The sequence below is a fragment of the Mesorhizobium amorphae CCNWGS0123 genome, assembly GCF_001686985.1.
GTDB classification, from domain to species: domain Bacteria; phylum Pseudomonadota; class Alphaproteobacteria; order Rhizobiales; family Rhizobiaceae; genus Mesorhizobium; species Mesorhizobium amorphae.
Window position 1 is genome coordinate 1,972,995 of record NZ_CP015318.1, and the last position, 114,153, is coordinate 2,087,147.

General features: G+C 63.7%; 100 protein-coding genes and 1 tRNA gene (2 of these 101 running past the window's edge). 45 read left to right on the top strand and 56 right to left on the bottom strand.

The window, feature by feature from the left end; all coding sequences use genetic code 11:
• Positions 1 to 2,844 carry the 5' portion of a histidine kinase dimerization/phospho-acceptor domain-containing protein gene (locus A6B35_RS09210; protein ID WP_040584158.1) on the bottom strand. 1,023 nt of this gene lie to the left of the window's left edge, so the window shows 2,844 of its 3,867 coding nt (coding positions 1–2,844); its start codon is at positions 2,842 to 2,844; its stop codon lies beyond the left edge, outside the window.
• A 246-nt stretch (positions 2,845 to 3,090) separates the two neighbouring features.
• Here A6B35_RS09210 and A6B35_RS09215 point away from each other — a divergent pair, with 246 nt between their 5' ends.
• From A6B35_RS09215 to A6B35_RS35475, 3 genes are all read left to right on the top strand, one after another.
• On the top strand, positions 3,091 to 3,549 hold the full coding sequence (locus A6B35_RS09215) for a phasin (RefSeq protein WP_006206215.1): 459 nt from the start codon (positions 3,091 to 3,093) through the stop codon (positions 3,547 to 3,549).
• A gap of 344 nt (positions 3,550 to 3,893) precedes the next feature.
• Positions 3,894 to 3,970 (top strand) — tRNA-His (locus tag A6B35_RS09220).
• 112 nt (positions 3,971 to 4,082) lie between these two features.
• Complete coding sequence (locus A6B35_RS35475) at positions 4,083 to 4,157, top strand: hypothetical protein (protein ID WP_425312837.1); 75 nt, start codon at positions 4,083 to 4,085, stop codon at positions 4,155 to 4,157.
• 241 nt (positions 4,158 to 4,398) lie between these two features.
• Here the strand turns inward: A6B35_RS35475 and nadC are convergent, their stop codons facing one another.
• From nadC to A6B35_RS09245, 5 genes are all read right to left on the bottom strand, one after another.
• The gene (gene nadC, locus A6B35_RS09225; protein ID WP_006206216.1) at positions 4,399 to 5,253 is read right to left on the bottom strand and encodes a carboxylating nicotinate-nucleotide diphosphorylase; all 855 of its coding nucleotides are present in this window, start codon (positions 5,251 to 5,253) and stop codon (positions 4,399 to 4,401) included.
• Entirely contained in the window at positions 5,253 to 6,794 is a 1,542-nt protein-coding gene (locus tag A6B35_RS09230; RefSeq protein WP_006206217.1) for an L-aspartate oxidase, read from the bottom strand. Before A6B35_RS09230 ends, nadC begins: the two co-directional genes overlap by 1 nt.
• On the bottom strand, positions 6,791 to 7,765 hold the full coding sequence (nadA, locus tag A6B35_RS09235; RefSeq protein ID WP_006206218.1) for a quinolinate synthase NadA: 975 nt from the start codon (positions 7,763 to 7,765) through the stop codon (positions 6,791 to 6,793). Before nadA ends, A6B35_RS09230 begins: the two co-directional genes overlap by 4 nt.
• Positions 7,766 to 7,824: 59 nt before the next feature.
• Positions 7,825 to 8,790 (bottom strand): NUDIX hydrolase, encoded by a 966-nt coding sequence (locus A6B35_RS09240; protein ID WP_006206219.1) that lies wholly within the window; start codon positions 8,788 to 8,790, stop codon positions 7,825 to 7,827.
• A gap of 204 nt (positions 8,791 to 8,994) precedes the next feature.
• Positions 8,995 to 9,930 (bottom strand): LysR substrate-binding domain-containing protein, encoded by a 936-nt coding sequence (locus tag A6B35_RS09245; protein ID WP_006206220.1) that lies wholly within the window; start codon positions 9,928 to 9,930, stop codon positions 8,995 to 8,997.
• Between the two features lie 92 nt (positions 9,931 to 10,022).
• Between A6B35_RS09245 and A6B35_RS09250 the strand changes: the two genes are divergently transcribed.
• Together A6B35_RS09250 and A6B35_RS09255 are read left to right on the top strand one after the other, a co-directional pair.
• Entirely contained in the window at positions 10,023 to 12,461 is a 2,439-nt protein-coding gene (locus tag A6B35_RS09250; protein WP_065518174.1) for a GcvT family protein, read from the top strand.
• Positions 12,462 to 12,634: 173 nt separating this feature from the next.
• Positions 12,635 to 13,309, top strand: coding sequence for a protein-L-isoaspartate(D-aspartate) O-methyltransferase (locus tag A6B35_RS09255; protein ID WP_006206832.1), 675 nt, complete (start codon positions 12,635 to 12,637; stop codon positions 13,307 to 13,309).
• A 73-nt stretch (positions 13,310 to 13,382) separates the two neighbouring features.
• Here A6B35_RS09255 and A6B35_RS09260 read toward each other — a convergent pair whose 3' ends face one another.
• From A6B35_RS09260 to A6B35_RS09290, 7 genes are all read right to left on the bottom strand, one after another.
• Complete coding sequence (locus A6B35_RS09260) at positions 13,383 to 13,628, bottom strand: MoaD/ThiS family protein (RefSeq protein ID WP_006206833.1); 246 nt, start codon at positions 13,626 to 13,628, stop codon at positions 13,383 to 13,385.
• A 23-nt stretch (positions 13,629 to 13,651) separates the two neighbouring features.
• On the bottom strand, positions 13,652 to 15,913 hold the full coding sequence (locus A6B35_RS09265) for a xanthine dehydrogenase family protein molybdopterin-binding subunit (RefSeq protein ID WP_006206834.1): 2,262 nt from the start codon (positions 15,911 to 15,913) through the stop codon (positions 13,652 to 13,654).
• Positions 15,914 to 15,916: 3 nt separating this feature from the next.
• Entirely contained in the window at positions 15,917 to 16,393 is a 477-nt protein-coding gene (locus tag A6B35_RS09270; RefSeq protein WP_006206835.1) for a (2Fe-2S)-binding protein, read from the bottom strand.
• Positions 16,393 to 17,253, bottom strand: coding sequence for an FAD binding domain-containing protein (locus tag A6B35_RS09275; RefSeq protein WP_006206836.1), 861 nt, complete (start codon positions 17,251 to 17,253; stop codon positions 16,393 to 16,395). The genes A6B35_RS09270 and A6B35_RS09275 overlap by 1 nt, the downstream gene beginning before the upstream one ends.
• A 272-nt stretch (positions 17,254 to 17,525) precedes the next feature.
• Entirely contained in the window at positions 17,526 to 18,059 is a 534-nt protein-coding gene (locus A6B35_RS09280) for a response regulator transcription factor (RefSeq protein ID WP_006206837.1), read from the bottom strand.
• The gene (locus tag A6B35_RS09285) at positions 18,049 to 19,329 is read right to left on the bottom strand and encodes an ATP-binding protein (RefSeq protein WP_006206838.1); all 1,281 of its coding nucleotides are present in this window, start codon (positions 19,327 to 19,329) and stop codon (positions 18,049 to 18,051) included. The genes A6B35_RS09280 and A6B35_RS09285 overlap by 11 nt, the downstream gene beginning before the upstream one ends.
• A 131-nt stretch (positions 19,330 to 19,460) precedes the next feature.
• Entirely contained in the window at positions 19,461 to 20,774 is a 1,314-nt protein-coding gene (locus tag A6B35_RS09290) for an MFS transporter (RefSeq protein ID WP_006206839.1), read from the bottom strand.
• A 181-nt stretch (positions 20,775 to 20,955) separates the two neighbouring features.
• On the opposite strand from A6B35_RS09290, the gene cyoA reads away from it, so the two are divergent.
• The 6 genes from cyoA (at position 20,956) to A6B35_RS09320 (ending at position 26,705) form a co-directional block, all read left to right on the top strand.
• Positions 20,956 to 22,128, top strand: coding sequence for a ubiquinol oxidase subunit II (gene cyoA, locus A6B35_RS09295; protein ID WP_006206840.1), 1,173 nt, complete (start codon positions 20,956 to 20,958; stop codon positions 22,126 to 22,128).
• A gap of 15 nt (positions 22,129 to 22,143) precedes the next feature.
• Positions 22,144 to 24,156, top strand: a complete 2,013-nt coding sequence (gene cyoB, locus A6B35_RS09300; protein ID WP_006206841.1) for a cytochrome o ubiquinol oxidase subunit I — start codon at positions 22,144 to 22,146, stop codon at positions 24,154 to 24,156.
• Between the two features lie 5 nt (positions 24,157 to 24,161).
• Positions 24,162 to 24,788 (top strand): cytochrome o ubiquinol oxidase subunit III, encoded by a 627-nt coding sequence (gene cyoC, locus A6B35_RS09305; protein ID WP_006206842.1) that lies wholly within the window; start codon positions 24,162 to 24,164, stop codon positions 24,786 to 24,788.
• Positions 24,785 to 25,165 carry a cytochrome o ubiquinol oxidase subunit IV gene (gene cyoD / locus A6B35_RS09310; RefSeq protein ID WP_006206843.1) on the top strand — a complete coding sequence of 127 codons (381 nt, stop codon included), beginning with the start codon at positions 24,785 to 24,787 and terminating at the stop codon, positions 25,163 to 25,165. Before cyoC ends, cyoD begins: the two co-directional genes overlap by 4 nt.
• A 14-nt stretch (positions 25,166 to 25,179) precedes the next feature.
• The gene (locus tag A6B35_RS09315; RefSeq protein ID WP_006206844.1) at positions 25,180 to 25,953 is read left to right on the top strand and encodes an SURF1 family protein; all 774 of its coding nucleotides are present in this window, start codon (positions 25,180 to 25,182) and stop codon (positions 25,951 to 25,953) included.
• 506 nt (positions 25,954 to 26,459) lie between these two features.
• Positions 26,460 to 26,705, top strand: a complete 246-nt coding sequence (locus A6B35_RS09320; protein WP_006206845.1) for a DUF768 domain-containing protein — start codon at positions 26,460 to 26,462, stop codon at positions 26,703 to 26,705.
• Between the two features lie 46 nt (positions 26,706 to 26,751).
• On the opposite strand, the gene A6B35_RS09325 is transcribed toward A6B35_RS09320, so the two are convergent.
• Positions 26,752 to 27,876 carry a DmpA family aminopeptidase gene (locus tag A6B35_RS09325; protein WP_006206846.1) on the bottom strand — a complete coding sequence of 375 codons (1,125 nt, stop codon included), beginning with the start codon at positions 27,874 to 27,876 and terminating at the stop codon, positions 26,752 to 26,754.
• Between the two features lie 7 nt (positions 27,877 to 27,883).
• Positions 27,884 to 29,458, bottom strand: coding sequence for an exodeoxyribonuclease VII large subunit (gene xseA, locus A6B35_RS09330; RefSeq protein ID WP_006206847.1), 1,575 nt, complete (start codon positions 29,456 to 29,458; stop codon positions 27,884 to 27,886).
• Between the two features lie 122 nt (positions 29,459 to 29,580).
• Between xseA and A6B35_RS09335 the strand changes: the two genes are divergently transcribed.
• The gene (locus A6B35_RS09335) at positions 29,581 to 31,794 is read left to right on the top strand and encodes a bifunctional diguanylate cyclase/phosphodiesterase (RefSeq protein WP_006206848.1); all 2,214 of its coding nucleotides are present in this window, start codon (positions 29,581 to 29,583) and stop codon (positions 31,792 to 31,794) included.
• A gap of 6 nt (positions 31,795 to 31,800) precedes the next feature.
• Here A6B35_RS09335 and A6B35_RS09340 read toward each other — a convergent pair whose 3' ends face one another.
• Positions 31,801 to 32,757 (bottom strand): LysR substrate-binding domain-containing protein, encoded by a 957-nt coding sequence (locus A6B35_RS09340; protein WP_065518175.1) that lies wholly within the window; start codon positions 32,755 to 32,757, stop codon positions 31,801 to 31,803.
• A 177-nt stretch (positions 32,758 to 32,934) separates the two neighbouring features.
• Here A6B35_RS09340 and A6B35_RS09345 point away from each other — a divergent pair, with 177 nt between their 5' ends.
• Positions 32,935 to 33,225 (top strand): DUF1127 domain-containing protein, encoded by a 291-nt coding sequence (locus A6B35_RS09345; RefSeq protein WP_040584347.1) that lies wholly within the window; start codon positions 32,935 to 32,937, stop codon positions 33,223 to 33,225.
• Positions 33,226 to 33,442: 217 nt separating this feature from the next.
• On the opposite strand, the gene A6B35_RS09350 is transcribed toward A6B35_RS09345, so the two are convergent.
• From A6B35_RS09350 to A6B35_RS09365, 4 genes are all read right to left on the bottom strand, one after another.
• The gene (locus A6B35_RS09350; RefSeq protein ID WP_006206850.1) at positions 33,443 to 34,459 is read right to left on the bottom strand and encodes a DUF937 domain-containing protein; all 1,017 of its coding nucleotides are present in this window, start codon (positions 34,457 to 34,459) and stop codon (positions 33,443 to 33,445) included.
• 93 nt (positions 34,460 to 34,552) lie between these two features.
• Positions 34,553 to 35,926, bottom strand: coding sequence for a glutamate--cysteine ligase (locus A6B35_RS09355; protein WP_006206851.1), 1,374 nt, complete (start codon positions 35,924 to 35,926; stop codon positions 34,553 to 34,555).
• A gap of 106 nt (positions 35,927 to 36,032) precedes the next feature.
• Positions 36,033 to 36,767 (bottom strand): 16S rRNA (uracil(1498)-N(3))-methyltransferase, encoded by a 735-nt coding sequence (locus A6B35_RS09360; RefSeq protein WP_040584344.1) that lies wholly within the window; start codon positions 36,765 to 36,767, stop codon positions 36,033 to 36,035.
• 31 nt (positions 36,768 to 36,798) lie between these two features.
• Entirely contained in the window at positions 36,799 to 37,446 is a 648-nt protein-coding gene (locus A6B35_RS09365) for a hypothetical protein (protein ID WP_006206853.1), read from the bottom strand.
• 87 nt (positions 37,447 to 37,533) lie between these two features.
• On the opposite strand from A6B35_RS09365, the gene A6B35_RS09370 reads away from it, so the two are divergent.
• The gene (locus A6B35_RS09370; RefSeq protein ID WP_040584348.1) at positions 37,534 to 38,232 is read left to right on the top strand and encodes a type 1 glutamine amidotransferase; all 699 of its coding nucleotides are present in this window, start codon (positions 37,534 to 37,536) and stop codon (positions 38,230 to 38,232) included.
• 291 nt (positions 38,233 to 38,523) lie between these two features.
• Positions 38,524 to 38,655: a hypothetical protein gene (locus A6B35_RS37145; RefSeq protein WP_280110155.1), complete on the top strand. Its 132-nt coding sequence runs from the start codon at positions 38,524 to 38,526 to the stop codon at positions 38,653 to 38,655.
• Here the strand turns inward: A6B35_RS37145 and A6B35_RS09375 are convergent.
• From A6B35_RS09375 to A6B35_RS09385, 3 genes are all read right to left on the bottom strand, one after another.
• Complete coding sequence (locus A6B35_RS09375) at positions 38,652 to 39,425, bottom strand: metallophosphoesterase (RefSeq protein ID WP_006206856.1); 774 nt, start codon at positions 39,423 to 39,425, stop codon at positions 38,652 to 38,654. The genes A6B35_RS37145 and A6B35_RS09375 overlap by 4 nt on opposite strands.
• A gap of 64 nt (positions 39,426 to 39,489) precedes the next feature.
• Complete coding sequence (locus A6B35_RS09380; RefSeq protein ID WP_006206857.1) at positions 39,490 to 40,626, bottom strand: alpha-hydroxy acid oxidase; 1,137 nt, start codon at positions 40,624 to 40,626, stop codon at positions 39,490 to 39,492.
• Positions 40,623 to 41,444, bottom strand: coding sequence for a FadR/GntR family transcriptional regulator (locus A6B35_RS09385; RefSeq protein ID WP_006206858.1), 822 nt, complete (start codon positions 41,442 to 41,444; stop codon positions 40,623 to 40,625). Before A6B35_RS09385 ends, A6B35_RS09380 begins: the two co-directional genes overlap by 4 nt.
• 206 nt (positions 41,445 to 41,650) lie before the next feature.
• Here A6B35_RS09385 and A6B35_RS09390 point away from each other — a divergent pair, with 206 nt between their 5' ends.
• The 5 genes from A6B35_RS09390 to glcF all read left to right on the top strand — a co-directional run bounded on the left by A6B35_RS09390 (position 41,651) and on the right by glcF (position 47,840).
• Positions 41,651 to 42,973 carry a DUF3422 family protein gene (locus A6B35_RS09390; protein WP_065518176.1) on the top strand — a complete coding sequence of 441 codons (1,323 nt, stop codon included), beginning with the start codon at positions 41,651 to 41,653 and terminating at the stop codon, positions 42,971 to 42,973.
• Between the two features lie 161 nt (positions 42,974 to 43,134).
• A complete protein-coding gene (locus tag A6B35_RS09395; protein WP_006204031.1) occupies positions 43,135 to 44,631 on the top strand; it encodes an FAD-linked oxidase C-terminal domain-containing protein in 1,497 nt (498 codons plus the stop codon).
• Positions 44,632 to 44,864: 233 nt separating this feature from the next.
• A complete protein-coding gene (locus tag A6B35_RS09405; protein WP_006204029.1) occupies positions 44,865 to 46,121 on the top strand; it encodes an FAD-binding protein in 1,257 nt (418 codons plus the stop codon).
• Positions 46,118 to 46,504 (top strand): DUF4870 family protein, encoded by a 387-nt coding sequence (locus A6B35_RS09410; protein WP_006204028.1) that lies wholly within the window; start codon positions 46,118 to 46,120, stop codon positions 46,502 to 46,504. The genes A6B35_RS09405 and A6B35_RS09410 overlap by 4 nt, the downstream gene beginning before the upstream one ends.
• A 10-nt stretch (positions 46,505 to 46,514) precedes the next feature.
• Positions 46,515 to 47,840, top strand: a complete 1,326-nt coding sequence (glcF, locus tag A6B35_RS09415) for a glycolate oxidase subunit GlcF (protein ID WP_006204027.1) — start codon at positions 46,515 to 46,517, stop codon at positions 47,838 to 47,840.
• A gap of 28 nt (positions 47,841 to 47,868) precedes the next feature.
• Here the strand turns inward: glcF and A6B35_RS09420 are convergent, their stop codons facing one another.
• Together A6B35_RS09420 and A6B35_RS09425 are read right to left on the bottom strand one after the other, a co-directional pair.
• Positions 47,869 to 48,789 carry a bifunctional 5,10-methylenetetrahydrofolate dehydrogenase/5,10-methenyltetrahydrofolate cyclohydrolase gene (locus A6B35_RS09420; protein ID WP_006204026.1) on the bottom strand — a complete coding sequence of 307 codons (921 nt, stop codon included), beginning with the start codon at positions 48,787 to 48,789 and terminating at the stop codon, positions 47,869 to 47,871.
• Positions 48,790 to 49,176: 387 nt separating this feature from the next.
• Positions 49,177 to 49,920, bottom strand: a complete 744-nt coding sequence (locus tag A6B35_RS09425; protein ID WP_006204025.1) for a L,D-transpeptidase — start codon at positions 49,918 to 49,920, stop codon at positions 49,177 to 49,179.
• 209 nt (positions 49,921 to 50,129) lie between these two features.
• Here A6B35_RS09425 and A6B35_RS09430 point away from each other — a divergent pair, with 209 nt between their 5' ends.
• Entirely contained in the window at positions 50,130 to 50,768 is a 639-nt protein-coding gene (locus A6B35_RS09430; RefSeq protein ID WP_006204024.1) for a DNA-3-methyladenine glycosylase I, read from the top strand.
• Between the two features lie 7 nt (positions 50,769 to 50,775).
• Here A6B35_RS09430 and A6B35_RS09435 read toward each other — a convergent pair whose 3' ends face one another.
• Positions 50,776 to 51,030, bottom strand: a complete 255-nt coding sequence (locus A6B35_RS09435; RefSeq protein ID WP_006204023.1) for a hypothetical protein — start codon at positions 51,028 to 51,030, stop codon at positions 50,776 to 50,778.
• Between the two features lie 210 nt (positions 51,031 to 51,240).
• Between A6B35_RS09435 and hisS the strand changes: the two genes are divergently transcribed.
• The 4 genes from hisS (at position 51,241) to A6B35_RS09455 (ending at position 56,712) form a co-directional block, all read left to right on the top strand.
• Positions 51,241 to 52,743 carry a histidine--tRNA ligase gene (gene hisS, locus A6B35_RS09440; protein WP_006204022.1) on the top strand — a complete coding sequence of 501 codons (1,503 nt, stop codon included), beginning with the start codon at positions 51,241 to 51,243 and terminating at the stop codon, positions 52,741 to 52,743.
• 279 nt (positions 52,744 to 53,022) lie between these two features.
• On the top strand, positions 53,023 to 54,141 hold the full coding sequence (locus A6B35_RS09445; RefSeq protein WP_006204021.1) for an ATP phosphoribosyltransferase regulatory subunit: 1,119 nt from the start codon (positions 53,023 to 53,025) through the stop codon (positions 54,139 to 54,141).
• A complete protein-coding gene (gene hisG, locus A6B35_RS09450; protein WP_006204020.1) occupies positions 54,138 to 54,836 on the top strand; it encodes an ATP phosphoribosyltransferase in 699 nt (232 codons plus the stop codon). Before A6B35_RS09445 ends, hisG begins: the two co-directional genes overlap by 4 nt.
• A 109-nt stretch (positions 54,837 to 54,945) precedes the next feature.
• A complete protein-coding gene (locus A6B35_RS09455) occupies positions 54,946 to 56,712 on the top strand; it encodes an AMP-binding protein (protein WP_006204019.1) in 1,767 nt (588 codons plus the stop codon).
• Positions 56,713 to 56,790: 78 nt separating this feature from the next.
• Here A6B35_RS09455 and A6B35_RS09460 read toward each other — a convergent pair whose 3' ends face one another.
• Complete coding sequence (locus A6B35_RS09460) at positions 56,791 to 59,931, bottom strand: efflux RND transporter permease subunit (RefSeq protein WP_006204018.1); 3,141 nt, start codon at positions 59,929 to 59,931, stop codon at positions 56,791 to 56,793.
• Complete coding sequence (locus tag A6B35_RS09465) at positions 59,928 to 61,094, bottom strand: efflux RND transporter periplasmic adaptor subunit (protein ID WP_006204017.1); 1,167 nt, start codon at positions 61,092 to 61,094, stop codon at positions 59,928 to 59,930. Before A6B35_RS09465 ends, A6B35_RS09460 begins: the two co-directional genes overlap by 4 nt.
• Before the next feature lie 81 nt (positions 61,095 to 61,175).
• Between A6B35_RS09465 and A6B35_RS09470 the strand changes: the two genes are divergently transcribed.
• Positions 61,176 to 61,397: a cysteine rich repeat-containing protein gene (locus tag A6B35_RS09470; protein ID WP_006204016.1), complete on the top strand. Its 222-nt coding sequence runs from the start codon at positions 61,176 to 61,178 to the stop codon at positions 61,395 to 61,397.
• A gap of 156 nt (positions 61,398 to 61,553) precedes the next feature.
• Positions 61,554 to 62,657, top strand: a complete 1,104-nt coding sequence (locus A6B35_RS09475; protein ID WP_040583321.1) for a calcium:cation antiporter — start codon at positions 61,554 to 61,556, stop codon at positions 62,655 to 62,657.
• Between the two features lie 81 nt (positions 62,658 to 62,738).
• Here the strand turns inward: A6B35_RS09475 and A6B35_RS09480 are convergent, their stop codons facing one another.
• Genes A6B35_RS09480 through A6B35_RS09490 form a run of 3 tightly spaced genes read right to left on the bottom strand, consistent with a single transcriptional unit; the run spans position 62,739 to position 66,486 of the window.
• Positions 62,739 to 63,785: a glutathione synthetase gene (locus A6B35_RS09480; protein ID WP_065518178.1), complete on the bottom strand. Its 1,047-nt coding sequence runs from the start codon at positions 63,783 to 63,785 to the stop codon at positions 62,739 to 62,741.
• An 11-nt stretch (positions 63,786 to 63,796) separates the two neighbouring features.
• Positions 63,797 to 65,665, bottom strand: coding sequence for a flavohemoglobin expression-modulating QEGLA motif protein (locus A6B35_RS09485; RefSeq protein ID WP_006205010.1), 1,869 nt, complete (start codon positions 65,663 to 65,665; stop codon positions 63,797 to 63,799).
• A complete protein-coding gene (locus A6B35_RS09490; RefSeq protein ID WP_006205012.1) occupies positions 65,662 to 66,486 on the bottom strand; it encodes an N-formylglutamate amidohydrolase in 825 nt (274 codons plus the stop codon). Before A6B35_RS09490 ends, A6B35_RS09485 begins: the two co-directional genes overlap by 4 nt.
• A 293-nt stretch (positions 66,487 to 66,779) precedes the next feature.
• On the opposite strand from A6B35_RS09490, the gene A6B35_RS09495 reads away from it, so the two are divergent.
• Together A6B35_RS09495 and A6B35_RS09500 are read left to right on the top strand one after the other, a co-directional pair.
• Positions 66,780 to 68,003 carry a flavin-containing monooxygenase gene (locus A6B35_RS09495; RefSeq protein ID WP_006205013.1) on the top strand — a complete coding sequence of 408 codons (1,224 nt, stop codon included), beginning with the start codon at positions 66,780 to 66,782 and terminating at the stop codon, positions 68,001 to 68,003.
• 70 nt (positions 68,004 to 68,073) lie between these two features.
• Positions 68,074 to 68,760, top strand: coding sequence for a class I SAM-dependent methyltransferase (locus tag A6B35_RS09500; protein ID WP_040583625.1), 687 nt, complete (start codon positions 68,074 to 68,076; stop codon positions 68,758 to 68,760).
• A 91-nt stretch (positions 68,761 to 68,851) separates the two neighbouring features.
• Here A6B35_RS09500 and A6B35_RS09505 read toward each other — a convergent pair whose 3' ends face one another.
• The gene (locus A6B35_RS09505) at positions 68,852 to 69,760 is read right to left on the bottom strand and encodes a hydrogen peroxide-inducible genes activator (RefSeq protein ID WP_006205015.1); all 909 of its coding nucleotides are present in this window, start codon (positions 69,758 to 69,760) and stop codon (positions 68,852 to 68,854) included.
• Between the two features lie 129 nt (positions 69,761 to 69,889).
• Between A6B35_RS09505 and katG the strand changes: the two genes are divergently transcribed.
• Positions 69,890 to 72,079, top strand: a complete 2,190-nt coding sequence (gene katG / locus A6B35_RS09510) for a catalase/peroxidase HPI (RefSeq protein ID WP_006205016.1) — start codon at positions 69,890 to 69,892, stop codon at positions 72,077 to 72,079.
• Positions 72,080 to 72,152: 73 nt separating this feature from the next.
• Here katG and A6B35_RS09515 read toward each other — a convergent pair whose 3' ends face one another.
• The gene (locus A6B35_RS09515; protein ID WP_006205017.1) at positions 72,153 to 72,830 is read right to left on the bottom strand and encodes an MIP family channel protein; all 678 of its coding nucleotides are present in this window, start codon (positions 72,828 to 72,830) and stop codon (positions 72,153 to 72,155) included.
• Between the two features lie 347 nt (positions 72,831 to 73,177).
• Here A6B35_RS09515 and A6B35_RS09520 point away from each other — a divergent pair, with 347 nt between their 5' ends.
• The 4 genes from A6B35_RS09520 (at position 73,178) to guaA (ending at position 77,460) form a co-directional block, all read left to right on the top strand.
• On the top strand, positions 73,178 to 74,467 hold the full coding sequence (locus A6B35_RS09520; protein ID WP_006205018.1) for an RsmB/NOP family class I SAM-dependent RNA methyltransferase: 1,290 nt from the start codon (positions 73,178 to 73,180) through the stop codon (positions 74,465 to 74,467).
• Positions 74,468 to 74,601: 134 nt separating this feature from the next.
• Positions 74,602 to 75,060, top strand: a complete 459-nt coding sequence (locus A6B35_RS09525; protein WP_006205019.1) for a PaaI family thioesterase — start codon at positions 74,602 to 74,604, stop codon at positions 75,058 to 75,060.
• Positions 75,061 to 75,167: 107 nt separating this feature from the next.
• Entirely contained in the window at positions 75,168 to 75,833 is a 666-nt protein-coding gene (locus A6B35_RS09530) for a 5'-methylthioadenosine/S-adenosylhomocysteine nucleosidase (protein ID WP_006205020.1), read from the top strand.
• 64 nt (positions 75,834 to 75,897) lie between these two features.
• Positions 75,898 to 77,460: a glutamine-hydrolyzing GMP synthase gene (gene guaA / locus A6B35_RS09535; protein ID WP_006205021.1), complete on the top strand. Its 1,563-nt coding sequence runs from the start codon at positions 75,898 to 75,900 to the stop codon at positions 77,458 to 77,460.
• Positions 77,461 to 77,863: 403 nt separating this feature from the next.
• Here the strand turns inward: guaA and A6B35_RS09540 are convergent, their stop codons facing one another.
• Both A6B35_RS09540 and oiaX read right to left on the bottom strand, forming a co-directional pair.
• Positions 77,864 to 79,198, bottom strand: a complete 1,335-nt coding sequence (locus A6B35_RS09540; RefSeq protein WP_006205022.1) for a four-carbon acid sugar kinase family protein — start codon at positions 79,196 to 79,198, stop codon at positions 77,864 to 77,866.
• Positions 79,199 to 79,201: 3 nt separating this feature from the next.
• Positions 79,202 to 80,452 carry a 3-oxo-isoapionate-4-phosphate decarboxylase OiaX gene (gene oiaX, locus A6B35_RS09545; protein WP_006205023.1) on the bottom strand — a complete coding sequence of 417 codons (1,251 nt, stop codon included), beginning with the start codon at positions 80,450 to 80,452 and terminating at the stop codon, positions 79,202 to 79,204.
• Positions 80,453 to 80,641: 189 nt separating this feature from the next.
• Between oiaX and A6B35_RS09550 the strand changes: the two genes are divergently transcribed.
• Entirely contained in the window at positions 80,642 to 81,355 is a 714-nt protein-coding gene (locus A6B35_RS09550) for a transcriptional regulator NanR (RefSeq protein ID WP_006205024.1), read from the top strand.
• Positions 81,356 to 81,359: 4 nt separating this feature from the next.
• Here the strand turns inward: A6B35_RS09550 and apnL are convergent, their stop codons facing one another.
• The 16 genes from apnL to A6B35_RS09630 all read right to left on the bottom strand — a co-directional run bounded on the left by apnL (position 81,360) and on the right by A6B35_RS09630 (position 98,843).
• Positions 81,360 to 83,252 carry a D-apionate lactonase gene (gene apnL / locus A6B35_RS09555; RefSeq protein ID WP_006205025.1) on the bottom strand — a complete coding sequence of 631 codons (1,893 nt, stop codon included), beginning with the start codon at positions 83,250 to 83,252 and terminating at the stop codon, positions 81,360 to 81,362.
• Positions 83,249 to 84,283: a Gfo/Idh/MocA family protein gene (locus A6B35_RS09560; RefSeq protein ID WP_006205026.1), complete on the bottom strand. Its 1,035-nt coding sequence runs from the start codon at positions 84,281 to 84,283 to the stop codon at positions 83,249 to 83,251. The genes apnL and A6B35_RS09560 overlap by 4 nt, the downstream gene beginning before the upstream one ends.
• A 2-nt stretch (positions 84,284 to 84,285) precedes the next feature.
• Positions 84,286 to 85,350, bottom strand: a complete 1,065-nt coding sequence (locus tag A6B35_RS09565) for an ABC transporter permease (protein WP_006205027.1) — start codon at positions 85,348 to 85,350, stop codon at positions 84,286 to 84,288.
• On the bottom strand, positions 85,343 to 86,899 hold the full coding sequence (locus A6B35_RS09570) for a sugar ABC transporter ATP-binding protein (protein WP_006205028.1): 1,557 nt from the start codon (positions 86,897 to 86,899) through the stop codon (positions 85,343 to 85,345). The genes A6B35_RS09565 and A6B35_RS09570 overlap by 8 nt, the downstream gene beginning before the upstream one ends.
• A complete protein-coding gene (locus A6B35_RS09575) occupies positions 86,896 to 87,555 on the bottom strand; it encodes a DUF2291 family protein (RefSeq protein WP_006205029.1) in 660 nt (219 codons plus the stop codon). The genes A6B35_RS09570 and A6B35_RS09575 overlap by 4 nt, the downstream gene beginning before the upstream one ends.
• Positions 87,556 to 87,633: 78 nt before the next feature.
• Positions 87,634 to 88,575, bottom strand: a complete 942-nt coding sequence (locus tag A6B35_RS09580; RefSeq protein ID WP_006205030.1) for a D-ribose ABC transporter substrate-binding protein — start codon at positions 88,573 to 88,575, stop codon at positions 87,634 to 87,636.
• A gap of 387 nt (positions 88,576 to 88,962) precedes the next feature.
• On the bottom strand, positions 88,963 to 89,790 hold the full coding sequence (locus A6B35_RS09585) for a phosphogluconate dehydrogenase C-terminal domain-containing protein (RefSeq protein ID WP_006205031.1): 828 nt from the start codon (positions 89,788 to 89,790) through the stop codon (positions 88,963 to 88,965).
• 109 nt (positions 89,791 to 89,899) lie between these two features.
• Positions 89,900 to 90,925: an ABC transporter permease gene (locus A6B35_RS09590; protein WP_006205032.1), complete on the bottom strand. Its 1,026-nt coding sequence runs from the start codon at positions 90,923 to 90,925 to the stop codon at positions 89,900 to 89,902.
• Entirely contained in the window at positions 90,922 to 93,402 is a 2,481-nt protein-coding gene (locus A6B35_RS09595) for an ATP-binding cassette domain-containing protein (protein WP_006205033.1), read from the bottom strand. Before A6B35_RS09595 ends, A6B35_RS09590 begins: the two co-directional genes overlap by 4 nt.
• A gap of 169 nt (positions 93,403 to 93,571) precedes the next feature.
• Positions 93,572 to 94,594 carry an ABC transporter substrate-binding protein gene (locus tag A6B35_RS09600; RefSeq protein ID WP_006205034.1) on the bottom strand — a complete coding sequence of 341 codons (1,023 nt, stop codon included), beginning with the start codon at positions 94,592 to 94,594 and terminating at the stop codon, positions 93,572 to 93,574.
• 69 nt (positions 94,595 to 94,663) lie between these two features.
• A complete protein-coding gene (locus A6B35_RS09605) occupies positions 94,664 to 95,125 on the bottom strand; it encodes an NAD(P)H-dependent oxidoreductase (protein ID WP_006205035.1) in 462 nt (153 codons plus the stop codon).
• Between the two features lie 27 nt (positions 95,126 to 95,152).
• Entirely contained in the window at positions 95,153 to 95,629 is a 477-nt protein-coding gene (locus tag A6B35_RS09610; RefSeq protein WP_006205036.1) for a DoxX family protein, read from the bottom strand.
• Between the two features lie 11 nt (positions 95,630 to 95,640).
• Positions 95,641 to 96,426 carry an HvfC/BufC N-terminal domain-containing protein gene (locus A6B35_RS09615; RefSeq protein WP_006205037.1) on the bottom strand — a complete coding sequence of 262 codons (786 nt, stop codon included), beginning with the start codon at positions 96,424 to 96,426 and terminating at the stop codon, positions 95,641 to 95,643.
• Positions 96,413 to 97,438, bottom strand: a complete 1,026-nt coding sequence (bufB, locus tag A6B35_RS09620) for an MNIO family bufferin maturase (RefSeq protein ID WP_050900836.1) — start codon at positions 97,436 to 97,438, stop codon at positions 96,413 to 96,415. Before bufB ends, A6B35_RS09615 begins: the two co-directional genes overlap by 14 nt.
• 43 nt (positions 97,439 to 97,481) lie before the next feature.
• Complete coding sequence (locus tag A6B35_RS09625; RefSeq protein ID WP_006205039.1) at positions 97,482 to 97,751, bottom strand: BufA1 family periplasmic bufferin-type metallophore; 270 nt, start codon at positions 97,749 to 97,751, stop codon at positions 97,482 to 97,484.
• 231 nt (positions 97,752 to 97,982) lie between these two features.
• Entirely contained in the window at positions 97,983 to 98,843 is an 861-nt protein-coding gene (locus A6B35_RS09630; RefSeq protein WP_006205040.1) for a patatin-like phospholipase family protein, read from the bottom strand.
• A 221-nt stretch (positions 98,844 to 99,064) separates the two neighbouring features.
• On the opposite strand from A6B35_RS09630, the gene A6B35_RS09635 reads away from it, so the two are divergent.
• The 5 genes from A6B35_RS09635 (at position 99,065) to A6B35_RS09655 (ending at position 102,922) form a co-directional block, all read left to right on the top strand.
• Complete coding sequence (locus A6B35_RS09635; protein ID WP_050900838.1) at positions 99,065 to 99,340, top strand: hypothetical protein; 276 nt, start codon at positions 99,065 to 99,067, stop codon at positions 99,338 to 99,340.
• Between the two features lie 171 nt (positions 99,341 to 99,511).
• Entirely contained in the window at positions 99,512 to 100,426 is a 915-nt protein-coding gene (locus A6B35_RS09640) for a LysR family transcriptional regulator (protein WP_006205042.1), read from the top strand.
• Between the two features lie 191 nt (positions 100,427 to 100,617).
• Entirely contained in the window at positions 100,618 to 101,118 is a 501-nt protein-coding gene (locus A6B35_RS09645) for a cupin domain-containing protein (RefSeq protein WP_006205043.1), read from the top strand.
• A 92-nt stretch (positions 101,119 to 101,210) separates the two neighbouring features.
• Positions 101,211 to 102,413: an MFS transporter gene (locus tag A6B35_RS09650; RefSeq protein WP_006205044.1), complete on the top strand. Its 1,203-nt coding sequence runs from the start codon at positions 101,211 to 101,213 to the stop codon at positions 102,411 to 102,413.
• 65 nt (positions 102,414 to 102,478) lie between these two features.
• Complete coding sequence (locus tag A6B35_RS09655) at positions 102,479 to 102,922, top strand: DUF302 domain-containing protein (protein ID WP_244426039.1); 444 nt, start codon at positions 102,479 to 102,481, stop codon at positions 102,920 to 102,922.
• Between the two features lie 60 nt (positions 102,923 to 102,982).
• Here the strand turns inward: A6B35_RS09655 and A6B35_RS09660 are convergent, their stop codons facing one another.
• Positions 102,983 to 103,894 (bottom strand): LysR family transcriptional regulator, encoded by a 912-nt coding sequence (locus A6B35_RS09660; RefSeq protein ID WP_006205046.1) that lies wholly within the window; start codon positions 103,892 to 103,894, stop codon positions 102,983 to 102,985.
• Between the two features lie 282 nt (positions 103,895 to 104,176).
• Here A6B35_RS09660 and A6B35_RS09665 point away from each other — a divergent pair, with 282 nt between their 5' ends.
• The 5 genes from A6B35_RS09665 to A6B35_RS09685 all read left to right on the top strand — a co-directional run bounded on the left by A6B35_RS09665 (position 104,177) and on the right by A6B35_RS09685 (position 108,850).
• Positions 104,177 to 104,959 (top strand): 3-hydroxybutyrate dehydrogenase, encoded by a 783-nt coding sequence (locus A6B35_RS09665; protein WP_006205047.1) that lies wholly within the window; start codon positions 104,177 to 104,179, stop codon positions 104,957 to 104,959.
• 27 nt (positions 104,960 to 104,986) lie between these two features.
• Complete coding sequence (locus tag A6B35_RS09670) at positions 104,987 to 106,144, top strand: patatin-like phospholipase family protein (RefSeq protein ID WP_006205048.1); 1,158 nt, start codon at positions 104,987 to 104,989, stop codon at positions 106,142 to 106,144.
• A 130-nt stretch (positions 106,145 to 106,274) separates the two neighbouring features.
• Entirely contained in the window at positions 106,275 to 107,573 is a 1,299-nt protein-coding gene (locus tag A6B35_RS09675) for an NAD(P)/FAD-dependent oxidoreductase (RefSeq protein ID WP_040583639.1), read from the top strand.
• 69 nt (positions 107,574 to 107,642) lie between these two features.
• Positions 107,643 to 108,170, top strand: coding sequence for an FAD-dependent oxidoreductase (locus A6B35_RS09680; protein WP_006205050.1), 528 nt, complete (start codon positions 107,643 to 107,645; stop codon positions 108,168 to 108,170).
• Entirely contained in the window at positions 108,146 to 108,850 is a 705-nt protein-coding gene (locus A6B35_RS09685; RefSeq protein ID WP_006205051.1) for a peroxiredoxin-like family protein, read from the top strand. The genes A6B35_RS09680 and A6B35_RS09685 overlap by 25 nt, the downstream gene beginning before the upstream one ends.
• Here the strand turns inward: A6B35_RS09685 and A6B35_RS09690 are convergent.
• The 4 genes from A6B35_RS09690 to A6B35_RS09705 all read right to left on the bottom strand — a co-directional run.
• Positions 108,834 to 109,739, bottom strand: coding sequence for a LysR family transcriptional regulator (locus A6B35_RS09690; protein WP_006205052.1), 906 nt, complete (start codon positions 109,737 to 109,739; stop codon positions 108,834 to 108,836). The genes A6B35_RS09685 and A6B35_RS09690 overlap by 17 nt on opposite strands.
• Positions 109,740 to 110,197: 458 nt before the next feature.
• On the bottom strand, positions 110,198 to 110,569 hold the full coding sequence (locus A6B35_RS09695; RefSeq protein WP_006205054.1) for a helix-turn-helix transcriptional regulator: 372 nt from the start codon (positions 110,567 to 110,569) through the stop codon (positions 110,198 to 110,200).
• Positions 110,570 to 111,099: 530 nt separating this feature from the next.
• Positions 111,100 to 112,719 (bottom strand): AMP-binding protein, encoded by a 1,620-nt coding sequence (locus A6B35_RS09700; RefSeq protein WP_006205055.1) that lies wholly within the window; start codon positions 112,717 to 112,719, stop codon positions 111,100 to 111,102.
• 153 nt (positions 112,720 to 112,872) lie between these two features.
• A protein-coding gene (locus A6B35_RS09705; protein WP_006205056.1) for an APC family permease crosses the window boundary here: on the bottom strand, positions 112,873 to 114,153 show its 3' portion. 153 nt of this gene lie beyond the right edge of the window; 1,281 of the gene's 1,434 nt are visible here — the last part of the coding sequence; the start codon falls outside the window, past its right edge; its stop codon occupies positions 112,873 to 112,875.

Below are 114,153 nucleotides of genomic sequence, written 5' to 3' on the forward strand. Positions count from 1 at the left end.
GCTGATCGAACGGATCGCGCCGTCCCGGCCGATCAGCACCACGCCGTCGGTGGCGGTGTCGATGATGGTGCGCATTTCGGCAATGCGGCTTTTGAGCTCGGAAACATCGGGCTGGGTCGGTTCGTCCGACAGGCCATGCAGGGCAGCAGGCGGCGCCTCGTCCTCGCCTGAACGGCGCACCACCAGCATCAGCGCCTTGCCGCCGCGCCACGGAACCGAGCGCAGGATGGCGTCGATCGGGAATTCCTGCCCGTCGCGTGCCTTCAGCCTGAGCGCGCGGTCGCTTTCGTCGGCAGCGCCGTCGTCGGAGTAATGATCGGCAAACAAGGCGCCGAGGCCGCCGGCATCGGCCAAATCGTCGAGCGCGTCATAGCCGGTCAAATGGAGGAATTCGTCATTGGCGTAATGAAGCACGTCGCCGGAATGGATGAGCAGCGGCACCGGCAGCTTGCCGAGGATCGATGTATCGGGGGCTTTGGTCTCATCCCCGGTTGAGAAAGCCGAGGGCAGGAACCCGCCGAGCTTGAGCTGTGGCGTCTTGAGCAGCGGCCGCTCCGGCGGAGCAGCACTCGCCTCAGGAGGCTTGTCCCCGGTGGAAACAGCGGTGTTCCCATTGGCCGGCGCCCAGTCCTCGCTGTCCTCGGCGTCGCGGAAATCGTCTGATGTCATGCTGTCGTCTTCGCCGACGCCGGTAGCCGGCGTCACGGCAACAACCGGCTCGGTATCCTCAGCCTTGGTGGCTTCCGGTGCTACTGTCGCCTGGTCCGGCTCGGAAACCGGCGCGTCGCTACTGTCCGCAACCTTGCCCGGCTCGTCCGTATGGTCGGCATAGTCGAGCAGCGAGCCCGAGACGGCAGGCGCCGCGGGCTGGCCCGTGGGGGCCTCTTCGCTGTCTTCCTCCGGCTGGACGCCGTCGAGTCGCGCCAGATCCTTCTCGTCTTCGGCGGCGCTCTCGGGTTGTTCAGCCGCTTCCGTTTCGCTTTCCGGCGGCTGGTTGACGGTTGCTGCGACTTTCGCCTGCTCACCGACTTCGGCGGACGGCTCCGGCGGCTGTGCGGCGCCGGACCGGTCAGGTGAGGGCTCGTCGACTGCCTCGACCGGGGCATCCTTGTCGGCGGTTGCTTTTGTGTCCTCGGCGCGGGTCTCCGCAGCCGGCGGCTGTTCGACCGGGGTCGCGCTGTCCTTCTTCAGCCGCTCGCCGATCTCGCGGAAGGCGCTGCGCTCCAGGGTCGACAGGCCCTTATCGTTGGCCGGTTGCCGATGCTCGGCCAGCCGGATCACCTTGTCGGCGAAGCGGCGTTCCGGCTTCGGCACGATGGTCAGCGCCGGCACTTCGCCCTTGAACGGGTCGGTCGGCTCGGCTGTCTCCGTCTCGGTCGCCAGTATTGCCGGCTCGCTGCTCCGGTGCGTCTCGCCATTGGGGACAAGCGCCATGCCGATCGCTTCCGGATCGACCACCGCGTCGCCGCTGCGGGCAACGCCGAAACCGCGAAAACCTTCGAAGGCGCGGCTGCGGCCATAGACCGGCAACGCCGCCAGATCGACTGGGATCTTGAGATCGGTACCGGCCACCGGCCACAGCACAGAACGGCCGGACCAGGTGTCGCGCCGCTCCAGCAGGCCGGCGATCTCGCCCGAGGCATCGAGACCGAAAGTGGCAGCCACATCCTTGAAGCGGCGGCCGATCACGTCGGCGGCGGGCTTGCCGACGATCCCGGCGAATTCCGCCGACAGAGCGCTGAACCTGCCTTCGGCATCGGTGCGCCAGACGAAGCGCAGCGGCGGTGCCGAACGGTCGATTGCTGCTGCGGCAGGACGTTCAGCGGCAGAGGCGGCCCTGGCAAACTCCTGTTGCCTGCTTTCGGCTGGGGCGTCGACCTGCACCGGAGTGCCTGATCGGTTCGGCTGTCCCGCCTCATCCCTGCCGGCATTGAAATACCAGTGGTCGTGTTGCGCTTGTGCTGCGCCGGTTGCTTGCCGGTCGTTGCTGTCCAGGCTTTGTATCGTCGAAGGAGCAGGTTGCTCGTCGGTCGGCTGTGCGACGCTGCCGGCGTCCGGCGCCACGTCCGCACCCGACGGAGCTGTTGTCGTGGGTTCATTGTCCTGACCGGCTTCCGCCCGGCCAGCCATGTTGTCTTCTGCCGATGCGGTGTAGGGCTCGCCAACGGCCCCTTCATCGTCGAGTTGGTCTTCGTCGATGACCACCAGCAGGTGGCGCGTGTCGGTTAGCCGGGCGAGGCCGGCCGGATAGGAATTGGCGCCGCCCGGAACCAGGCGCTTGACGATACGCTCCTCGCCGTTTGCCACATCGCCAACAAGCGCTGCCAGCGTCTCGGGCTGGATGCCGAGCGCCGCAAAGCCGTCCGAGGCGGCCTCGACACCGCCGGCGGCGTTGATGAAGGCGATGAAATGGCCATCTTCGGTGAAGCCGCCAATGGCGCGGCTGGCGATCTCGGCCGGGCTGCGCGAGCCGGTCTGCGCCGCCGGCAACACCAGCATGATCGCATGCTCACCATCCGGCATCCTGACCGCGCTGGCCAGGAAGCCGACGGCGCGGCTGCTGAGGCCGGTCGCCAGCCTGACCGTGATGGCGCGGTCGCTGCCGATCTCCGGAAAGCCGCTGGTCGCCATGATCTGGCGCCGGGCGATCAGCGGCAGCCGTGCCGAGGCGCCGATAATGGCCTCGATATCCGGGTAGCCGAACACCGCGGCCCCAGGCCCATTGGCCCAGATCACCTGTTCGAGGTCCGCCGACAATATGGCGATCGCGTCGCCGGCGGCGAAGCGCTGGCGGACCGCGTCGAGCACGGCGACGTCGAGGAAGGAGTAGTTTTCAGGCGGCATGCGCTTGGCGAATCCCTCGGCGGGCAATTTCAGTTAACGCTTTGTTAATAAAAGCCGGCGGGGCGAAGGTCCACAAGCTATGACGTGCAGCGGCCGGAATCTCTGGGCTCTTGGTTAACGGTAGGGAAGAATTTTATGGTGCACCGCAACAAAGATGTTGCATCGCACAAAAAAACCTCTATATTGCCATTATACATGAACGAGACGGCTTTCTGTCAAAGCCGCTACCACTGAAAAGGATGGAAAATGTCCAAGACCAAGACCGGCGAGACGATCGAGAACGTTGAATTCCCTACCTTCGATGCTTCCAAGACCACCGACCAGATTCGCGCTTTCGCCGAAAAGGGCGTCGAGCAGTCGAAAGAGGCCTACACCAAGCTGAAGACCGGCGCCGAGGAGACCCAGAAGGTTCTCGAGTCGACCTTCGAGACCGCCAAGACCGTTTCCAGCGACCTGTCGCTCAAGACCATTGCCGCTCTGCGCGCCAATGCCGAAGCCGGCTTCTCGCATCTCGAAGCCCTGATCGGCGCCAAGTCGCTGTCGGAAGTCGTCGAGCTGCAGACCGCCTTCCTGCGCAAGCGTGTCGAGACGACCGTCGAGCAGGCCAAGGAATTCCAGGCAGTTGCTTCCAAGGCTGCCGAGGACGTCTCCAAGCCGGTCAAGACCGCTTTCGAGAAGGCCCTGAAGGACATCAAGGCCGCCTAATATTTGCGCTCATCCTGGCGATGCATCAAAACGTCGCATTTCGTCAGACAAATAGATGTGCGATAAAGTGACCAAGTGAATACCCGGCGAGTGGAACCTCCTCCCTCTGCTCCCCGGGGTGACCAGCCAGCACCTCCTCCCGCTGGCTCGTAACAGGAAAAGGCCGGCACCTCCTCCCGCCGGCCTTTTCTTTTGCCTGGTGGAAACCGGCACGGTTTGCAGAACCGAACCTTTGCTTCTCAAAGGCCTTGAATTAAGATCCGATAGCCCGTATTGGACGCATCGCCGAACGACAGTGCGGATCCCGGAGAACAAGCTTCATCTGGATCCTGCCAGGCACACGTGCCGTTGTAGCTCAGATGGTTAGAGCGCCGGATTGTGGATCCGGAGGTCGCTGGTTCGATCCCAGCCAACGGTACCATCGGCTTGCAGCCGCTGGTCTGTGATACCTCAACTTTTGGGCCTTTTCGCTGCAACCTCCCTTCTCATCGAAGACACGCGTCACACCTAATCGTCTCACCGGCCGGGCCTGGATCACCGGCGAGCACAGCTATTATCTCGATCCAACGGATCCGTATCCCCAAGGTTACGTGCTGTCGGACACCTAGGGCACCTCCACCTCGGTCAAGCAATAGGCGTCGGTGGTCGGTTCAAGGCGCGCCTCTCGCGTAGGGGCTTCACAGTTTGGCCGCAGCGCCCAGTGCAGGAGCGCTCAGGTGGCACAGCCATGCCGTGCCGATGGTAGGAAACCTGCGCCTGCCGCCTTGCCGGCGACTATCTTTCGCATTGATCCGTTGCCCTGCTCGTGTCGAGAAAAGTCATTCGGCCGCCGATGGTCAGGCCCGACGGTCAAGGCTCACGGTAGTCGAGCCCGATGTCGAGGATCGGCGCGCTGTGAGTCAGCCAGCCAATCGAAATAAGATCGACGCCGGTCGCGGCGAAGACGGGCGCCGTAGCCGCGGTGATCCCGCCGGACGCCTCCGTGATCGCCCGGCCGGCAACCATGGCCACCGCCTTGCGCAAGTCATCGACCGACATATTGTCGAGCAGCACGGCATCGGGGGCGAGGGCCAGGACGTCATCCAACTGGGCTAGCGTATCGACCTCGACTTCGATCTTGACGAGATGCCCGACATTGCCTCGCGCGCGCTCGATGGCCGCGCGAACTCCGCCGGCGACGGCGATGTGGTTGTCCTTGATGAGGATGGCGTCGTCGAGGCCGAAGCGGTGGTTGGAGCCGCCGCCGGCGCGCACCGCATATTTTTCGACCGTCCGCAATCCGGGCGTCGTCTTGCGGGTGCAGACGACCTTTGCTTTGTGCCCGCGAACCGCTGAGACTACCGATGCCGTCGCGGTGGCGATGCCGCTCAGATGGCAGAGAAAATTGAGCGCCGTCCGTTCTGCCGTGAGTATTGCGCGAGCCGAACCGCTCACCACTGCAATGACCTCTCCGGGCACCACCTCGCTGCCGTCCGCGCGATGCACGTCGATGTCAACGTTCTGATCAATGAGCTGGAAGGCGAGCATTGCCAGGTCGAGCCCGGCGACAGTTCCGGCCTGGCGTGCCGAAAGCACGGTTGTGGCATGGCTGTCCTTCGGTATGACGGCGTCCGAGGTCAGGTCGCCGGCCCTGCCAAGGTCTTCGAGAAGGGCTGCGCGCACCAGGGGCTCGATCATGATTGCGGGAAGTGGTGGGAGGCTCATCAAAAGACGCTTTCAAGCGTTGGGGAGGAGGCGAGTTCCCGCGCTGCGGCAATGGCCGCGTCGAGCGTGATTTGGGAACGGCGGGCGACGGCCGCATGATGCGGAAAGTCCGTCCGGAAATGAGCCCCACGGCTTTCCTGGCGCAGCAAGGCGGCAATCGTGATCATCAGCCCCACGGCGGCGGGATCGGACGCCGCACCGTGCCCTTGCAACAACGGCAGCAAGGCTCGCGCGGTCTCTTTCAACCCTTCGCCATCCCGCATGACGCCGAGGCCACGCGACAGGAGAGGGCGCACAAGCTTTGGATCTTGCGCGGGCAGGTCATGCGCCAATGTTGGTTTTCCGCCGTCATAGGGCGAAGCGGCTACACTCTCGGCAACCCAGCGCGCGCAGACGACGGCCTCGGTCAGCGAGTTGCTGGCAAGCCGGTTGGCACCGTGCAGCCCGGTCGAGGCGACCTCTCCGCAAGCCCAAAGTCCCGGAACCGACGTGCGCCCGCCCAGATCCACGGCGACGCCACCCATGTGGTAGTGCTGCGCCGGCCGGATGGGAATGAGGTCACGTGCCGGATCGATGCCGACCTTGCTGCAGGCTGAAGCGATCGTTGGAAAATTCTGCGCGAATGCAGCGCCTGGCCTTTCGCGCACGTCGAGGAAGACGCGATGGCCGTCCGCGAGATGCTTCCAGACAGCGCGCGCGACGACGTCGCGCGGTGCGAGTTCCGCGCCGCGCACGCCGTCGAGGAAGCGCCGCCCTGTCTCGTCGACGAGCGCCGCACCTTCACCGCGAACCGCCTCGCTGATGAGCGGCATTGGACGGCGGGGCCCGTCAAGGGCTGTCGGGTGGAACTGGATGAACTCCAGGTCGGCAAGGACCGCACCCGCGCGCGCTGCGAGCGCCAGGCCCTGTCCGCAACTGCCCATCGGGTTGGTTGAGTCGAGAAACAACCCGCCAATCCCGCCAGTGGCGAGAACGACCCGTCCCGTGGCGAGGAACGCTGGACCCGTCGAACAACTCGCCAGCACGCCGGTGACCCTGCCATCCTCCACGACCAACCGGCGTGCTTCGACGCCCTCGATGACCTCTATTGTCGGCGTGGAGCGCACGGCGGCGACCAGGGCGCGCATGACCTCCCATCCGCTGCCGTCACCCCCGGCATGAACGATGCGCCGCCGGCTGTGCGCGGCCTCCAGCCCGAGACGAAGAGCGCCTGCCGGTGTCCGATCGAAGCGAACCCCAAGGCGTGCCAGATCCTCGATCGCGGCGGGCGCGGCGTATACGATGCGCCTTGCCGCTTGCGCATTGCAAAGACCGTCGCCTGCCGCGAGCGTGTCGGCAAGATGGAGTGCCGGGTCATCGTCCGCACCCAGGCTGGCCGCAAGCCCGCCTTGCGCCCACGCGCTGGACGCGTCCGCGCCAAGCGGAGATCTCGACAGGAGAAGCACCGGCTCGGGCGCCAGGTGCAGCGCGGTCGTCAGACCGGCTATGCCGCCGCCGATGATGACCGGCCGGCCGGCGAGATGGTGGACGTCCATGCTCATACGGCCAGCATCCGCTCGACGGCCAGCCGCGCGCGCCCGGCGATCTCCGGCTCGATGGTGACGATATGGCGGTTCTGCTCGAGTGCCGTACGGATATTGGCGAGCGTTGTCCGTTTCATATGCGGGCATAAATTGCAGGGCCGGATGAACTCGACCTCGGGATGCTCGACTGCGACGTTGTCGCTCATCGAGCATTCGGTCATCAGCGCGACCCGCGCCGGCTTTTGCTTCCCGACATAGTCGGACATGGCGGCCGTCGAACCAGAGAAGTCAGCTTCGGCGACGACTTCCGGCGGGCATTCGGGATGCGCGAGCACCGTCACGCCCGGATGACTGTCGCGCAATTCTCTGATGTCGGCTGGCGTGAAGCGCTCATGCACCTCGCAATGCCCCGTCCAGGCGATGATCTGCACATCGGTCTGGGCGGCTATGTTCCGGGCGAGATATTCGTCCGGCAACATGATCACCCGGGGAACGCCTAGTGACTCCACCACGGCTTTCGCATTGCCCGACGTACAGCAGATATCGGACTCGGCTTTCACTTCGGCCGACGTGTTGACATAGGTGACGACCGGCACGCCCGGATAGCGTTGCCGCAGCAGCCGGATGTCCTCGGCGGTAATCGAGTCTGCCAGCGAACAGCCTGCGCGCAAATCGGGAATGAGCACGGTCCTTTGCGGATTGAGCAGCTTCGCAGTTTCAGCCATGAAATGCACGCCGGCCAGCACGATGACATCGGCTTCGACCGACATCGCCTTGCGGGCAAGCGCCAGGCTGTCGCCGACGATGTCGGCAACACAGTGGAAGATCTCCGGCGTCTGGTAGTTGTGCGCCAGGATGACGGCGTTTCGCTGCTGTTTCAGATCGAGAATGGCCCCGATATCATCGGTGAATGCCGGCCATTCGATTGACGGAATGACGTGCCGCACGCGGTCGTACAGCGCTGCCGTGCGCGCGGAGGTGATAGGCATAGCCAATTATTCTCCAAATGAGTATAACCGACATATACTTATCTTGAGTATAAGAAATGTCAACCGCGTGAGAGTGGCAATTTCGTTCCTGCGGCGGTTCGCTCCACCAAGACCGTTTGGCGAAAGCGGAAGCGCTTCGCCGGGCGGCCCCCGGTGTCGGACATCGTCTCGCCTGTCTCCTCGACCAGATCCTGCTCTTCGATCAGACGTCGAAAGTTTGGCTTGTGAACGAGCCGGCCGGCGAGCGCCTCCACGGTTCGCTGCAACTGCAGCAATGTGAACGTTGCCGGCATCAGCTCGAAGACGACGGGGCGGTACTTGATCTTGGTTCGCAGCCTGGCCATTCCCGTTGCCAGAATACGCCGATGATCTGCGATCATCGGACGGCCAGGGATGGACGGCGGATTGCCGTTGTCCCGACCACGTGTGGCCTCGGCCACCAGCGCGGCTTCGTAAAGCAGCTCGTACCTTTGCAGAACGAGTTCTTCATTCCAGTCGCGATCATCCAGACCGAAGGCGTATGCAACACGCTGCCGGCGGTCGCGGCGTATGCCTGGATCTTCCGCGTCGTCGGACCAGGCCGAAAGACGGGGCACGACGATGTCAGGCAGAATAGAAGGTACGCCGGCGCGGTGATCTTCCCACGGAAAATAGTCGTACCATCCGTGCCAGCCATGTGTTTGCGAACGTTCTGCCTGCTCTTCCCGCGTCAGGCCAAGATAGCTGATCGAGATCTGCACGCGCTCGTCACCGGTCCGGTCGCGGTCGGCAAAGGTGTAGAGCTGTTCAATATAGCCCAGCTGATGACCGGTCTGCCGCTCCACCCACGCCCGCAGACCAGACTGCAAGGAGCGATGGCCGAGCTCAAAAGGACCGGACGGCAAAGCCTGAGCCTGCTCGATGGTGAGAACTCTCGGTTCGCCAGTGGTTACGGCAATCACAACGGCGATCAGGTCCGCATTGACGGCCTGGCTGCGGTCATTTCTTGCGGGCTGCTTCGTCGCCCGTGCTGTCTTGTCTTGCATAAGGATTTGATGAAATTCCGAGTATCAGCCGCCCTCGAAAGGGGCAATCCAGCGAAGGTGAACTGCTGGCTGCCGCCCGTCAACGTTCGCCCAGGTTCGACCGGGTCTCGGTCGTTGCCCGTACGCTGGTGCATTTCTATACCAAATGCGACAACCAGCCGGCCGAGGCATCGAAGTTGCCTACACGATGCTCAGGGGACCTTTTCACTCCTTACCAACCCGCAGCATATCGGCGTCGACATTCTGTTCGATCAGCCAGTTGCGAAAGAGTTCGGTTCCGCGCTTGGGCGCGCGTTGCACCGGCATGATGATGTGGATCGCCTGTCCCGAGCGGTAGGACTCCGCCAGCGGGAAGACCAGTCGTCCGGCCCGGACATGGTCATGGACAAGATGCTTCCAGCCGAGCGCGATACCCTGGCCGAGCACCGCCGCCTCAATCGAGCCGAGCGCATCGGTGAAGACGAAATCCTGCTTCAGCCGCGCCGCCGGAACCGAGTGCCGCTCCAGCCATTCGCGCCAGCCGAGACGCAACCGGTGCCGTTCCTCGAAAATCAGGAGCGTATGCTGCAAAAGGTCGGCCGGCTCGCGGATCGGTCCATGTTCCTTCAAATAGTCCGGGCTGCACACCGGCAGCACTTCTTCCGTCACGAAGCGCCAGGCATGGATGCCTGGCCACTTGCCGTTGCCGAGGCGCGCAGACAGGTCGATGTCCTCTTCGAGCAGGTCCTGATGGTCGCGGCTGCTTTCCTCGATGCGAAGCGAAACGTCCGGGTGCTTCGCCTTGAAGTCCTTGAGCCGCGGCAACAGCCAGAGCTGCACGAAGGCGGCGGAGAAAGAAACGCGAACCACGTCGTTCGAATGCTTCTTCTGCAGCGAGGAGATGACCATGTGCAGATGGTCGAACGCTTCCTGCGTTTCCTTGTAAAGCCGCTGCCCCTCTGCGGTCAGCTCCAGCCGTGTATGGTCGCGGCGGAAGAGCTTCAGCCCCGTCGCGTGCTCAAGCAGCCGGATCGTCTTGCTGACGGCGGGCTGGCTGACATTCAGTTCTTGTGCGGCAGCCGTGAAACTGCGGCGTCGGGCGGCTGCCTCGAAGCAGAAGAGATAATTCGCGGACGGGACCAGGGAGCGGAGCCTGTGCATAATTTCAAGTTATGCCGCTCGACAATTTTTATCAACATTACAGGTCGGTAAGGCGTTTGTAGGTTGCAGAACCAATTCGAGGGAGCCTCTCAATGCAAACTCATGCTCGCGCTGTCGTCATCGGCGGTGGTTGTGTCGGCGCCGCCATCCTCTACGGTCTTGCGAAACGCGGTTGGGCCGACGTCGCCCTTCTGGAACGCACACAGCTTACGGCCGGATCGACCTGGCATGCCGCCGGCCTCATTCCCTCCTACATGCGCAGCATCAATATCGGCCGCATGATCGCCAAGACGATAGAAATCTACGAAGGTCTGGAAGCGGAAACCGGTCAGCATGTGGGCTGGCACAAGTGCGGCCAGCTGCGCATCGCCAACACGCAAGACCGCCTGGATGAATACAGGAGCTACATGAGTGTCGCGGCGGTGCAGGGCATCCGCGCGGAACTGGTGACACCGCAGGAGGCGCGTGAGCTCTGGCCACTGCTCGAAAACAAGGAGATGCGGGCCGCTCTCTACCATCCCGATGACGGGCACATCGCACCGGCGGACGTGACGCAGGCCATGGCCAGGGGCGCCCGCGACCGGGGCGCGAAGATCTACCTCAACACCGAAGTGCGCGGCTTCGAGCGCATGCCGGGCGGAGAATGGAAGATCCTCACCAATCGGGGCGAAATCACCTGCGAACACATCATTTCGGCGACCGGCAACTATGCACGCCAGACGGGCGCCATGCTCGGCCTGGAAATCCCGGCAATCCCTATCGTCCACCAGTACTGGATCACCAATGCGGTTCCCGAAGTGGTGGAGCGCAAGCGCCAGGGCCTGCCAGAAATGCCGATCCTGCGCGACGAAGGTTACGAAGGCTACCTGCGCGAAGAAGGCGACGGGCTGATGTTCGGACCCTACGAGAAGACGGAACGCCTGAAGCTCTTCGCCGAAAACGGCGTTCCTGAATGGTTCGGCGCGGACCTGCTCGAAGAGGATTTCGACGCGGTCGCCTGGAACTGGGAGCGTGCCTTGGAGCTCGTGCCGGCGCTCGGTCGCGTCGGCATCAAGGCGAACGTTCGAGGCCCGTTCCAGATGACGGCCGACGAGCTGCCGCTGGTCGGTCCGGCCTGGGGGCTGGAGAATGTCTGGCTCGCGGAAGGCGTTGCGGGAGGCATCCTCTGGGGCGGTGCAATCGGCTACTATCTCTCGGAACGAATCGTCGAGGGTGCGAACTGCCTCGACACGTCCGAAATCGATCCGCGCCGCTTCGGTGACTACGCCAACAAGGAGTGGACGCGCCAGAAGGTGCGCGAATGCTGGGGTACGCACGCCGAACTGCACTATCCCTACCAGGACATGCCGGCAGCCCGTCCGCAGAAGACCGCACCCTCCTACGATATTCTGACCAAGCGCGGTGCGGTCTGGGGCGTGCTCAACGGCTGGGAAATGCCGAACTGGTTCGCGCCGGAGGGCGTGGAGGCGAAGGATCAGTATAGCTGGCGGTGGACCCAGAAAGGTCACTATGTCGGCGAGGAGGTGAGGGCCGTGCGCACCGCCGTCGGTCTCGTCGAAATGACACCAATGACGAAGTTCGAGGTCTCCGGTCCGGGCGCCGAAACGTGGCTGGATGGTATCCTCGCAAACCGACTGCCGAAGATCGGCCGCGTCAATCTCAGCCATCACCTTACGAAGAACGGCGGCGTGCAAGCAGAATATACGATTTCACGCCTGCAGGACGGCACCTTCTACCTCATCTCCACGCCGCGCGCCGAACGCTGGAATTTCGACGATCTGTCGAAGCTGTTGCCCAAGGACGGCAGCGTGCAGCTCCGCAATGTCACGAACGAGCGCGGCTGCTTCACGATCGTTGGCCCGAAGGCACGCGAGGTTCTGCAGGGGCTGACTGAGATCGATCTGTCCAACGAGGCGTTTGCGTGGTTTGGCGTGAAGTCCGGCACGGTGGGGTTGGCCACGGATGTCCGTCTGCTGCGCATCAACTATGAAGGTGAGCTCGGCTGGGAACTCTACCATCCGCTGTGCTACCAGCGTCACCTTCTCGAGGCACTGCTGGCGGCCGGCGAACCCCACGGCCTGCGGCTCATCGGCTTGCATGCGCTGGAATCGCTGCGGCTCGAAAAATCCTATCGCGCCATGTACCGCGACATGAACCCGGAGTTGAGCGCCTGGGAAAGCAACCTCGATCGCTTCATCCGGCTGGACAAGGGCGATTTCATCGGCAAGGCGGCACTCGTGCACCAGCAGCAGGAAGGTGTGAGGCAGCGATCTGTGACGATCGCCATCGACACGGATGGCGCGAGCTCACTCATCCACGAAGGCGTCCATCACGAGGGCAAGCTTGTCGGCCGCATCACCTCCGGCAGCTATGCCTATACGCTCGGCCACGACGTCGCCTTTGCGCTGCTGCCGGTGGAACTCGGTAAGCTGGGCACGGAACTGGAGGTGCCGATCCTCGGCGAGATGCGCAAGGCGCGGGTGATCGCGGAATCGCCCTACGACCCCGAAGCTCTGCGCTGCCGCATGTGAGCTCGTCGTCCCGGCGTTACCATCGCGCTGCAATTGCTTGAATATCGGACGGCCCCAAGTCACCCGCGCTTGCCGCAGGCTCTCGCTGGAAATGATGGCGGGCGTTACAGTGACAAGACGAACAGGATATAAAGCAATCTGGCAGCAGACTGGTTGAGGAACGTCCCACCGTCATGAAGCCGATGAATGAAGAGCATCTGGCGGTTCTACGCAGGCACATGGTCGAGGTGATTGCGATCCATGCCGACCTTGCAAGCGAAGAACTCGGCAAGGCAACGCTCGATGAGCGGGTGATGGCATCGATGCGGCGGGTTCCGCGGCATCTCTTCGTGCCAGCCCCGGTGGCGCCCTATGCCTACCAGGACATGCCGCTGCCGATCGGTTTCGATAAGACCGTCTCGCAGCCCTTCATTGTCGCTCTGATGACCGATCTCCTCGCTCCTCAACCGCACGAGGCAGTGCTCGAGATCGGCACTGGCCTGGGCTACCAAACCGCAATCCTCGCGGAACTCGCCGGACAAGTTTGGAGCGTCGAGATCATCGAGGAATTCGCAAGCCATGCCGAGGCTTTGCTGCAGGGCATTGGCTTTTCCAACATCGCCATTCGTGTCGGAGACGGGTCTCGCGGCTGGTCCGAGCATGCCCCATTCGACAAGATCTTGCTTACCGTGGCGGCTGAGCGGACGCCGCCAGCTTTGCTGGAGCAGCTCAAGCCAGCGGGACGTCTGGTTCTGCCTTTGGTGTCTGAAGGAGTACAGTTTCTGACTACCATCGACAAGGATGCGGCAGGGCACCTCAAGACTCGGAAACTCATCCCGGTTCGGTTCAGCCGGCTCGAAACCGTCTAATAAGGTGGTGCGCACAACTGGCGCGACGGCCTCGAGCCTGCATCACAAACCAGGATTTGGTCGTCGATGGTGGTTACCCCCCGGCGAGACGCGGCAGCAGGAAAATTTCAGCGTCTTGCGGCAATTCCTTCGACCACGTGTCGCGATAGATCGTCCCATCGATCGAGACCGCGATCCCGCGGTCGATCCAGGGCTCGAGGCCGGGATACTGTTCAGCCAGTTTCCTGAACAGTTCCCTGATGTCCTTGGCCTCGACCTCGACTTTGCTGTTGCCTCCGGCGATCGCGGCGAGCGAGCCCCAGAGCGTCACTTCGACCATTAGAGCGAAAACCCCATTTCGCTCTAGCCTCGTTCGGCGTCGATCGCCGCCAGGATGCGGGGCGGCGACATCGGGATGTGCGTCATGCGCACGCCGGCCGCGTTCGACACTGCATTGGCGATCGCCGCCAGCGGCGGCACGATCGAGGTCTCGCCGACGCCGCGCACGCCGTAGGGGTGGTTGGGGTTGGGGATCTCGAGGATCTGCGTGTCGATCATCGGCAGGTCGGAGCACACCGGGATGCGGTAGTCGAGGAAGCCGGCATTCTGCAGCCGCCCGTCCTTGCCGTAGATATACTCCTCGTTGAGCGCCCAGCCGATGCCTTGCGCGGCACCGCCCTGGTACTGGCCCTCGACATAGGTCGGGTGCACCGCCTTGCCGGCGTCCTGGATGACGGTGTAGCGCAGCACCCTGGTGGCGCCGGTCTCGGGGTCGACCTCGATGTCGCAGATATGGGTGGCGAAGGACACGCCTGCGCCGTCGGCGACGAGCTCGCTATGGCCGGCGATCGGTCCGCCGGTCTTGCCGGACTGGGCGGCGATCTCCTTCAAGGACAGCGGCGACAGGTTGCCGTACTTCTCGCCCCTGGCGAGTGCCTGGCCGTTTTCCCAGACCACGTCGTCGACGGGGATATCCCACATCTGCGCGGCGCGGTCGCGCAGGATTTTGATCGCGTTGCGGGCGGCCGAGATCGTCGCCATCGAGGACGAGAAGGTGCCGCGGCTGCCGTCGGTCATGTCGTTGTAACCGAGGGAGGAGGTGTCGGCGACGATCGCCTTGACGTGGGAGTAGTCGATGCCGAGCTCCTCCGCCGCCACCAGCGACAGCGACGCGCGCGAACCGCCGACATCCACCGTGCCGACGGCAAGCGAGACCGTGCCGTCCATGCCGATGTTGAGGTCGGTGCAGGTCTGGCCGCCGAAGTTGAACCAGAAGCCGCAGGCCATGCCGCGGCCCTGGTTTACTTGTAGCGGTGCCTTCATGTGCGGATGGTGCTTCGCGGCCTCCAGCGTCGGGCCGATGCCGATCGGGCCGTAGACCGGGCCGTAGGAGGCCCTGGTGCCTTCCTGCGCGGCGTTCCTGATGCGGAAGTCGACCGGATCGATGCCTATCTCCTTGGCGAGCTCGTCGACAGCACTTTCCACCGCGAAGGCCGCCATCGGCGCGGAAGGCGCGCGATAGGCCGCGGTCTTCGGCCGGTTGACCAGCACCTCGAAGCCGACGGTCTTGACGTTATCGAGCTTGTAGCAGGCGAACGCCGTCATGGCGCCGAGCTCGGCCCACATGCCGGCATAGGGCCCGCTGGTGTAGCGCAGCGTCGCTTCGGCCGCCGTGATGGTGCCGTCCTTCCTGGCGCCGATCTTGACGTCGATCGAAGTGGCGCTGGTCGGCCCCGAGGCGCGGAACACCTCGTCGCGGGTCATCACCAGCTTCACCGGCCGTCCGGCCTTGCGCGACAGCGCCAGCGCCACAGGCTCCGCCCAGACATGCGTCTTGCCGCCAAAACCGCCGCCGATCTCGGAGGAGGTGACGCGCAGCTTCGAGGCTTCCAGCCCAAGCAGTTGGGCGCAGTGCTGGCGATAGACGAAATGGCCCTGCGTGCAGACCCACAGGTCTGCGGTGCCGTCGGACGAGACGCTCGCCACGCAGGCGTGCGGCTCGATATAGCCCTGATGCGTCTGCTCGGTCTTGAAGGAGCGTTCGACCAGGAAATCGGCCTGGGCGAAGCCTTGATGGACGTCGCCATGGCCGTATTGCGTGCGCTTGGCGACGTTGGACGGTTTGACCGGCTTTTGTTCCAGACCCTCGGTGAAGACGGCGTCGTTGAGCACCGGGGCGGTGTGCTTCATCGCCTCGTCGACATCTGTCACATGTGGCAGCACCTCGTAGTCGACCTCGATGAGCTTCAGCGCCTGCCTGGCGGTACGGGCATCGACCGCGGCGACCGCGGCCACCGCATGGCCGTCATAGAGCGCCTTGGTGCGCGCCATGCAGTTGTCGAGGATATCGTACATGCCGGCATCGCCATCGGTGAGGTCCGGCAGGTCGGCGGCGGTGATCACCGCTTTCACGCCGTTCAGCTTTTCCGCCTTCGAGGTGTCGATCTTCCTGATGATCGCGTGGGCGTGCGGGCTGCGCAGCACGCGACCGACCAGTTGTCCGGCCATGTTGAAGTCGGCACCGTAGCGGGCGCGGCCCGTCACCTTGTCGACGCCGTCGGGGCGGATGGGGCGCGTGCCGACCGAAGCGAACTTGCGTCCCGAAAAACGCGGATCGAAATTCATGGCTTACGCTCCCTTCATCACGTTGGCGGCGTCCTGGACGGCGCGCACGATCTTGTCATAGCCGGTGCAGCGGCAGAGGTTGCCGGCCAGCCCGAAGCGGATTTCCTCCTCGGTTGGATCGGGGTTCTTGGCGAGCAGATCCTTTGCCGCGATCAGGAACCCCGGCGTGCAGATGCCGCATTGCAGCGCGGCATGCTCGAGGAACTTCTGCTGCAGCGGATGCAGCTTCTCGCCATGCGCCATGCCCTCGACGGTCTCGACGCGCCGGCCTTCCGCCTCGGCGCCGAGCACCAGGCACGAGCAGACCAATCGGTCGTCGAGGATGATGCTGCAGGCGCCGCAATCGCCGGTGCCGCAGCCTTCCTTGGCGCCCGTCAGCCCGAGCCGGTCGCGCAGCACGTCGAGCAGCGTCTCGTCGGGCTGGCAGAGATACTCGACGCTGTCGCCGTTGATCGTCGTTGAAACCGCTACACCAGCCATCACTTGCCTCCTGCACGCTTGTAGGCGGTCGTGGCGGCTCGCCTGGCCAGCACACCCGCAACTTTCCGTCTGAATTCGATGGTGCCCCGCTTGTCGTCAATGGGGCGGCAGGCGCCTGAGCAGACCTTGGCGAGCCGCTCAAGTGCCGCTTCGTCGAGCTTCCTTCCGATAAGGGCCTCGGCGGCTTCCTCGACCAGCAGCACCGTCGGCGCCGCAGCACCCAGCGCGATGCGGGCCGCCTTGACGACGCCTTGCTCGTCGATCGTCAGGTTCACGCCGGCGCTGACCACCGCGATATCCATCTCGGTACGCGGAATGAAGCGCAGATAGGCATCGCCGGAACGCGGCGCGCGCTTGTCGAGCAGGATCGCCTCGATGATCTCGCCCTTGGTAAGGGAAGTCCTGCCCGGCCCGGTCGGCACGGCCTCGACGGCAATCGTGCGCTTGCCCGAAGGCCCGACGACCACCGCCTTGGCGCCGGCCGCCACCAGCGCCGGCACGCTGTCTGCCGCCGGCGAGGCGTTGCAGAGATTGCCGACGATGGTGCAGCGTCCCTGCACCTGCTTCGAGCCGATCAGCTTGGCCGCTTCGACGACACCCGGCCATGCCTTCTTCAGGGCAGCGCTTTCGCCCAGCACCGCGCAGGATACCGCGGCGCCGATGCTGAAGCCTTCGGCCGTTTCGCGGATTTCGCTCAGGCCCTCGATCGCCTTGATGTCGACGATCAGGTCAGGTTCGATGAAGCCGCCCTTCATCCTCACCAGGAGGTCGCTGCCTCCCGCGAGGATGGCGGCCGGGCCGGCCGCTCCGGCCAACTGGCCGACGGCATCTTCGATTGAAAGCGGACGTATGTAACGCATCGTCTCCCCTTGGGTGCAGCAATCTCGAGGACCGTTATAAAGGGTCTCCTCATAATCACCATCCAGTTCATCATGTGCGGATAGGCCAGGCGCAGTAAAATGCAGTCCCAAACAGCCGCCTGCCGGCCGGCGAGGGCGAGCACGAAGATGACCAAAATCAGACGGATCGCCGCACGAGACCGCTGCTGGCCATGTGCCGGCGTAGAGATCGGGCGTTGCGGCGGTATTTTTTCCGAAGCGCGCGGCCGTTGGTGTTTCCTAATTTCGCTCTTTCACGTCACGCGTCTCTTTTCGAGCTTCCGCGCTAGCGTTCGCCGATGCATGCCGAGGCGCCGCGCCGTCTCCGAAATGTTGAAATCGGTGTCGACAAGGGTCTCGTGGATGCGCTCCCATTCGAGGTTCTTTATGGAGGTGTGCCGTTCGGTGAGCGGGACGGATGCGTCCCCGTCGACCTTGCCGAAAGCAGCCTCTATGTCGTCGGTATTGGCGGGCTTCGCGAGATACTGGCAGGCGCCGAGCTTTATCGCCTCGACAGCCGTGGCGATGCTGGCAAAACCCGTCAGGACCACGATCCTCATCTCCGGATCGTGTTCATGCAACGCCTTGACGCATTCGAGGCCGGAGCCGCCGGCAAGCTTGAGATCCACGACAGCATATCGAAATGCAACCGTGCCGATGAGCGCCAGCACGCCGTCGACGCTCTGGCAGATATGCGTATCGTAGTCGCGCCGTTCGAAAGACCGGCGCAGCGCGTTTGCAAAGGCGATGTCGTCCTCGACGATCAACAGCGCGCGTTTAGTCGGCATTGTGGCCTCCTGGGGACAGAGCAGCCAGCGGCAGATGCAACGTGACCGAAGCTCCCCCCTCGGATCTGTTCCTGACGGCGACGCTACCCCCCAGCTTGCGGATGACGTTGACGACAAGAAACAGGCCAAGCCCACTGCCGGGCCGGTTCTTGGTCGAACTATAAGGCTTGCCGAATTCCGCAAGCATGGTTTTCTCAAATCCCGGGCCCGTGTCGACAACTTCGGCGACAAGACTGTCCTCGTGACGGCTGACGTTCAGCCCCACCCAACGAGGCGACGCTTCGAGCGCATTGTCCAGGACATTGAAGATCACCTGCTTGAGCGCCGGGTCGGACACGATCTGTTGGTTGGACCCGAAATTGTTCGTGTATTCGAAGCCTTGCGGCTGCCGCGTCGACCTCCACTCGGCCACCAGCTCCGCCAGGAAGGCATCCACGGATGTGCGAACGGTTCCTTCGCCACGCAGTTCACCCGACGACATCAGGATTCCCGAAACGATCTTCTTGCAGCGATCCAGTTGGCCCTGCATCTCACGGATTTCCTGCGTCAGCTCCGGATCGGCCTTGAGGGTCGGCATGCGCTGCCAATCGTTGAGGATGACGGAAAGCGTGGCGAGCGGCGTGCCAAGTTCATGCGCGGCGCCCGAGGCGAGAAGGCCCATCCTGACGATATGATCCTCCTCCGCCGATTGTTGGCGCAAATCGGCCAGATGCGCGTCACGGGTGCGAAGGTTGTGCTGGACCCTGGTGATGAAGAGCACCAGAAGCGTGGCCGCCAGGACGAAGCAGATGAACATGCCCTGGATGTGCAGGCTGAACAGCCCGGTACCGTGCGCATGCGGCAGGCGGATCTCCCGGTAGAAGCTGGTCAGCGCGACGAAGCACGCGCTGGTGATCAGAACCAGGGCCCATACCGACCAGGTCTCGAGCAGCACAGCGCCCAGGATGACCTGGAGCAAATAGAGGGAAATGAATGGGTTGGACGCGCCGCCGCTCAAATACAGCTGAACAGTCAATGCGGCGACATCGAGCAGGAGTCCGAGAAAGAGCTCCATGTTGGTGATGGCGTCCTGGCTGCTGTGCCGAAGCAGGCTGGCGATGTTGAGCGCGGTCAATAGCAGGATCACCACCGCCATAGGGGTTAGCGGCAGGCCAATGCCGAGCCCGTAGCGAACGAAGAGAATCGTCACGACCTGACCGCCGACCGCAATCCAGCGCAATTGAATCAGAAGCAGGAAATTCTGCTTGTTGGTTTTATCATGCAGGGTCATGCAGATCCGTTCCGGTAGCCGGCTCCAATCCAATGGCCAATCGGTCGATATGCTTGTCGGGATAGCGCCAAGCTTCCGATCCGCCTTTGATCGAGCAGGGCAAGACAGCGCAAGGTCTTAGAACCTCCGACTCAAGCAGCGGTCCGGTCCAGACGCTGGCTCAGTCTGAGGGCCAGCAGGGTACAGGCTGCCCCTGAGAGCAAATAGGCGCCCGATGAGATCAGTCCGAAATGGCTTGAGAGGAACAGGGCGACGATGGGCGCGAAGCCGGCGCCGAACAGCCAGGCGAGATCGGAGGTCAGCGCCGCGCCGGTATAACGGTAGGTCCTGGAAAAGTTCGATGCCACCGCGCCGGAAGACTGACCAAACGACAGGCCAAGCAGGACGAAGCCCAGCACCATGAACACGGACTCTCCCACGAAGCCGCCGTCGAGAAGCTGCGGGGCAAAGCCGCTGAACGCAGCGATGGCAATGGCCGATCCGCCCAGCAGGGGCCAGCGTCCAACCCGGTCGGCGACGAAGCCGGAGATCACGATGGCCGCAAGACCGAAGATGGCGCCGATCGTCTCGATGACCAGGAACCGTGCCGGCCCTTCGCGCGTGAACAGGAATATCCAGGACAGCGGGAATACCGTGACCATGTGGAACAGGGCAAAGCTGGCCAGCGGCGCGAAGGCGCCCAGCACGACGGTGCGGCCTTCCGCGCGCAGCGTCTCGGTCACCGAGGTCGGTTGCAGTTCGCGGCTCTCGAACAGCCTGGTGTATTCGGGCGTCACGACGATCCGCAATCGCGCGAACAGGGCGACGACATTTATGGCGAAAGCGACGAAGAACGGGTAGCGCCAGCCCCAGCTGAAAAAGTCTTCCGCCGACAGATTGCCAACGAAGAATGCAAACAGCGCGCTTGCGACGATCAGTCCGAGCGGAGCGCCGAGCTGCGGGATCATCGCGTACCAGCCACGACGATTTCCCGGTGCGTTCAGCGCCAGCAGGGAGGCAAGCCCGTCCCAGGTGCCGCCAAGCGCCAGCCCTTGGCCGATGCGGAACAGCGCCAGCAGCCAGGCCGAAGCCGAGCCGATCTGCTCATGACCCGGAAGAAAGGCGATTGCCACCGTCGAGGTGCCCAGCAGGAACAGAGCGATGGTCAGTTTGGCGCTGCGTCCATAGGCCCGGTCGACTGCCGTGAAGATGGTCGTGCCGAACGGCCGCGCGATGAAGGCGAGCGCGAAGATGCCAAACGAGTAAAGCGTGCCCGTTAGCGGATCCAGGTAGGGAAACACGAGTTTTGGAAAGACGATGACGGAAGCGATCGCATAGACGAAGAAATCGAAGAACTCCGATGTCCGTCCGATGATGACGCCGACGGCAATTTCGCCGGGGTTCACCTCATGTTGGCGCGCGGTGATGCGTCTCGCGCCGGCCTCGATCTTCGAAGTTGGACTCACAGCGTTCTCCGTTGCCCGGGAGACGCGTCTGGCACCACATTCAGATGCGATCGCGTGCCATATGCGCGGGCCAGATGCCTTGATGCCGGTTGGCGCATGATTGCGGCATTGGACAAATTGTCCAATGCCTTCATTGCTGCAGTGCAGCTAGCACTTGGGGGAACAACCGACAGGTCATCCATTGAGCCGTCTTCGCACCCTCGTCCTGCTGCCCCTACTGGCATCGCTCGGTTCCTGCAGCATGGTGGTCATGAACCCGTCTGGCGACGTGGCCGCGCAGCAGCGCGACCTGTTGGTGGTGTCTACGGCATTGATGCTGATCGTCATCATACCGGTGATGGCGCTCACCATATTCTTCGCCTGGCGCTATCGCCAGTCGAACCGTGAGGCGCGCTATGAGCCGGACTGGGACCATTCGACCCATCTAGAACTCGTCATCTGGGCAGTGCCGCTCCTGATCATCATCTGTCTTGGCGCGGTAACCTGGATGGGTACGCATCTTCTGGACCCGTATCGGCCGATCGGCCGTGTCGCTGCCGGCAAGTCGCTCACGCCGGGCGCGCGTCCGCTTGAGGTCGAGGTCGTCGCCCTCGACTGGAAATGGCTGTTCATCTACCCGGAATACGGCGTCGCCGCGATCAATGAACTCGCCGCACCGGTCGATCGGCCGATCACCTTCCGCATCACCTCCGCATCGGTGATGAACTCCTTCTACGTCCCTGCTCTCGCCGGACAGATCTATGCGATGCCGGGCATGGAAACGAAGCTGCACGCCGTCATAAACAAATCCGGCGACTATGAGGGTTTCTCCGCCAACTACAGCGGCGCCGGCTTTTCCGGGATGCGCTTCGCGTTCCACGGGTTGAACGACTCTGACTTCCAGGCATGGGTTGCGAAGGCGAAAGACGGCGGCGGCAAGCTCGACCGAAGCAGCTATCTGGAGCTCGAGCGGCCCAGCGAGAACGAGCCGGCACGCCGCTACGCTTCCGTCCAGTCAGACCTGTACAAGGCGATCCTCAACATGTGCGTCGAGCCCGGCAAGATGTGCATGAGTGAGATGACGCAGATCGACGCCAAGGGCGGCCTTGGCCTGGCCGGCATCTACAACACCGTTCCGCTGCTGTACGACAAGTTCACTCGGCGCGGCACGGTCTTCGGCCCCGCACCATCCTATGTCGCCAGCATATGCACGACAGAGCAAGCGCTGGCGGCAGCCACGAACGCGGCGCAACCCGCCTTGCCGACAACCTTCACGCCCATCCTCGGCGCAGGTCTGCAACGGCCAACCCCGATGTCGATCCGACTGCCATCACGCTCCGCAACGGGCGCATTTCGGTCGCCATTCAACTCCTGAGGCGCCACGCAAGACATGTTCGACAATCCCGCACTTCTCAAGGCGATCTTCGGCCGCCTGACTCTCGAGTCGCTTCCGCTCCATGAGCCTATCGTCGTGGCAACCTTCGTTGTCGTCGCGCTGGGCGGCATCGCCCTTGTCGGCGCGCTGACCTATTTCCGGCTCTGGGGCTACCTGTGGCGGGAATGGTTCACCAGCGTCGACCACAAGCGCATCGGCGTCATGTACATGGTGCTCGGTATCGTCATGCTGCTGCGCGGCTTCAGCGACGCCATCATGATGCGGCTCCAGCAGGCGATGGCCTTCGGCGGCTCCGAGGGCTACCTCAATTCCCAGCACTACGACCAGATCTTCACCGCGCATGGCGTGATCATGATCTTCTTCGTGGCGATGCCGCTCGTCACCGGTCTGATGAATTTCGTCGTCCCGCTGCAGATCGGCGCGCGCGACGTGTCATTCCCTTTCCTCAACAATTTCAGCTTCTGGATGACCGCCGGCGGCGCGGTCATCGTCATGATGTCGCTGTTCGTCGGCGAGTTCGCGCGCACAGGCTGGCTGGCCTACCCGCCGCTTTCGGGCATCGGCTACAGCCCGGATGTCGGCGTCGACTACTATATATGGGCGCTACAGGTGGCTGGTGTGGGAACGCTGCTGTCGGGCGTCAATCTCGTCTGCACCATCGTCAAGATGCGCGCTCCCGGCATGACCATGATGCGGATGCCGATCTTCACCTGGACCGCGCTGTGCACCAACGTGCTCATCGTCGCCGCCTTTCCGGTGCTGACGGCGGTGCTGGCGCTGCTCTCCCTCGACCGCTATGTCGGCACCAACTTCTTCACGAACGATTTCGGCGGCAACCCGATGATGTACGTGAACCTGATCTGGATCTGGGGCCACCCGGAGGTCTACATCCTGATCCTGCCGGCATTCGGCATATTCTCCGAAGTGACCTCGACCTTCTGCGGCAAGCGCCTGTTCGGCTACACCTCGATGGTCTACGCGACCATCGTCATCACCATCCTGTCCTATCTCGTCTGGCTGCATCATTTCTTCACCATGGGGTCGGGCGCCAGCGTCAACTCGTTCTTCGGCATCACCACGATGATCATCTCGATCCCGACGGGCGCCAAGATATTCAACTGGCTGTTCACCATGTACCGCGGCCGCATCCGCTTCGAGCTGCCGATGATGTGGACGGTGGCATTCATGCTGACCTTCACGGTCGGCGGCATGACCGGGGTGCTGCTGGCGGTGCCGCCGGCCGACTTCGTGCTCCACAACAGCCTGTTCCTGGTCGCGCATTTCCATAACGTCATCATCGGCGGCGTGCTGTTCGGCCTGTTCGCCGGCATCAGCTACTGGTTCCCCAAGGCGTTCGGTTTCCGGCTGGATCCGTTCTGGGGGAAGATGTCGTTCTGGTTCTGGGTCGTCGGCTTCTGGTTCGCCTTCATGCCGCTCTACGTTCTCGGGCTGATGGGCGTGACGCGTCGGCTGCGTGTCTTCGACGATCCGTCGCTGCATATCTGGTTCATCATCGCCGCATTCGGCGCCTTCCTGATCCTGCTCGGCATCGTGTCCTTCCTGATCCAGATCTTCGTCAGCGTGCGGCGGCGCGAGCAACTGCGCGATGACACCGGCGATCCCTGGGACGGACGCACGCTCGAATGGGCAACCGCGTCGCCGCCGCCGGCGTATAATTTCGCATTCACGCCCGTGATCCACGACGGCGACGCCTGGGCTGACATGAAGCAGCGCGGATACAGACGTCCCTTGACGGGTTTCCGCGACATTCACATGCCGCGCAACACCGGCGCCGGCGTCATCCTGGCCGGGTTGAGCGTGGTGCTTGCCGTGGCGCTCGTCTGGTACATCTGGTGGCTGGCGATCGTCAGCTTCGTTGCCCTGATCGGCTACGCCATAGCGCACACCTTCAACTACGACCGCGACTTCCACATTGCGTCCGGCGACGTCACGCATGTCGAAGACGAGCGCACACGACTGCTCGCGGCCAACACGCAGGCGGGGTGAACACGATGGACCTTGCGCATGATGTGAGCGACGACACGATCTTCCACCTGGAAGACGACCACGGGCATGCCGAGAGCGGCAGCAGCACCATGCTCGGCTTCTGGATCTATCTGATGAGCGACTGCCTCATCTTCGCGATGCTGTTTGCGGTCTACGGCGTTCTCGGCGGCAATTACGCCGCCGGGCCGGCGCCGAAGGATCTGTTCGATCTTCCTCTGGTCGCGCTCAATACGACGATGCTGCTGTTGTCCTCAATCACCTACGGCTTCGCCATACTGGAGATGGCGAAAGGACGGGTGAGGTCCATGCAGATGTGGCTGGTGATCACCGGCCTGTTCGGCCTCGCCTTCCTCGGCATCGAACTCTACGAATTCGCGCATCTGATCCATGAAGGCGCGACGCCGCAGCGCAGCGGCTTCCTGTCGTCGTTCTTCACGCTGGTCGGGACGCACGGCCTGCACGTCACCTTCGGCCTGGTCTGGCTGGTGGTGCTGATGGTCCAGGTTTCCAGGCACGGGCTCATCGCTGCGAACCAACGGCGGCTGATGTGCCTGAGCATGTTCTGGCACTTCCTCGACGTCATCTGGATCGGCGTCTTCACCTTCGTCTATCTGATGGGAATGTTGCGATGAGCGCCGGACACCACGCCGACACCAAGGAACACGGGCATGCGGATCACGGTGTCGATCATGGCACGTTGCGCGGCTATCTGACAGGCTTTGGCCTGTCGGTCGTGCTGACCGCTATCCCCTTCTGGCTGGTCATGAGCAACGCACTGGGCAATCAAATGGCGTCGGCGATCGCCATCATGGCTTTTGCCGTGGTGCAGATCGTCGTCCACATGGTGTTCTTCCTGCATATGAACACCCGCTCGGAGAGCGGTTGGACCATGATGGCGCTGATCTTCACCCTCATTCTGGTGGTCATCGCGCTGACCGGCTCTCTCTGGGTCATGTACCATCTGAACATCAACATGATGCCTGGCCACGACATGAGCCAGATGCCCTGAGAGCGTAGCCGGCTTTGCACGAAGAAGCGCAGACGCGGCCGCATTACGGTCCCGGCGAGGGTCGGCGCACACCGCGTTCGAAATGGGCACTGCTGTCGCTTTGCCTTTGCTTCGCCATCGGCGTGGCCGGGTTTTCAGCGCTTGGGATCTGGCAGCTGGAGCGCCGGGTCTGGAAGCTCGACCTGATCAACCGTGTCGACCAGCGTCTCAAGGCAGCACCCGTGGCCGCCCCGGGGCCTTCGGCCTGGCCGGCGATCAACGCCGGGGATGACGAGTATCGCCGGCTTGCCGTCTCGGGCAGGTTCGTCGATGGCCGAGAAACGCTGGTTCAGGCGGTGACCGACCTCGGCGGCGGCTTCTGGGTGATGGCGCCGTTCCGGACGGATGATGGTTTCACCGTGTTGGTGAACAGGGGTTTCGTGGCTCCGGACAAGCGTGATCCGACTACGCGACCGTCAGGCGATCGCACCGTGGTTCACGGTCTGCTGCGTATGACTGAGCCAAAGGGCGGCTTCCTGCGTGCCAACGATGCGGCAGCCAACCGATGGTATTCGCGCGATGTCAAGGCGATCGCCGCAGCACTGGGCATCCCTCAGGCCGCCCCCTACTTCATTGATGCCGACGCCACACCCAATCCGGGCGGATGGCCTGTGGGCGGTCTGACAGTGATCGCATTCCACAACAACCATTTGGTCTATGCCGTGACGTGGTTTGGACTGGCTTTGATTGTGCTGGGCGCCGCCGTTGTCTTTGTGCTGTTTCACGAAAGGTCTGATAGGCGGCGCTAGCGCCTGTTGATCAAGATCGGCTTGGGTTGGCGCGCCTCTGAAAGGAGTCCTGGATTGTCGCCTGTCACAGCGGCGTTTCTTGACGCAGTATCATTCCGCGGCCAGCCCGACGCGACGGAAAGAAGCAGGATGGGGTCTAGAGTCGACATTGCAAGAGGATGTCACTATATGGCGGTAGCTTCGACGGCGTACCTATGGTTGCGCCCGCGGAGCGGCAGTAAATGTGCCACGTATTGTGATGCCTATTGTGATATGTATCGGTTGTTGAAACCGGGAAAAAGCAAATAGAAACAATTACGTAGGGTCGCAAGCGATCCCAGCCAACGGTACCATTACCCTCAACAGTCAGAACGTGCTCCTTGAACCTTCCTCCTTCGCCTCTGTGGACCTTGGGCACGACCGGCTTGCCGGGCGGGGCCGACTCGGTTGGAATGGGAACATGCATCCTTTGCGAGATGCGGACGTTTATGATTACCAACCGGCATAGCCGCTAGGGAAGCAGCAGTATGAGTGAACATGCGATCGAGTTTTTGCAGGGGTGGATTGGCGAGAAGGTCCATTGCCAGCCCGTGCCGGCAGAGATCGACAAGCAGGCCGAGACCCTTGCCAGGGAATGTGCGGCCAAGGCTGCTGAGGCCGGCATACCCCTGGAGGATATCCAGGAAGAGGTCGGCGACATCCAGGAACTGATTGCGTCGCGGCTCGAAGAAGCGGCCGAGGCCGACGAGCAAGCGAATTCGGGCAAGTCCTGACGAGCAGTCCGGCGGCAAGCCGGGCAAGGCAGCCCTTTGCGGGCGCCTATCTCTTTGGGCGTTTGGCCTGAAGCCAGGCCTTCGGCAGCGCCGGCACGAAATTTCCGTCGCGGCCGGTCATATCCTCATTGGCGACCAGCGCATTGAGGATCGCTTCCTCCACACCCTGCACCACCGCATCGAAGAACGGGTCGATATCGATGTCCGGGATGAAGTCGGCGTTGGCCATCCGCCCTGACGGCGCCAGCGCTGCGGCCGGATTGGCTGTTGAGAAGGCAAGGAAGATGTCGCCCGAACTGTGATAGCCGAAGCCGCCGGTCATGGCGACGCCGAGCGGCACCCGCCGCGCCAGCCGCTTCATCTGATGTGGCAGAAAGGGAGCGTCGGTGGCGACAACGGCGATGATCGAACCTTTTTCCGCATGCAGCGCGTCGTCTCGGATCGCCGATTCGGCGAGTTCCGGCTCGACGCGCCGGCCGCGAAGCGTGAAATTGCGCAGCTTACCGAAATTCGCCTGCACGAAAGCGCCGACCGTGTAGGCCCGGCCTTGCCATTCGACGATGCGCGACGCGGTGCCGGAACCGGCCTTGAAGCCGAAGGTGATCATGCCGGTGCCGCCGCCGACGCTGCCTTCCTCGATCGGTCCGCTGGCAGCAGCATCGAGTGCTTGGGCAACATGCTCCGATGTCAAATGGTGGCCGTTGATGTCGTTGAGGAAGCCGTCATAGGTCTCCGCCGCCACCGGCAGGCCCCAGCCGCCGTCGAGTGCGGCCGGCAATACGTGCTGCATCCAGCGCAGCGTGCCATCGCGCGAAACACCGCAGGAATGCGTGTTGGTGATGGTGATCGGAAAGTTGAAAGCGCCGGTTTCCTCGATGATGTGTGATCCGGTCAGTTCGCCATTGCCGTTCTGGCTGAAAATGCCGGCGAAGACCGGCGTGGCCAGATCGGGGCGCGGCCTGGGCAGAATGGCGGTCACCCCGGTGCGCACCGGCCCTTGGCCGACAACGAGCGGCCCGTCGCCGGAGATCAGCGTCGTGTAGCCCACTGAAACGCCGGATACGTCGGTGATGGCGTTGAACCGGCCCGGAGTGCCGTCGAAGCCGATGCCGAAGCTTCTCGCGCGCGGCTTGCCGGAAGGCGTGGTCTGGTGATGCGAACTGTCGGTCACGTGGTGCTCAGAACAACGAGCCTTGGTTGCCCGGTTCCCTCGGTTTGGTGGCGGGTTTGGCGACCGGCTTGGCAGGGGCTTTCGGCTGCACGCCGCCGCTGGTGGCGATCGCGTCCGCGCTGCCGTCGGCGAACTCCAGCGAAAGCGCCGCCCCCGGCGCCACCTCCGCGGCCAGCTTGATCACCGCGCCTTCGGCATCCTTGACCAGCGCGAAGCCGCGCGCCAGCACTGCCTTGTGCGACAGCGTCGCCAGCAATCGGTCGGCTTGCGTCAATTTTCCACGCAACCGGTCCATCTGTCTGGCAACCGCGTGGTCCTGCCGCCGCGTCAGCCCGGCGAGCGCATCCGCCTGCAGTTTCTGCCGCCTGGCGATCGGCGCCGGCGAAAGCCTCGTCACCGTCCGCGCAAAGCGGGCCCTGCGTTCGCGCACGATGGCGAAGAACGCCGCTTGCGCCCGCGCCAGGTCGCGGCCGGTCAGCGTGCGGGCCTCGTTCATGCGTCGGGACAACGTGGCCGGCGTCAGCCGCTGCCCGGCGAGCCTCGCGCGCTTGCGCTCGATGCTGACCGACAGCGCCCGGCCGAGCCGGCTCGTCGCCTCGTCGAAGCGTCGGCGCGGTAGCGCCAAGAGCTGGTCGGGCGAGGGGAGCGCCCGCGCCGCCGCACGCACCGCCTGGCGCTTGCGTTCGAAATTGCGCGAGGCCACCGCCTTGAGCCGCGCGCCGAGGCTGGCAAGCGTCGCTTCGAGGTCGGCCTTGACCGGCACGGCGATCTCGGCCGCACCCGTCGGCGTCGGCGCCCGCACATCGGCGGCGAGATCGATCAGTGTCCAGTCGGTCTCGTGGCCGACGGCGGAAATCACCGGAATGCGCGAGGCGGCGACGGCCCGCGCCAGGCCTTCGTCGTTGAAGCCCCAGAGATCCTCGAGGCTGCCGCCGCCGCGCGCTACGATCAACAGGTCAGGCTGCGCAATCGCGCCATCCCATGCCAGCGCGTTGAAACCGTTGACGGCGGCGGTCACTTCCGCGCCGGCCGTCTCGCCCTGCACCCTGACCGGCCAGACCAGCACATGCAGCGGAAACCGGTCCTTGATCCGGTGGATGATGTCGCGGATCACCGATCCGGTCGGCGAGGTAACGACGCCGATGGTGCGCGGCATGAACGGCAGCCGCCGTTTGCGGCCGGCATCGAACAGGCCTTCGGCCTGCAGTCGGCGCTTGCGTTCTTCCAGCAATGCCATCAGCGCGCCGGCGCCGGCGGGCTCGAGATTGTCGATGACGATCTGGTAGTTGGACTTGCCGGGATAGGTGGTCAGCTTGCCGGTGGCGATCACCTCCATCCCTTCCTCGGGACGGAATTTCAGCCGGCTCATCGTGCCCTTCCACACCACCGCGTCGAGCCGGGCGCGGTCGTCCTTCAGCGCGAAATAGGCATGGCCGGAAGAGTGCGGACCGCGATAGCCCGATATCTCGCCGCGCACCCGCACATTGCCGAAGACGTCCTCGACGGTGCGCTTCAGCGCGCCTGAGATTTCGCTCACCGTGTACTCGGTGGCGTTGGTGCGTGATTCGGATGCGTCGCTCATGGCTCGATTGGGGAGCGGTTGTTGGCCTGCGTCAAGGCAGGGCATCAATCCTCGCTAATATAATAACGTGATCTTAAGGCCGATTTGCTTTGACTGGAGGCCACTCGAACGGCCAGGGACGCATGAGCGCACGCCCGAACAGCAGCCCATTGACGCACCAGGTCACGCTGACCGTGCTGATGCTCGCCGCCTTTGCGCTGGCGATGGTCGTCGGCTTTGGCATCTACGCCACCGCCCAGGCCGATCATGTCTCGCTCGAACGGCAGAAGATCTTCTTCGCCAACGGGTTGAAGGATCAGATCGCGGCGGTCGTGCGCGAGCAGGAAAGCGTTACCGTCTGGGACGATTCCGTCATCAACACCAGGGCCGGCAACCAGAGCTGGATAGAGGAAAATCTCAGCGTCTGGATGTATTCCTATTATGGTCACAACCGGGTCTACATACTCGACGCCGCGAACCATCCGGTCCACGCCATGCGGGAGGGCAAGGTGCTCGACCCGTCCGTCTATGGCGAGGACGAGCCCGCCATCCGGTCCACCATCGCAAAGCTGCGCGGCATGATCGCGCAGCCGCCGAAGGATGACGCATCCGGCGCGCCGGCGAAGATGGCCGCCGAGGACCTTGTGTCGCTTGCGGGCAAGCCCGCCATTCTCAGCGTCATGCCGATGGTGCCGAGCACGGACCGGCTCACCCAGGCGCCGGGCAGCGAATATCTGCACGTGTCGGTGGAGTTCATCAACGACGCGGTCATCGGCAGGATTGCCGAAAAATACCTGCTGGCCAGCGCCCATCTGTTGCCCCTGTCGCAGCCGGCCGCCTCGGCAACCATTCCTCTGGTGGATTCGCGGGGTGTCATCCTTGGTTATATCGGCTGGGACCAGGAGCGCCCCGGCCTGACGCTGGTGCGCAAGACGGCTCCCGCTTTGATCGTTGGGCTGCTGCTCGCGGCAAGCGTGCTGGCATTTCTGCTGCGCCGCTTGCGCCGCGCCTCGTCTGCGCTGCAGACCAGCCAGGATGAGGCACAGTACCTCGCCTTCCACGACACGCTTACCGGCCTGCCCAACCGGGCGTTGTTCGAGGACCGGCTGCGGCGCGCCCTGCTCACGACCGGCCATGACATGGGAAGGGTGGCGCTGCTCTATATCGATCTCGACCGGTTCAAGCACATCAACGATACGCTCGGCCATCCGGCGGGCGACGAACTCGTACGCCAGACCGCGGCCAGGCTTCAGCACACGATCCGTGAAGTCGACACCGTGGCGCGGCTGGGCGGTGACGAGTTCGCCCTTATCCTCATCGACATCCGCGATATCAGGGCTGCCGAGGACATCGCCGAGCGGCTGCAGCAGAAACTGCAGGAGCCGTTCAAGCTGATGGACGACCAGGTCTTCGTCAGCGCCAGCATCGGCATTTCGCTCTCGTCGGGTGCCGATGCCGATGCCGACGATCTGCTGCGCAAGGCCGACATCGCGCTTTACGAAGCCAAGAAGAACGGCCGCGGCCGGCATCAGGTGTTTGCCGGCGACATGGACGACCTTCTGTTGCGCAAGCGCAAGGTCGAGAGCGAGCTTCGCAAGGCACTCAATGGCGGAACCGGCATCAAGCTGGCCTACCAGCCTGTCTTCGCGACCAACGGCAAGGCCATCCTCGGCGCGGAAGCGCTGATCCGCTGGGGGCATGAGGTCCACGGCGCATTGCCGGCCGCGCAATTCATCGCCATCGCCGAAGAACGCGGCATGATCGGCCAGCTCGGCGCATGGGTGCTGCTCGAAGCCTGCCGCTTTGCCGTGCGCACCGAACTGCCATGGCTCGCCGTCAACGTGTCGCCGCTGCAATTGCGCGACGCCGGCTTTCCCGAACAGGTTGCGTCGATCCTCGCCGAAACCGGCTTGGCGCCGACGCGCCTGCAACTCGAGATCACCGAAAGCGTGCTTTTGGAGAACAGCGACACGTCGAGGGCGGCCCTTGCTGCCTTGCGGCAGTCGGGCGTCGGCATCGTGCTCGACGATTTCGGCACCGGCTATTCTTCGCTCGGCTACCTGCGCCGTCACGCCATCGACAAGCTCAAGATCGACCGCTCCTTCGTGCGGCTCCTCGACGGCGATGGGAATTCCGCGGCGATCGTCAAGGCACTGATCGATCTCGCCATCGCGCTAGACGTCGAGGTCACCGCCGAGGGCGTCGAGACCGAGGCGCAAAAGACGCTGCTGGTCGCCATGGGCTGTCGGCAACTGCAAGGCTTTCTACTCTCGCCGCCGCTGGAGCCGGCCCAGTTGCTCGCCCTTTCGGGCCTGCCCTCAGAGGAAGACGACGGGCCGGCTGCCGCACGCGCTTGAAACCACCTACCAGCCTGGCAGGATCTGGTTGGGCTTGGTCCGCTTGATCTTGGTGAAGGCAAGCGCCGCGAAATCGAAGCTTCCCGTCTCTTCGCCGAGCGGCACGGAAATGTTGTCGAGACTTTCCGAGATGTGGCGGGCAAGCGCATCGACGATTTCCGGCTGCGAGGTCTGGCCGCGCATGATGCCAATCCGACAGTCGGGCAGGGTGCCGAAGCCGTCGGCTTCGCCGAGCACGCGCATGCCCGGCCTCAGCGCGCATTCCGGCAGCACCGAAATCGCCAGGCCCGACAGCACCGCGGCGGTGATGACGGTGGCCGAGAAGCTGGTGAACAGGATGCGGTATTCGCGGGCCTGCCGGTCGAGCACATCGACGGCGGCGCGCCGCCAGATGCAATTCGGCCGGCCGAATGCCATCGGCAGGATCTCCTGCTCATGCGTCGCGTGGTTGGCCGAAGTGACCCACAAAAGCGGCTCGCGCCGCACCACTTCCGATTGGCCACGCGTGTCGTTATGCGTCACCAGCGCCAGATCGAGATTGCCGCGCTTGATATGCTCGACCAGGCCCGGCGTTGGTTCGCAGATGACGGTCAGTTCGACGCGCGGGTTGGAGCGCGTGAAGCGCGCCATGATCTCGGGCAGGAAGCGGTCGGCATAGTCGTCCGGCGTGCCGATGCGGATAGTGCCTTCGAGTCGCCGGTCGTCGAAGGCGGCCAATGTTTCGCGGTTCAGATAAAGCAGCCGCCGCGCGTAGGAGAGCAGCTTGTCGCCTTCCTCCGTCAGCTTGTTGGTGCGCCCGTCCTTCTCGAACAGCGGCTTGCCGATCCGCTCCTCCAGCCGGCGCATCTGCATGGACACCGCCGACTGGGTCCGATGCACTTCTTCCGCCGCGCGGGTGAAGCTGCCGGTGTCGGCAATCGAGATGAAGGTCTGCAACTGATCGAGATCGAGCGGCGCTTTCATCGGGTCAATCCATCATTGATGTTGATGCTAAAGATTAGAAACATTCGTTGGATTAATCAATCGGGCCGTGGCAAATTCGCATTGTCCACATGAAGGCATGTGAATCGAGACCGGAACGGCGCTGTGCTCCAGCGCCGATCGGCCGGCTTCGTCTGTTCGAATCTGAAGGAGATCGACATGACCACGTATGATTTCGCCACCGAGACCGCGCGCATCACCACGCGTCCGGCCGTTGCGACGCGTGTGATCCATGCGGTCGCCAACGCCTACCAAGCCTGGAAAAACCGCCGCGCCTTCTATCGCCTCGGCGAGATGTCGGACGCCGAGCTTGCCGATATCGGCCTGACGCGCGGCGACCTGCACGTCGCCATCGACCTGCCGTTCGGCCGCGATCCGACCGCGAAGCTGCGTTCGATCGTGAGCGACCGGGCCGATACGATCGAGGATCTCGCCCGCAAGGTGGCCTGATCGCGGTTGCTTGCTGTTTTGGTTGCCGGTGAACCTTCTTGAGGTTCGGCGCGACCAACGTTTATCGCAGGCTTCCCACTCCCTGCCGGTTCCCCGCCGGCCTGCCTGCATCCTGCCCGGTCCTTCCACGGACCGGGCTTTTCTTTAAGGAGTGCTGGTGGTCGGGTGAATGCTGGCCTGACCTGAATCTCAACGTAGCTTAGGTTGGCGGGAGACCTTACCGCCGGTCCATGCCGCGCTTGAACTGGTCGAAGATCGATTCCATGCCCTTCTGATAGTCGTCGCGCTGCTGGGCACCGGTCTCGAACATCTTGCCGAACAGATCGTCGAACGGGTTCCTCGGCCTGCCGCTCGGATTGGCCTGCGGCTGCGGTGCTTGGCGCGGTTGCGGTGCCTGTGGCGCGGGCTGGCCGCCCGGCATGCCGAAACCGCCGCCACCGCCTTGCCGCAGCATCTCCTCGAACATCTTGCCCAGCGGGTTGTCGCCGTACGGGCTCTCAGTCTGCTGCGGTTGCGATTGCCGGCCCTGCGGCTGCTGCGCGCCGCCACCGAACATGTCCTGCAGGACCTTGCCGAGCGGATTGTCGCCATAGGGGTTGGGTGTCTGCTGCGGCTGGCTTTGCGGCTGCTGCGCACCACCGCCGAACATGTCCTGCAGCACTTTGCCGAGCGGGTTGTCCATCGGGCTCTGAGATTGCGGCGCCTGGCGTTGCTGCGGCGCCTGCGCACCGCCGCCGGCCTGCCGCATCATCTGCTCGATGATCTCGCCGAGCGGATTGCCGCCGCCGCCAAAACCGCCTGCCGCTTGCATCTGGTTGGTGGTCTGCTTGAACAGTCCGCCCATCATCATCGAAGCCATCGCCGGCAGCATCTGCTGTAGCACCTGCTGGCTGAGGCCGGTCGCCTGCGCCGCCTGGCTCGCCACGGCGCGCGACAGGTCCTTGGAGCCGAACAGATGCCCCAGAATGCCGTTGCCCTCGTCAAGGCCCTGTGGCGAGAAGGCCCTCGTGGCGTCCTCGAAATATTTGGCGTGCTGGCCGCTGGCCATCGCCGTCATGAAGGCGCCGAGCCCATAGGGGTCGGCGGTGTTGCGCCGCAGCCCTTGCGAAAAGGCCGGCAGCAGCGCCTCGACCGCCGACTGCGTCTGCTGCATTGAAAGCCCGAACTGCTGGGCAAGCGCCTGCATGCCGTTGCCGTTCTGGGCTTGCGCCAATATGTCGAACAAGGAAGGCATAGGTCTCTCCTCCGGAAATCCTCTTGGGAGAAACCTAGTTTGTTTCCACCGCCGATTGAAGCGGCTTTTACGGCCGGGCCATGCCCCGCCGGCTCAATATGCGTATTCCATAAACACCGGCTCGATCGAGCCGCCCCAGCGCGTGTGGTAGGCCGAAAGCATTTCCTCGGCGCTGGTGGTGCCGCGCGCCACGACCTCGTCGAGGGTGTTGAGGAACGAGGTTTCGTCATAGCCATCGCGGTTCTTCTTGCCGCGGTTCTTCAGTCCCAAGCGCGAAATGACCAGCACGTCGCGGGCGATCTCGCGCAGCGTCGTGTTGCGGAAGGGCGCGGCAATGCCGTGCTCGGGCACCGCATTGCGCATCGCGAGGACCTCCTTGTAGGTCCAGCTCGAGGTCAATGCCTCAGCCGCGTCGAGCGCCGCCTCGTCATAGAGCAGCCCGACCCAGAAGGCCGGCAGGGCGCAGATACGCCGCCACGGTCCGCCGTCGGCGCCGCGCATTTCGAGGAAGCGTTTCAGCCGGACGTCCGGGAACAGCGTCGACAGATGGTTCGCCCAGTCGCCCATCGTCGGCAGCCCGTCGGGCACCTCGTTGCGCGCCGCGCCTGCCATGAACTGGCGGAAGGTGACGTGCGTCATGTCGTGATAGTGGCCGTCGCGGATGACGAAATACATCGGTACGTCGAGCGCCCATTCGACATAGTCGGCGAAGCCGAAGTCGGGCGAGAAACAGAATTCGAGCAGGCCCGAACGCTGGTTGTCGGTGTCGCGCCAGATGTCGCCGCGCCAGCTCTGCAATCCGTTCGGCCGGCTCTCGGTGAAGGGCGAGTTGGCGAACAGTGCCGTCGACAGCGGCTGCAGCTTGAGCGACACCTGCATCTTGCGGCGCATGTCGGCCTCGCTCTCGAAGTCGAGATTCACCTGGATGGTGCAGGTGCGGTACATCATGTCGAGGCCCTTCGAGCCGACCTTCGGCATGTAGCGCGTCATGATCTCGTAGCGCGACTTCGGCATTTTCGGCGTGTCGGGCAGCGACCATTTCGGGCTGCCACCAAGGCCGAGGAAGCGGATGCCCATGGGCTCGGCGATCTCGCGCACCTGCGCCAGATGCGCATTGCCCTCGCGGCAGGTCTGGTGGATCGACTCCAGCGGCGCGCCGGACAGTTCGAACTGGCCGCCGGGCTCCAGCGAGATCGCGCCCTGACCGGTCGGCTCGACCAGACCAATGATACGGCCGTCATCGATGATCGGATCCCAGCCGAGCTTTTCCTGCATGCCTTCGAGGATGGCACGGATACCGTGCTCGCCGCCATAAGGCACCGGCGCGTTGCCGTCGACATAGAAGGGGAATTTCTCGTGCTCGGTGCCGATGCGCCATTTGTCGCGTGGCTTGTTGCCTTCGGCCAGGTGCTCGACAAGTTCGTCGACGCCTTCGATCGGCCGGAAATCGGTTGTGTCGCGCGCCATAAAAGGCCCCTCCGGAAAGCGGCGGAACAACCGCCGGCGCTAAATGGACGAAATGTCAGCAGCCGATCAAGCGAAAAATCCTGAGCCACGCCTCAACAGGATTTGATCACCAATCCCCAATCGTCGCCTGCATCACCGCGAGTGCCGCCACCGCCGCCGTGTCGGCTCGCAGGATGCGAGGCCCGAGCGGAATGGCGGTGACGAAAGGCAGTGCCCGCAGCATCTTGCGCTCGTCATCGGAAAAGCCGCCTTCCGGCCCGACAAGCAGCCCGAGTTTCTGGTCCCGCACCGCCTGCAGCGCCGGCAGCGGATTGTTGGTCGAGGCGTCCTCGTCGCAGAAGATCAGCCGTCGCTCTCTGTCCCAGCCGCCGAGCAGGCGTTCGAATTTCTCGGCCTCCCGCACCTCCGGCACCGCCAGTATGCCGCATTGCTCGGCCGCCTCGACGACATTGGCACTCAGCCGATCGATTGAGGGCTTTGCTACCTGCGTGTGCTGGGTGATGACCGGCTGCAGGATGCCGGCGCCCATCTCCACCGCCTTCTGCACCAGGTAGTCGAGCCGTCCCTGCTTCAGCGGCGCGAAGCAGTAGACGAGATCGGGCAGCGGCGGCTGCGGCCGCTGCAGGGCGAGTACCTTGAGCCGCACCGCCTTCTTCGACTTTGCGGCGATGGCCGCCGACCACTCGCCGTCGCGGCCATTGAAGACCAGAATCTCAGCGCCTTCGCCAAGCCGCAGCACATGCATCAGGTAATGGCTTTGCTGCTGCCCGGCATCGAATTCGATGTCTGCTCCGAGATCGTCAGGCACGAACAGCCGCTGCATCTTGTAATTGGCGCGCATCGCCGAGGAATGGGCGAGGCAAGGGTTCCCGTCAAGTATCGGCGGAAGGATGCCAGGCAGGCGGATAGCCCTGTCGCAGTACCGAAATGGTGGTCGCCGGCGTGACGAGGCCAAGCGTTCGCCCGGCCATGCTGTCGAAGTCCTTGGCATCGCCATAGCCCGCGAACGACCAGCGAAGCGCCTTGCCGCCGCGCAAGGCATAGGCAGAGGCGCCATCCGCGACCATCGTCGCGTCCGGAAGGCCGATAAGGTCTTCCAACTCGATGGACGGCGGCTCGCCGCCCGAGGCCAGCCGCTCCTTGTGCAGCCGCTTGTCGACCATCGGCGCGCGCGGCTCGGCGATACCGAAAGCGTCGCCGAAACGTTCGACGAAATCCTTTGCCCGTTCGCGCTGGCAGAAGAAGCAGGGCCGATGCCCGGCGGCGAGCGCCGTCACCTCGTCGAGGAAGAACAGTTCGGTCCAGCCTGGCTTGCCACCCGGCCGGTTGCGGCCCATCGGTTCGCGCCGCGCATTGCGGAATTGGCAGACGCAGATGATCCAGGCCGGCAAGGCCCAGCGTTTCTTGAGCAGCGTCTTCGTATCGGGGTCATGGATGATGCCGCGATTGCCGGTGAACATCCCGCGTTCGGGCACGGCGTGGATGGCGCCGAACGGATCGACCCGGTTCTGCAGTGGCATAGCTTTCTCTCCGAACGCACATCTTGGCTGCGATACGGACGCCATGATATCGCTCGCTGCATCGTTTTCATGTCAGCAGGTTTTTTCATGCGGGTGTTGGTGGTTCAGAACTACGACAATACCGGCCTTGGCCAGGTCGGTGCCGCGCTCACCGAGGCGGGCGCCGAACTCGATTTGCGCCGCCCCTATCAAGGCGATGCCCTGCCGGATGATGCAGCCACGCACGACGCCATGGTTGTGCTTGGCGGCGGTCAGAATGCGCTGGCGGATGATGACTACCCCTATTTCCCCGCACTGCTCGAACTGACGCGCGATTTCGCCGCCAAGGACCGTGCGGTGCTCGGCATCTGCCTCGGCAGCCAACTGGTCGCGCGCGCCTTTGGCGGCGAGAACCAGATCGGTGGCGCCAATGAATTCGGCTGGCGCGGCGTATCACTCACGGTCGACGCCAAATCCGATCCGGTGCTTGCGGCACTCCCCGAGAAATTCCCCATCTTCCAGTGGCATGACGACACGTTTGTACTGCCCGAAAACGCCGTGCGGCTGGCCGGCAGCGCCATTGCCGAGAACCAGGCGTTCCGCATCGGCCGCGCCGTCTACGGCTTCCAGTTCCATTTCGAGGCGGACCGCCCGATGGTGCGCGACTGGAGCACGTCCTTCGCTTCGCTCATTGCCGAGCGGCATCCCGACTGGAACGACCGGCTCGACGGCGAAATGGCCCGCAACGGGCCGGATGCCGATGCCGCCGGCCTCGCGATCGCCCGCGCCTGGGTCGCGACCATCTGATCACCCGGCCCAGCCGCTGTGCTGCGTGACATATTTGGCACGCGGCGCCGGATCCATCTGGGGAAAACCCCTTTCATCCTTGGTCTGTGGCCGGCCGCCAGCCTAGAAGGCGCGCTCTGCATCTTCCATGCAACCGCGATGAACCTTTTGTGTGACCCGCGCGACACATGGCCGATACAGAATCGGCCTAGAAGCGCGAAATCGTCGAAACTTTGAGACGAATTTTTCGTTTCAACGCATTGGTAACCGCCTCGTGCACAGATGCAGCGAGCTCAACAAGAGATGACGTCCGTGAAAGCAGCACTTCTGTCCTTTGTCATGCTGTCTGCCATCGTGCTGTGCGGTCTCGGCATCTATTCGGCCGATGCAGCCAACAACCATCAGGCCGTCGACGGCTACGGCGTCACCGCCGCCCTCCGCTAAGATCCTTCGCCTTCGCCAGTCACCGTCAGGATACGCTTGTCCGCGCCGTCAATGGCGAGCGCGGTGAGTTTGCCTGAATGCCAGGCGAGCGTGTCGACATTGACGCGGTTGGCCATCACTTCGGCTTCCGGCACCGGCGTATGGCCATGCACCACGATCTTCTCGTAGAGGCCGGGATGGTCGTGGAAGATTTCGCGGATCCAGATCAGGTCCTGCGGGCTCTGCTGCTCGAGTGGAATGCCCGGCCTGATACCGGCATGGCAGAAGAAGAAATCGCCGAACGTCACTGAAAACGCCAGCGACTGCAGGAAGTCTATATGGCTCTGCGGAACGGCCTCGACCAGTGCCGCATGTCCCTGTCGCACCGACTCCGCCTTCCCGAACCAGCTGGCGTCGGCGGTCAGCGACACGCCGTAGGACTGCGCCGTCTGCACGCCGCCAAAGCGCATGAACAGCCCGTCCGGGTCGGGGGTGTCGAGAAAATCGAGGAAGCCGATGTCGTGATTGCCTGCCAGCATCAGGTGGCGCGGATCACGTTTGCGGGCTTCGATCAGGAAATCGATGACGCCCCTGGAGTCCGGACCGCGGTCGGCATAGTCGCCGAGATGGATGACGCGCCAGTCGGCGGTTGGCTTATGTTCGATCTCGCTTTCGATCCGGCGATGCATGGCGCTGAGCAGGTCGAGCCGGCCATGCACGTCGCCGATCGCGTAGAGCCGCATGCCTTGCGGTCCGCGCGCGTCGAGAAAGTGGATGCCGGGCCGGGTCAATGCTTGTTCGTCTCCACGACGGAACCGTCACAGGAGACGCTAGGGCCAAACAGTGAACAAGCCCCTAGCGCCGAAGCTGATCCTTGCCCATGTCGGTGACCAGGCGCTTGCCGCACAGCGCCAGTGTTATGTCCATCTCCTTACGGATGATTTCCAGCGCCATGGTGACCCCTTCCTTGCCCATCGCGCCGAGGCCATAGAGGAAGGGGCGGCCGATATAGGTGCCCTTGGCGCCGAGGCACAGCGCCTTCAGCACGTCCTGGCCTGAGCGGATGCCGCCATCCATATGCACCTCGATTTGGTCACCGACCGCGTCGGCGATCTCCTCCAGCATACTGATCGACGACGACGCGCCGTCGAGCTGGCGCCCGCCATGGTTGGAAACGACGATGGCGTCGGCGCCGGTCTTGGCCGCCATCAGCGCGTCCTCCTTGTCGAGGATGCCTTTCAGGATCAGCTTGCCGCCCCAGCGTTCCTTGATCCAGGCCACGTCCTTCCACGAGAGCTGCGGGTCGAATTGCTCCGTCGTCCACGATGCCAGCGAGGCGACGTCGCCGACGCCTTTAGCGTGGCCGACAATGTTGCGAAAGGTCCGGCGCTTGGTGCCGGCCATGCCCATCCACCAGCGCGGGCGCATCGCGATGTCGGCGATGTTGGCCAGCGTCATCTTGGGCGGGGCCGAAAGCCCGTTGCGGACGTCCTTGTGGCGCTGGCCGAGGATCTGCAGGTCGAGCGTCAGCACCAGCGCCGAGCATTTCGCCGCCTTTGCACGGTCGATCAGGTTCAGCACGAAATCCTTGTCGCGCAGCACATAGAGCTGGAACCAGAACGGCTTCTTCGTCACCGAGGCGACATCCTCGATCGAGCAGATGCTCATCGTCGACAGCGTGAACGGCACGCCGAACTCCTCCGCCGCCTGCGCCGCCAGCATCTCGCCATCGGCATGCTGCATACCGGTCAGGCCGGTTGGCGCCAATGCCACCGGCATCGCTACCTTCTCGCCGATCATGGTCGATTCCAGCGAGCGGTTGCTCATGTCGACCAGCACGCGCTGGCGGAACTTGATCTTCTGGAAGTCTTCCTCGTTGGCCCGGTAGGTGCTTTCGGTCCAGGCGCCGGAATCGGCATAGTCGAAAAACATCTTCGGCACGCGGCGGCGCGCGAGATCCTTGAGATCGGCGATGGTGAGAATGCTGCTCATGGTTTTTCCGCGGGTTCACTAATTCGTTGTCTTGGCGCGCCGTCGCCGGCTTCGGAACGCTGCCTGAGCCGAAGCCGCGACACGCGCTGCCAGTCGCCGCTGCGCTCGGCCTCGAGCATCGAGCGCTCGACATAGGAGATGTGGTCCATCGCCGCCTGCCGGGCGGCCGCCGGATCGCCCGCCTTGATCGCGGTGTAGATCGCCTTGTGCTGCGCAAGCAGCGCTTCGCGCGCGCCGGGCACGGTGAACACCAAGAGCCGGTTCTGGAACACGCCTTCCGACAAGAGCCGGTAGCAGGAGCGTAGCGTGTGCAGGAGGATCATGTTGTGCGCGCATTCGCAGACCGCGTGATGGAACTCGATGTCGATTTCCGCCTCGTCGTCGAAGTCGCCGGTGCGATGCGCCTCGTCCATGCGCGCCATGATGCGATCGAGCAGCGCAAGGTCGTCTGATGTGGCCCGCCGTGCCGCATATTCGGCGGCGATCGCCTCGATCTCGCGGCGGTACTCCAGATAGTCGGTCACCGCCTTGCGATGCATGGAGATCAGGTCGGTCACCGGCTTGGTGAACAGCTGGCCGATGACGTCGGCGACATGCGTGCCGCCGCCGGGCCGTGTCGTCAACAGGCCGCGCCCCTCGAGGGATTTGAGGGCGTCGCGCAGGATCGGCCGCGACACCTCGAACTGGCGCGCCAGCTCGCGCTCGCCGGGCAGCCGGTCGCCGGTGCGCAGCACGCCTTCGAGGATCAGACTCTCGATCTGCTGCACCACCTCGTCTGCGGTGCGCGAATGCTCGATCCTGGAGAAAATATCGCTCAACGGGAGGCCTGGGAAATCTTGCCGGTGCCGCGCAGATTAAAGCCAGTGTCGCCAACTGGTCAAATTATTTATCCAATTCGCCGATCTGATCGGTTCCCGGGTCGCGCCCGCATATCGGCCGTTGCTAAACTTTGCTGTTTACGTGCTAGGCCGATTGCCGCAAGAGGACACCATTGCACGAAGGGTCGAAAACAGGGGGACCAGCCGTGTCGGACGAGACGTCCAAACTCGAATTCCAGCCGCGTGCCCGGGGCAGCGTCATGGGTTTCCCGGCGCATGAGGGACGGCCGGGCGCGCTCGGCGAGGTGCATGCCCGGCCGCATCCGCTGATCGAGAAGCCGCGCGTGCTGGTGCAACTTGCCTTCATGACCGAGGGCGGCTCCGGCGTCGACATGGCCGTGCTCTCCGAACTGTCACGGCGCCTCGGCATCGCCGCGCCTGACCGTCAAGCCCGCCACCATGCCATGAAGTGGGGCAAGGGCACGCTGCGCTGGGAACGGCATACGGAATTCTCGACCTATCTGTGGGAGGGGCCGCTTTCCGACAGCGGCAGGGCCCAGGAGGACTCTCCGTTCGGCAACGCGTTTTCACCGCCGGGAACGGTCATTTCCGGAATCAGGCTCGAAATCCGCAAATGGACGCAGGCGAGCGAGAGGTTGATCGCCGGCTTCGACCCGACCAGTCTCTGCTATTCGCTGGTCGAGCGCGGCAATGCCGCCATCATCACCGACTTCCGCCAGGACGGCGACGGCCTGACCCGCATCCTAGTGCTCGATCGCGGCCTGACGCCGGCGCGGACGGGCGCGCTGTCGCAGCGGCTGATCGACATCGAGACCTACAGGACGCTGGCCATGCTCGGCCTGCCGCTGGCCTTGACGCTGTCCGGCCGCGCCCGCCGCATCGAGGACAGGCTGGCGCAGACCACGCTGGAAATGAAGGTCACCGAGACGCGCGACAGCCAGACGCTGCTCGCCGACCTGACCGAGCTTGCCGCGGAGCTCGAAGCCGATGCCGCCTCCAGCCTCTACCGCTTCGGCGCCAGCCGCGCCTATGACGGCATCGTCGTCGAGCGGCTGGAGGCGCTGGAGGAAGAGGCAGTGCCTGGCTACGACACCTGGCGCGGCTTCCTGCAGCGGCGCGTCGCGCCGGCCATGCGCACCTGCCGTTCTGTCGAGGAGCGCCAGGCTAATCTGTCGCGCAAGCTCACCCGCGCCACGACGCTGCTGCGCACCTGGGTCGACGTCGAGGTCGAGAAGCAGAACCGTGACCTGCTGGCGTCGATGAACAACCGCGCCCGCCTGCAATTGCGCCTGCAGCAGACTGTGGAAGGGTTGTCGGTCGCCGCCGTCTCCTACTATGTCGTCGGCCTCGTCTCCTATCTGGCCAAGGGCGCCTCGATCTTCGGTCACGTCTTCGCGCCCGAGATCGTCACCGCTGCCTCGGTGCCGGTTGCCGTGCTGCTTGTCTGGTGGGGCGTGCGCCGCGTGCGGCGCATGCACTCCGAGCCGGCGAAACATCCGGGCGAATAGGCCAGCCGAACCTTGGTACGGATGTGATCGGCGCGCAGCGGCAGATTGCCGCTGCGGAAGGCTGTTCCGTGGCCGGCCTTCGATTTTGACCGAAGCAGGGTTTGCAACAGTTGCCTCCAGCTGGTAAAAGATTTTTACCAGTCAAGCGATGGAGGCTGCTGATGTCCGGCCTGGCCATGCCGAAGCCAGACGATGCCACGATGCGCCGGCGCGACGAGATCGTCGCCGACATGCGCATCATCGTGCCGGGCGAGGGCGTCGTCGATGCCGAGAACTCCATGCGCGCCTTCGAGAGCGACGGCCTGACAGCCTACCGGCAACTGCCGCTGGTCGTCGTGCTGCCGGAAACGGTGGCGCAGGTCTCGCGCGTGCTGAAATACTGCAACGACCGCAACATCCGCGTCGTGCCGCGTGGGTCCGGCACCTCGCTGTCCGGCGGCGCGCTGCCGCTCGAAGACGCGGTGCTTTTGGTCATGAGCCGCTTCAACCGCATCCTCGAGATCGATTTTCCGAACCGCGCCGTCGTTGCCCAGCCGGGCGTCACCAACCTCGGCATCACCACCGCCGTCGAGCAGGAGGGCTTTTACTACGCCCCCGATCCATCCTCCCAGATCGCCTGCTCGATCGGCGGCAACGTCGCGGAGAATTCCGGCGGCGTGCATTGCCTGAAATACGGCCTCACCGCCAACAATGTGCTGGGCATCGAGATGGTGCTGATGAATGGCGAAGTGGTGCGGCTCGGCGGCAGGCATCTGGACACTGAAGGCTACGACCTGCTCGGCGTCATGACTGGTTCCGAAGGCCTGCTCGGTGTCGTCACCGAGGTCACCGTGCGCATCCTGAAGAAACCGGAGACGGCGCGCGCGCTTTTGATCGGCTTCCCGACCAGCGAGCAGGGCGGCCAGTGCGTCGCCGACATCATCGGGGCCGGCATCATCCCCGGCGGCATGGAGATGATGGACCGCCCGGCGATCCACGCGGCGGAAGATTTCGTCCATGCCGGCTATCCGCTCGATGTCGAGGCGCTGCTGATCGTCGAGCTCGACGGGCCGGGTGTCGAGGTCGACCACCTGATCGGTCTCGTCGAGGCCATCGCCTATCGGAACGGTTCGACCACCTGCCGCATCTCGCAATCGGAGCAGGAGCGGCTGAGCTTCTGGGCCGGTCGCAAGGCGGCGTTTCCCGCGGTCGGCCGCATCTCGCCCGACTATTACTGCATGGACGGCACCATCCCACGCAAGGAACTGCCGCGCGTGCTCGCCGGCATGCGCGAACTCTCCGAAAAATACGGGCTCGGCGTCGCCAACGTCTTCCACGCCGGCGACGGCAATCTGCACCCGCTGATCCTCTACGATGCCAACGTGCCGGGCGAGCTCGACAAGGCCGAAAGTTTCGGCGCCGACATCTTGCGGCTCTGCGTGAAGGTCGGCGGCGTGCTGACCGGCGAGCACGGCGTCGGCGTCGAGAAACGCGACCTGATGCCGGAAATGTTCAACCAGATCGACCTCGACCAGCAAATGCGCGTCAAATGCGCCTTCGATCCCAACCATCTGCTCAACCCCGGCAAGGTATTTCCCCAGCTGCGCCGCTGCGCCGAACTGGGGCGCATGCACGTGCATCGCGGGCAGGTGGCGTTTCCGGATATTCCGAGGTTTTGAGTGTTGGCGCTTGAACACCCCCCTCTGTCCTGCAGGACATCTCCCCCCCAAAGGGGGAGATCGGATGTCGCCTTGGCCTTCGCCAATCTCCAGCGTTGCCAGAAAGGCGAGGCGTTGAAGCCGCCAATCTCCCCCCTTGAGGGGGAGATGTCCGGCAGGACAGAGGGGGGCGCGAAGGAACGCGGCCTATCTCCTCTCCCCCGCTTTGCGGGGGCGAGGAACAAGGTGCGGCCATGACCACCTTCACCCCCGCCACCGCAGACGAAACCCTTTCCACCGTCCAATGGGCGGCGGCTGAAGACGCGCCGCTGGAAATCCTCGGCCATGGCTCCAAGCGCGGCATCGGCCGACCGCTGCAGAGCGAGCACACGCTCGACCTGTCGAAGCTCACCGGCGTCACGCTCTATGAGCCGGCCGAACTGGTGCTGTCGGCCAGAGCCGGCACGCCGCTTGCCGAGATCGAGCAACTGCTGGCGCAAAACGGTCAGCAGCTGGCCTTCGAGCCGATGGACTACGGCCCGCTGCTCGGCGCCGCGCCTGGAAAGGGCACCATCGGCGGTGTACTCGCCGCGAACCTTTCCGGCCCGCGCCGGCTGAAGGCGGGGGCGGCGCGCGATCATATCCTCGGCATCAGCGCGGTTGCCGGGCGCGGCGAGGCCTTCAAGTCCGGCGGCCGCGTGGTCAAGAATGTCACCGGCTATGACCTTTCCAAGCTGATGGCCAACAGCTGGGGCACGCTGGCTGTGCTCAGCGACGTCACCTTCAAGGTGCTGCCGGCTGCCGAGACCGAGGTGACTTTAGCCATTCGCGGCCTGCTCGACGATGCCGCGACCGCCGCCATGGCACTGGCGCTCGGCTCTAGCGCCGAAGTGTCGAGTGCCGCACATCTGCCCGAACGCGTCGCCGCGCGCGTTGCCGGAAGCACGCTTGGCAGTGATGCCGCGACGCTGCTGCGCGTCGAGGGGTTCGGCCCGTCGGTCGCCTACCGCATCGCCGCGCTGAAGCTGTTGCTCGGCAAGGCCGGCCCGCTGCAGGAGATTGCCGGCGAGGCGTCGAAGACCATCTGGCGCGATGTCCGCGATTGCGCGCCCTTCGCCGATGGCACGGAAAAGCCGGTCTGGCGCGTCTCGATGGCGCCGTCGCAGGCGCACCAGATGGTGCTGACGCTGCGCATGCAGGCGGGAGTCAGCGCCTTCTACGACTGGCAGGGCGGGCTGATCTGGCTGCGCATGGAGGCGGGGGATCCCGAGGCGAGCCTGCTGCGCGGGCTGATCCGCAAGCATGGCGGCGGACACGCGACGCTGGTGCGTGCCGCTCTCTCGCATCGCGCCGCGGTGCCGGTGTTCGAGCCGCAGGCCCCGCACCTCGCGGCCCTGTCGGCGCGCCTCAAGGCCGAATTCGACCCCAAAGCGATCCTCAACCCCGGCCGCATGGCGCCAGGCTCAGGCTCTGCTACTCTGAACCCGACAACGGAGGGAGCAGCACCATGAGCAACACCAATCAAGGCCAGAACACACCGCGCCAGACCGACCGCTGGCTGGAGCCGGGCGCGACCAACGCCCTGGTCATCTACATTCTCTATCTCGCCGGCCTCGTCATCGGCATCACCGGCCTTGTCGGCATCGTGCTGGCCTACATCAATCGTGGCAAGGCCGGCGGCTTCGTCGAGAGCCACTACACATTCCTGATCCGCACCTTCTGGATCGGCCTGCTTTACGCGCTGATCTCGATGGTGCTGATCTTTGTGGCGATCGGCTTCCTGCTGATGTTCGCGGTCGCCGTCTGGTTCATCGCCCGCTGCATTCTGGGCATTCAGGCCCTGCAGCGCGGCGAGCCGGTCAAGAACCCTGAAAGCTGGCTCCTCGGACAATAGGATCTTCTAGGTGCAGACCAATTTCTCAGCTGCCCAGCTTGCCGATCCCGATGTGGCGGAATCGGAGAAGATCCTGCGCAAATGCGTGCATTGCGGCTTCTGCACCGCCACCTGCCCGACCTATGTGACATTGGGCAACGAACTGGATTCGCCGCGCGGGCGGATCTACCTGATCAAGGACATGCTGGAGGACGGTCGTCCGGCCGACAAGCAGATCGTCACCCATATCGACCGCTGCCTGTCCTGTTTGGCCTGCATGACCACCTGCCCGTCGGGCGTCAACTACATGCATCTGGTCGATCATGCCCGGGCGCATATCCAGGAAACCTACAGGCGCCCGCTGCTTGATCGGCTGACCCGCGCCATGCTGGCCTTCGTGCTGCCCTATCCCGCGCGTTTTCGCGCTGCGCTGAAACTGGCGAAGCTGGGAAAACCCTTTGTCGGCCTGTTCGAAAAGATCCCGGCACTGAAGCCGCTGGGCGCCATGCTCAAGCTCGCTCCGGCCTCGATCCCCACCGCGTCGCCGATGGCGTCTCCGGCCATCCATGCCGGGCAGGGGACAAAAAAGGGCCGTGTCGCCATCCTTACCGGCTGCGCGCAATCGGTGCTCGACCCCGCCATCAACGACACGACGATCTCTCTACTTACGCGGCTGGGTGTCGAGGTGGTGGTGCCGGAGGGCGAGGGCTGTTGCGGCGCCCTGGTGCATCATATGGGCCGCGAGCAGGCGGCCCTTGCCTCGGCGAGACGAAATGTCGATGCCTGGACGCGCGCCATCGACCAGGGCGGGCTCGATGCCATCATCATCACTGCATCGGGCTGCGGCACCACCATCAAGGATTACGGCTTCATGCTACGCCTCGATCCGGCCTATGCGGAGAAGTCAGCACGCGTCTCGGCGCTGGCCAAGGACATCACCGAATATCTGGCAAGCCTCGACCTGCCCGAGCCCGTGCGCAAGCCTGGCACCGTCGTCGCCTATCACTCCGCATGCTCGATGCAGCACGGTCAGAAGATCACCCGTCAACCGAAGGAACTGCTGACCAAGGCCGGCTTCGTCGTGCGCGAGCCGCGCGAGGGGCATCTGTGCTGCGGCTCGGCCGGCACCTACAACATCCTGCAATCCGAGATCTCGGCAAAACTGCGCGACCGCAAGGTAAGGAATATCGAGGCGACGGGTGCGCAAATCGTCGCCACTGGCAATATCGGCTGCATCACCCAGATCGCGTCCGCCGCGAAGCTGCCGGTGGTGCACACGATAAAACTGCTCGACTGGGCCTATGGCGGACCGAAGCCGGAAGGCATTGCGGAAGAAAGGCTTGTCGCTGCCGAGTGACGGCGTACCCGGCTGCTCGATTGCGGGTCTATTCCGCCGCGAGCTTGTCCGCCACGCCGTAAGTCGCGTTGTAGAGCGCGCGCTGGCGGTTGAGCGCCACCATGGTGTTGCGCAGCAGGATCGCCACGGTGATCGGGCCGACGCCGCCCGGCACCGGCGTGATCCAGGACGCCACGTCCTTGACGCTGTCGGTGTCGACGTCGCCGACGATGCGGCTTTGGCCGTCGGGTCCGATCTCCGAATTGATGCCGATGTCGATGACGGCCGCGCCGGGCTTGACCATGTCGGCCTTGATCAGTCGCGGCTTGCCGACGGCGACGAACAGCGCATCGGCGCGCCGCGCATGCGCCGCCACCGAGCGCGTCATGTGATGGCACACCGTCACCGTCGCGCCCTCACTCATCAGCAAGAAGGCGATCGGCTTGCCGACGATCTCGGAGTGCCCGACGATGACCACTTCGAGCCCCTTGAGGTCGAGGCCGGTTTCCTTCAGCAATTCGACCGAGGCCGCCGCCGTGCAGGGCGCCAGATCGAGCTGGTTGTAGACGATGTTGCCGATCGAGGCCGGATGCATGCCTTCGACGTCCTTCAGCGGATGCACCGCCGCCTGCAGCGTCTTGATCGGGATATGCGCCGGCACCGGCCGCTGGATGATGATGCCGGTGACTCTGGGATCGGCATTCAGGCCATGGATAGCTGCTTCCAATTCACCGGCGGTGATGTCGGCGGCAAAGCGCCGTTCCTCGAAACCGATGCCGGCCAGTTCCGCCTTGGCGCGCTGGTTACGCACATAGACGTCGACCGCCGCCGTGTCGCCAACGGTGATCGAAACTAGCTTGGGCGGAAAACCTTCGGATCTGGCGATCGCGGCATCCTCGCGCACCGCGGCGATGATACGCTGGGCAACCGGTCCGCCCTTGAGATAGCGGCTGTCATCGAGGCGGGACATGGCTGGGACCTTTTGGAGCGGGGATCTTGGCTCGGCGAATTGTGCCCTGCAATAGCAGAGCACGGCCGGCAAATCAGCCCCCGAAAACGAAACGCTCTGCCCCCGGGGCGACCTTAATGCATGTCGCCCAAAAGTGCTCAGCGGTTTTGGGAAAACGACATGCATCAAAGACAAAGACTCAAAGCGCGACGCGCTTTGGTCACAAAAAGCGAAAGGGCAGCGCGGTTTCCCGCGCTGCCCTTTCGTGACTGGCCGCATCCCCACACGGCCCGTCCCCCGTTAACTCTTTGCCAGTCTAAGCACGTCTCCCAAAAGCGCGCTATGGCTTGAGGGCAACAGCCACGCCAAAAACGACTCAGCGCTGCCTAACCGGCTGATTCGCAGTCACTATATCACCACCACCGTCGTTCCGACATTCACCCGCTCGTAAAGGTCGACAACGTCCTCGTTGCGCATGCGGATGCAGCCCGACGACACCGCGCCGCCGATCGTCCATGGCTGGTTGGTGCCGTGGATGCGGTATTCCGTGGTGCCGAGATAGAGCGCGCGCGCGCCGAGCGGGTTCTCTTCGCCGCCGGCGAGATAGGTCGGCAGATAGCGGCCCTTGGCGGCCTCGCGTTTGATCATCACCGCCGGCGGGCGCCAGTCCGGCCAGACGCGCTTGTTGGTGATCTTGTGCGTGCCCGACCATTCGAAGCCGGGTTTGCCGGTGCCGACGCCATAGCGCCGCGCCTTGCCGTTCTTCTCGACCAGATAGAGGAAATTCTGTGTTGTATCGATGACGATCGTGCCCGGCTTCTGTGGCCCGTCATAGGCGACTTCCTGCGGCAGGTAGATTGGGTTGATCTGCGGCCGCTTCACCAAGCGCTTGGCCGGCGCCTGCACGGCTGCCGTCCGCACCTGGTCGGGTTGTGCCGGCTGTGCGTAGCGCATGCGCTGCGGCTGCACGACCTGCCGGTTCTGCCGCACGATGCCCGGCGCGCGGCCAAGCTGCAGCACCCAGGGCGCCGAAAGGTCGGGGCTCACCATCACCGGCGGCCGGTCGGCATAGCGGTCATCCGCATAAGAGGACGTGACGCCGGCGGCAAGAACGGCCGTGGCGCCGAGCACGGAACACAAAAGGATCTTCATCGGAACGCACCTTGATCGTCTGACACGCGGGGGAAAGTGCCCCCGGTTCCCAGGACCTTGGCGCGAAGCGGCAACCGAAACATGAATCGGAATGCGTAAAATGCCGCTTTGTCAGTAAACCTTTTGGTGTGGTTACCGGCCAGTTCAGGAATCTGGTAAAGCCGCGGTAAAATCAGCGCAAAGACGCATTAACGAATGGATTTCTTGTGATGGCAAACGAAGATACCGGCCTTCTCGCCGGGCCCGATGGCATCTCACGCTGCTTCTGGCACGGCAATCTGCCTGACTATCTGCATTACCATGATCATGAATGGGGCCGGCCGGTGGCCGACGACCGCAGGCTGTTCGAAAAGATCTGCCTCGAAGGGTTTCAGTCGGGCCTGTCCTGGCTGACCATCCTGCGCAAGCGCGAGAACTTTCGCGAGGCTTTTGCCAATTTCGAATTCGACAAGGTTGCCGCCTTTAGCGACAAGGATGTCGAGCGCCTGCTCGGCAATGCCGGCATCATCCGCCATCAGGGCAAGATCGTCTCGACCATCAACAACGCCAAGCGCGCCCGCGAAATGGCCGACGAATTCGGCTCGCTCGCCGCCTGGTTCTGGAAATTCGAGCCGGGCCCGGAAGAACGGCCCGAGATCGTCGACCTCGCCCATCTGCGCGCCAATCCGACGACGGCGGTTTCTGTCAGGATTTCAAAGGAATTGAAAAAGCGTGGCTGGAGCTTCGTCGGCCCGACCACCGTCTACGCCTTCATGCAGGCGATGGGCCTGGTCAACGACCACCTCGAAGGCTGCGTCTGCCGCAAGGAGGTCGAAGCGGAGCGAAAGAAGTTCAAGCGGCCGAAATGAGCAGCAATCACACGCCGCTGGCGCCGGTCAGGAACAGGCCGGCGACGATCGCCGCCAGCGCGGCGAAGGCCGGATAGATCACCAGCAGGCCGGTCATCAGCGCATCGCGCACCGTCGAGCCCTTGCGCTCGTCGGCACTGATCTCGAACGGACCTGCCATCTGGCTCGTCGTAACGGCTGCATTGCTGCCCGCAGGCCGCAGCCGCGCCGGCAGTTCGCGGACGCCGCTGTGTTCGATGTCGAACTTTCCTGCCGTGGTCATGGCCCGAACCCCTTGTTTCGGCGTGCTTATCGGCTCTGATTGTGTCGGCACGATGCCGCACCCATGGCGGAATTGTTTCCTTTTGGCGCAGTTTGTTTCAGCAAAGCCGCAAACCCTTGCCGCTCCGGGCTGCATCGGTTAGGACACGCGCGCCGCGGAAATAGGAAATTTCCTACCGGGCAACGCCACGAAACACCGAGTATCCATCCCATGGCCGACAAATCGGAAAAGACGAAAGCGCGGCTGCCGCGTGGCTTTGCCGACCGCAACGCCGACGATATCCGCGCCGTCGAGAAGATGATGGCGACGATCCGCTCGGTCTACGAGCTTTATGGTTTCGAGCCTGTCGACCAGCCGCTGATCGAATACACCGACGCGCTGGGCAAATTCCTGCCCGACCAGGACCGGCCGAACGAAGGCGTGTTCTCCTTCCAGGACGACGACGACCAGTGGCTGTCGCTGCGCTACGACCTGACCGCGCCGACGGCTCGTTTCGTCGCTGAAAATTATGAAAAGCTGCCGAAGCCTTATCGCAGCTATCGCTCCGGCTGGGTGTTCCGCAACGAAAAGCCCGGCCCCGGCCGTTTCCGCCAGTTCATGCAATTCGACGCCGACACGATCGGCACGCCGGGTGTCGCGGCGGATGCCGAGATGGCGATGATGATGGCCGACGTGATGGAAGCGCTGGGTATTGCGCGCGGCGACTATGTCATCCGCGTCAACAACCGCAAGGTGCTCGACGGCGTGCTGGAGGCGATTGGTCTCGGTGGTGAGGAGAATGCCGGGCGCCGGCTGACCGTGCTGCGGGCGATCGACAAGCTCGACAAGCTTGGCCCGGAAGGCGTGAAACTTTTGCTTGGGCCGGGGCGCTGGGACGGGGGCAAGGAAGGCGAAGGCGACTTCGCCAAGGGCGCCGGGCTGAATGACGTGCAAGCCGAGGCTGTTCTTCTTGCAACGGCGAAGAATGAACAGGCCCGCCAGGATTCCAACGTCAGTGCGAACGCGACTTACCAGGAAGGTGTCAGCGAACTCTCGACGATTGAAGCCTTGGTCAGGGCAGCGGGATACGGCGAAGATCGCATTGCCATGGACCGCTCTGTCGTGCGTGGCCTCGAATACTATACCGGCCCCGTCTTCGAGGCCGAACTTCTGGCCGAAATCCCCAACGAGGACGGCCAGATCGTGCGCTTCGGCTCGGTCGGCGGCGGCGGCCGCTATGATGGGCTGGTCTCGCGCTTCCGTGGCGAGCCGGTGCCGGCGACGGGTTTTTCCATCGGCGTCTCGCGGCTGATGACGGCACTGAAGAACCTCGGCAAGCTCGACATGTCGGACGTGATCGCACCAGTCGTGGTGTTGGTGATGGATAAGGACACCGAAAGCCTTGGCCGCTACCAGAAGATGGTCGCCGACCTGCGCGCCGCCGGCATCCGCTCGGAAATGTATCTCGGCGGCGCCGGCATGAAGGCGCAGCTGAAATATGCCGACCGCCGCGGCAGCCCGGTCGCCATCATCCAGGGCGGCGATGAGCGTGCCAAAGGCGAGGTGCAGATCAAGGATTTGATCGAGGGCGCCAGGATGTCGGCCGAGATTTCCGACAACGCCGAATGGCGCGCGGCACGGCCGGCGCAGGTGACGGTGGCGGAAAGTGCGTTGGTTGGCGAGGTCAGGAAAATACTCGCGGCGCAGGCCGAGGAGCGGGCACGTGGGAAGTAGAGGTCGCGTTCTGTCGCGCCCCCCTCTGTCCTGCCGGACATCTCCCCCACTTGGGGGGAGATCGGACTTCGCTTTTGTTTTCGCCAATCGCCAGCCTTTGAGAAGAAGCGCCTTCGGAGCAACTGCCGATCTCCCCCCTCGTGGGGGAGATGTCCGGCAGGACAGAGGGGGGCGCCGTAGAGCGCCGGCCTTAGCACTCCGTCGCCCACCCCTCATCCGTCTCGGCGCTGCGCGCCGATCCACCTTCTCCCACAAGGGGAGAAGGGAAGGTGGTGCCTTATGACCTCCCGCCCCGCCATCGCCGCCGACATCGCAAAGCTCTTCGCCGCCCGCGACACACACGCCGTCGAAGTCGCCGTGCTGCAGCCGGCCGATCCGTTCCTCGATATGGCAGGCGAAGACCTGCGCCGCCGCATCTTTCTCACCGAGAGCGAGACCGGCAAGACGCTGTGCCTGCGGCCGGAATTCACCATTCCCGTCTGCCTCGACCATATCGCCAGCCAGGCCGGCACGCCGCGCCGTTATTCCTATCTCGGCGAGGTGTTTCGCCAGCGCCGCGAGGGCGGCAACGAGTTCTTCCAGGCCGGCATAGAGGATTTGGGCGATCGCGACACGCCGCAAGCCGACGCCCGTTCGCTGGCCGATGCGCATGCGCTGCTGTCGCTGGCGCTGCCCGGCAAGACGCTGAACGTCACGCTCGGCGACCAGACCATTTTCGAGGCGGTGCTCGCCGCCCTCGGCCTGCCGCGCGGCTGGCGCATGCGGCTTGCCCGCGCCTTCGGTTCGGCACCGATGCTGGAGGCCGCATTGGCCGACCTCGCCAACCCGCCGCGCAACGGCCAGCTTTCCGGCTCGGTCGCGGCCCTTGTCCTCGATGGCGATCTGGACGGACTTTCCGCGCATATCGCCGGCGGTATGGAGGAAGCCGGTCTGTCGGCATCGGCCGGTCGTTCGCCGTCCGATATCGCGCGCCGCCTGATCGAGAAGGCCGAGCTGCGCAGCGTGCGGCTCTCCAACGAAGCGTTCTCGGCGCTGAAGACATTTCTGGCGATAGACGTGCCGCTTGGCAGTGCGGCCCAGGCGCTCGAGGCCTTCGCGGCAAGCGCTGGCCTGTCGCTGGGCGCGGCACTCGACAATTTCGCCGCCCGCGGCAAGGCGATCGAAGCGCATGGCCTTCCGACCGCGACAATTCACTACGACGCAGCCTTCGGCCGCCCGCTCGATTATTACACCGGCTTGGTCTTCGAGATCGCGGTGGAAAACGGCGAGCGGCCGCTGGCCGGCGGCGGCCGCTATGACCGCCTGCTGACGCTGCTCGGCGCCAGGACGCCGATCCCAGGCGTTGGTTTTTCCGTCTGGCTCGACCGCATCGAGGCGCTGCGGGAGACGGCGTCATGATCACGTTGGCGCTGCCGTCGAAGGGCCGGCTCAAGGAGCAGGCGCTGGAAGTGCTGGCCAAGGCCGGGCTTGCCGTCAGCCTGCCGGGTGACGAGCGCAAATATCGTGCCCGCATCGAAGGCATGGACAGCATCGAGGTGGCCTTCCTGTCGGCATCGGAAATTGCCGGCGAGATCGGGCAGGGCTCGGTCGACCTCGGCATCACCGGCGAGGATCTGTTGCGCGAGAATCTTGCCGACTGGGAGGCGCGTGCCGAAATCGTCGCCCGCCTCGGTTTCGGCAATGCCGATGTCGTGGTGGCGGTGCCCGACATCTGGCTCGACGTCGACACCATGGCCGATCTCGACGATGTTGCCGCCGATTTCCGCCAGCGCCATGGCAGGCGGCTGCGCATCGCCACCAAATACTGGCGGCTGACGCAGCAGTTCTTTTCGCAAAAGCACGGCATCCAGGTCTATCGCATCGTCGAAAGCCTCGGCGCCACCGAAGGCGCGCCGGCGGCCGGCTCGGCCGATGTCATCGTCGACATCACCACCACCGGCTCGACGCTGCGCGCCAACCATCTCAAGGTGCTGACAGATGGCGTCGTCCTGCGGTCTCAGGCTTGCCTTGTCGCGTCGAGGGAGAGCCGCGCGGCCGCCGATGAGGCGGTGCTGCGAGACATTGCAACGAAGATGGCTTCCGTAATCGCATAGCTACGGGGCAATCCCCTCGAGGGAAGGGATCGAGCTTCACTACCATCGACGGGATTTCCACCACCCCGCCGGGCTGATAGGTTCGGCATGTCTTGCGGAGGAGGCGGCGATGGCGATCAAACTCGACGAGCTGAACAACGCCACCAATCTGCGCGGCCCGGGCAAGGGTGGCACCTTCGTCGCGCCGATCGACGGCAGGGCGCATGTGTCGGGCGAGCGCACCGTGCCGCTGCTCAACAAGACGATCCCGGCGCTGTTTTCCGATACGGTCAGCAAATACGGCACGCTCGATGCCGCCGTCTTCGTCGACCAGGACAAGCGCTTCACCTGGAGCGAATTGTCGGACACGGTGGATGCGCTTGCGGCAGGTCTGCTGGCGCTCGGCCTGGAAAAGGGCGAGCGCGTCGGCATCTGGTCGCCCAACCGCTGGGAATGGCTGGTGACGCAGTTTGCCACCGCGCGCATCGGCCTGATCCTGGTCAACATCAACCCGGCCTACCGGCTGACCGAGCTGGAATATGCCCTGAACAAGGTCAGCTGCAAGGCTCTGGTCACCGCCGTCAAATTCAAGACCTCAGACTATCTCGGCATGATCGAGACGCTGGCGCCGGAGATCGCGACGGCGACACCCGGCAAGCTCAAGGCGAAAAAACTGCCGGCGCTGAAGATTGTCATCCGCATGGGCGAGGACAATTCGCCCGGCATGTACAATTTCGGTGATGTCCTGGCGATGGCCGGACGCGACGAGCATGACAGCCTCGACCGCATCTCCGAGGGGCTGAAGCCTGGAGAAGCCATCAACATCCAGTTCACCTCCGGCACGACCGGCGCGCCGAAGGGCGCGACGCTGACCCACAACAACATCGTCAACAACGGCAATTTCGTCACATCGGCGATCAAGCTCACCGTTGACGACCGGCTCTGCATCCCGGTGCCGCTCTATCATTGCTTCGGCATGTCGATGGGCACGATAGGCTGCGTCACCAAGGGCGCCACCATGGTGTTCCCCGGCGAAGGCTTCGACGCCGGCGCAACGCTCAAGGCGGTGGCGCAGGAACGCTGCACCGGCCTCTACGGTGTGCCGACCATGTTCGTCGGCCTGCTCGACCATCCGGATTTTGGCTCATTCGACCTCACCAGCCTGCGCACCGGCATCATGGCCGGCTCGCCGTGCCCGATCGAGGTGATGAAGAAGGTGGTGTCGCTGATGCACATGTCGGAGGTGACCATCGCCTACGGCATGACCGAGACAAGCCCGGTGTCCTTCCAGAGCGGCGTTGACGATCCGCTGGAAAAACGCGTCTCGACGGTCGGCCGTATCCATCCCCACGTCGAGGTCAAGGCCATCGATGCCGAGGGCGCCACTGTCGCGGTCGGCGAGCCGGGCGAGCTGTGTACGCGCGGCTATTCGGTGATGAAGGGCTATTGGGACGACCAGGAGAAGACCCGCGAGGCGATCGACGCCGATGGCTGGATGCACACAGGCGACCTCGCTACCATCGACGCCGAGGGCTATTGCAACATCGTCGGCCGGGTCAAGGACATGGTCATCCGCGGCGGTGAGAACGTCTATCCGCGCGAGGTCGAGGAATTCCTCTATCGCCACCCCAAGGTCAAGGAAGTCCAGGTGTTCGGCATTCCCGATCCGAAATATGGCGAGGAGCTATGCGCCTGGATCGTGCTCAGGCCCGGCCAGACCGCCACCGAGCAGGAGATCAAGGCCTTCTGCACCGGCCAGATTGCCCACTACAAGATCCCGCGCTACATCCGCTTCCGCACCGAACTGCCGATGACGGTGACCGGCAAGCCGCAGAAGTTCCTGATGCGCGAAGCGATGGTGCAAGAGCTGGGACTGGTGACGCAGAAGACGGCTTGAGCAGGCGGAGACGCTTCGATTTGTCGTCGCGCTGAATGCCGGTGCGTCCCTCGCCGAGAGGACTGAGACCATACTGCCTTAGCTGGGAAGCGCGATACGCTTCCCTTTGCGCGCGGCGCGCCATTCCTCAAATCGCTGCAGGATGACGAAGAAGGCAGGCACGAAGAGAACGGCGAGGCAGGTCGAGGCGATCATGCCGGAAAACACCGTGATGCCGATCGACTTGCGTGCGCTGGCCCCGGCGCCCGTCGCAAACACCAGCGGCGCCACGCCGAGGATGAAGGCGAACGACGTCATCAGGATGGGGCGGAAGCGCGCTCGCGCCGCCTCGATCGCCGCATCGACGATCGGCCTGCCGGCGGCGCGCAACTCGCGCGCCACCTCGACGATCAGGATGGCGTTCTTGGCCGACAGCGCGATCAGCAGGATCAGGCCGATCTGCACATAGAGATTGTTGTCGATGCCGAGACCGGTAAGCACCAGCACCGGGCCGACCAGCGACAGCGGTGCGGCCAGCAAGATCGAGATCGGCGCCAGCCAGCTCTCATACTGGCCTGCCAGCACCAGATAGACCAAAAGCAGCGCCATGCCGAACACCAGATAGATCTGGCTGCCGACGAGCTTTTCCTGGAAGGAGAGCGCCGTCCAGTCGAAGCCGGTGCCGGGCGGCAGCGTGTCGGCCGCGGCCGCCTCCATCAGCTTGATCGCGTCGCCCGACGAGAAGCCCTGTGCCTGCACGCCAAGGATCGATGCCGAGGGATAAAGATTGTAGAGGCTGATCAGCGAGGGACCGACGCTTGGGGTGATGGTCAGCACCGTGCCGAGCGGGATCATGTCGCCGTTCTGGTTACGCACGGTCAGACGACCGATGTCGTCGGGCGTCAGGCGGAATTGTGCATCGCCCTGCACGTAGATCTGGAACACCCGCCCGAACTTGTTGAACTGGCTGACATAGGTTGAGCCGAGATAGCCGGCGAGCGTCTGGAACACCTGGTCGGTGGTCAGCCCGAGCATCTGTATCTTTTCGCGGTCGAACTCGACCTGGTATTGCGGGACGTTGGACCGGAACGTTGCCGACACGCGCTGGATGCCCGACTGCGTCTCGGCGGCCCTGACCAGCGCGCTCGTCGCGCTCTGCAGCTTGGCAAGGTCGAAGCTGCCGTCACGCAGCTCGACCTGCATGGTGAAGCCGGCAGCGTTGCCGATGCCCTGGATCGGCGGCGGCGGCAGCACCAGCACATTCCCGTCCGCCATGTCCGACAGGCTTTTGTTGAGCGTCGCATAGAGCGACGCGAGATCCTCGCCTTTGCCGCGCACGCTCCAGTCCTTGAGGATGATGTAGGCGACGCCGGCATTGGCTAGGGTCGAGTTGTTGTCGAGGGCCGAGAGGCCGGCGATCGTCACAACCTGATCGACGCCCGGCGTGGCCTTGGCGATGGTCGAAATCTGTTGCAGCGTATCCTGCGTACGGCCGAGCGACGCGCCGTCGGGCAGCTGCACCGAGGCGAGCAGGTAGCCCTGGTCCTCGATCGGAATGAAGCCTGTGGCGACGCGCGACATGCCGTAACCAGCCGCGCCGATGATGATGAGCGCGATGACGCCCATCACCGTGCTGTGGCGCACCATCGCTCCGATCAGGCGGGCGTAGCCGTTCTCCGCGCGCTGGTAGACGGCGTTGAAGCCGCGGAAGAAGGCATTGCGCTGGTCCGGCGGCACCGGCTGCCGCAGCCAGGTCGCGCATTGCGTGGGCTTCAGCGTTGCTGCGTTGACGGCGCTGATCAGGGCCGTTGCCGCAATCACCAGGGCGAATTGCGCATACATCTGCCCTGTCAGGCCGGGCAGGAATGCAGCGGGCAGGAACACCGCCATCAGCACCAGCGTGATGCCGATGATCGGCCCGAACAGCGCATTCATGGCTGCGACCGCGGCATCGTGGCCCGACATGCCGCGCTCCATATTGTGTGCGGCTCCCTCGACCACGACAATAGCGTCGTCAACGACGATGCCGATGGCGAGCACGATGGCGAACAGCGTCGACAGGTTGACAGTAAAGCCGAGGGCGAGCATCGCCGCGAAGGCCCCGATGATGGTCACCGGCACGGTCGTTGCCGGCACCAGCATCGCGCGCCAATCCTGCAGGAAGAGGAGGATGACGACGAGCACCAGCAATGCGGCTTCGAGCAGCGTCTTGTAGACCTCATCGATCGCCTGGCTGACGAAGATCGTGGTGTTGAACGGGATCGAATAGGCAAGCCCTTGCGGGAACTCGCCCGACAATTCCTTCATCCTCGCCTCGACCTTGCCTGCCACGTCGAGCGCATTGGCGCCGGGCGACAGGAAGATGGCCAGACCAGCCGCCTGCTGGCCGTCGAGATTGAAGAACTGACCGTAAGTCTGGGCGCCGAGCTCGACCCGGCCGACGTCGCGCACGCGCGTCATGTCGCCATTGGCGCCGGTCTTGACGATCACCGCGCCGAACTGATCGGGGTCGTCGAGGCGGCTGGACACTTCGATCGTGTACTGGAAGGACTGTCCGTCGGGCGCCGGCGGCGCGCCGACCTGGCCCGCGGTGACTTGCTCGCTTTGCTGCTGCAGCGCCTGGACGACGTCTTGCGTGGTAAGCCCGCGAACCTCCATCTTTTCAGGGTCGAGCCAGACGCGCATCGAGTACTGCCCGGCGCCGAACACGTTCACATTGCCGACGCCCGGTATGCGGGAGAGCTCGTCCTTCAGCCGGATGGTGGCGTAGTTGGCGAGGTAGAGGCTGTCATACTGCTTGTCCGGCGACGTTAGCGTGACGATCTCGAGGATGGAGGTCGACTTCTTCTGGACGTTGACGCCCTGCACCTGCACCGCCTGCGGCAGGGATGCGAGCGCGGTGGACACGCGGTTCTGAACAAGCACCTGCGCCTGGTCAAGGTCCGTGCCGATCTCGAACGTGACGGTCAGATTGTAGCTGCCATCCGACGCAGCGAACGACTGCATGTAGAGCATGCCTTCGACACCGTTGACCTGCTGCTCGATCGGCAGCGCCACTGTGTCGATCACCGAGCGCGCGCTGGCGCCGGGGTAGCGGGTGGTCACCGAAACGGTGGGCGGCACCACGTTGGGATATTGCGCCACCGGCAGGCCGTAGAGCGAGATCAGGCCAATGACGACCATGAGGATGGCGATTGCATTGGCCAGGACCGGCCGCTCGATGAAGAATTTGGAGATCATTGCGCGGCGCCGTCCGCTTGAGCCGCTTCCAGCGTCTTCACCTGCGGCTCGATCTTCTGGCCAGGCACGGCCGTCAGCAAGCCTGAGACAAGGACGCGGTCCTCCGCCGTGATGCCCTTGCTGATTACGCGCAAGGTTCCAACAAGCTGGCCGATCTCCACCGGACGCTCCTCGACGACGTCGTCCTTGCCGGCGACGAGCAGGTAGCGGCCCCTCTGGTCGCTTCCGATCGCGCGGTCGGGAACGAGCAGCATATCTGGCTCCTCGCCCAGCGGCACGCGCACGCGCACGAAGTAGCCCGGCAGCAAAGCCCGGTCGTCGTTGGGCAGTTCGGCACGCACTGCGAGTGTGCCGGTGGTGGCCGTAACTTCAGGAGCGGCGTAGTCCAGCATTCCCTTGTGCGGGTAGCCAGTCTCGTTCTGCAGACCGACTTCGACCGGTATCTTCTTGAGATCCTGGCTGGTCATGCCCCGCTTCGCCATGGCGGCGCGGATGCGCAGCACGTCCTGCTCCGAGACGTTGAAGTTGACGTTGATGGGCGCGAGTTGAACGATGGTTGCGAGCGTGGTGGCGCTGCCGGCGCCGACCAGTTGCCCGATCGACACCTGACGGGCGCCGACGATGCCGGCAAACGGCGCCTTGACCTCGGTGTAGCTCAAATTGAGCTGGGCCTGTTCGACGTCGACCGCGCTCTGCTTCTGCTTGGCGATGTCGACGTCTGCCGCGGCGGCGGACTGATCAAGGGTCGATTGCGAAATGATCTTCTGCGACAGCAATTCCTGCTGCCGCTTGAGGTCGGCTCCGGACTGCTTGGCGGAGGCATCGGCCGAACCCTGCCCGGCCTGCGCCTGTTCGAGCGCCAGCTGGTAGGAAGCCTGCTCGATCAGGAACAGCCTTGTGCCGGCCTTGACCTCGTCGCCGTCCTTGTAGTCGATTTCCTGGATGAAGCCCGAAACGCGAGCAACCAGCGGCGTCGTATTCACCGCCGCGGCGCTGCCTGTGGCCTCGAGATAGGGGGTCACGGTCTGCTTGACCGGAAGCGCCACATCTATCTTGGGAGGAGGCGGCGGTACGTAGGCGTTTTCCTGACTGCACGCGGACATCAGCGCAACAACCGCAAACAAACCTGCCGCGGGCGCGATTCTAAGCGATACGAAAAGCATTTTGCCCCTCTGCAAACTTCTCAGTATATATCGCGTCGTTATGAAAGTGAGTTGAACTTACCCAATTTGGAGGGATTTGTCATGCGGATTGCTTTCAGCGTGCTTTTCTTGGCAACTCAACTTACAGCCAATGCGGCGATGGCGCAGACGGCGGCCGAGCGCGAAGCCTGCAAGGCTGACTACGAAAAGTTCTGCACGGGCGTGGAGCAGGGCGGCGGCCGCATCATCAAGTGCCTGAACGATCATTTGAGTGAGCTGACGCCGGAATGCCAGAAGGTGGTCAAGGCGAACTCGCCGGGCTAGGACCGCCGCGATCCCGCGGCATTTTCTGGAGCCGCGGGTGACGTTGTTTGAGAGGAATGGTACGCCGGCGATGGGGCTTGCCGACGTCGCAGTGATATTGGCTGAGGTCTTCCCCATAGGCTTCCGCATGGTCCGCAGAAACGCATGGGGGCTTGAATGAGTGGTTTCGGGCGATCGGTGACTTCCTACGCGCTGCCCTTGGCCGCCTTGGCGATGGCCGTCGCGGTCAGAGCCAGCGGGCTGTCGGTGGATGAAGGTTCGTCGGGCATCAGGATCCTTGTCGGAGCGCTTTCGAGCGCGATCATGTTCACCACCATTTTCGTGGTGCTCGACCACGCCGAGGCGGTGGCCCGGCAGGTAGGGGAGCCGTACGGCACGTTGGTGCTGACTTTTGCCGTAACGGCAATCGAAGTGTCGATCATCGTTTCCATGATGCTGCATGGACAGAACAATCCGACGCTTGCACGGGAGTCCGTCTTCTCGACGGTGATGATCACATCCACCGGCGTTGTCGGCTTGTGCCTCGCGCTTGGCGGCTGGCGTCATCGCAAGCAGGCGATCGTTCGGCAGGGGACAAGCGCCTATCTGGCGGTCCTGGCCGCGCTGACCGTCATGACGCTTGTTCTGCCGACCTACACCCTGACCACAGACCCTGGCACATTTTCAGCAGCTCAGCTTGGTTTTGTCAGCGTCCTTTCAGTGCTGCTTTATGCAAGTTTCGTGTTCGCGCAGACCGTCCGGCACCGGGACGACTTCATCGAAGGACAAGCGCACCACGTTTCGGCGCGAACCGCCTCTCACGAGAGCATCTCGGCCAGCGCTTTGCTCCTGATGATCGGGCTGATTGGAATTGTCATGCTCGCCGAGCAAGTCGCCGCAAGTGTCGAAGATGCGCTCGTTGCCTACCAGGTGACCCAGGCTGACAGTATTGTCGGGGCATTGATCGCGGGACTGGTTTTGATGCCGGAGGCCATTTCGGCGATCCGTGCTTCACTCAACAATGAGCTGCAGCGCGGCTTGAATGTTGCGATGGGTTCGGCTTGCGCCACGATCGGCCTGACAATACCGGGAGTCGCAGCCGCCAGCCTGCTGACTGGAAGAGGATTGACCCTGGGGCTTCCGGCTGCTGATGCAGTGCTTTTGGTCTTGGCACTTTTCATCTGCGGCGTAAGTTTTAGTAACGAAAGAACAACGTTCTTGACCGGCATGGTCCATATTGTCATATTTTTTACTTATGTATTTCTGATTTTTATACCTTGAAGCTTTGGTGCGAGCTGGCAATCGGACGCGTGGATGGGATGGCGCCCGGCCAGGAAATCGCTGTCCGGCTTGCCTGCATCATCAAAGCGTCGCCAGCCGTGAATTCGGCACGGTCTTTCCATAGGCTCGGCGCAGCGTCGCCTTCTCCTCCAGCGCGACGATGACACGCGTGGCGAAATCCGTCTTGTACATGTCGGCGAGCCGTGCCAGCCCGCCTGGCGTAAAGACATTGATTTCCAGAAGCTTGTCGCCGACGATGTCGAGCCCAACCAGAAACATGCCGTCGCCGACCAGTTTGGGGCGCACCATCTCGGCAATGCGCAACATCGTGTCCGTTACCCTGACCTTGCGGGCGGTTCCGGCGGCGTGGATGTTGGAGCGGACATCGCCCTTGGCTGGGACGCGGCGAAAGGCGGCGTAACTGCCGTCGCGCATCAACGGCAGGCCGTTCATCAGGAAAAACCGCACGTCACCGGCCTTGGCCTCCGGGATGTAGGCCTGCGCGATGAGATAGCCGTCACCACTGGCGGCCTCGAAAATCTGGTTGAGGTTGGAATCGGCAGGCGTCGCAATATGGAAGACGTTCTTGCCGCCCGACCCTTGCAGCGGTTTGACGATGCAGCCCTTCGCGTGCTTGTCGATGAATGCGCGGATCTCGGCAATGCTGCGCGATATCAGGGTCGCCGGCCTGACCGCTTCGGGAAAGGTCTGCAGGTAGAGCTTGCTCTGTGCCTGTGCCAGACCGTCCGGATCGTTGACGACAATGACGCCCTGTTCCGCCGCGAGCCGCCCGAACATGATGCCGGCATTGGCGGCCCATGGTCGATCGGTGGCGTCGAGCGACGGGTCGTTGCGCAGAAACAAGATGTCTATGTCGTTCGTCGCGAACGTCTTTTTCTGCTTCGCGGCATCCTTCAGGGCAGCATACAGTTTGTCGGGCGTCTTGTAGGGAGCGTCCGGCAGAACCGCGACATTGACGGCCAGACTGTTGTCCGGACGCAGTATGAAGTCGCCGGGTTCGACATAGACGACAGAATGGCCGCGCTGGGTTGCAGCCAGCCCCAAGGTTGTCGTCGTGTAGCCGGGCGTTTCGCTCTCAACCGAATTGACGAAGAACGCAATGCGCATCGGGTGCTCCCTCAAGTCTCAACCATATCGATCGGATCGATACCTGCCATCGCTCTCTTGAGCCGCGGACGCGCCGCGTCGGAAGAAAGGAATGCGGGTTCGAGGCGCGGCGCGCGCAGCAAGCCGCGCGCGTTGAGTTCCTGGATGGCGCCGAAATGGGCGGCAGAGATCTTGCCGATCCAGAACGGCGTGAGGCTGCCGCCATTCCTCAGATGATCGAGGACCTGCACCACGCCGCGCAGATAGATGGCGTCCTTTGCCAGGCCGCCGCCTCGAAACACACGCAGCACGACGTTGAAGGCGGTGCGCTCGTCGAGACCGAAATCCTGGTGGAGAATGCGGAAGGTTTCCTCGAACGTCGCGCCAGCGAGCATCGCCTGACACGCGATAACCCTGGCCGCGATCAGCCGCAGCCGCGCCGCGGTCATGCCGCCGACCAGATATTCCGCCAGTACGGCCAGTCCCTCCTGCATGCCCTCGTAGCCGGCGAGCCCGTTGCGGAAGATGGCGAGCCCCTGCGCATCGCCGTTGAAATAGGTCAGCAGATGGACGCCGATCTCGTGACTGAGCAGCGCGGTCAGACGCTCCGGTGGAAGGTTGGTATCGCGCGAAACCAGCAGCAGGTTTCGAGAGACGAGGAGGCCGGCCGGCAGGTCGCCGCGGATCTCCACGGAGGCATCGAAATCGGAGTAAGCGGCGCGGTATCCGGCGATCATGTCTCGCGCCGCCGCGGCGACGGCGTCAGCGCCCAGCCCCTCCTGCCTCGCCGCCGAAGCATCGCCGGGCGCCTTCTCCAGAATGGCGCGTGCTCTCGCCGCCAGGCTCGGCTCGACGCTGCCATAGAGGGCCCGCCCGAGTTCGACGAAACGGGGCGTCTCGCGTGCCGCGAGCAACGACAGCTGGAGATCGAGCTCCTGCTGCTTTTGCGAGAGCAGCGTGGTCAGCAGGGGATCTTCCAGATGATCGAGCGACACCGAATAGAGCTTCCGCTTCTGGGCGGCGACCTCGAATTCGAGCGGCCTGTAGAGCAGTGCAGGGACATGCTCGAAGCCACCCGCCTGGAATTCCCGCCAGGCTGGTTCGGCGTTGATCGGCGTGACGGCAAGCAGGAAATCGAATGTCGACGCGACGCTGTCGAGTGCCCGGTCGGCGCGCACGACAGCGTCGATGTAGGCTCGACGCCCCAGCGAACGATGGGTTGCTGGCGGTTCCAGCTTTGATGCCTTCAGAAAGGCGCTGACCGCTTGGAGTGCGGAATCCACCATGTTGGCGACGACAAGGTCACGCAATTCGGGATAGACCCGCTCGCTGCCCGGCACCCTGTAGATCGGCGCGAAGCGCACCGTCAGCCTCGCCACATCGCCGAGATCATCCGAAAGCCGTGCTTCGGCGCGTGTCGTGGGAATGAATTCGTCGACGCGCGGCGTGCGGTATTTCGCTTCGCGTCCGGACGCCGCAGTGGCGAAGCGCTTGAGCGCCGCCTTCTCCGCCGCCGTGTCGCCACTGGACAGTGCAATCTCGAAAGGCGGCAGGAACGGTACGTCCTCCGTCAGAAACCGGTCTTCGGCCAACTCGCCAATATCGAGCACGAGGAATGCGCCGCAATGATCGTGCATCCTTCGCGCCACCAGCCGCGCGACCTCGCCGGCGACACCACTTTCGGCAGCGATCAGATAGGACGCATTGGCGGAAACAATTTGGAACGCCGCATCCTGCTGCGACCCGACATGAACGCAGAGAAAGGGCAGCGGCCGATCGATGTGCAGACGGTTGCCATCGCCGAACTCGCGGCGGATCGGCTTGCGGTCCTGGAAAAGCGCGTCCAGGTCCGCTTCGATCTCCGCCAACGGAGACGCAGCCTCGACGAGCTTCGGCTTCATCTCATGCCCCGCAGCGCGGCCTCGAGAACGGGCACCGTGGACGCCAGCATGGCGCGCAGCCGTTCGATCGCTGCCCAGTCGGGCTCGCCGCTCCATTCGTCCATGAAGATCTTCTTGAACTCGACCGCGATGGCACACCCGGTCTCAGGGAAACTGGCATGGACAAAACGGGTCTGTTCGCCCTTGCCCTGGAAAGACACATTCTCGCGCACGTCGATCGGTTCGCCATTGAAACGTTGGCCGCGCAGCGCCTCCGTGAAGGCGTCGACGATCGGCGCCCAGCGCGTGCGGTCCATCGAGAATGTGCCGATATTGATGTCAGGCGCGCCATCTTGCGAGGCAGGCGCTGCTTTCGGCCCTTCGCGCCGGTGGTTGTAGCTGTGGACATCGACAAGGACGAACTTGCCGTAGCGCTTCTCGACATCGGCAAGCACACGCTTGAGCTCGCCATAGAACGCGTCGTGAAAGGCGAGGGACTCGTCCACAATGTCCTCGGCGGGCGGCTCTCGCCATACGTTCAGGCCCCAGGACTGGTCCGGCGACCGGTAGACCGCAGCCTCGCGCACGCGGTTCAGGTCGACTTGAAAGCGCGATCGATGAACGACGATCTGGGTCGGGAAATCGGCGATAAATTGCTCGGTGAAGGGGTCCTCCTCCCGCAGCCGGTCAGGGTCGGGGATGCACATGAGCGATTGGCAAGCGCGCCCGACGTCGGAGCCGCTGTGGATCGCCGTGCCGATGACGGGGGAATCGCCAAGCTTGATTGTCCAGCCAGCCGGTGACCCGCTCGCAGCATCGTTGAAAATAGGCTTGCTCACCATCCACCGAAATGCGTGGAGAGGGCGGACGGTTCCGGGGCTTCACAAAAGCCCCGGCGGGTTACTCATGAGCAAGCTGAGCCTTCGACGGAAAGAGTCACGCCGAAGATGATCCGCGACGCCGGAAAGCCTCCATCCTTGGGACTGTCAGAAACAGGCGCTTTACAGTATGCTGTCCTTGTTTAGGTGCGGTCGAATTGGCGGCACGAAATGCCTCGCCGCATTGCAAGGGTGAGCGCCCTCGCGTCCGCCCACTCACACTATTGTTTTGAAGTGTATCTGCGTCGGGGAACTGGGTGGAGGGGATACTCGATTCCGTTGTCATAGGCGCCGGCTCGGCCGGGCTCGGCGCGAGCTATTTCCTGAAACAGCAAGGGCTCAAGCATTGCGTGCTTGAACGAAGCCGCATCGGCGAGACATGGCGGATGCAGCGATGGGACTCGTTCCGGCTGAATTCGCCCAATATACGCTCGATCCTGCCCGGCGATTCCTACAGCGGGGCGGATCCTTGGGGTGCCATAACGCACCACGAATTCGTCGCCTATCTGGAGAGCTACGTCGAGCGGCACCGATTACCGGTGAGAACCGGGATTCCGGTGCAGGAACTGACAAGAGACGATGGGCACTATCGGGTAGCGACGCCGGATGGCACGATTCGGGCGTGCAACGTGGTGATCGCGACTGGCAATCTGAATTGTCCGGTCCGCCCGTCCTGGTCCGCCGAGCTGCCGTCGGCACTTCGCCAGATCGATTCCTCCGCATATCGCAGTGCGGCCGCACTTGACGACGGTGCGGTACTGGTGGTCGGCAGCGGTCAATCGGGAGGCCAGATTGCCGAAGACCTGGCTCTGGCTGGGCGCTCCGTCTTTCTGGCGACATGCCGCAATGGCCGCTGGGTGCGGCACTATCGCGGCGGCAGCATGCTCAACTGGCTGACCCTGAGCGGTCATCTCGATCTCCCGCGCCGGGAACTAATCCTGCCATCCGGCAAATTGCCGGCGCGCCCGTTGCTCGGGGCGACACACACCATCAGCCTGCAGTCTCTCAGCGCGCAAGGCGTCGTGCTGCTTGGTCGATTTCTCGGCGTGGACAACGGCAGCCTCATCTTTGGCGAGGAGCTCGATGACCATATTCGCTTTGCCGATGAGGTCTCTGCAGATGCCAAGCGCCTTGTCGACCAGTATATCGAGCGCGCCGGCCTTCAGGCGCCTCCGGCCGAGGACGATCCGGCCGAAACCATCGAACTGCACTTGCCGAGCCCACCCATCCGCTCGATCGACCTGGCGGCGAGCGGGATCTCTTCGATAATCTGGTCTACCGGCTTTACTGGTGATTTCGGATGGGTTGGGCTGCCGGGCGCGCTGGATGCGACCGGTCAGCCCCTGCACGAGGACGGCATCGGCGTCGATCCCGGCATCTATTTTGCCGGCCTCGATCTCGCATCAACGCGGAAATCGGGCACGGTACCCGGCATTGCCGAGGAGGTAGCCCGTCTGGTTGACCATCTCGCAAAGAGATGAGCCGGATTGGATATCGAAGCAGATGAGGCGCCCGCGAACTGGCTACGATCAAGGGTAAAGGTGGACGGCAGTGCAACCTGTAGACAGTCCATTGGCGGTTGTCAGATCGGCGCGCCCATCGATCGCTGGGCTTAGGATTCTCGACATCGGTTGCGGGGCCGGCAATTTTGCAGGTCAGCTTGCTGCCGAAGGCGCGGAGGTGGTCGGCATCGATCCGGGCGTGGACGCCATACGGGCTGCCACAGCGGCTGTTCCGCAGGCCAATTTCCTCGAAGGCGTGGCTGAGGCTCTTCCTTTCGACACCGCGACATTCGACCTCTGCACGATGATCAATGCGCTTCACCACGTTCCCGAAATGACGATGCCGGTAGCGCTTCGCGAAGCGGCGCGCGTTATCAGGCCAAACGGCGTCGTGATCATTGTCGAGCCGTTGCCGGCCGGCACCTTCTTCTCGGCTCTTCGATTGGTCGAGGACGAGACCGTTGTCCGGCTAGCGGCGCAACGCGCGATCGAAACGGCCACATTGTCTGGAGTGCTCTCTCGGATGGCGACGTTGAACTACGTTCGTCGCGATGTCTTTCCAACCGCCGACGGCTTTTTGGATCGCATTGTAGCTGTCGATCCATCGCGACGCGAAATTGTCGAGCAAAACAAATCTGCCATCAGAGCCGCCGTGCTTGCGGCGGCAGCGCGTACCAGCGAAGGTTCACTGGAATTCGACCAGCCCATCAAGGCGGATATTCTCCAGCGCGCCTGACCTAAGGTCCTTTTCCGAGGGCGCGCCAAAGCGAGACCCTGGATTCGCCTTTGCGCCAGTTTTCCGATCTGGGGTCTATTGGGGCAGCACTTCAGGCCGCCAGCACTGCCGCATCGAGCCCACGAATGATTTTCGCCAGCTCAATGCATTCGTCGTGCCGTACCTTGTTGCGCCGCCAGGCCAGGCAGATCGTGCGCTGCGGCATCGGCTCCTGGAACGGTACGATCTTGAGATCCGGCATCACGCTGGCCGGGCCTGTCGCCATTTCGGGGATCAGCGTGACGCCGAGCCCGTGCGCCACCATTTGCAACAGCGTCGTCAGGCTGGTGGCGCCGTAGCTTGCCATTGCCACCGGGCGAACGCTGCCGCACACCGCGAGCGCCTGTTCGCGCAGGCAGTGGCCTTCCTCAAGAAGCATCAGCCGTTCCAGCGCCGGGCTTTCCGGCGGCACCGGCGGCGAGGCGAAGGCCGGATCGCCCGATGGCACGGCGAGGAAGAACCGGTCGCAAAACAGCTCCTCGCTGACCAGGCCGGGATGATCGAGCGGCAGGGCGGCGATGAAGGCGTCGAGCCTGCCCGAGGCACTGTCCTCGATCAGCGATGCGGTCACCGCTTCGCGCAGTTCGAGTTGCAGGGCCGGGAAATGCCGTTTCAGCTCCGGCAGCACATGCGGCAACAGATAGGGCGCAACCGTCGGGATGATGCCCAGCCGGAAGCGCCCTTCCATGGCCGGGCGGCCGCGCCTTGCGGTCGTTTCGACGTCACGTATATCGGCCAGAATGCGCTCGATGCGGGGCTGTAGGGTCAGCGCTTCATCGGTCATCCGCACCACCTTGCCGCCGCGCTCGAACAGCCGGCAGTTGAGCCGCTGCTCCATCTCGGCGATCTGCGCCGACAGCGCCGGCTGGCTGACGCCGGCGAGTTTCGCTGCGCGGCCGAAATGCAGCGTCTGCGCCAGCGCCTCAAAATACTGCATCTGCCGGACGGTGAGACCTATCATAAGAAAAACCTATTGGAAAAAACAGGAAAGGCAATTTGTTTTTATCGTCAAACCACCCTAGTCTGGAACCATTCCAGAGTGGCGGCTCAAGGCCGCCCGGAAAAAGATTCAGCAAATCGGAGAGTAAAGATGGACGCGAAAACCGATGACAACAGCGCGGGCAAATGCCCCGTCGTGCACACCACCGCAGCCAGGGCCAACCGCGACTGGTGGCCGAACCAGCTGAACGTTCAGGTTCTGCACCAGCAGTCCGGTCTGTCCGACCCGATGGGTGAGGCGTTCGATTATGCCGAGGAATTCAAGAGCCTCGACCTGAACGCCCTGATCAAGGACCTGCATGCGCTGATGACGGACTCGCAGGAGTGGTGGCCGGCCGACTTCGGCCATTACGGGCCGCTATTCATCCGCATGGCCTGGCACAGCGCCGGCACCTACCGTATCGCCGACGGCCGCGGCGGCGCCGGAGCCGGTCAGCAGCGCTTCGCGCCGCTGAACAGCTGGCCGGACAACGTCAATCTCGACAAGGCTCGCCGCCTTCTGTGGCCGATCAAGCAGAAATACGGCCGCAAGATCTCCTGGGCCGACCTGATGATCCTGACCGGCAACGTGGCGCTGGAATCGATGGGCTTCAAGACCTTCGGTTTCGCCGGCGGTCGCGCCGATGTCTGGGAGCCCGAGCAAGACATCTACTGGGGTCCCGAAGGCAAATGGCTGGCCGACGAGCGCTATAGCGGCGACCGTGATCTGCAGAACCCGCTCGCCGCCGTCCAGATGGGCCTCATCTACGTCAACCCGGAAGGCCCGAACGGCAACCCGGATCCGCTGGCCTCGGCGCGCGACATCAGAGACACCTTCGCGCGTATGGCAATGAACGACGAGGAAACCGTCGCGCTCATCGCCGGCGGCCATACTTTCGGCAAGACCCATGGTGCCGGCGATGCCTCGCTGGTGGGCGTCGAGCCGGAAGGCGCCGACATCGAGCAGCAGGGCCTCGGCTGGGCCAGCACATTCGGCACCGGCAAGGGCGGCGATGCGATCGGCAGCGGCCTGGAAGTGACCTGGACGACGACACCGACCAAATGGAGCAACGACTTCTTCGACAATCTGTTCGGCTTCGACTGGGAACTGACCAAGAGCCCCGCCGGCGCCCATCAGTGGACGCCGAAGGGTGGTGCCGGCGCCGGCACCGTGCCGGATGCGCACAGCGCCGGAAAGCGTCATGCGCCCTCCATGCTGACCAGCGACCTTGCTCTGCGCTTCGATCCTTCCTACGCAACGATCTCGAAGCGCTTCCATGAGAATCCGGACCAGTTTGCCGACGCGTTCGCCCGCGCCTGGTACAAGCTGACCCACCGCGACATGGGCCCGCTCGTGCGCTACCTCGGCCCGCTCGTTCCCAAGGAAGAGCTGTCCTGGCAAGACGTCATCCCGGCGGTCGATCATGTCTTGATCGACGAGCAGGACGCGGCCGCGCTGAAGGGCAAGATCCTTGCCGCAGGCCTGTCGGTGTCGCAACTGGTCTCGACGGCCTGGGCGTCGGCCTCGACCTTCCGCGGTTCCGACAAGCGTGGTGGCGCCAATGGCGCGCGCATTCGCCTGGCGCCGCAGAAGGACTGGGCCGTCAACCAGCCGGCCGAGCTGGCGAAGGTGCTCGACAAGCTCGAGGCGATCCGCAACGAGTTCAACGCGGCGCAGTCCGGCGACAAGAAGGTCTCGCTTGCCGACCTGATCGTTCTCGGCGGCAATGCCGCCATCGAGAAGGCGGCTGGCCACAGCGTGGACGTTCCGTTCTGGCCGGGCCGCATGGACGCCTCGCAGGAGCAGACTGACATCCACTCCTTCGCGCCGCTGGAGCCGACCGTTGACGGCTTCCGCAACTATGTCAGTGGCAAGCAGCGCCTCACTGTCGAGGAGGCGCTGGTCGACCGCGCGCAGTTGCTGACGCTGACCGCACCTGAGCTGACGGTTCTCGTCGGTGGCCTGCGCGTTCTCGGCGCCAATGCCGGTCAGTCGAAGCACGGCGTCTTCACCAAGCAGCCGGAGACGCTGAGCAACGACTTCTTCGTCAACCTGCTCGACATGGGCACGGAGTGGAAAGCGACGTCGGATGCCAAGGACGTGTTCGAGGGCCGCGACCGCAAGACCGGCGAAGTCAAGTGGACCGGCACCCGCGCCGACCTCATCTTCGGCTCGCATTCGCAGCTGCGCGCGCTGGCCGAAGTCTATGCGACGGCGGACGCCAAGGCGAAGTTTGCGAAAGACTTCGTGGTGGCCTGGACCAAGGTGATGAACGCCGACCGCTTCGACATCGCCGGCTGATCCAGAACAAAGCTATGCCTAGCAAAAAAAGGTGCGGGCCGTGGCCCGCGCCTTTTTCGTTAGGCTGAACCTGTCAGTCCTTCTCGAAGATACGTGCCTTGGCGACCACGCCGGCAATGGCGCCGCCGATCAGCGGGGCGACGATGAACAGCCACAGCTGGCTGAGGGCCGCACCGCCCGTAAACAGCGCCGGACCGATCGAACGGGCCGGATTGACCGAGGTGCCGGTGACCGGGATCATGGCGAAGTGGATGCCCGCCAGTGTCAGGCCGATGACCAGCCCGGCAAACGCCGTCGAGTGCTTTTCCGCGGTGACGCCGAGGGTCACGGTGACGAAGGTGAAGGTGCCGATAAGCTCCCACAGGAAGGCCGAGCTGACGCCCCATTTCGCCTCGTCCCAGCCATTCGCGCCGAAACCGCCGGTATGTCCGCCAACCTGGCCGGAGACGATGATCCACAATGCCAGCGAGGCCAGGATGGCGCCGATGATCTGCGCGATCCAGTAGGGGACGACGTCCTTGGCCGGCAGCCGGCCGGCGAGGAAGACGCCGAGCGTCACCGCCGGGTTGAGATGCGCGCCCGAGATCGGGCCGATCGCATAGGCCGCCGCAATGAGGCCGATACCGAACGCCAGGCCGATGCCTTCCTGACCGAGCGGCAGCGCGCCGCCGAAGCCGCCCGTGACCACAGAAGCCGTGCCGATGAACACCAACAGAAACGTGCCTAGAACTTCCGCCAGATAAGTCTTCATTGCCCTCTCCTCGTATCGATCCGCGGTTGCGCTTTTTCTGCGATGCGAATCATGGCCGCAAGAGTATTCGCAACCGGAAAACTTGGAAAGAAGAGCGCTTGCTCCAGCCGGCATGCTTGTGCACGCCAGTCGCGCGCATTAGAGAGCTTTAATGTATTGATCGAATTGTTTCGTTGTGGCTGGAAAACGACTGCTTTTTCGGGCGGCTCGCAGGATGCATGCCATCGGACCTTCGCCACATTCGGCGTCGGCCGTGTCGCCATGGGCAAACGGAACTATTTCAATCTGGGCATGAAAGGCTCTAAGAGCAGGGCCGGACATGAATTGCTGAGCATCGGAAGACGAGAATGCGACTGGGCGGAAGGTTGGCGGCGGCCATCGAAGTGCTGGAAGACATTGGCCGGCGCCACCGGCCGGTGGCCGATGCGCTGAAGGATTGGGGCCTGTCGCACCGCTTCGCCGGCGGCGGCGACCGCGCGGCGATCGGCAACATCGTCTATGACGCGCTGCGCCGCAGGCGCTCCGCCGGCTGGCTGCTGGGCCAGGACACGCCGCGCGCCATCGGCTTCGGCGCGTTGCTGCTCGAATGGGGGCAGACGGCGCAGTCGCTGAATGACGCTCTCGACGGAGACAAGTTCGCGCCGCCGCTGCTCGACGCCGACGAACTGAAGGCGCTCGCCACCCGCCGGCCCGAAGACGCGCCGGAAGCAGTGCGCGCGGATATTCCCGACTGGTGCGAACCGCTCTTCGAACGGGCTTTTGGCGAGGCCTGGGTCGAAGAGGGGGCTGCCCTTGCCACCCGCCCGCCGCTCGACCTGCGGGTCAACACGCTGCAGGCCGATCGCGGCAAGGTGCTGGTAGAACTCGCCGACACCGGCGCCAAGTCGGCGCGCCTTGCGCCGCAGGGCATCCGCATCCCGCCGATCGACGGCGACGGCCGGCACCCCAACGTGCAGGCCGAGCCCGCCTTTCAGAAAGGTTGGTTCGAGGTCCAGGACGAGGGCTCGCAGATCGTCGCCGCACTGACAGGTGCTGAGGCCGGAATGCAGGTGCTCGACTATTGCGCCGGCGCCGGCGGCAAGACGCTGGCGCTGTCGGCCGAGATGGGCAATCGCGGCCAGATCTTCGCCCATGACGCCGAAAAGGCGCGCCTGGCGCCGATCTTCGACCGCATGCGCCGTTCGGAAAACCGCAACATCCAGATCGTCAGCAAGCCGGCGGAACTCGCGCCGCTGTCAGGCCATATGGACATCGTGCTTGTCGACGCGCCTTGCACCGGCAGCGGCACCTGGCGGCGCCGCCCCGATGCCAAATGGCGGCTGACGCAGAGACAGCTCGACCAGCGCAAGGGCGAGCAGTCGGCAATCCTCGACGCGGCGAAGGCGTTCGTCAAACCCGGCGGCCTGCTGGTCTACATCACCTGTTCGGTGTTCGACGCAGAAAACAGCGACCAGGTCGCGGCCTTCCGTGAACGCCACGACGGCTTTAGCGCGGTCGATCACCGGGCGCTCTGGGACGGCCATTTTCCGGGCCATGCAGCGGCCGCGCGCATTGGCGCTGCCGGCGGCATTTCGCTGTCGCCGGCACTCAGCGCCACGGACGGGTTTTACCTCTGCGCGCTGCGCCGGTCAGGCTGATCGTTTTGCCGGCCAACGGAGTTGGCATCGGCTCAGGCAGGGCGGCAGGCCGATTGCTGCACTGCAGCATTAGCGATTGCCTGCCGCCCATGCCTCTGCGATAAGCTTGACTAGTGCAATGAAGGCGAAGGCCAATGGCAGCAAAGATCGTACCCGCTCCGGATTATGAGGACCGCGTCAGGACGTCGTTTGCGCGTCAGAAAGCAATGACGACCATCGGCGCCGAACTGACCCTGGTCACGCCCGGCATCATCGAGATCGAGATGCCCTATTCGGCGGCGCTCACCCAGCAACACGGCTTTTTGCATGCCGGCGTCATCTCGACGGCGCTGGACTCGGCCTGCGGCTACGCGGCGTTCTCGCTGATGCCGGAGAATTCCACTGTGTTGACCATCGAGTTCAAGGTCAATCTCCTGGCGCCGGGCAGGGGCGAGCGCTTCTTGTTCCGAGGCTCGGTGACCAAGCCCGGCCGCACCATCATCGTCGCCGACGGCCAGGCCTATGCCTTCGCCGCCGACGGCGAAGCCAAGCTGATCGCCACCATGACCGGCACGATGATGACTGTGGTCGACCGCGATGGCATTGCAGGGTGAGAGCCCGGTTCGCCGAAGGCGAATTGAAAGGTCCGGTGGACCTTTCAAAGGGCTCGAACCGGGGAGCTGCCGCAGGTAGCGGGCCCCCGGCCAGCAGGGAGAATTGAATGACTGGCAAGGCATCCGTTGACCAGACTATGCTGTCGGGCAAGTCCGTCCTCTTCGTCATGGCGGTGGAGGCCGAGTACGGTCCGCATCTCAAGCGCCTGTTCACGCCTGTCATGACCGGCGTCGGGCCGGTCGAGGCCGGTGTCAGGCTGGGCGCCGAGTTTGCCCGGCTGAAGGCCGAAAAGATGCTGCCGGATCTCGTCGTCTCGCTTGGCTCGGCCGGCAGCCGGACGCTGGAGCAGACTGAAATCTACCAGGTGGTTTCGGTCGCCTATCGCGACATCGATGCTTCGCCCCTGGGCTTCGAGAAGGGCGCCACGCCGTTTCTCGACCTGCCGGTGGCAGTGCCTTTGCCGTTCAGAATTCCCGGCATCAGGCAGGCGACGCTGTCGACCGGTGGCGCGGTCATTTCCGGCGCCGCCTATGATGCCATCGCCGCCGATATGGTCGACATGGAGACCTTCGCCTGCCTGCGGGCCTGCCAGCTTTTCGGCCTGCCGCTGATCGGCCTGCGCGGCATTTCCGACGGCGCCGCCGACCTGAAGCACGTCAATGACTGGAAGGAATATCTGCACGTCATCGACGAGAAGCTGGCCGGTGCGGTCGGGCGGCTTGAGCAGGCGATCGCCTCAGATGCGCTGCAGCTTGCTTCAGAAGGCGTCTGACCGGATTGACGGTGCGGCCCCGCAACCCATTGCGCCGACTCATTTCTTTCTCTAAACGCTCGCCATGAAGACAGCCAATCACCCCGACACCGTCCTGATTGTCGATTTCGGCAGCCAGTTTACGCAGCTCATCGCCCGCCGCATCCGCGAGGCCGGCGTGTTTTCCGAGATCGTGCCGTTCCAGTCGGCCGAGGCGGCCTTCAAGCGCATCAATCCCAAAGCGGTGATCCTCTCCGGCGGTCCGGCATCGACCTCCGACATCGGCAGCCCGCGCGCGCCGCAAATCGTCTTCGATGCCGGCGTGCCGGTGCTCGGCATCTGCTACGGCCAGATGACGCTATGCGTGCAGATGGGCGGCGTCGCCGAAAGTTCCGACCATCGCGAATTCGGCCGCGCCTATGTCGAGATCGAGAAGGACAACCCGCTGTTCGAGGGCCTGTGGGCGCCCGGCCAGCGCCACCAGGTGTGGATGAGCCATGGCGATCGCGTCATCTCCTTGCCCAAGGGCTTCGAGGTGTTCGGCCGGTCGGAAGGCTCGCCCTTCGCCATCTTCGGCAATGTCGAGCGCAAGATGTACGGCATCATGTTCCACCCCGAAGTGGTGCACACGCCGGACGGCGCAAAGCTGCTGCGGAATTTCGTTCACAACATCGCCGGCATCGAAGGCGACTGGACGATGCGGGCCTATCGCGAGCACGCGGTCGAGACCATCCGCAAGCAGGTCGGCAAGGGCAAGGTCATCTGCGCGCTGTCGGGCGGCGTCGATTCCTCGGTCGCGGCACTGCTGATCCATGAGGCGGTCGGCGACCAGCTGACCTGCATCCTCGTCGACCACGGGCTGATGCGCAAGGACGAGGCGGCAGGCGTGGTGGCGATGTTTCGCCAGCACTACAATCTGCCGCTGATCCTGGTCGACGCTTCGGATCGTTTCATCTCGGCGCTGGAAGGCGAGTCCGACCCCGAGAAGAAGCGCAAGACCATCGGCCGGCTGTTCATCGAAGTGTTCGAGGAAGAGGCACAAAAACTCGGCGGCGCCGATTTCCTGGCCCAGGGCACGCTCTATCCCGACGTCATCGAAAGCGTCTCCTTCACCGGCGGCCCGTCGGTGACCATCAAGTCGCACCACAATGTCGGCGGCCTGCCCGAGCGCATGAACATGCAGCTGGTCGAGCCGCTGCGCGAACTGTTCAAGGACGAGGTCAGGGCGCTCGGCAAGGAGCTTGGCCTGCCCGAGAGCTTCATTGGCCGCCATCCCTTCCCCGGCCCCGGTCTCGCCATCCGCTGCCCGGGCGGCATCTCTCGCGAAAAGCTGGAGATCCTGCGCGAGGCCGACGCCATCTATCTCGACGAGATCCGCAAGGCCGGCCTGTACGACGCCATCTGGCAGGCCTTTGCCGTGCTTCTTCCCGTGCAGACCGTCGGCGTGATGGGCGACGGCCGCACCTACGAGTTCGTCTGCGCCCTGCGCGCCGTGACGTCCGTCGACGGCATGACGGCGGATTTCTACCACTACGACATGGCCTTCCTCGGCGCCGCCGCCACCCGCATCATCAACGAAGTGCGCGGCATCAACCGCGTCGTCTACGACGTGACCTCAAAGCCGCCCGGCACCATTGAGTGGGAGTGACGCAAACGGCGGCGTTACCGCAGTTTCGGTGGCGACTTTCACTGTCGAAAATTGTTTTCGTGTCCATATCGCACTTCCGCTGAACTGGCATTCTCGATCTCCGATCTGCGCCCACGTCCCCTATGATGTAAAGACCTTTCAAAAAGAGAGAGGGCTACAGCGTAGAATGACGTGCACAAAGGCGGGTCTGCTTCGCGCAGCATGTCCGCCATTCCTGGCGAAGCGCAGCCTTCCCGAAAGCGGTCATCGCTCAACCTACCCCCCAAAGGCTGGTAGGGAGGGGCTCTGCTGGTCCACTTTCGAGCATACATGTTTTCGCTCGGTGCTTCGGCGCAAGTTGAAGCACTAATGGCCTGTGCATGTTTCTCTCCAGGTTTTGCGGTTTACCAGCCCAACGCTACTGTCAACTGCGAAGGCCGTCACGGATGGACGAGAAATAGCGGTCGGTTCCTACCTGCCCACCCTTTAACGCGACCTCTAGCCCGTCGATCGCCTCGATGCTGGAATGGGCAACGCAGAGCGGCGAGCCAGGCGACACCGGCAGCGGCATCCTGACCGTCAGCGCATCGACGCCCATCTGGCCGAGCGCATGGCTCGACGTGTCGCCGCCGGCGATGACCACTCGCTTCAATTTCTGTTCGATCGTCAGTTCGCGAAGCAGCGCGCCGAGGCCGCGGCTGAGCTTGTGGCGGGCGCCTTCCTGGCGGTCGATCTCGGCACCGCGGTCGGCCTTAGGCCCGAGCGCCGTGTAGAGGATGACGCTGCGCCCCGCCTGCAGGCTGCCGCAACCGGCTGCCGCCGCGCGGGCGATTGCGTTTTCGGAACTCTCCGAGATCAGCTCGACCGGGTCGACCTCGATCCCGTCGAAGCCGTCGGTCAGAGCATGCCGGATTTGCCGTTCCGTCGTCGGCGAGCAGCTGCCCGACACCACCGCGATCCGGTCGGCCACGCCCGGTGGCAAAAAGCGAGGCTCGGCGTGCACGGTCGCGGTCTCAGCCCATGCAGCGAGCAGCGCATATTCGATGCCCGAGGAGCCGACGACGAAGGTGCCCCCCGGCCTGCGCGTGCGCCATAGCTCCTTTCCGGCAAGCGTCTGGGTCTCCCGGCTGTCGACGTCGACGAGCACGATGGCCGCGCCATTCTCTACAAGGCGATCGAACGCTTGCGACCGCGAGGCGGACTGCAGCGTCGCCAGATCGAGCAGTCCCGAGGCAAGCCGGGTCTGCCGCGACAGATGGATCAAAAGATCGGCCTCGTCCATCGGCGTCGCCGGATGGCGGCGCATCACCGGATGGCGGTCGATGCGGTAGTATTTGTCGCGATAGGCGGCGAACAGATGGCCGAAGGCGGTGTAGCGCTTGAGCTGCGGCGCGCCGACCACGAGCGGCACGCTCTCCTGCGCGAACACCGAGCGACCGATCTCGATCGCGCGGCCGATGCTGCCGATCGTCGGGCTGGAATCGAAGGTCGAGCAGACCTTGTAGTGGCAGATTTCGGCCCCAAGCGTCTTCAGCCAGGCGAAGGCATCCTTGAGGTGCGTATCCATCCATTGCGGGGACTCGCTGCGGCTGGAGCCGGCCAGACCGACGGCGCGGCAGTGGGCGAACTGCGCCAGCTGAGCTTCGTCCGGCTGGCGCATGAACAGCACAGTCGGTATGCCACCGAGCTCAAGCGCTTCCATGACGTCGGTCGAGCCGGTGAGGTCGTCGCCATAATAGCTGAGCAGAAGGTCCTGCATGGCTCAAGCCGCCTTGCCGTCGCCGAATTTCTCGATCGAATGCGCCAGCTCCGCATGGCTCCTGGCAAAGTCCGCCAGCGGAATGCCATCGACCGCCGCCTGCCAGGCCTGCTGCACGGCGCGCACGCCGGCGCCCGGTCCGTCCGGATGGCTGACGATGCCGCCGCCGCACAGATAGAGCAGGTCGACCGTGCGGCCGGTGCGCTGATATGTTTCCGGCGCCTGGCCACCCCATTGGCCCGATCCCGCCACCGGCAGGGCGCAATCATCAGGCGAAAACAGCGGCGTCGTCACCGCCTCGAAGGAACGGACGAAGGAGTCGTCCGGCTCCCAGTATTTCGAGCCGATGCCGTTGATCTGTAACTGGTCGACGCCGAGCAGCCGCCAGAACTGCTGCCAGACCCTGAAATCCATGCCGAGCCCGGGATGGCGGGTCAGGATGTCCCAGCCATTGCGGTGGGCGTGCAGCACCAGGCTGGAGCGCTTCCTCAGGTAGGCCATGCCGCCGAAGCCGATCGAGTTGATGTTGATAACAGCGCAGTTGCCGCCGGCCTTCGCCACCAGATCGTGGTTGCGCATCATCTCGTCGGGGTCGGCATGCGAGATGCCGAAGGCATACATGACCTTCTTGCCGGTCTTCTGCTCATGATCGAGGACGAGCGGCATGATCGCCTTCACCCGCTCCGCCAACGGCGAATAGGCCGGGCTCATCAGCTTTTCATCGTCCTTGATGAAGTCGACGCCAGCCTCGATCAGCTCGCCCACCATCGCGGCCGTCTCGTGTGGTCTTAAGCCGAGCGCCGGCTTGACGATGGTGCCGATGATCGGACGCCCCTCGACGCCGGTCAGCCTGCGGCTGCCGGCGACACCGAACTGTGGGCCGGGAAGCGCGCCCCTGAATTCTTCCGGCAGCTTCATGTCGACGACGCGGATGCCGGTGAAGCCCCTGATCGAATAGGTGCCGCCGATGGTAATGGTCATCAGCGCCGCGAGGTCGGTGCCGATCGCATCGAACGGGAAGCCGATGTCGACATCGGCGCGCTTGAATGGGCCAGGGCCGGCGTCGGGAATGGATGGCTGCTCCGCATCGGGTAAATGCCGGATCGCCAGCACATGGGCCGCGACGCGCGCCTTCAGCTCCTCAGTCTCGCCGGGCAGCGCGACGAAGGTTCCGGTCGACTGGTCGCTGGCGATCTTGGCCGCCATCGCCTCGATGCTGCCGGACGTTTCGATGCGATAGGTGAGGATGATCATGGCCGGCCGTCTCGGGTCGAAAGGGGGTTCGAAAACAATTCCCTGTCGTTCGAAATCTGGTATAATGAGTACATAAGTATTGCAAGCAATATCCTGCCCAAAGGATACAGGTCCGACCGGCGGACGGGCATTCCGGGAACCGCCGCGGCAATGCTAGATAGAGCAGGGTCAAGGGAGTGATTCGCGACGATGAACCGTTCGGAGCCGATCGTCCGGCGCAAGCTTTCCGATGAAGTCTTTGCGCGACTGAAGCGCCTGATCACCAGCGGCGAATTGCAGCCGGGCGACGACATGCCGTCGGAGCGCGAATTGATGGAGCGTTTCGAGGTCGGCCGGCCCGCAATTCGCGAGGCGATGCAGGCGCTAAGCAATATGGGCCTCGTCGCTATCTCGCATGGCGAGCGTGCCAAGGTGCTGCAACTGACCGCCAAGTCGATCATCAGGCAGGTCGATGGCGCGGCCAAGATGATCCTGTCGTCGTCGAAGGACACGCTGGAGCACCTCAAAAGCGCGCGCATCTTCTTCGAGCGCGGCATGGTCCGGGAAGCCGCCGAGAAGGCCACGGCCGAGGATGTGCAGCGGTTGCGGGCCACCATTGCAGAGCAGCGCAGCTTTCGCGGCGACTCCGAAGCCTTCATCTCCGCCGACATGAAGTTCCACACCCAGATCGCGGCGATCTCGGGCAACCCGATCTATGTCGCCGTCAGCGAGGCGATGCTCGGCTGGCTGAAGGAATACCACACCGAGATGCTGATCTGGACCGGCAAGGAAAAGTACACGCTGACCGAGCACGAGGAGATCATCGGCCGCATCGAGAAGAAGGATGCCGACGGCGCCGAAAAGGCAATGATCAAGCACCTTGAACGCTCGCGTGCCCTCTATGTGATGAATTCCGAGAAGTGACGGTTCAGCCGATCCGGGCCATCGCGTGAGGCGGCATCGCCAGCCTGCCGCCTGCATCCAGGCTGATGGCGCGCTCACTCCCATCCCGCATGATGAGCGATGCCTTGCCCAGACCGGAAATGTCGACCTGAACCTCGCCTGCTGTCAGGTTGGCCAGGCAGACGATCGTCTCGCCCATCGAGGAGCGGCCGGCGAGTGCCGCTACCCGAGTGTCATCGCTGACCGCAGTAGGGACATGCTGATGACCGACGAGGTCGCAAAGCATCTTCACGGCATGGAAAAGCGGCCGGGGCGCGCCGTCCTTGGCGGGCTCGCCCAACGAGGCCAGCAGTCCGAACGGTCCGGCGAAACTCGACGGCGTCAGCATCTCCAGCCCGGCTGATGCCACACGCGCGGCATAGCCGATCGCCCAGGCGGCCGCGAACTGACCGGCGTGGCGCGGATCGCGATTGGCCATGGCGATGCGCTGGCCATCCGGATTGTCCTTGGTCGCGCCGCCATAGGGGTTCTGCCGCATGGCAATTGTAGACGGCCCGATGCGGTAAGGTTTTGCGCCGACGATCGAGCGCGCCGACTGGGTGATGAAGGGCAACGCCTCCAGCGACTGCATGATGCTGAGATCGTCGGCCGCGTGCACAATCGGGCAGGTACAGTGGGTGATGAAATCGAGCTGGCCTGCGGGAACGCGCTTGCGGTTGAGCTCGGTGAAATAGCTGAACATGCCGCCGCCGAGGCGGATATCCGGGAAGGCGCGCCGCGCCGCCGCATAGACATTCTCGAGCGGCGGGCAGGGCGGCCACACGCTGCCCGGCGGTGTCGACTGCCGGTCGACCGAAGGCGAGACGGCGATGGCATCGAGCCGCAAGCCGGCCCGGCGCACCATGCCGGCGATGCCGGAAAGTTCGGCATCGAGATCGCCGTCGCAGGCAACCACGCATTCGAGCGTCGTGCCCGACTTGTAAGCCTCGGCGAGTCGAGCGAAGGCGCGCAGCGCCTCGAAGCCATGGCCGCGCGTCGGATCGTAGTGGAACAGCAACTGGCGTGGCCCCAGCAATGTTAGTAAGGGCAAGATCGCCAACGTTGCCTCGACATTTTCGGGGTAGATGACAACGCCTATCTCGGGCAGCGCCGCACCGGGCTCACCAAGCGCCACGCGGACCGGTTCGGAGGTAGTGGCGACTGCCGGCGCCTTGCCGTCGCCGGTGATGCGCAGGGTGATCGTCTGGCGGTTGGTTTCGCCGGCCGGCAGCTTGTAGGGCCATGGCAATGCGAGAGGCCGCACATAGGTCTTGTAGGAGGCGTCCGACCAGTTGCGCTGGTCTTCCATTTCGAAAATGTCGCCTTCCATCCGGCACTCGGCGGCCGCACCTGGACGGACCTGATGCGTGATGGCGCGAATATCCTTGAACGGCTGCCAGGGATCGATCAGCAGCGGCAGCTTGGTATCCACCACGCTGCCGTCGGTGTGCTCGACCGTCACCGGGCTGCCGGCAAGGCCGGCGATCGGATGCAGGATGCAGAAGCCGCAGCGGTTGGTCTCGAAATCGCTCTCGGGCAGCGCACTGACGTCGAACACCAGCTCTCCATCAGCAGAGCTGGTGATCGTGGCGCGGAAGCCGAGCCTGCTCCCGTCCGGCCCCGTGCAGCGTGCCGCATAGCTGACCGAGAAGGCGTCGGCGCGCTGGTCGATGACCAGCTCGGTCAGTTCGGGCTCGTAGGTGCCCCAGTCACGGTCGCGCACGATATAGGCGATGGCGCGCAGCACCTCGGCGCCGCCATGGCGGATGGTGCGCAGATTGCCATTGACGAAGTCGGCGCTAAGCGCGCCTGCGCTGAGCCGAACCGGTGCGGCTTCGACCGCATGCGTGCCGTAGAGGAGGAAGGCGTCGGCGGTCATTTCAGCAAGGTATCGAGTTGGACCGGCTCGCGGCTCGCCGCACCGGCATAGGCGGCCTCGACCAGCGCGAAGGTCTTGAGATTGTCGGCGCCGGAGGTTGCGGGCTCCGTTCCCTTAGCCAGGCAGTCCAACCAGTGCTGCTGGATGGCGACGACGCTTTCCTGGATGTTGTGCCAGGGCCGCGACGCCCATGGCAGCAGCGGCGGCGAGACATCGCTCACGGCCGTTCCCCTTTTGCCGGTGACGGTGAGCTTGTAGCCCTGCGCCAGCCGGATCGTGCCGTCGCTGCCGTCGATCTCGATCAGCGTCTCCGGAAACGGCTCGGTGGCGAGCCTGCTCGCATAGCTGCAGTCGACCACCGATGTCGCACCGCTCTGGTGATCCATCAGCATGGTCGCGACATCCTCGCCGGCAATCGCCGGATTGATGCGCTGCGTGCGCGTCGTGATCGTCGAGACGTCGCCGAGCAGGAAGCGGGCGATGTCGATGATGTGGATGCCGAGGTCCTCGATGATGAAACGCTTGCCGGTCGCCAGATAGGGCTGGCCGGAAAACACGTCATAGCCGGAGCGGAAGGAGATGCGGCCGAAGAAGGGCGTGCCGATCTCGCCGCTGTCGAGCACGGCGCGCACCGCCTGGATCGGCGACTGCCAGCGAAAATTCTCGTGCACCATCAGCGGCACGCCGGCCTCGGCACAGGCTTTGACCATCGCCTTGGCGTCGGCAAGCGTCGGCGCGAACGGTTTCTGGCAGATCGTCGGCACGCGATGCCGCGCCGCCAGTTCGACCAGCGGCCGATGGCTGGGTGCCGTGGTGGCGATGTCGACGAAGTCGAGTTTTTCGCTCGCAAACAGCGCCGCCGCGTCGGTGTAGCGCCTGGCGATGCCGAACTGGTCGCCGACGGCCGCGAGCCGCTCCGGATCACGGTCGCAGATGGCGACGATTGCGGCGCCCTCGATATCGCACCAACCATGCATCTGGTTGACGGCGAAGAAGCCGCAGCCGATCAGCGCTCCACGCAATTCAGCCATGCTCAACCAACCTTCGCCATCTGCATAAGTGTGACGCGGCTTTGCAGCCGGCGCTGCGCTTGGTCGACGACGACGGCGACGATGATGACGAGGCCCTTGATCACCATCTGCCAGAATGAGCTCACCCCCATCATCACCAGCCCGTCGGAGAGGATACCGATGACGAAGGCGCCGACAATGGTGCCGCCGATCGTGCCGCGCCCACCCGACATCGAGGTGCCGCCGAGCACCGCGGCCGCGATGGCGTTGAGCTCGAAGCTCTCGCCCGTCGCCGGATGCGAGGCCATCAGCTCGGACGAGATGATCAGGCCGACGATCGCCGCGCAGAAGCCGGAGAACATGTAGACGAACATCTTGACCATGTTGACCCGCACGCCCGAAATGCGCGCCGCCCGCTCGTTGCCGCCGACAGCAAAGATATGGCGGCCGAGCGGCGTGTACTTCGCGAGATAGGCCGCGCCCAGCGCGACGACGATCAGGATCCAGATCGATACCGGCAGCCCCAGCAGCTTGCCGGCGCCGAGATAGCCGAAGCCGGTGGTGCCGAGCTCCCGCTTGCCGACGAGGTTGGGGAAGGTGCGGCCATCGGACGAGAGCAGCGCCAGGCCGCGCGAGACGTAAAGCACGCCGAGCGTGGCGATGAACGGCGCGACGTTCAGCCGGGTGATCAGGAGGCCGTTGACGGCGCCGATCAATATGCCGACGGCAAGCGTGATCAGCGCGATCTCGACGACGTTGAAGTAGATCGTGTAGCCGATTTGCAGGTCGATGCCGTTGAGGACCAGATAGCCGGCGACCATGCCGCACAGCCCGACGATCGATCCGACCGAAAGATCGATGCCGCCGGTGATGATGACGAAGGTCATGCCCATGGCCAGGAAGGCGTTCAGCGCCACATGCTTGGCCATAAGGATCAGGTTGGCCGCCGACAGGAAGTTCGGCGCCGCAATCGAGAAGAACACCAGCACTGCGATCAGCGCGATGAAGGTCCTGAGCTTCATCACTGTAAGAAGCAGCGAACCGCTGGAAGCGGTGGGGGCAGCCGCCTTGGCCGGAATGTCAGTCATGGGCGTTTGTCTCCGTTGGCCCTGCGGGTCCGTGGCCAAGCGCCGATGCGGCGACGATCGCCGCTTCCGTTGCCTCGGCGCGATCGAACATGCCGGTCAGTTTTCCATTGCTCATCACCGCGATGCGGTCGGACAGAGCCATCACCTCGTCGAGATCCGAAGTGGCGAACAGGATGCCGAGCCCGTCGCGCGACAGTTTACGCATAGTGCGGAAAACGTCGGCCTTGGCGCCGACATCTATCCCGCGGCTGGGCTCGTCCATCAGCAGCACCTTCGGACCGGTGAGCAGCGCCTTGCCGATCACCACCTTCTGCTGGTTGCCGCCGGAGAGCGACGAGACCTCCTGCGCCGGGTCGGCGACCTTGATCGCTAGCTCCCGCACCATGCCGGCCACCGCCTGTCTTTCCTCGGCTCCGCGGATGTGGAACAGGCGGGCAAAGCGCGACAGGCTGGCCAGCGTCAGATTGCTGGCGACGGACAGGATCGACACCAGCCCTTCGCGCTGGCGGTCTTCGGGGATCAGCGCGAGGCCACGGCGGATGCGCCGCGTCGTGTCGCGTTCCCTTACCTTTTTGCCATCGATGAAGATCGAACCCGTGGCATGGCCGTGGCGGCCCATGATGCAGTCGAACAATTCGCTGCGTCCGGCGCCCATCAGGCCGTAGATGCCCAAGATCTCGCCGGCGCGCAGCGACAGCGAGACATGGTCTACGGCAAGTCCACCGGTCGTGCGCGGCAGGCATATCTCTTCGGCACGGAATATTTCCTCGCCCGGCAGATGGCCGTCGGCCTTGGCGAAATCCTTGGCATCGGAGCCGATCATCTGCCGCACGATCCACTGCGTGTCGACGTTCTTCATCTCCTCCTGGCCGGTGATGCGGCCGTCGCGCAACACGGTGATGTAGTCGCCGATGCGGATCAGCTCTTCCAGCCGGTGCGAGATGTAGACGATGGCGACGCCGCGCGCCTTGAGGTCGGCGATCACCTTGAACAGGATCTCGACTTCCGCCGCACTCAGCGCCGAGGTCGGCTCGTCCATGATCAGGATGCGCGCGTCGAGAGAGACCGCCTTGGCGATCTCGACCAGCTGCTGCTGGCCGATGCGCAGATCCTCGACGAGCATGTCCGGGCGGATGCCGGCCTGCAGCCTTTCGAGGAATTCGGCCGCGCGGCGCTCCTGCTCCTTGCGGTCGATCTTGCGGAACCGGTTGGTGATCTCGCGGGTGGCGAAGATGTTTTCGGCGACGGTCAGGTTGCCGAACAGGTTGAGCTCCTGGAACACCATGCCGATGCCGCGGTTCACCGCATCGCCGGATGAGGCGAACGACACGTCTTCACCCTCGAGCAGGATGCGTCCGGCGGTCGGCTGCTCGACGCCTGCGATGATCTTCATCAGCGTCGACTTGCCCGCGCCGTTCTCGCCTACCAGAACGTTGACCGCGCCCCTGCGCACCTCGAAATTGGCGCGCTTGACCGCGACCGTGCCGGAATAGACCTTGGAGACATCCTCCAGCTTCAGGATGACGTCGCGCTCGGCTTCCGCGCTCATGGCTTCGGCCCGATCTCGGCCTCCGCCGGCGTCACCAGCGGCAGGTCTTGGCCGCTGCCCAGCGTATAGGCGCCGAGCACCTTGGCGCTGCGGCCCTCGAGCGCCTCGCGCGGCAGCTTGGACAGCGCCGTCTTGTCGGCATAAATGTTGAATGCCTTGCCGAACTGGGCGAAGTCGATCTGGTTGGTAAAGTCGTTGAACTGGATGAAGTCGAGGCTGTCGCGCAGCGCGGTGCCGCGCACCGCCGGTCCGATCTGCACCCGCGCATCGGCCTTGCCGTCGCCGTCGACATCGACATCGATGGTCGCCGCGCGCGACTGGGTGTTGGCGGCGACGATCTTGCCCTCCAGCCGCACCGCGAAGGTCCAGGGCGAATTCGCCTGCTTGTTCGGATTGCCGTATTTGGCGCCGGCGGCAGCCGGATCGGTGGTGGCCAAGGCGTGCACTTCCGGGAACGGTCCGCCCTTCTGCTGCAGATAGGGGATTACCTTCGGCGCCCAGATGTCCTCGATCATCTTGTCGGGATTGAAGGCCGGCGCGTTGCCGCCGCCCTGCATCGACGGTGTCGGCAGGATCTTGCAGGCGGTGAGCCCGAGGCCGGCCATTCCGGCAAGAATTGGCACGGCGAAGCTCAACCAGGTCAGCTTGTTCGGCATGGCGGTCAGGAAGCACCCACGGAAATTGGGCAAGGGACGAACCGGAGGTCCGTCCCTTGCGATTGATGTGATGCCGGCTCAGTTGGTGAGCGCGAAAGTCTCCAGCTGCTTGGCATTGTCGCCATTGACCAGCACGCAGTCCATCAGCTGCTTTTCCTGGGCAGGAGACTTCTTGTTCTTGATGAAGTCGTCGGCTTGCACGACAGCCATCTGCGCCTGCGCGAAGGCCGGCTGCAGGACGGTCGCCTTGATGCCGCCGGAGGTGATGGAGTCGCGCACGTCGTTCGAGCCGTCGAAGCCGACGACAATGACATCCTTGCGGCCGGCGGCGGCGAGTGCTGCATAGGCGCCCATCGCCATCGTGTCGTTGCCGGAGATCACGCCCTTGATGTCCGGGTTGGCCTGCAGGATCGATTCCATCTTGGAATAGGCTTCCGTTTGGCTCCAGTTGGCGGACTGCTGGGCGACCATCTTGAGGTCCGGATAGTCGTTGATGACGTCGTGATAGCCCTTCGAGCGGATGCCGGCATTGGTGTCGGATTCCTTGCCGACCAGCTCGACGAAATTGCCCTTCTCGCCCATCAGCTTGACGAACTCCTGCGCGCCGAGCTGGGCGCCCTGGTAGTTGTTGGAGACGATCTGCGCCACGGCGACGCCGGTGGCGTTGATCTCGCGATCGATCAGGAAGGAGGGGATGCCGGCGTCCTTGGCTTTCTGCACGGCAGCGACCGTGGCGTCAGCGCCGGCATTGTCGAGGATGATCGCCTTGGCGCCGCGACCGATCGCCGTGTCGATCAGCTCGGACTGCTTGTTGGCGTCGTCGTCATGGACCAGCACCAGCGCCTCGTAGCCGAGTTCCTTGGCCTTGGCTTCGGCGCCGACGGCTTCCGCCTTGAAGAACGGATTGTCGTGCGAGGGCGTGATGATGGCGATCAGGTCCGCCGCATAGGCAGGCATCGCCGTTCCGAGCGCCAGCACGCCGGCGAAAGCTGCAAGGGTCATTCTGCGAGTGAGTTTCATGAAGTCCTCCCGTTGAAAAAACTTTTGCCCTGGCAAATCGGGGCCATTGTCTGCGTCTGAATTGGTCAGGCGGCGGATCGCGTCGGATTCAAGCCGCGAGCCGGCTCCTCCCGAGCAGATCGTCACTCCCCCGTCCTCCACTCGTTCAGGCTTCGACTCCCGCGAAACCTGATTATCCGAGCTCGAGAACAGCTTAGCCAACTGGTATAATGAGTCAACCACTATTTCAGGTGATATGTATCTGATGTGCGATTGACGCCTTTCCTTCTCCCCTGTGGGAGAAGGTGGATCGGCGCGCAGCGCCGAGACGGTTGAGGGGTGCGCGAAGGATCGCCGTCGCCGGCAGGCTGGAGCATCTCCACAGGGGAGAAGGAGGAGCGTCCCTCCTCAGGTAATGCGCTGGATGCTCGCAGCGATCTCTTCCGGCTCGAAGACACGCTTCCAGTCGTCGCGCATCAGCACCGGCTTGCCGAATTCGATCGCCTTGTTGCAGGCGTCGGAGAACACGCCCTTGGTCTCGCCGAAGATGACGGCGCCGAGCACATTCATGTGGCCGAGCAGGAAGTCGAGCGCTGCCTGCCGTTCGACGCCGCGCGCCACGACTTCGTCCATCGCCTCTTTCATGACGACCAGCAGCGAGGCGCACACTGTCTCAGAAAGACCGGGTTCCAGCAGCGCCATCTGCTCGACCGTGACGCGATGCGAGCGCATCACCGGCGCCCAGATGATTCGGGCGATCGCCTCGCCCTTGGCGTAGTCCGCCTCCGGCCCTTGCATCAGGGCGCTGACGAAATGTTGCTTGGCCTTGACGCCGCCGAAGAAGTCCTTCTTGGCCGCCATGTCGGTCTCGTCGTTGAAGATCGGCGGATGGCAGGGATGGGTGACGAAATAGGTGAGGTCGGGACGGTCCGGCAGATGGCCGGCGAAGGGAGCGGCGGCATCGAGAACCACCACCATCGTGCCCGCCGCCAGCTTGCTCTCGATGCTCGCCGCCACCTTGCCAATATGAGTGTCCGGAACGGCCAGGATCACCACGTCGGCACCTTTGAGCGCCTCGTCGGCGCTGACCGCATCGAAGCCCAGTCCGGTCTTCAGCCGCTCGCGGCCCGCCTCGCTGACCTCGACATGGCGGATCGTGTAGTCCGATCTGCGAAAATTGGTCGACAGGCGGTAGCCCATTTTGCCGCCGGCTCCGAACAGCGCAATCGTTGTCATTTATGCTTGCTCCCGTTTTCCAACGATGGCCGCGCCGATCGTCACGTTATCAACTGGTATAATCACTCTACCACAACGTAGTGGTTTGACCAGAGCCTTCCTTGCCGTTTCACGCAGGCCTGTCGCCAGCCTGTATTGCGGGATTGGCGTCGTCGGCTGCCGGTTCGGCCGGCGCCCGCCGCGACAAGGCCTGGCGGCCGGCCAGCGCCAGCACGAAGATGACGACGATGCCCTGGACGATGTCCTGAACGCCGGGTGGCAGGCCGATGATCTGCATGGTGGTGACGATGAGGATCAGAAGGATGCTGGCAAACAGGGTCCCGACGGCCGTCGCCGAGCCACCGAAGATCAGCGTCCCGCCGAGCACCACGGCAGCGATCGACTGCAGGAGATAGGGCTGGCCCATCTCGAGGAAGGCGCCGCCTATATAAGCGCCGAGCAGCAGGCCGTTGAGCGAGGCCAGCACCGAGGAGATTATGAAGGCCGCGGCTATCACCCTGCCGTTCCTGATGGCGGTGAGCCGCGCCGCGGCGCGGTTCTGGCCGACCGCCGACAACAGCTGCCCAAACACGGTGTAGCGCAGCACCAACGAGGTCGCCGCCACGCCGGCGATGACGATAATGGCCATGATCGGCATGCCCCAGACGCGGCCGCTCGCCAGCGTCTTCAGCGTCGGGCTGACGGCGAAACTCGGTATCGCCCGGTTGGACAGCAGCGTCGCCGTCGCCAGCACATAGCCGGTCGCGAGCGTCGCGATGATCGCCGGAATGCCGAGCCCGACCACCAGCAGCGAATTCAGCACGCCGACGGCGAGGCCGAGCAGGATGGCGGCGGCGACGCCAATGGCAAGGTTGGCGTCCTGCCCCTTGATGGTGAGCAGCGCGACGAAGGCGCTGAGCGTGATCACCGAGGCGACCGAGAGATCGATATTGCCGCGTCCCGTCGTCACCACGAACATCTGGCCGATGCCGACCACCGTCAGGAACGACGCCGACAGCATGATGCCGGACAGGCTGGAGAGGCTGAAGCGGTTGGTGACGACCGACAGAACCAGCCACAGAAGCAGCACGCCGATCGCCGCCCAGATCCAGCGGTTCTTTTGCGCCCAGATACTGAAGGCGGCGAGCGCGTTCATTGTTCGCTCCTGCGGTCGGCGGTCAGGCTGCGCAGCGTGAGCAGCGCGATCAGGATCAGCCCTTGCGTGGCGGCATTGTAGTCGCTGCTGACGCTGAGCGTGCCGAGCAGCGCGCCGATCAGCGACAGCGTCACCGCGCCGGCGATGGCGCCGACCGGCGAGATGATGCCGCCGAGCAGCGAGCAGCCGCCCATCACAACGGCGGCGACGCTGAGCAGGGTGAAGGAATTGCCGGAATTGATGTCGCTTGCCGTGTTGATTGCCGTCAGCGACAGGCCGGCGGCACCCGCGAACAGCCCGGCGATGAGATAGCGCACCAGCGCATAGCGCGTCGGCGACCAGCCCGAGCGGATCATCGCTATCGGGTTGTTGCCGAAGCCGCGCAGCACCACGCCAAGTGGCAGCCGGTCGATGACCAGCACGATCAGCGCCACGGCCGCCATGAGGATGATCGAGGTCGGCATGAAGCCGACCGACCAGCCGAACAGCGCCGTCAGCCAGTCCGGGCTGGCGCCGCCCGGCGTCGGCTGCAGCGCATAGCCGATCCCCACCCAGATGAAAGAGGCGCCGAGCGTGACGACGATGGCCGGGATCTTGCGCGCCTGGATCAGGCCGCCGAGCCCAGCATAGGCGGCCAGCGCCGCCACCAGCGCCAGCGGGCCGAGCCATGGTTGGTCGTAGAGCAGCGTGGCGCTGAGCACGCTGACCAGGCCGGCAAAGGCGCCGACGCCAAGGTCGATCTCGCTGCCGCCGACGATGAACATCTGCGCCGCCGTCACCAGCACCAGCGACAGCGCCGGCATCAGGAGCAGGTCGAGGCCGAAGATCGAGGCGACCGCCGGATTGGCCGAGATCATGATGCCCAGCACCGCGGCGAGGCCGATGAAGGGCGCCGCGTTCACCAGCCGCCGGGCAAGTCCGGCAGCTGTCGCCGCCCTCGGCCCGGCGTCGGCGAGCTTGTCCGTCGGCTGGGTGAAGGAGGCGCCGACGATCGCCGATTCCGTGATCGCCTCGCCGACCAGTTCCCGCACGATGCGTCCGCCGGCGAAGACCAGAACTCGGTCGCAGGCGAGCAGTTCGGCATCCTCGGTCGTGTGCCAGACCAGCGTGCGGCCGCCGCGCGCGATCTCGTTGCAGTGCCGGTAGAAGTCCTGCTTGGTGGCGATGTCGACGCCGCGCGTCGGGTCGTCGAGCAGGATGATCGGCGCATCGGTGACCAGCGCCCGGGCGACCAGCGCCTTCTGCTGGTTGCCGCCGCTGAGCTCGGTGATGTTGGACTGGAAGCGCTTGTCGTCCAGCCGCAGCTTGCCGGCGGCGCTGCTCGCCGTATCGCGGTTGGCGCGCTCGGAAACCAGGCCGAGCGCCGGGCGGCGGGCCAGTGCGCCGATGCTGATGTTGGAAAGCACGCTCCACAGCGGGAATACGCCTTCCTTCTGCCGGTCGCCGGCGATGAAGCTCGCCTCCGCGCGCCTCTCAACGGCTGCATCGTGCCTGTGGCCCGTGCCGAAGATCGCGTGCAGCAATTCCTTTTGGCCGCTGCCTTCGAGGCCGGCCAGGCCGATGATCTCGCCGCGCACGATGTCGATGTCGCGGCCGAGCTCCGCCGTCAGCGTGCCGGAGAGCCGCACCAGCACATCCTTTGAGGATGCGGCGGCGACGCTGTGCTGGTGGACCGGATTGGCGTCACCACCCATCAGCTGCACCAGCCCGGCAATCGAGGCATCGGCGACCTTGCCCTGCCAGGCGGTGCGGCCGTTGCGCAGCACCACGATTTCGGTGGCGATGTCGATGATCTCCTGCAGCTTGTGACTGATGAAGATGAAGGCGAGCCCGGCCTCGGCCCGCTCGCGGACGAAGGCGCGCAACTGCTTCGAGCGATCGAGATCGAGCGAGGAGGTCGGCTCGTCGAGCACGATCAGCTTGACGCGGGGCGTCGCCGCCGCGCGTGCGATCTCTACCATCTGTCGTTCGGCGATGGAGAGGTGGCCGACCTCGGCGTCAGCATCGATGCCATTGCCGGGAAAGACCGCGTCGAGCGCCGCGCGGGCTCGGGTGCGGTAGAGCGCCCGCCAGCCGGGCCGGCTTGCCGCTTCGCCCGGTGTTTCGAGGAAGAAATTCTCGGCAACCGAAAGGTTGGCGCAGAGCGACAGCTCCTGGTGCACCATGCGGATGCCGCGCCGCTGTGCCTCGTTGGTGTCGTAGCCGGTGAAGTCCAGCGCCTCGCCGGCAAAGGAGATCGAGCCCAGCGTCGGCCACATCGCGCCGCACAGGATGCGCATCAGTGTCGATTTGCCGGCGCCGTTGCCGCCGACCAGCCCGATCACGTCGCCGGCGCTGACGGAAAGATCGATGCCGGCATTGGCAAGCGTTGGCCCGAAACTCTTGGTGATCCGGCTGAGCGAGACAACGCTTGGCCGGGCAGGAGCGGCAGGCGCCGTGGCGGCGCCATCCTGATCGGCAACGGCAAGCTGGGACATTCGTCCTCCGTTTTCTTCGACGCCAGGATCGGGCGCAGTAAGGAGCAATTCCAGGAAAAGTGCTTAGCGGTTTTCCGTCCGGAATTGCGTAGTACCAAATACCTAGAGCGGGCCAGCGACAAAGCTGAACCGCTCTAGGCCGGCACCCGATCCAAGCCGGTTGGTCGCGTTACTTGCTGAGCAGGTTCTGCTTCACCCAGTCCAGCGAATAGCTCGGGCTGATGATCTGGCCGCCCGGCAGCTTCGCATATTCCTTGAGGTTGCTTGCGTCGACCGTCGCCACCGGCATGATCATCAGCTTCGGTGCTTTGGCGCCCTTGAGCAGCGACAGGCCGAGCCAGAAGGCGGCGCCGCCGATGCCGGGCGTGGTGTTCATCGACACCGTCTGGTAGCCATTCTTGGCATTCTCCTCGGCCCACCATTTTACGAAGTCGGTGCCGCCGCCACCTTCGATGACCGGCATCTTGCCGGCGTAGTCGCCGCCATACTGGACGAAGGCCTGCGCGATACCGACATCGTCGCTGCCGCCCTGACCGAGCACCGCATCGACATGCGGCAGCGAGGGCAGGACGTTGGCGATCGCCGCCTGCGCCACCGACGCCGTCGCCTGGCCATAGACTGTCGCGACCACCTTGATGTCCGGATACTTGGCCAGTACCGACTGCTGCGCGTTGAACATGTCGTTGTCGGGCGCCGAGCCCTTGACGCCGCGCACCTGGATGACGTTGCCCTTTCCGCCGAGCATCTTGAACACGGCTTCGGCCTGGGTCGCCTTGTAGCCCTTGAAGTCGAAATTGAGCTGGTAGTTGCAGGGCGCCGAGGCGACCGAATCGAAGGAGACGACGATGATGCCGGCCTTGCAGGCCTTTTCGATGATGCCGTTGACCGCGGTCTCCGAGGCGGCGTCGACGGCAAGCACGTCGACCTTCTTCAGGATCAGTTCGGCGATCTGGCTGTTCTGCTGCGCGACGGAACCATCGCCGTTCATGACGATGTAGTCGGCGATCTGCCCGGCGGCCTTGGCTTCTTTGGCCGAGGCCTCGAACGCTTCCACCATCTGGTGGCGCCACGTGTTGCCGTAATAGGCATTGGTCAGCGCGATGACCGGCTTGTCCGACGATGCCATTGCCGGCAGCACGCACACACTCGCCAGCGCGGCGCTGGCAAGCGCCGCCACGATTGAAAGTTTCATTGTATCTCCTCCCATAAAGACCATAAGACGCAGCGTATCTGCTGAGGATCACGCTATGTCAGGTACACATTATACCAGCATACCAAATAGGCAATGGCCTTTGCTATCCCTGCGAGGCTGCGCTGCCATAGCCGCGAGGCGCCGGTTGAGTGTGTGTGTCGGAAGTATGCACTTATCTGGAGCCGCGACGGTACTTTCGAGACCTGCCGTGGCGATCCTCAATGCGGACGTCAAGAGCAACTGCAGGATCAAGGCATCGCACCAGAAGAGCTTGTCCATCTCCGCCTGGATGTCGGGGGCGAAACCGTCATGTGCTGCCGCATTCGCCTCCTCAGCCTGTTGGCGGTAGTAGTTCGCGTCGCGCACGGTCGTGAAGTTGCTGCGATCTGATACTGGATTGAAGCCCATAGCGTAGAGATCGGAGACAACAACCTGATGTCCCGCCGCAGACAGCGCCTCCTGCGATGCGCTGGTCAAGGCGCCGTTGAAACTGTTGGGCTCGGGGTGGGCGTGAACGATGAAGATGCGCACTGTGCTCGTCCCATTCGGTCGAAATATTCATTTTCTAGATGTCGAAAGGGTTCGCTCGGCGACGTAGTCGAGCGAGAGGGGGCCAGCCCCGCGCGTCAGCACAAGCAGCAGCAGTGAGGCCCACAGCAGGTGCTCTGCCCAGCTTTCCGGATAAACGAAAATCTGGATGACTGACACGACGCCGAGCAGCATCAACGCTGCAACGCGCGAAAACAGTCCGAGGAAAATCAACACCGAGCCCGCAAGTTCGGCGGCCGTCGCCAGCGGCGCCGCGATCGACGGATCGACGAACGGAAGATTGTATTCGTTGGCGAACAGCTGCAACGTCACCGGCCAGGATGCCAGCTTGGTCTGCGCGGATTGCCAGAAGACATGCGCGACCGCGACACGGGCGGCAAGCTGGATCAGCGAGAATGGAATGCGTTCGGGTAGCTTGATGATGCGCTTGTAGAGGCCGACAGAGCCGGCCGGGTTGGACGAGGATTGCTCCGATATTGCGGTCATGACTGTCTCCGTCAGTTTGAGGGGGAATTCGCGGCGACCCGCACGTTGGTGACGAGCCTGTCGCGGAACAGCCGCACAAGGGCTGAAACCAGGTCGAAGGCCGGGTCGAGCGCCAAGGCACGGCCAGTGGCATGCTCGAGGCCGAAACCGTGCTTCAGCGAATGCCAGAAGGCGAAGCTAGCGCGGTCGAGCAGAAAAAGCCGCACGTAGTTCCCCGATCGCCACAACGCCACGCGTTCGGGGCGTCTTGTCCAGGTGATGTTTTCGTCGACCGCCGTCTCCTGTTGATGCGCCATCCATACCGACAGGATCGACCAGTGCGAGACGATCAGTCGCAATGAGGGCTGGAGCAGGATATCCGGTGACAGCCCAAGGTCGGTGTTGTCGAATTCTGCGAGGCTGCGGGGCGGCAGCGAAGCTGTATCGAGCGCCTCCGCTATGGCCCATTCGAGCCGCGCCGTTTCGGCGACGATCGGCATGTCGGATAGCGTGTCGATCGTCTTCAGGAAGCGCGGGAAGCCGGCTCCATAGCGCGAAAGACGCGATTCAACCGGCGGATACCGTCGAATGAACTCGCTCGCCACGTAACGGAAGAAGCGTTCGTCTATCAGCCGGACGGTGACGGGAAACACCGCCATCAGCGCCGCGGTGAGGGAACTGCGCGTGTTGTTTTGGTAGATGCGCAGACGGGCCAGTGGATCGGCTTGGCCGGCGGTCAGCATTTTCGCGGAGACCAATGGCTCGATGGCAAGCACCGAGCGCGCAATGGTGGTCTGCAGGTTTTCAAGCGGCAACATCGTATCCTCCTTCCATTGGCGTCAACGCTACCGGTATGGCTGCTCCGGCCTTGGCGGCAGCGAATGCTGCTAGCACTGGCATGCTGGTCCCCATACTTTCGAAGAGGGTGAGGGACATCGGTCGGGGTTTGGCTGCCTCGGCTTGTCTCGCGGCCTGCTTGCGGTTGAACATGATCGAAGCGGTGAGCATGTCGGCCCACATGGCTTCGCCAAGGAGCACATCGAGAACCGGGACATCGGTGTCCCATTCGATCAGCGTGGGGCGCGGTCCGAGCCGGCTTATGGCATGCTGATAGAGCGCCCAGACGACAGGCGGCACGCGCGAGCCATGATCGTCGATGAGCACAGTGTCGGCTCCGACCTGATTGGTCGCGTGACCGGCAAGATGGATCTCGCCGATTGCCGCGGCTGGCAGCGCATCGATGAAAACTTTGGCGTCATATTGCAAATTGTGCGCCGAGACCTGGACGTTGTTGACGTCCAGCAGCAGACCGCAGCCGGTCCGTGCTACGAGCTCGGCCAGGAATTCGGCCTCGTTCATCGAGGAGCCCGCAAAGGCGACATAAGCAGACAGATTTTCGATCAGCACCTGCCGCTTCAGCGTGTCCTGGACCGCCGCGACATTGCGGGCCACGATCCCCAGCGCCTCTTCGTCATAGCGTAGCGGCAGCAGATCGTTCAGATAGGCACCGTCCGCGACACTCCAGGCGAGATGCTCGGAAACGAGATCGGGCTGGAAGCGCTCACAAACCCTGCGCAGTCGCTCCAGATGATCACGGTCAACTCCTCTAGCGCTGCCCAGCGACAAGCCAACGCCATGCACCGATAGCGGATAGATCTGGCGCAGCCGTTCCAGCGCCTCGGTGCCGGCGCCGTCCCCCATGTAGTTCTCGGCATGAACCTCGAGCCAGCCGGCGGAAGGTCTTCGCGTCAGCATTTCTCTGATGTGAGGCGAGCGAAGACCGATGCCCGCTGATGCGGGGATCGCGAGGGGCTGAAACGCAGGGGACATCGGTCTGCTCCTTTCTAGAGGGTTGGCTCTAAGTCTGGATGGTTCAGGCTTTCGGCTTGTCGCTGCCGCCGGCAATCTTGGCGCAGCTGCCGGCGGGCACGTAGAGCCAGGAATCCGGCTGGTTGTCGGCGGTGGCCGTGCCGGCACAGGAATGCGTCGCGGTCTGACAGTCGTTCTGGCCGGCCTTGACCACGCCGTAGCATTTCTCGAACGAGAAACTGGGCTGGGCGGCGGGGCCGCTATAGGCCGCCGTGGCGGCGAGCGAAGTGGCGGCCGCGAGGGCCGATCCGATGAGGGTCTTGGTGTTGATCACAGTCGTATCTCCTGGTTGCGTTTCGAAGGAAAGACTGGCCTTGCGACCTGTCTGCAAGCAGTGTCCCCGATCCGAATGCCGAGCTGAAATGCTGTCTCGGCATGGATTTGATACGCGGCCACTATGTTGAAGAGGCCGCACGCAAAAAGCCCTCCGGCGGGGGCACCGGAGGGCTTGGCGCCTGCGTTCGGGAATATGCGAAGCAGGCGCGGCTAGGCGGGAGGGAGGCGCCTAGATGTATCGGTTTTCGCAACTGATGGCCGGGAGTTCATCAGTGCGGAGAGGAGCGGCCGCAAGCCAGTCTGCTGCACGCTGCCGCCCTCTGTCGCGCATGTCGGTCAACTCACCCCAGTCGATCCAGGGCCTCATAAGCAGCGGAGCCCCGGCACGATGTCGACTGTCAAATATGGTGTGAACCGGCGCGCATTTGGTCGCGCAGTGGTTCGCTGCGAAGCTGCGATCCGGACATGGCGTCGCGAACACCGAAGGCCTGCCGGCGATTATCAGGCGATGGCGGGCTTCGGTTGATCGGACCGACGGCAACTGCGAGAGCTCGCCATCACCCCAATAGGTATCGCCGTCGATTTCTACAGGCGAGGAGAGGAAGGGGACAGTGGCTGCCGCCACGATCGCGTTGATCGACAACTGTTCACCGGTGAAAATCTTCACGGCGTCGGTGCGGGCGCTAACGGCCAGGACGCCGAGCTTCACCGGGCAGCGTACGTCGCGGATTTGCTCGATATCGATTGACTGTTCCAGTATCGATCGAAGGAGGTTGGCAATGTCGATGACGAAAATCGAGGCATGGCTGACGCGCCGCCAGAAATTGGCGAGTGCAGTCCGCGCCCCGCGCCGGCCGCCGAGTCCCAGGCCATAGGCAAAGACCGCCGCTTCAACCGCTCCAAAGCCGGACGCGGTGACTGCGCTGAAGGTGCAGTTCGGCTCGTCCAGCAGCCGGTCGAGCACGCCCCAGACGAAAGCGCCATGTGCGTCGGTTGAAACGAGAATCTCGACAGACTGGCGGTCTTCCGGTCGGTAACTGGTCCCGGAAATGATGGCCTTGTCAGTATACGTCTCGGACCGGGCGTGCATCACTTGATCTCCATTCCAAGGTCGCCGGCAGGGCGACTTGTGGAGAGACTGCCGCATCTTCTTCTTTGAACGAAATGCCAAGGTGGCATGAAGTCCATAGGCAGATTGCATTGGCTGACAGTATTCGCGCGCAGCATCCTTCACCCGATCAGGCCAGGCGATGCGCGTCGCTTGCTTTCGCACCGTCGCCAGAACCGCGGCCTGGAACCAGGAGATATATGATGAGAACAAATCTCACTTGCATGGCTGCGCTTGCCATCAGTCTTGGCGCAAATCCGGCGTCCGCCGACCCCTTCAGCGACCTGGCGGCCTTGCCCACCTTCTATACGGACGCCAGCATGACGACGATGAAGTCCAAGGCCGAGTTCAAGGCCGCCTGGGATGCGATGGCGAAGGACAAGCAGGGTGCAATGATGAAGGAATGCCAGGATGCGGCGATGAGCAAGCCGCACGCCGAATTCTGCGCCAACCTGCAGGCGCTCGGCGGCGCCAACTGAGTTGGCGAGGTCCAGCCGCCACCTCCTGCACACGAGGCGTGCCGCGCGTTCTCAACACGCCATGACGGACCGCTATCGACTTCATAGCGGCAGTGCATTGGCGCCGAGACAAGCTTTGCGGCAGGCTCCGAAGCTACGAAAAGCCTCGTTTGCAATTTGGGACAAATCGGCATGGACATTCATCACATCCGCTACTTCCTAGCCGTGTGCGAGACGCGAAACTTCACGCGCGCCGGCGAAAGGTGCAATGTCACCCAGCCGGCGCTGTCGCGCGCGATCCAGCAGCTCGAGGACGAGGTCGGCGGCCTGCTGTTTCGCCGCGAGCGAAACCTGACTCACCTGACCGACCTAGGCGCACTGCTGCGCCCCCGGTTCCAGCAGATCCTCGACGAATTGACTGGAGTGCGGCAGGAGGCCTCGAGATTCTTGTGCCTGGAAAATGCCAACCTCAAGGTTGGTGTCATGTGCACCATCGGTCCGCGGCGCTTCACCGGCCTGCTGGCCGATTTCAACCGGCGCCAGCAAGGCATCCAGCTGCAGCTGGTAGAAGGTGTGCCCGCCTCGCTTTCGCAATTGCTCGAATCCGGTGAAATCGATGTCGCAATCATGGCGTCCAGCAGCAGCTTTCCGGAACGGTTCGATGTCACGCCGCTCTATCGCGAACGTTTCGTCCTGGCTTTTCCAAACGGCCATCGGCTGGCTCGCAACGACAATGTCGCCATCTCCGAACTCGACGGTGAAAACTATCTCAGGCGTCTCAACTGCGAGTATCGCGATCATCTCGCCGGGCTGTGCAACGACCGCGGCGTGAAGCTCAGGATCTCCTACGCCAGCGAGCGCGAGGACTGGATCCAGAACATGGTCTCAGGTGGTCTCGGGATCTGCTTCATCCCGGAGTTCAGTGCTGTGATCCCCGGCTTGCAGGTCCGCCCCGTCATCGACCCCGAAGTCTGGCGGGAAGTGTCGTTGGTGGTCGTGGCGGGGCGCAGGTTCTCGCCGGCGGCATCTGCCTTCGTCAACAGCGTCAAGGCGCATGGCTGGCCGGAGAGCGCCATCCCTCAGGCGCTTCGCAAGACGGCAGCCTGAAGAAAGACTGTAGAAATGGTGGTGGCGCGCGACAAGTCCTGTCGTGCGCCTTTTCGTGCACTCGCGACAGCCGACGATAGTTTTCAGGTATCGATTTGAGAGCCAGTCAGCATTTCTCATTCTTCGAGGCTGCCGTCACTCTCCTCTCATGCCCCGCCTCTGCGATTGGGCACTGACAAAGGAGAAATAACATGGCTTCCAAGACTATTGCATTGCGGGCGCCGCTGAAGTTGGCCCTGACACTCGGACTGCTTACTGCGACCGCTGCATTTTCCGTGGCCCCGGTTTTCGCCGGTGACTGCCCTGCCGGCCAGGCGGCAACGACGGACATCCAGGCACATCCGAGCAAGCCAGTCGGCGTGACCGATACGGTTCTCTCGGCAATCGATCTCAGCAGCAAGGGCGAAGCCTGGAAAGGCAATATTCTGCGCCTGCGCAAGCTCGTCGTTCAGCCCGGCGGCGTCGTGCCGTGGCATGAGCACAATGTCCGCCCGGCCAACATCCTGATCGTCGAAGGCTCGATCACCGAATATCGCAGCACCTGCAAGGTCGGGATCGAACATCCGGCCGGCGACGTGACAGCCGAATTCGGCCAGCTCGCCCATTGGTGGAAGAACAATGGCAAGGTTCCCGTCGTGCTCTATTCCGCCGACGTCCTGCCGCCTGCGATGCACGAAGACCACATGATGTAAGCCGCTCGTTGCGGCGAGCAGATTCCAGCATCAGCAACTGAAAGTGCGTCCTCGGGCGATCCGCCTGGGGACGTGTGGCACGGAGTTCCGTCATGACGACCAGTGAACACACCGAACCGGCGCGGCTGCGTATGGTGGCCGCGGATAGCTGGCGCTTCGGCCTCGTTGCCTTGATCGCGTTTCTCACGCTTGTCGATCTGTTCGCCACCCAGGCCATCCTGCCTTCGCTGGTGACAAAATTCGGCGTCAGCCGCGCGACCATGGGCTTCGCCGTCAATGCCAGCACGTTCGGCATGGCGGTGGCGGGGATCGCCGTCGCGCTCTTCGGGCGCGGCATTGATCGCCGCAACGGCATCTGGATCAGCCTGGCCATCCTGGCGATCCCGACGACGCTACTTTCGCTGACGCACAGCATAGTTGTTTTCGCCCTGCTGCGCGTAGCGCAAGGGCTGTGCATGTCGACCGCGTTCACCCTGACGATGGCCTACCTGGCCGAGCATTTTTCCGCGCGGCAGACGACCAGTGCACTTGCTGCCTATGTGACCGGCAATGTCGCCAGCAATTTCTTCGGACGGCTGATGTCGGCCGCCGTGGCCGACACGTTTGGCATCTCCACCAACTTCCTGACGTTCGCCGCCCTCAATCTGATAGGCGCGGCCCTCGTCTGGCTTACCCTGCAGAAGACATCGGCAATGATGCGCGCTGACGCCAAGAGCGAGCCTGCCCGCGCCGCCTGGAAGGGCCCGCTGAAAAACGTCGAACTGCGCGCCTGTTTCACGATCGGCTTCCTGATCCTCTTCGTCTTCATCGGCACCTTCACCTACGTGAACTTCCAGCTCGTCGCCGCGCCGCTGTCGTTGTCGCCGATGGCGCTGGGACTGGTGTATTTCGTCTTTCTGCCATCCATGCTGACCACACCGCTCGCCGGGCGGGTTGCTGCGGGGCTCGGACCAAGGATCGGGATCGGCGCAACGCTTGCACTGGCGATCCTGGGTTTGCTTCTGCTTCTGGCGAGCAGCCTGCCGGTGGTGCTTACCGGGATGGCGTTGGTCGCCATCGGCACCTTCCTGGCTCAGGCGATCGCCACCGGGCACGTCAGCCGGACCGCCTCGCGTGACCGCGCCGCCGCAAGCGGCATCTACCTTGCTTCCTACTATGCGGGCGGGCTCGCCGGCAGCTTCGTCATCGGACAGGTTTACGACCGGATCGGCTGGGCCGCATGCGTGGCTGTGCTTGCCGCGGTCCTCGCCAGCGCAATCGCGGCGGCACGCATGCTGCAAACGCCAAAGACCTGAGATCCTAAGACCGAAAACTTAGCTATCCAACAAAGGAGACTGACATGACCAACTACCTGAAAACCATGATTGCCGGCGGCGCCATGCTGATGGCGGTCATTCTGCCGGCCGCCGCTTCGGACGGTGTCGTCACCGTGAAGAGCGACTATTCCGTCGCCGAAACCGTCGCCCGCATCAAGAAAGATGTCGTTAAGAAGGGCATCAAGCTCTTTGGCGTCATCGATCAGGCAAGGCTTGGCAAGAACGCGGGCAACGATGTCAGGCCGTCGCGGCTGGTGATGTTCGGCAATCCGGCGCTCGGCACGACCTTCATCACCTCCAATCCCGAGGCCGGTCTCGACTGGCCGGTGCGCGTCTTGGTCTACCAGACCGCGGACGGAGCGGTTTATGCCGCCTACAGCGATTTCGACTGGATCGCCAAGCGGCATGGCATCACCGACCGCGAGGCCCAATTCAAGATGGCGACCGAAGTCATCCAGTCCGTGACCTCGACGATCAGAAAAAACTGAGCGCGGATGCGTGCCGGAATTCCGCCGTGGGCATATGCGGCAGGTAAGCGCGCGACAAGGCTACTCGGCGGCGGACAACGCCTTCGCCCGCTCGCCGAACCACCTTTTCTGCGTGGCCTCGCGCACCAGCGCGCCAACTGCCGGCGAATGCCTGCGGCCGCGCACGGTGACGAGATTGACCTCGCGCCAGAATTCCGGCTCGGTGATCGGCAAGGGCACCACTCCTGGGTGCTTGGCGGTATGTTCGGGCATGAAACCGAATCCAAGCCCGGCGGCGATCATCGCAAGTGTCCAATCGTCACGATCGCTCCAGTAGACAGGACTGACGGTGACGCCCTGCTCGGTGAGAATGGCATCCGCGTAGCCGGCAAACTCACAATTGTTGCGGTGGATGTAGCTTTCATTGCTCATATCCTTCACGCGCACGCTGCGTTGGTTGGCGAGGCGATGGTTCAGATGGACGACCATCACCATCTGCTCCTGAAAAAGTGGAAGTGAGTGCACCTCCTCGTCAGGCACATTCGACGGCAAGGCATAGATGGCGGCCTCGAGATCGCCTTCGAGCAGCCGTCGCCGCAAGCTCTTGGCGTCTGAATCGCAAAGGTGAAGTTCGACGCCGGGGTGATGCCCACGAACGGCCGCTATCAGCTCGATGATCTCGTCCGGCGCAATCGTGCTCATGATGCCGACCCTGAGCGGCGTCTTCTTCAGATGCACATACTGCTCGGCAATCTGCTTGGCCTGGCGGGAGTTCTCGAAGACACCCTCGAGATAGGTCTCGACCATGCGGCCGAGCTCGGTGAGATGGGTGAAGCGGCGCTCGCGGTGGAAAAGCGCCCCGCCGAATTCGTCCTCGAGCAGTTTTATGGCGCGCGAGAGTGCCGGCTGCGTGACGTTGCACTGCTCGGCAGCCCTGGTGAAATTCAGCTCCTTGGCAACGGCCAAGAAATATCTGACCTGGCTGATCTCCACGGCAACTCCCCTCGGCGGGCCGGCAAACAGCACGACCCGTGTTGCGGTGCGATCTTACTAGCTGCCCCTACGTCAAACAAGCCAAGCGGCAGGTCGATGGCGTCGCCGGCGCGAAGCTGACGATCTGACCGTCAGCTATCGAATCCATGTCTCAAAGGCATTTCCGCTGCTTCGCGCGGGTCGCCATACTCGGCCCAGAAATCCGGACCTAGGCATACACCCCCGATGCCAGCAGCCGTTTGCCAGGCCTTTCGGCCGCAGCCCGAACCGAAGGAAACGACGATGCTCAGAGGAAAGACAGCACTCATTACAGGCTCGACCAGCGGCATCGGCCAAGGCATTGCCGAAGCCTTCGCGGCAAAGGGCTGCAACATCGTTCTCAATGGCTTCGGCGATGCCGATGAGATCGAACGCTTGCGGGCGAAGCTGGCCGCCGACCATGGTGTGACCGTTCGTTACGACAATGCGGACATGAGCAAGGGCGGCGCGATCACCGCCATGATGGACAAGGCCATCGCCGAGTTCGGGGCCGTCGACATCCTGGTCAACAATGCCGGCATCCAGCACGTGGCGCCGATCGACGACTTCCCGATCGAGAAATGGGAGGCCGTCGTGGCGATCGATCTGATGTCGTCGTTCTACACGATCCGGCGCGCCCTGCAGGCAATGAAAGAGCGCAAATGGGGCCGCATCATCAATGTCGCCTCGGCTCACGCCCTCGTCGCCTCCCCATACAAATCGGCCTATGTCGCCGCCAAGCACGGCGTTGCTGGCCTGACCAAGACGGTGGCGCTGGAAGTCGCCGAACAAGGCATTACGGTCAATGCGGTTTGCCCCGGATACGTGCTCACCCCGCTGGTGGAAAAGCAGATACCGGACACCGCCAGGGCGCGCGGGATCACCGAACAGCAGGTGATCAAGGACGTGCTCCTGGCCGCACAGCCGACCAAGCAGTTCGTAACGGTTGAGCAGGTTGCGTCGCTCTGCCTGTTCCTGGCCTCGGACGATGCGGCCTCGATCACCGGCGCCATCATGCCGATCGAAGGCGGCTGGACTGCCCACTGAAACCGGCAACGAGGAGCGCAAAAGGCCATGAACAAGATCACCCGAAATCCCTCGACGTCGGAACCCGTGCCGGAGGCCGGCCATATGGCCGACGGTTCGATCAAGCGACAGACCGTATTGGTGCTGCAGGGCGGTGGTGCTCTCGGAGCCTATCAGGCCGGCGTCTACCAGGCGCTCGTCGAGGGCGGGATCGAGCCCGACTGGGTCATCGGCACCTCGATCGGCGCCATCAACGCAGCGCTGATCGCTGGAAACGAACCGCAGAACCGCCTGCCGAGGCTGCGCGAATTCTGGGACGGCGTCAGCCGCAGCAGCCCACTCGACGAGTTTTTCCGGATGATGGTTCCGAGCAACATCTTCTCCAATATGGGCACGGTTATGCGCGGCATACCAGGGTTCTTCGAACCGAACCCAAGCGCCATGCTCGGGGTCAATCGCGAAGTCGGGGTGGAGAATGCCTCCTATTACACCACCGATCCACTCAAGAGGACGCTGGACAACCTGATCGACTTTGATTGTCTCAACCGCCGCCATACACGGCTGACGGTTGGCGCGGTCAACGTCAACACCAGCGAGCTCAAGTATTTCGATAGCAGCCTGATGCCGTTGTCGGCGGCGCACATCATGGCGTCGGGCGCCTTGCCGCCGGCCTTCCCGGCGGTGTGCATCGACGGCGAGCCCTATTGGGATGGCGGCATCTATTCGAACACGCCCATCGAGGTCGTGCTGGACGAGCGTCCAAGGCGCGACGCGCTGATCTTTGCCGTCAACATGTGGCAGCCGCGCGCCACGGAGCCGAAATCGATCTGGCAGGTCATGGGACGGCAGAAGGATCTTCAATACGCCAGCCGCGGCAGAAGCCATGTTGCCCGTCAGGAGCAACTGCATCGTCTGCGCCACGTCGTGCGCGAAATGGGAAAGCTGGTTCCCGAGGAACGGCGCGAGGATCCGATGTTCAAGGAACTCGCATCCTACGGCTGCCCCTCTGTCATGCATCTCGTTCGGTTGCTTTCGCCGCGCCTGGACGGCGAGGACCACACCAAGGACATCGACTTCACGCGCGCCGGAATCCGAACGCGCTGGCAGGCGGGATACGAACATGGCCAGCGCGTCCTCTCGGAAATGCCGTGGGAGTGCGACGTCGACATGCTGCAGGGCATCGTGATCCACGAATCGCAAGAGTGACGGACCAGCGCCTCGGAAACGATGGAGAATACCGATGCAGATCATCACCCCCGGCATACGGCTGATCCCTGAAGCGGTGCTTGCCAACAACGCCGCTCTTTTCCGCACGATTCCGGAGACGCCTTCCCATATGGACACGTCACTGCATCGCGTGGTCATCGTCGGCGGCGGCGCGGGCGGACTGGAGCTGGCGACGCGTCTTGGCCGCAAGTTCGGCAAGCGACGGCTTTCCGTCACGCTCGTTGACCGCAACCGCACCCATATCTGGAAGCCGCTGCTGCACGAAGTGGCATCAGGCGCGCTGAACGCGTCGCATGACGCTGTCGAATACATCGCCCATGCCAGCCGGCACGGCTACCGATACCGCATCGGCGAAGTCGTCGGCATCGACCGTGCCAAACGCCAGGTCTTTGTCGCGCCAAGCTTCGACGATGACGGTCGGCAGGTCATCCCACCGCGTGTGCTGGGCTACGACACGCTGGTCATGGCCGTCGGCAGCGTTAGCAACGATTTCGGCACGCCGGGTGCCGCGCGCCACGCCATTTCGCTGGATACGGCAGAGCAGGCCGCCCGTTTCAACATGCGCATGATAGACGCGTGCCTGCGCGCCAACGCGCAATACGAGCAACTTTCGCCCGGTCAGCTTCATTGCGTCATCGTCGGCGCCGGGGCCACTGGCGTGGAGCTGGCCGCGGAACTGCACAAGTCGATGCGGGAGATTGCATCGCACAATCTCGACAACATCGACTTCGAAAGATTGATCCGCATCACGATCGTGGAAGCTGGGCCGCGGATCCTTCCGGCTCTGCCGGAGCACATCGCGCGAGCTTCGGCACGTCTACTTGTCAAGCTCGGCGTCCAGATACGGTGCGGCATCAGGGTCAGCGAGGTAACAGAGGATGGCATCAGGCTCGGTGAAAAACTCTTCGTGCCGGCCGAGCTCGTGGTCTGGGCGGCCGGGATCAAGGCGCCGGATTTCCTGAAGGGCCTCGATAGCCTTGAGACCGATCGCATCAACCGCTTGATGGTGGACAAGACGTTGCGTGCGGTCGGAGACGACAATGTGTTTGCGATTGGAGACTGTGCAAACTGCATCCTGCCGGGCCATGACAACGCGCTGCCGCCGCGGGCCCAGACAGCCCACCAGCAGGCCGATCATCTGGTGAAGGTAGTTGCCGCGCGCCTCGCGGGACGGGCCGCGCCGGCATTCCGTTACCGCGACTATGGCTCGCTCGTTTCGCTCGCCGACTACGGCGCGTTCGGCAGCCTGATCGGTGGGCTGAAGATCGAAGGCCTACTTGCAAGGATCGTATATCGATCGCTCCACAAGATGCATCTCAGGGCGGTGCACGGCCTTGCAAAGACCGCTCTCGCTGCGATCGGCGAGACGATAGTCAGGCGCGCCAGGCCTCGGATCAAGCTTCACTAGCGGCGGAGGCGGTGCGATGGAAAAATATGATGTCGTGATCCTTGGCGTGCCGCAGGTCTCTCCGTCGCGATGATCGAAGCCCGCGACCTTGGCGGCACTTGCCTCAATCGCGGCTGCACGCCGAAGAAGGTGTCGGTCGCCGCAGCCCATGTGCTGGATGAGATCGAACGGGCCGATCGGTACGCGATCACTGTCGATGCGCCGAGGCTTGACTGGCGAGCCCTGATCGAACGGGAAAAGGACATTGTCAGGGACATCCCGTCCCGGCTGTCGGAACTGATGCCCAGGCGTGGCGTCGATGTCATCGTCGGCAACGCCGCCTTCATCAGAGGCAACACCATTGGCGTGAACGGCCGCGAGCTTGAAGCCGGGAATATCGTCATCGCCACCGGTTCGAAGCCGCGCTCGCTGCCTATCCCCGGCGCCGAGCATCTGACGACCTCGGAGCCGCGAACAGAATATGAACCCGGCATGCCTCGATGCATGTGGGGCATCGAAACGATGCAAGGAAAGCATAGCCCTCTCCGAGGGGTTCCAATGGTAGGGTGCATGCAGTCCACGAAAGTGCAGAAATGGCCGCCGACGACCAGGCAATGACATTTGAACAGTCTGTCCAGGCTGCCGTTGAACTTGATGCGTCCCTCAACGAGCGGCTGGCGGCGATTGCCGCGGCGGTGCGCCGCCTGGACGCGAATTTCGCCGATGCGGTTGACCGCCTCGTGGCGCGCCTGGAGAAACAGGGGGCAGGCGCCATGGCGCCGGTGCCAGGTGATGTCATGCCGGCGTTCCTGCTGCCTGACGATCAGGGCAAGCTGGTCAGTCTGGGCGATGTGCTGCTGCAGGGCCCCGCCGTGATCACCTTTCAACGTGGGCATTGGTGCCCCTATTGCCGGCTGAACGCGATCGGCATTGTCGAAGCTCAGCTAGAGATTGCTGCGCTGGGCGGCCAGGTCGTGGTGATCATGCCCGAGCGGCGCAAATTCGGGAAGGCGATGAAGGCAGCGGTCGGGGCCACCTTTCCCTTCCTGACGGATATGGACAACGGCTACGCCCTGTCTCTCAATCTTGCGATATGGGTCGGAGCGGAGATGGAGCGGCTGATGGGGCTTGGCCTCGATCTCCCCAACTATCAGGGAAACAGCAGCTGGTTCCTGCCAATCCCTGCAACCTTCATCGTTGGAACGGACGGGATCATCACCGATCGCTTCGTCGATCCCGACTACCGTCGGCGGATGGACATCGACGACCTGATTGCGGCGCTCAAGCGGGCTCGCTGACGCCAAAAGACGACCAGTCGGTCGACCGCAACAGGTTGAGCAGCGTCGTCGCCACCGGCGAACGATGGCGGCCGGCGACGGCATAGACGGCGACGATCCGCGAAATGTCCAAGTCGCGGAGCTTGAGCCTACGGGTGTTCGGCGAGCGCAGCGCGGTCATCGAGACGAAGCCAACTCCGGCGTTGGCTTCCAGCAGCGCCAGCAGATCATGGTCGGTCTCGACTTCATGCGCGGTCCGCGGCGCCAGACCCTTCGCAGAAAGACAACGCGACAGCTCCTCGCTCGTTTCCCAATCGATCCGGCTGAGCACGGGCTCCGCGGCAAGCTGGCTCAGCGCGACATCGGCCTCGTTGCGGCGGGCAAGCGGGTGATCGGCATTCACTACGAGTTCGATCCCCTCTTGGAAGAGCGGCCAGGTGTCGAGCCGATCCCAGGCCTGGCCCAGCGGACCGGCAACGGCCAGCTCAACCTCGCCGTTCTTGAGGGCACCGATGACAGCGGTCGGCGAACCGCGGTTGATCTTGAGATGCACCCCCGGATAGGCCCGGAAAAGCTCCGTAAACGGCGATACCAGCAATGCTATGTTGATGCTGTTGGAAATGGTGACGTTAAGGGGAGCCACGTCGCTGCTTTGCACGGCCTTGGCGAGCGACTTGGCGGAGGTGGCAGCATCGTAACATTGCTGCAGCAACGGCAGCATGCGCCGGCCGAGTTCGGTCAGGTGGGAATGCTGGCGCTCGCGCCGAAGGAGTTCACCCCCCAATTCCTCCTCAAGCGTCTTGATCGCTCGCGTCAGCGCAGGTTGGGTGACGTTGCACTCTTCGGCTGCTCTGGTGAAATTGAGCGTGCTGGACAGGGCCAAGAAATAGCGGACCTGCTGCATCTCCATGAATTTTCGCCCCCTCAGCGAAATGATCTATCAGCGACTGCACATGTTTGCAGGCTAGCGCATTGCAGCCGTTCCGGCAAAGTGTGGCAACGTCGCTAGGCGGGACGCTATGTAGCATGGCTAGTCAATGTTTGCTTTGGGCCCGATCAAGTCGATGATCGCGATGGGTTGAAAGTAGCGCTCCCGGCTCGATGTCATGCGTCAGCGCACGAACGATTTCGTTTTCGACATCATGCGTCGTCAGCGCCTTCGTGAACTCCGCGAGCATCGGATCGGTGCGACATGAGAATTCTCCTGTTGGGGTTGTTAGCGAGGAACGTCGGGTTGCCTCTCGATCCTTCCCTCAGGTGAAATGCGCGATCACTTGGCCTTGAAGGAATGGAGGCGGTTCGAGCTAGGTGGCTTGTCGTCGTGATGAGGGGACCATCGCGCCCGTGCCGACGCGATGGTCCTCCGTTTCAGATCGACCTGTCGTCGGTTCGCTTAACCGGGCGACTCTTGCGCCGATGGACGTCAGGCCCCGGCGCGATCTTCGCGCGACCCTCGATATAAGCTTGGCGGCGCTGCTCCAGCCATGCTTCGACCTCTTCAAGGTCCCACACGACGCATCGCGGCGTGAGATTGAAGCGGCGAGGGAATTCGCCGCGCTTCTCCATCTCGTAAATGGTGCTTTCGGCGAGCGGAACGATAAGCCGCAACTCGTGCCGCCTTATCGTTCGCGGCAGGCCTGTCAGGACGGTTGCGGGACCCGAATATCCAACTGGATCTTTGTCACCGTCATCGTGATAGGGCATCATCAGGATGCGTACGCGGCTTGGCTTCTTGGTCATGTCTATCCTCCTGTGGTTAGAGGATGTTTGATGAACCTCGAATTTGCCTGTTCGCGAGGGTGTGGAGATGCCGAAGAAGGGGCGCTGACGGTACTTTTGGAAGCATTCGCGCTCTCTCGATCAATATGGACGTGCACCTCGACGGCCAATAGTAGTCGATAGATGGGTCGCAAGAGTTGCGAGAAATTCTCCAACGAAATCAAAAGCGTAGCTATTTGACGGCCCGCAGGTCGGTAGTATCCAGGCTCAAGAATATTTTCTTAAGTAAATTCAATGTGTTAGCAGAGCCGTGAACAATCGAGTGGGAATGAGGGGAGGGCGGCGATAGCGCGGGAGTGGCAAGCCCTTCGTTCACTACGCATCAGATGTCTTCGACTGTTTACTGCGTTTCTTCCTGACTGTTTGGCTGATCTGATACGGTGTCGCCTCTGAAGTAAATCCCGTTCAGTCTCTCAGGGAGCTTTGGCGTACCGGCTTGCAAATCGGCAAGCCTCCACGAACATAGCTCCGCAAGCGATCATCCGTGCCGACTATTGTTTTGCCTTCAACCTGAACCGCTGGATCTTACCGGTCTGGGTCTTGGGAAGCGCGTCGGTGAACTTGATCGATCGCGGATATTTGTAAGGCGCGATGGTGGCCTTGACATGGTCCTGCAGGAGCTTTCGTTCCAGTTCTCCCGGCTCGATCCCATCGCTCAGGACGACATGCGCTTCGACGATCTGCCCTCGATCGACATCCGGGATGCCGATGACCGCGCATTCCCTGACATGGGAGTGGGAAAGGAGGGCCGCCTCAACCTCGGGACCCGCAATATTGTAGCCCGCCGAGATGATCATATCGTCGGAGCGGGCGGCGAAATGGAAATAGCCGTCCTCGTCCTGAAAGAATGAATCTCCCGTCAGGTTCCAGCCGTCGCGCACATAGTCCTTCTGCCTGGGGTCATTCAGGTACCGGCATCCCGTCGGGCCGCGGACGGCAAGCCGGCCGATCTCGCCGCGCGGCAGGTCGTTCATCTCGGCATCGACGATCTGGGCCTCGTAGCCGGTCACCGGGCGCCCGGTCCTGCCGGGTCCAAGATCGTCCAGCCGGTTGGAGATGAAGATGTGAAGCATCTCCGTTGCGCCGATGCCGTCCACGATCGGCTTGCCGGTCCGTTGCACCCAGGCCTCGAACACCGGCGCGGGAAGAGTTTCTCCGGCGGAGACCGCGATCCGCAGCGAGGAGAGGTTCGCCCCTTCGTCGAGCGCGGCGATCATCGCCCGGTAGGCCGTTGGGGCCGTGAAGACGATCGTCGCGCCATATCTTTCGATGATCTCGATCATGTTGGCCGGGGAGGCGTGCTCCAGCAGCGTCGCCGTGGCGCCGAAGCGGAGGGGGAAGACGGCAAGTCCGCCAAGGCCGAAGGTGAAAGCGATCGGCGGCGAGCCGACGAAGATGTCCTCGGGCGTGACCTGCAGCACTTCGCGCGCATAGCCGTCGGCGATGACCAGCAGATCGCGATGAAAATGCATCGTCGCCTTCGGCGAGCCGGTGGTGCCCGAGGTGAACCCGAGCAGAGCCACGTCGTCGCGACCGGTGTCCACGGCATCGAAGATGACCGGCTTGTCGAGAGCCGCGCGGTCGAGTTCTGCGTCATGATTGGCTGTGCCGTCGAAGCCGATGACCTGCTTGAGGAAGCGGCTGTTCTTGGCGCAGGCCACCATCTCGTCCATCAGCCGTGTGTCGCATAGTGCAAGCGTGATCTCGGCCTTGTCCACGATCTGGGACAATTCCCCAGATCGCAGCATCGGCATGGTGTTGACCACGACCGCTCCCGCCTTGGTGGCGGCCAGCCAGCAGGCCACCATCGCAGGATTGTTGGCGGAGCGGATCAGCACGCGGTTGCCCGGTCGCAGGCCGTAGTTCTCGACAAGCGCGTGCGCCAGGCGGTTGGTCCAGTCGGCGAGTTCCTTGTAGGTCCTGCGGCGGCCATTGCCGATCAGCGCGACATGGTCGCCGAAGCCACGCTCGACCTGTCGGTCTGTCAGTTCGACGGCGGCATTCAGATGTTCCGGATAGTCGAACCCATCGAGCGGAAGCTCCGGCCATTGATCGCCGGGCGGAAGATTGTCACGCGCGAACGTATCGACATGCGCAGAGCGACCAAGCATTTGCAAACCCTCCACCCGTCGCGAAACGTGTGATGGACGATCCAGCCGACGGGGACACGGCAGTCCATTTATTTCAAGCTTAAACTGTTTTGCGGCAGAGTCGATTCTGACCGCTGGCGAAGCGCGATTGCTTCGCGCTTCGCCACTGCGATCTCAGGCCTGGTTTTCGCCCATGCGGGCAAAGCGCACCGGGTCGACCTTCTCCAGCCGCAACGCCAACACGTACCCCACTATGGCGGCGGCCGGGATCAATGCCGGCAGGATGATGCCGAGCGCGCCGCCGGTGGTGCCGGTGAGGTCGCCGAAATGCAGGAAGATGTAAACGAAGAGAGCCGCCATGATGAGGCCCGACAGGGCCGGCAGGATCACCGTCGACAGCGCCGGCGCGCCGGCCTGCTTCTTGCGGAAGAACACGATCACCGCGAGCGAGGTGACGGTCATCATGCCCAGCACGCCGAGCGTGCCGACCTGGCTGATCCAGGTGAACATGTTGAGGATCGGGTCAAGCTTAAGCCCGGCGAAGATCGCCAGCACGACCAGGGCGCCGGCCGTCTGCACCACCGAGCCGATGTGAGGGCTCTGATGGTTCTCGTGGGTGCGCCCGAAGACGGCCGGTAATAGACCTTCGCGTCCCGCCACGTAGCTGTATCGGGCGATGTAGTTGTGGAAGGCGGACAGTGCGGCAAAGAGGCTGGACACGAGCAGAATGCCGGCAATCGTCGGCACCGGGCCGCCGACATAGCGCCCGGCGAGATCGAAGAAGAGCGCTGACGGATCGCCATAGCCCTGGATGGTCGGCACCAGCTTGTCGGCACCAATGCCAACGATCATCAGCCAAGTGGTGAACACGAAGAAGATGCCGATCATCAGCACCGAGAGGTAGGTGGCGCGCGGAATGGTTTTTTCCGGGTCTCTGGCTTCCTCTGCATAGATCGTCGTTGCCTCGAAGCCGATGAAGGAGCCCAGGCAAAACAGGATCGCAGCGGTCAGCGAACCCGAAAACATCGCAGCGGGGTCGAACACGTTCAGCGCCAGCCCATGGTCGCCGCCCTTAGCGAGAATGGCAAAGTCGACGATCAGCACGATCAGATATTCAAGCGCCACGGCCACCACCAGAACCTTTGCCGACAGGTCTACTTGCCGGTAGCCCAGTATGCCGACCAGGATGATGGCGAGCAGGCTCCAACCCCACCAGGGCAAGGTCAGTCCGAGTTCGCTGAAGACGCCGGCGGCGATGCCGCCAAGCAGGCCGATCAATCCGAACTGCATGGCGTTGTAGGCGACCAGCGCCACGACGGCCACGGCTCCGGCGGTGCGCCCGCCAAGCCCGCGCGCGGCATAGGCATAGAAGGCGCCTGCATTGGTGACGTGCCGCGACATGGCGACATAGCCGGCCGAGAAGGCGAGCATGACCAGCGTCACGAAGATGAAGGT

What these genes read in the sequence shown, in the direction of transcription:
- A6B35_RS09360 (WP_040584344.1), bottom strand. Translation starts at nt 36,767, where the DNA reads ATGCGCGCCAATTACAAGATGCAGCGGCTGTTCGTGCCTGACGATCTC.
- A6B35_RS09655 (WP_244426039.1), top strand. Translation starts at nt 102,479, where the DNA reads ATGATTGCCGGCGGCGCCATGCTGATGGCGGTCATTCTGCCGGCCGCC.
- A6B35_RS09335 (WP_006206848.1), top strand. Translation starts at nt 29,581, where the DNA reads ATGAGCGCACGCCCGAACAGCAGCCCATTGACGCACCAGGTCACGCTG.
- A6B35_RS09455 (WP_006204019.1), top strand. Translation starts at nt 54,946, where the DNA reads ATGGCGATCAAACTCGACGAGCTGAACAACGCCACCAATCTGCGCGGC.
- A6B35_RS09585 (WP_006205031.1), bottom strand. Translation starts at nt 89,790, where the DNA reads ATGACAACGATTGCGCTGTTCGGAGCCGGCGGCAAAATGGGCTACCGC.
- A6B35_RS09670 (WP_006205048.1), top strand. Translation starts at nt 104,987, where the DNA reads ATGAACAAGATCACCCGAAATCCCTCGACGTCGGAACCCGTGCCGGAG.
- A6B35_RS09320 (WP_006206845.1), top strand. Translation starts at nt 26,460, where the DNA reads ATGAGTGAACATGCGATCGAGTTTTTGCAGGGGTGGATTGGCGAGAAG.
- A6B35_RS09630 (WP_006205040.1), bottom strand. Translation starts at nt 98,843, where the DNA reads ATGCACGCCCGGTCCGAGACGTATACTGACAAGGCCATCATTTCCGGG.
- A6B35_RS09580 (WP_006205030.1), bottom strand. Translation starts at nt 88,575, where the DNA reads ATGAAACTCACTCGCAGAATGACCCTTGCAGCTTTCGCCGGCGTGCTG.
- A6B35_RS09475 (WP_040583321.1), top strand. Translation starts at nt 61,554, where the DNA reads ATGAGTGGTTTCGGGCGATCGGTGACTTCCTACGCGCTGCCCTTGGCC.
- A6B35_RS09230 (WP_006206217.1), bottom strand. Translation starts at nt 6,794, where the DNA reads ATGAGCATGGACGTCCACCATCTCGCCGGCCGGCCGGTCATCATCGGC.
- A6B35_RS09345 (WP_040584347.1), top strand. Translation starts at nt 32,935, where the DNA reads ATGACCACGTATGATTTCGCCACCGAGACCGCGCGCATCACCACGCGT.
- A6B35_RS09470 (WP_006204016.1), top strand. Translation starts at nt 61,176, where the DNA reads ATGCGGATTGCTTTCAGCGTGCTTTTCTTGGCAACTCAACTTACAGCC.
- A6B35_RS09280 (WP_006206837.1), bottom strand. Translation starts at nt 18,059, where the DNA reads ATGCCGACTAAACGCGCGCTGTTGATCGTCGAGGACGACATCGCCTTT.
- nadC (WP_006206216.1), bottom strand. Translation starts at nt 5,253, where the DNA reads ATGAGCCTCCCACCACTTCCCGCAATCATGATCGAGCCCCTGGTGCGC.
- A6B35_RS09250 (WP_065518174.1), top strand. Translation starts at nt 10,023, where the DNA reads ATGCAAACTCATGCTCGCGCTGTCGTCATCGGCGGTGGTTGTGTCGGC.
- A6B35_RS09690 (WP_006205052.1), bottom strand. Translation starts at nt 109,739, where the DNA reads ATGGAGATGCAGCAGGTCCGCTATTTCTTGGCCCTGTCCAGCACGCTC.
- cyoC (WP_006206842.1), top strand. Translation starts at nt 24,162, where the DNA reads ATGGACCTTGCGCATGATGTGAGCGACGACACGATCTTCCACCTGGAA.
- cyoD (WP_006206843.1), top strand. Translation starts at nt 24,785, where the DNA reads ATGAGCGCCGGACACCACGCCGACACCAAGGAACACGGGCATGCGGAT.
- katG (WP_006205016.1), top strand. Translation starts at nt 69,890, where the DNA reads ATGGACGCGAAAACCGATGACAACAGCGCGGGCAAATGCCCCGTCGTG.
- A6B35_RS09675 (WP_040583639.1), top strand. Translation starts at nt 106,275, where the DNA reads ATGGACACGTCACTGCATCGCGTGGTCATCGTCGGCGGCGGCGCGGGC.
- A6B35_RS09565 (WP_006205027.1), bottom strand. Translation starts at nt 85,350, where the DNA reads ATGACTGACATTCCGGCCAAGGCGGCTGCCCCCACCGCTTCCAGCGGT.
- A6B35_RS09355 (WP_006206851.1), bottom strand. Translation starts at nt 35,926, where the DNA reads ATGGCGCGCGACACAACCGATTTCCGGCCGATCGAAGGCGTCGACGAA.
- A6B35_RS09560 (WP_006205026.1), bottom strand. Translation starts at nt 84,283, where the DNA reads ATGGCTGAATTGCGTGGAGCGCTGATCGGCTGCGGCTTCTTCGCCGTC.
- A6B35_RS09645 (WP_006205043.1), top strand. Translation starts at nt 100,618, where the DNA reads ATGGCTTCCAAGACTATTGCATTGCGGGCGCCGCTGAAGTTGGCCCTG.
- A6B35_RS09410 (WP_006204028.1), top strand. Translation starts at nt 46,118, where the DNA reads ATGAGCAACACCAATCAAGGCCAGAACACACCGCGCCAGACCGACCGC.
- A6B35_RS09395 (WP_006204031.1), top strand. Translation starts at nt 43,135, where the DNA reads ATGTCCGGCCTGGCCATGCCGAAGCCAGACGATGCCACGATGCGCCGG.
- A6B35_RS09435 (WP_006204023.1), bottom strand. Translation starts at nt 51,030, where the DNA reads ATGACCACGGCAGGAAAGTTCGACATCGAACACAGCGGCGTCCGCGAA.
- A6B35_RS09650 (WP_006205044.1), top strand. Translation starts at nt 101,211, where the DNA reads ATGACGACCAGTGAACACACCGAACCGGCGCGGCTGCGTATGGTGGCC.
- A6B35_RS09520 (WP_006205018.1), top strand. Translation starts at nt 73,178, where the DNA reads ATGCGACTGGGCGGAAGGTTGGCGGCGGCCATCGAAGTGCTGGAAGAC.
- nadA (WP_006206218.1), bottom strand. Translation starts at nt 7,765, where the DNA reads ATGCCTATCACCTCCGCGCGCACGGCAGCGCTGTACGACCGCGTGCGG.
- A6B35_RS09380 (WP_006206857.1), bottom strand. Translation starts at nt 40,626, where the DNA reads ATGAGCAGCATTCTCACCATCGCCGATCTCAAGGATCTCGCGCGCCGC.
- A6B35_RS09570 (WP_006205028.1), bottom strand. Translation starts at nt 86,899, where the DNA reads ATGAGCGCGGAAGCCGAGCGCGACGTCATCCTGAAGCTGGAGGATGTC.
- A6B35_RS09245 (WP_006206220.1), bottom strand. Translation starts at nt 9,930, where the DNA reads ATGCACAGGCTCCGCTCCCTGGTCCCGTCCGCGAATTATCTCTTCTGC.
- A6B35_RS09635 (WP_050900838.1), top strand. Translation starts at nt 99,065, where the DNA reads ATGAGAACAAATCTCACTTGCATGGCTGCGCTTGCCATCAGTCTTGGC.
- A6B35_RS09445 (WP_006204021.1), top strand. Translation starts at nt 53,023, where the DNA reads ATGACCTCCCGCCCCGCCATCGCCGCCGACATCGCAAAGCTCTTCGCC.
- A6B35_RS09615 (WP_006205037.1), bottom strand. Translation starts at nt 96,426, where the DNA reads ATGTTGCCGCTTGAAAACCTGCAGACCACCATTGCGCGCTCGGTGCTT.
- A6B35_RS09610 (WP_006205036.1), bottom strand. Translation starts at nt 95,629, where the DNA reads ATGACCGCAATATCGGAGCAATCCTCGTCCAACCCGGCCGGCTCTGTC.
- A6B35_RS09490 (WP_006205012.1), bottom strand. Translation starts at nt 66,486, where the DNA reads ATGGTGAGCAAGCCTATTTTCAACGATGCTGCGAGCGGGTCACCGGCT.
- hisG (WP_006204020.1), top strand. Translation starts at nt 54,138, where the DNA reads ATGATCACGTTGGCGCTGCCGTCGAAGGGCCGGCTCAAGGAGCAGGCG.
- A6B35_RS09640 (WP_006205042.1), top strand. Translation starts at nt 99,512, where the DNA reads ATGGACATTCATCACATCCGCTACTTCCTAGCCGTGTGCGAGACGCGA.
- A6B35_RS09550 (WP_006205024.1), top strand. Translation starts at nt 80,642, where the DNA reads ATGAACCGTTCGGAGCCGATCGTCCGGCGCAAGCTTTCCGATGAAGTC.
- A6B35_RS09260 (WP_006206833.1), bottom strand. Translation starts at nt 13,628, where the DNA reads ATGGTCGAAGTGACGCTCTGGGGCTCGCTCGCCGCGATCGCCGGAGGC.
- A6B35_RS09430 (WP_006204024.1), top strand. Translation starts at nt 50,130, where the DNA reads ATGGCAAACGAAGATACCGGCCTTCTCGCCGGGCCCGATGGCATCTCA.
- A6B35_RS09665 (WP_006205047.1), top strand. Translation starts at nt 104,177, where the DNA reads ATGCTCAGAGGAAAGACAGCACTCATTACAGGCTCGACCAGCGGCATC.
- A6B35_RS09265 (WP_006206834.1), bottom strand. Translation starts at nt 15,913, where the DNA reads ATGAATTTCGATCCGCGTTTTTCGGGACGCAAGTTCGCTTCGGTCGGC.
- A6B35_RS09595 (WP_006205033.1), bottom strand. Translation starts at nt 93,402, where the DNA reads ATGTCCCAGCTTGCCGTTGCCGATCAGGATGGCGCCGCCACGGCGCCT.
- A6B35_RS09680 (WP_006205050.1), top strand. Translation starts at nt 107,643, where the DNA reads ATGATCGAAGCCCGCGACCTTGGCGGCACTTGCCTCAATCGCGGCTGC.
- hisS (WP_006204022.1), top strand. Translation starts at nt 51,241, where the DNA reads ATGGCCGACAAATCGGAAAAGACGAAAGCGCGGCTGCCGCGTGGCTTT.
- A6B35_RS09370 (WP_040584348.1), top strand. Translation starts at nt 37,534, where the DNA reads ATGCGGGTGTTGGTGGTTCAGAACTACGACAATACCGGCCTTGGCCAG.
- A6B35_RS09240 (WP_006206219.1), bottom strand. Translation starts at nt 8,790, where the DNA reads ATGCAAGACAAGACAGCACGGGCGACGAAGCAGCCCGCAAGAAATGAC.
- oiaX (WP_006205023.1), bottom strand. Translation starts at nt 80,452, where the DNA reads ATGATCATCCTCACCTATCGCATCGAAACGTCCGGCAGCATCGAGGCG.
- cyoB (WP_006206841.1), top strand. Translation starts at nt 22,144, where the DNA reads ATGTTCGACAATCCCGCACTTCTCAAGGCGATCTTCGGCCGCCTGACT.
- guaA (WP_006205021.1), top strand. Translation starts at nt 75,898, where the DNA reads ATGAAGACAGCCAATCACCCCGACACCGTCCTGATTGTCGATTTCGGC.
- A6B35_RS09255 (WP_006206832.1), top strand. Translation starts at nt 12,635, where the DNA reads ATGAAGCCGATGAATGAAGAGCATCTGGCGGTTCTACGCAGGCACATG.
- A6B35_RS09425 (WP_006204025.1), bottom strand. Translation starts at nt 49,920, where the DNA reads ATGAAGATCCTTTTGTGTTCCGTGCTCGGCGCCACGGCCGTTCTTGCC.
- A6B35_RS09350 (WP_006206850.1), bottom strand. Translation starts at nt 34,459, where the DNA reads ATGCCTTCCTTGTTCGACATATTGGCGCAAGCCCAGAACGGCAACGGC.
- A6B35_RS09480 (WP_065518178.1), bottom strand. Translation starts at nt 63,785, where the DNA reads ATGCGCATTGCGTTCTTCGTCAATTCGGTTGAGAGCGAAACGCCCGGC.
- bufB (WP_050900836.1), bottom strand. Translation starts at nt 97,438, where the DNA reads ATGTCCCCTGCGTTTCAGCCCCTCGCGATCCCCGCATCAGCGGGCATC.
- A6B35_RS09420 (WP_006204026.1), bottom strand. Translation starts at nt 48,789, where the DNA reads ATGTCCCGCCTCGATGACAGCCGCTATCTCAAGGGCGGACCGGTTGCC.
- A6B35_RS09285 (WP_006206838.1), bottom strand. Translation starts at nt 19,329, where the DNA reads ATGACCCTGCATGATAAAACCAACAAGCAGAATTTCCTGCTTCTGATT.
- A6B35_RS09465 (WP_006204017.1), bottom strand. Translation starts at nt 61,094, where the DNA reads ATGCTTTTCGTATCGCTTAGAATCGCGCCCGCGGCAGGTTTGTTTGCG.
- A6B35_RS09515 (WP_006205017.1), bottom strand. Translation starts at nt 72,830, where the DNA reads ATGAAGACTTATCTGGCGGAAGTTCTAGGCACGTTTCTGTTGGTGTTC.
- A6B35_RS09275 (WP_006206836.1), bottom strand. Translation starts at nt 17,253, where the DNA reads ATGCGTTACATACGTCCGCTTTCAATCGAAGATGCCGTCGGCCAGTTG.
- A6B35_RS09530 (WP_006205020.1), top strand. Translation starts at nt 75,168, where the DNA reads ATGACTGGCAAGGCATCCGTTGACCAGACTATGCTGTCGGGCAAGTCC.
- A6B35_RS09505 (WP_006205015.1), bottom strand. Translation starts at nt 69,760, where the DNA reads ATGATAGGTCTCACCGTCCGGCAGATGCAGTATTTTGAGGCGCTGGCG.
- A6B35_RS09215 (WP_006206215.1), top strand. Translation starts at nt 3,091, where the DNA reads ATGTCCAAGACCAAGACCGGCGAGACGATCGAGAACGTTGAATTCCCT.
- A6B35_RS09540 (WP_006205022.1), bottom strand. Translation starts at nt 79,198, where the DNA reads ATGCAGGACCTTCTGCTCAGCTATTATGGCGACGACCTCACCGGCTCG.
- A6B35_RS09590 (WP_006205032.1), bottom strand. Translation starts at nt 90,925, where the DNA reads ATGAACGCGCTCGCCGCCTTCAGTATCTGGGCGCAAAAGAACCGCTGG.
- A6B35_RS09405 (WP_006204029.1), top strand. Translation starts at nt 44,865, where the DNA reads ATGACCACCTTCACCCCCGCCACCGCAGACGAAACCCTTTCCACCGTC.
- A6B35_RS09575 (WP_006205029.1), bottom strand. Translation starts at nt 87,555, where the DNA reads ATGCCGAACAAGCTGACCTGGTTGAGCTTCGCCGTGCCAATTCTTGCC.
- A6B35_RS09460 (WP_006204018.1), bottom strand. Translation starts at nt 59,931, where the DNA reads ATGATCTCCAAATTCTTCATCGAGCGGCCGGTCCTGGCCAATGCAATC.
- A6B35_RS09270 (WP_006206835.1), bottom strand. Translation starts at nt 16,393, where the DNA reads ATGGCTGGTGTAGCGGTTTCAACGACGATCAACGGCGACAGCGTCGAG.
- A6B35_RS09695 (WP_006205054.1), bottom strand. Translation starts at nt 110,569, where the DNA reads ATGACCAAGAAGCCAAGCCGCGTACGCATCCTGATGATGCCCTATCAC.
- A6B35_RS09485 (WP_006205010.1), bottom strand. Translation starts at nt 65,665, where the DNA reads ATGAAGCCGAAGCTCGTCGAGGCTGCGTCTCCGTTGGCGGAGATCGAA.
- A6B35_RS09365 (WP_006206853.1), bottom strand. Translation starts at nt 37,446, where the DNA reads ATGCCACTGCAGAACCGGGTCGATCCGTTCGGCGCCATCCACGCCGTG.
- A6B35_RS09685 (WP_006205051.1), top strand. Translation starts at nt 108,146, where the DNA reads ATGGCCGCCGACGACCAGGCAATGACATTTGAACAGTCTGTCCAGGCT.
- apnL (WP_006205025.1), bottom strand. Translation starts at nt 83,252, where the DNA reads ATGACCGCCGACGCCTTCCTCCTCTACGGCACGCATGCGGTCGAAGCC.
- A6B35_RS09525 (WP_006205019.1), top strand. Translation starts at nt 74,602, where the DNA reads ATGGCAGCAAAGATCGTACCCGCTCCGGATTATGAGGACCGCGTCAGG.
- A6B35_RS09340 (WP_065518175.1), bottom strand. Translation starts at nt 32,757, where the DNA reads ATGAAAGCGCCGCTCGATCTCGATCAGTTGCAGACCTTCATCTCGATT.
- A6B35_RS09700 (WP_006205055.1), bottom strand. Translation starts at nt 112,719, where the DNA reads ATGCTTGGTCGCTCTGCGCATGTCGATACGTTCGCGCGTGACAATCTT.
- A6B35_RS09600 (WP_006205034.1), bottom strand. Translation starts at nt 94,594, where the DNA reads ATGAAACTTTCAATCGTGGCGGCGCTTGCCAGCGCCGCGCTGGCGAGT.
- xseA (WP_006206847.1), bottom strand. Translation starts at nt 29,458, where the DNA reads ATGAGCGACGCATCCGAATCACGCACCAACGCCACCGAGTACACGGTG.